The organism is Streptomyces paludis (assembly GCF_003344965.1).
GTDB classification, from domain to species: domain Bacteria; phylum Actinomycetota; class Actinomycetes; order Streptomycetales; family Streptomycetaceae; genus Streptomyces; species Streptomyces paludis.
In genome coordinates, this window is sequence record NZ_CP031194.1 from 8,146,979 (window position 1) to 8,262,321 (window position 115,343).

Consider the following 115,343-nt stretch of genomic DNA (forward strand, 5'->3'; position numbering starts at 1 on the left):
CCACCTTGTCGGCGAGGGCGATCGACTCCTCCAGGTCGTGGGTGACGAAGATGACCGAGGCACCGGTCCCCGCCCACAGGTCCAGCAGCTCGTCCGACATCAGCGCCCGGGTCTGCACGTCGAGCGCCGAGAACGGCTCGTCCATCAGCAGCAGTTCGGGGTCGTTGACGAAGGTCGCCGCCAGGGCCACGCGCTTGCGCTGGCCGCCCGACAGCTGGTGCGGATAGCGGTCCTCGAAGGACGACAGACCGACCCGGGCCAGCCACTCGCGGGCCCGCTCCCGTGCCTCGGCCTTCTCCACCCCGCGGAACCTCGGGCCCGCCATCACATTCGACAGCACGGTGCGCCAGGGGAAGACCGCGTCCTGCTGGAAGACGAACCCGGTCTTGTCGCCGATGCCGGTGACCGGCTCGCCGCCGACCAGCACCTCGCCCTCGGTGGGCTCCTCCAGACCGCTGACCAGGGTGAGAGTGGTGGACTTGCCGCACCCGGTGGGACCCACCACCGCGACGAACTCACCGCGTTCGACCGTCAGGTCCAGATCCCTGACGGCGGTATGGAGGTTCCCCGACGGGGTCCGGAATACCTTGCTCGTTCCCCGCAGCTCGATGGCGGGGCTCGTGTGGCTGCTCATGGACCGGGAGGCTAGGAGTGACCGGGACCACAGCGGCAGCCTTGTGGGCGCAACCCGTCGTTCTGCGCGCAAACCCCGTTCTGCTCGTTCTGCTCACGCCGGAACGACAAAAGAGCCGCACGGGGCTGGGCACCGGGGCCCCGGCGGCTTACGTTGCGTTCACCACGACATCGGACGGAAACACGGACGCCACCAGGGGCGGAGGGAGGAGAGCGGATGCGGATGCGGAGTCCCCGGCGTGTCTCCGCCGAGGTCCTGGCGGCGCAACTGGCCATCACCACCGGGGTGATGGTCCTCGCCACCTGTCTCTTCCTCGCCCCGCTCGGCTCCGAGCTGGACGACGCGGCCACCCACCGTGCCCTTTCCATCGCCCAGACCACCGCGGCCGACCCGGACATCGCCCGGGAGGTCCTCACCACCGTGCCGAGCAGCGCGGGACCGGTGCAGCGGGAGGCCGAGCGGATCCGCCGCGCCACCGACGCGCTGTACGTGGTGGTGATGGACACGCGGGGAGTGCGCTGGTCGCACACCACCACCGCCGAGATCGGCCGGCATGTCTCCACCGACCCGAGCGCCGCGCTCGCCGGCCGGGAGATCCGGGGGATCGACGACGGCACCCTGGGCCGCTCGGCCCGCGCCAAGGTGCCGCTCTACGACGACCGGGGCCGGCTCGTCGGCGCGGTCTCCGTCGGCATCGCCTACGACAGTGTGCGCGGCCGGCTCCTGGACGCCGTTCCCGCGCTGCTGCTCTGCGCCGGCGCCGCCCTCGCCGTGGGCGCGCTGGCCGCCGTCGCCGTCGCGCGCCGGCTGCGCCGCCGTACCCACGGGGTCGGCTTCGCCGACATCTCCGCGCTGCTCGACGAGCGCGAGGCCATGCTGCACGCCGTACGGGAGGGGGTCGTCGCCTTCGACCGCCTCGGCCGGATCCGGCTCGCCAACGACGAGGCCCTGCGGCTCCTCGGCCTCGACGCCGGTGCCACCGGCCGGCCGCTGGACGAGGTGCTCGCCCCGGGACGGACCACGGACGTGCTCGCGGGCCGTGTCGCGGGCACCGACCTGCTCACCGTCAGCGGCGGCCGGGTGCTGGTCGCCAACAGGATGCCGACCCGCGACGGCGGCGCCGTGGTGACCCTGCGCGACCGTACCGAACTGGAGCAGCTCGGCCGCGAACTCGACAGCAGCCAGGGCCTGCTGGACGCGCTGCGCGCCCAGGACCACGAACACGCCAACCGGCTGCACACCGTCCTCGGACTGCTCGAACTCGGCCGCCACGACATGGCCGCGGAGTACGTCGCGGAGATCGCCAGCGCCCACCGCGCCTCCGCCGAGCAGATCGCCGAGCGGGTGCGCGACCCGCTGCTCTCCGCGCTGCTCGTCGGCAAGACGGCCATCGCCGCCGAGCGCGGCGTCGAACTGCGGCTCTCCGACGCGACACTGCTGCACCACCGGGTGGTGGACGCGCGCGACCTGGTGACCGTACTCGGCAATCTCGTCGACAACGCGCTGGAGGCCGTCGCGGAGCGCCGCCGCGGCGATCCGTCGGCCGAGTCCCGCGTCGAGGTCGAGCTGCGGGCCGAACACACCACCGCCGTGGTGCGCGTCTGCGACACCGGGCCCGGGGTACCGCCCGAGGAGCGGGAGCGGATCTTCGTCGAGGGCTGGTCCACCAAACGGCCCCCGCCCGCCCCGGGGACCGGCGTCCTCCCGCGCGGCCGCGGTCTCGGCCTCGCCCTGGTGCGCCGGCTCGCCGAGCGGTACGGCGGCATGGCGCGGGTGACCGCCCGCGCGGGCGGGGGCGCGGTCTTCACCGTCGTCCTGCCCGAGGCGCTCGCCCCGTCCGGCACCGCGGGGGACGGACTCCCGGTGCGCCCGTTCACCGCCGCGGGGGAGCCACGATGATCGATGTCCTCGTCGTGGACGACGACTTCCGCGTCGCCGAGATCAACGCCGCGTACGTGGAGCGGACGCCCGGATTCCGGGTGGCCGCCCGCGCCCACACCGCGGCCCAGGCGCTGGCCACCCTGGAGCGATGCTCCATCGATCTCGTGCTGCTCGACCACTATCTGCCGGACGAGACGGGCCTCACGCTGATCCGCCGGATGCGGCAGCTCGGCCACCACGCCGACGTCATCATGGTCACCGCGGCGCGCGATGTCAGCACGGTCCAGGCCGCGATGCGCTACGGCGCGCTCCAGTACCTGGTGAAACCGTTCAGCTTCGCCGGGCTCGGCGCGAAGCTCGACGGCTACGCGGCGCTGCGCCGTACCCTCGACGGCGTCGGCGGCCGGGGCGAGGCGGGCCAGGACCAGGTGGACCGTATCTTCAGCGCCTTCAGGACGGCCGACGCGCCCCGCTCCGAACTCCCCAAGGGGCACTCCGCCGCCACCGTCGACCTGATGCGGCGGGTCCTGACGGGGGCCGAGCGGCCGCTCTCCGCGCACGAGGTCGCCGAACGCACCGGCGTCAGCCGCTCCACCGCGCAGCGCTACCTCAAATACCTGGAGCGCACCGGGCGGATCAGCCTCACCCTCAAGTACGGCGACACCGGGCGCCCCGAACATCAGTACACCTGGGCCACGGCTGTCTGACACCCCGGTACCACCGGTACCGGCGCGGGGTCCGGGGCGGGTCCGGGGCTGCCCGTTCATCGCAAAGGTCACCGAAAGGTGACTCTTCGACATTTACTATGTCCTGGCGATCACTTATGTGACTACCGAGTTGCGTCTGCACTAGGGCCTGTGTGGGGTTGTGATCTGGATCAGGGAGCGGGGCGTGGTGCGTGCGATCGCAAGGCGCCGGGAGGCCCTCGTAGCGGAGCTACTAGGGCATTTCGGCAACGCGGCGAGCGTGCGTGCCACGTCCCGCGAGCCCAGAGCACAACCCCACACAGGCCCTAGGGGCCAGTACTGCCTCCGGCCACCGAGCCCTCCGAAAGGACCTCCGCGCCGTGAACCATCTCTTCCTCCCCGAGGCCGACCCCGTCGGCGTATCGCTGCGCGGATTCGCGCGCGCCCATCCGGAGCTGGTCGCGCTCCACGAGGACCCGCTCTTCGTCACCGCGACCGACACCGACCCCGCCCGGCGGGTCGGTCTGCTGTCCGGCGGCGGATCGGGACACGAGCCGATGCACGCCGGATTCGTGGGCCGGGGCCTGCTGGACGCCGCGGTTCCCGGCCGGATCTTCGCCTCGCCGCACAACCGGCAGGTGTACGAGGCCAGCCGCGCGGTCGCCCGGGCCGAGGGCGTCCTGCACATCGTCAAGAACTACACCGGCGACCGGATCAACTTCGGGATCGCGGCCGAGCGGCTGCGGGCCGACGGCATCGCGGTGCGCCGGGTCCTCGTGGACGACGACCTGGCGACCGAGAGCGATCTCACGGCGACCGGCCGCCGGGGCACGGGAGCCACCGTCATCGTCGAGAAACTGCTCGGCGGCGCCGCCGACACCGGCCTGGGCATCGCCGAACTCGCCACGCTCGGAGAGGAGTTCGCCCGCTCCTCGCGCAGCGTCGCCGTCGCGGGCCGGGCCCAGACCTCGCCCTCCCTCGGCGGTGAGGTATTCGCCCTCGGGGACCGGGAGATCGAGTACGGCGTCGGCATCCACGGCGAGCGGGCCGCCGCGACGATCACCAGGCCACCGTTCGGTCACCTGGTCGAACGGATGACCGCGCAGGTCCTCGACGGGCTGCCCGGCACCGGCGACGGGGTCATCCTCCTCGTCAACGGTCTCGGCGCGACCACCCTGCTGGAGCTGTACGCCGTCCACGAGCAGGTCAGCGAGGTACTGGCACGGCGCGGGGTGCCGGTCGCCGGACAGCTCGTCGGCACCCACGTCCCCGCGCTGGACATGAGCGGCTTCTCGCTGACCATGACGGCGGTACGGACCGGCTGGCTCGCCTGGTGGCGGGCGCCGGCCCGCACCCCGGCCTTCCCCCACCCGCACTCCCAGGAGCTGAACGGATGACCATCGACCAGTCACAGGTACTGCGCACCTACGCCGAAGCCGCCCGCGTCGCCCACGAGGCACTGACCGCGCTCGACCAGATCTCCGGCGACGGGGACTTCGGGGACAACCTCTGCGAGGGCCTCGACCGGACCGTCGCCGCACTGGACGCGAGCCCCGAGGAACCGGCCGTGGCCGTGGCCGGCTCCGTCTTCCTCGACCAGGTCGGCGGTACGAGCGGCCCCCTGATCGGCCTGCTCCTCAGCGCCATCGGCCGCGCCCTCGCCGAGGCCCCGGACCCGCGGGCCGGCTGGGCGACGGGGGTGCGCGAGGGACTGGCGGCGATCCAGCGGGTGGGCGAGGCCGAACCGGGCGACCGGACGATGGTCGACGCCCTGGCACCCGCCCGCGACGCCCTCGCGGAGGGCGAGAAGTTCGCGGACGTCGCCCGCGCCGCGTTCGCGGGCGCGGCGGCGACGGCCGGCATCCGGGCCCGCCGCGGCCGGGCGTCGTACGTCGGTGACCGGGTCCTCGGCGCGCCCGACCCCGGGGCCACCGGGGTCGCCCTGCTCTTCTGGTCCCTCGCCCGGGTGGCCGAACCGGAGGCCGTCCTCGGCGAGGTAGGGGAGCTGGTGCCCGTCCCCGGCAGCGGCGCCTGACGGCGTGTCCTCCCGTACGGCGGCGCCTTCGGCCCGGCACCACCCCGGCCGGGGTGCCGTCAGCGGTTCACCGGAGCGCCCGGAGCGGTGACGGCGGGCTCCTCGGTGACGGCCTCGGCGGGGATGCCGCGCCAGAGCGTGCCCGGCACCAGCCGCTCGCCCTTCATCAGGAGCGACAGCGCGTCCAGCCGGACCCCCGCGCCCACCACCGCGTCGTACAGCACGACCGCGCGCGTACCGACACTCGCGCCGTCCTCGACCCTGACCACCGACATCTTCATCACTCGGTCCTCGAACAGATGGGTCTGCAACGACACGCGCAGCCCGATCGCGACGTCGTCACCGAGGTCCACGAGATCGAACTCGGTGAGGAAGGTCGTGCCGATCCAGGTCCGCCGGCCGATCCGCGCACCGAACCGGCGCAGCACCGGCGGCAGGAACGGCGTACCGATCAGGAGCCCCACCCCGGCCGGCACCGCCGCCGCCTCGTAGAGACCGGTGACGAACTCCGTACGCCGTACGAACAGGCTCCACAGCGGTTCGACCCGGGGCCGGTAGACCCCGACGACCAGCCACTTCGCCAGTGCGCAGCAGCCGATCACCGCCAGCGCCGAGGCCGCCGCGAGGACCGGGGCCACCAGCACGGGCACGACTGCCGAGGGAGCGCGCGCCACCGCGGAGAGCGCCGGCAGGAAGAGACAGACACCGCCGCCGAGCAGGGACGCGGGCAGGGTGGCCCGGAAGAACTCGATGGCCAGCCGCCGGCGCACCGCCGCGCGGCCCGGCCGGAACGTCAGCTCCTCGGGGAACGAACCGCTGCTCTGGCGCACCGGCAGCAGCATCGCGGGCGACCCCAGCCACGTGGAGCCCGCCGGCACCCCGTCCGGGGGCGGCACCGTACTCACCCCGATCAGGGAGCCGGCTCCGGTACGGGTGCCGGCGGGCACGACGGCGGCGTTGCCGACGAACGCCCGCCGTCCCACCTCCGTACGGCCGAACGAGACCCGGCCCGCGGCGAAGGTGGCCGCCCCGACATGGGCCATGTCCGCGACGAAGCTGCCCTCGCCGAGCGTCAGCAGATCCGGGTCCAGGTGCGCGGCCGTGGAGACCTCGGAGCCACGCCCGATCCGCGCGCCGAGCAGCCGCAGCCACGGCACGGTGTAGAGCGTCGCGTAGAGCGAGTTGGTGGTGGCGAGGCTCAGCTCCAGCAGCTTGTCGGCCACCCACTTGCGCACCCCGAGCCCGGAACGCACGGGATGGATCCCGGCGGGCACGCGCGGCAGCACCAGCCGTTTGCCCGCGGCGATCACCGCACAGGTCGTGAGGACGAACACCGGTCCGAAGAGCACGGCGGCGCCGACCGTCCCGGGGACGCCCCAGGCCGGCACCGCCCACCAGAACAGCGCGAGGCCGGGCACCACCGTCGCCGGCCCGGCCGCCTCCAGACAGACGAGACCGGCCAGCGCGGCGGCGGTATGGCGGGCGCGCCGGCCGCCCGGGTCCCCCGGCGCCCGGAGCAGGGCCTCGGCGGCGGGGCCGAGCGAGTCCACCGGGGACGGCGGTGAACCGGCCCAGCGCGCCCCCGCCGGAACGCTCTCGCCCCGGCCGACGACGGACTGCTCGCCGAGCCCGGCCCCCGCCCCCATCCGGGCGCCGGGTTCGAGGACCGCGTTGGCGCCGACGAAGGCGCGCGGACCGATCTCGATCGGCGCGACCGTCACCCAGCCGTCCGCCACCCGCCACGGGCTCAGCGAGACGCCGTACCCCACCGAGGTGTCACCGCCCACCCGCAGCAGGGCGGGCAGGGTGATCGCGCTGGTGGCGATCGTCGTACGGGGCCCCACCCGCGCGCCGAGCAGCCGCAGATAGCCGGCCATCAGCGGGGAGCCGCTCAGCACCGGCAGCGGACTGACGCCCAGGAGCGCGTTGACCGCCCACAGCCGGAGATAGGTCCGGCCCCACAGCGGATGGCGGCCCGGTGCGATCCCCGCGGCCAGCGGACGGACGAGCAGCACCGGAACGAGCCAGCGCACCCCGAGATAGCCGGTCAGCGCGCCGACGGCCAGCTCGGCCGGGAACCGGTCCAGGGACCCGCCGCCGTGCGCCGCGTACACATACGCCACCGGCAGTGTCAGCGGGAGCAGCAGCAGATACAGCATCCCGGCCTGCGCGGCTCCGGCGGCCGCGATCCGGCGGGTGCCGTGCGTCAGCGGCGCCGGGCGGGGCGGGGCGGTGCGCCGCGCGGTGTCCGCCGGGGCGTCCAGCCGCGCCGCCAGGCCCCGTACGGTCGGATGGGCGTAGAGGTCGCGCAGCGCGGCGCCGGCGCCGATGCCCCGGCCGCGCAGCAGCGACACGGCCCGGGCCGCGAGCAGCGAGTGGCCGCCGAGGTCGGTGAAGAAGTCGGCCTCGGCCGACAGCGCGGCGGGCTCGATGCCGAGCACCTCGGCCCAGACGTCGCGCACCCGCGTCTCCAGCGCGCCGCGCACGGGCACGACCTCGCCGCCGCCCACCAGCCGCCGGCCGCTCGGGGCGGGCAGCCGGGCGCGGTCCACCTTGCCGCTCGCCATGGTGGGCAGGGCGGGCAGCACATCCAGACAGGACGGCACCATGTACGCGGGCAGCCTGCGGCGGAGCCGTTCGTGGAGCCGGCCGGCCAGGGCGTCGTCCGGCTCCGTGCCGCCGGGCGCACGGACCACATAGGCGGCCAGTACGCTTCCGGCCGGTACGAGCGCGGTCACCGCCTCGGCCACTCCGGGGTCCTCCAGCAGCACGCTGTCGATCTCGCCGAGATCGACCCGGTATCCCCGGATCTTCACCTCGGAGTCGGCCCGGCCCAGGAACTCGATCTCCCCGCCCGGTGTCAGCCGGCCGAGATCCCCGGTGAGGTAGAGCCTGCCTCCGCCGGGCGCCAGCGGATGGTGGATGAACCGCTCGGCGGTCAGCTCCGGCCGTCCGACATAGCCCCGGGCCACCCCGGGCCCGCCGACACAGATCTCTCCGACGGAGCCGTCCGGTACGGGCCGGTGCCGCTCGTCGAGCAGCACCACCGCGTAGGTGGGCAGCGGTGTGCCGATGGTCACGGCGCGGCCCGGCCGCAGCTCCGCCCAGGTCGCGGTGACGGTGGCCTCGGTCGGACCGTACGTGTTGAGGATGCGGCGCCCGGGGCCGCTCCACCGCTCGACGAGCTGCGCGGGACACGCCTCGCCGCCGACGACGATGCTGCGTACGCGCGGCAGATCGTGCGGGATGGTCTCCAGCAGGGTCGGCACGCAGTACAGCACCGTCACCTCGCGGTCCGCCAGGAACGCGCCGAGTTCGGCACCGAGCCGGCCCGAACCGCCGGGGCCCGCGACGAGGGTCGCGCCGACCGACCAGGTCGGCCAGATCTCCTCGATGGAGAAGTCGAACGAGATGGTCATGCCCTGGTACACCCGGTCGCGCGGCCGTACGTCGTACACGCGCGGGACGACATCGAGGAAGTTGCAGATGCTCGACTGGGCGATCTCCACTCCCTTGGGCCGCCCGCTGGAGCCGGAGGTGTACATGATGTACGCGACGGGGTCGGGGTCGCCGTCCGGATTCCCGGGCGGGGTCCGGGGCGGCCGGGAGGCGGGTGCGGCGGCCAGCTCCCGGGCGCACGTGTCCAGCGCGACCACCCGGCACGCGAGCCCGTCCAGCGCGGGGGCGAGGCCGGACACCGTCAGGACGAGATCGACCGCCGCGTCCCGCGCGATCCAGGCGATCCGGTCCGGTGGGGACGCCGGATCGATCGGTACGAAGGCGGCACCGGCCTTGCCCGTACCGAGCAGGGACACGTACATCTCGACGGACCGGGGCACCAGCAGCGCGACCCGGGACCCCCGGCCGATACCGAGCCCGCGCAGATGGTGGGCCAGCCGGTTGGCGCGGGCGTCCAGCTCGGCGTACGTCAGTGTGTGCGGTCCGCACTCCAGTGCGGTCGCCGCGGCGGCGCGGTCACAGGCGGTTTCGAAGACGAGGCGCAGGTCTCTGCCCCCGCCGTCCGTGAGCGTGGCCATGCCTTCCATGCGAACACCGATCACCGGTGGCCGCACCTCTGGGCCGTACGGGCGCGACCGGCGGCCACCGGGACGCGGGGGCTGTCCCGATGGCCGCCGGGGCCGTGGTGGATCAGTTGACGAACACGGCGGGGCTGCCGGACTGGCTGGTGTCCCGCACCGGCCCGTAGACGGCGGAGAAGTAGCTGGAGGCGGGGCAGGTGATGGGCCCCGACACCCGGGTGAAGAGCTGGTTGGTGAAGGTGATCGTGTTACCCGTGTTGGAGGTGGTCCCGTTGAGCCCGGTGCTGGTGTAGCCGCAGGTCGTCACACCGAGGATGGTGTTGAGCACGACCGTGGTCTGGATGGCACCGGAGGTTCCGGCGGTGAGGGTGAGCGCACCGGCGGAGGTGGCCGCCGCGACATGCGGCAGGTTCTGAAGGGTGATGCTCTGGACGCCGGTGGTGCCCAGGATGTTGCTCGTGCAGCCGGAGAAGGTGTGGGCCGTGACCGATTCGGTGGCGGTGCCGGGGGCGGCCGGATTGGTCGCGACACTGGCGGTGAACTGCGAGGCGGTGCAGGTGATTCCGGTGGAGCCGCCGGAGGTGGTGCGGATCGCGACGGTCGTACCGGATACCAGCGAGGCGGTGAGCACATCACCGATCGCCACGGCGTCGCCGCCGGCGCTGCCGTAGGTGAGGACGTTGTTCGCGGCGTCGGCCGAGCCGGTGGCGGCGACGGTGGCGGAGGCGGTGCCGGTGGCGAGAAGCGCGGCGACGGCGGTGAGGCCGGCGGCGGTGAGGGCGGTACGTCGTGCACCCATGCGAAGTCCCTTTCGCGAGCGGAGCGTTGACAAGGCGGTGAAGAGGAGAGCCCGGAGCCGGTGGAGAGGGGCCCGGAGCCTGCCCGGCGGACGCGGCCCGGCCGCGCGAGCGGTGGAGGAGAGGTGTGGAGCGACGGCCCGGACCCGGGGCCGGACGGGGGAGGGTGGGTACGGAACGGATCCAGCGCCATGGATCCGTTCCGCAGCGCGACGAGCGCGTTCTCGGCAGGAAACCCAAGAGCGTTGTAGACCTGTCCGAAGCCCTGAGTCAAGGGTTCGCGAAGGAAGTGGGCGAGAAAGGTTACCCACGGTACCCAGACGTCAGAGGCGTGGTCGCGACCGCGGACCGAGGGCGTCGGGACCCGGTGGAGGAGGGTTGACCATGGGAACAACACACAATTTCCACAAGGGAGTTGACCCACACGATACCTGAGAGTAACTTGACGGCCACTCCCACGGCAGCGCCGTCGCCCGTACGCGGAAGCCCAGTCGGCGCCGGGAGTGTCCGCGCCAGGACCCCGCCGCGCAAGCTCGTTCCGGTCACCACACCTTCAGGAGCAGCTCATGGCCACGTCCGAACACACCGGCGGTGAATCGCCCGAGAGACCCGCACCGCGGGGAAGGGTACGGCTGCGCAAGGCGGCGTACATGGGAGTTCCCGCCTTCGCCGTGGCGGCCACCCTCGTGGCGCTCACCGCGCAGGGGGCCATCGCCGCCCAGTTCGCCATCTCCGGCATGCCGTTCGTCGTCGCCGCGGACCGTCTGGAGGCGGACGGGTTCGAGCAGTTCGGCGCGCTGGACCACATGGCGCCGAACAGCCCCAACGCGGGGGACACCGGCGGCCAGGTCCTCGTCGTGGTCTCCGCCATCAAGGAGGCGAAGCTCACCAAGCTCTGCCAGAGCGTTGAACTCGGCGGCACGTTCCTGCACATCACCGCGGGCGACAAGGGCACCCCCGTCACCGCGACCGACCTCACCACCGACTCCACCGTGCTCACCGGCGGCGACGCCCGCTTCACGAACATCGAGATCGGTGGCGACTCGAGCGAGTTCAACAAGGCGAACGTCCCGGGGGCCAAGGGCGGGCTCGGGGTCTTCGGCCAGCAGGCCGACACGGTCGTCATCGACAAGCTGCGGCAGACCAACTGGGCCACCACGGCGGCCAAGTTCAGGCTGCCCAACCTCCATCTCCGTTTCAGTTCGAAGGGCTGCTGAGCGTGGCCTCCGCCGCGCAGGGCTCCCCGGCCGGGGCGGCTGTCCCGGCCGGGGAGCCCCGGCGGCCGCGCGGCTTCGCCGCCTGGCGCAGCCGCCGGCCCTTCTGGGGCGGGCTCCTGCTGCTGCTCGGCGGCGGCGAGATCCTGCTGACCGAGCAGGCGTCCATCTCCGTCATGCTGCACGCGGGGGCCGGTGGCATCGCCGCGTATGTGCTGCCGCTGGTGATGGTGGTGTGCGGGGTGCTGATCATCACCAACCCCGAGCAGCGGCTGTTCTACTCGATCGTCGGGGTGCTGTTCTCGCTCGGCAGCTGGGTCACCTCGAACCTGGGCGGCTTCTTCGTCGGTCTGCTGCTCGGTGTCATCGGCTCGTCCATGGCCTTCGGCTGGCTGCCCGACCAGGAGCCGCGCCAGTGGCGGCGGCGGAAGGCAGGTAAGGATCAGCTGTCCGGCGAGGATCAGCCGACCGGTAAGGATCAGCCGACTGCCACGGATCAGTCGGTGAACTGAGGCCCGGTGGCTTCGACCTGGCGGGCGTAGCCGTCCATCAGCCGCTGGAGCACGGCGGCCGCGGTGGCGATGTCCGCCTCGTCGAATCCCGTCAGCGCCCGCTGGATCGCGGCCCGGTTGGCATGGCGCAGCCTGGTGAGCAGCGCCGTGCCGGCCTCCGTGATCGCCACCCGGCGCGCCCGGCCGTCGAGCGGGTCCGCTGTGCGCTCGACCAGCCCCTGTGACTGAAGCCGCGCGATCTGCCGGGTGACATGGGAGGGCTCCACCATCAGCCGGTCCGCGAGATCGCCCACCCGGCCCACCCCGTCGTGCGCGTCCAGGGCGAGCAGCAGATGCACGTCCGAGCGGCGCGCGCTGACCCCCGCCCGGGAGATCCGTTCGTCGTGCGCCCGGGCGCGGGTGAGCAGATAGGCCAGCGAGGCCAGCGTCATCTCCAGCTTCGCGACGGCCCCTTGGGGCGCGGTGGCGTCGGGGGCGGCGTCCGGTACGGCGGATCCGGCGGTGTCCGGCATGGGGGAACTGTAGCCGCCCGCGGGGCCGGCGGCGCCCCGCTCCCGCCGGCCGCCGTGCTCACCGGGCCGCCCCGCTCACCAGGCCACCGGGAGCGCGTGGACGCCGTACACCGACATGTCCGTACGGAACCGGATGTCGGTGATGGGCACCGTGAGCCGCATCTCCGGGAGCCGGCGCAGCAGTGTCTCCAGCGCGATGCGCAGCTCCAGCCGGGCCAGCGGCTGGCCGAGGCACTGGTGGACACCGAAGCCGAAGGCGACATGGCGGCGCGCGTTGCGGGTGACGTCGAGGCCGCCGCCCGAGGCGAAGACATCCTCGTCCCGGTTGGCGGTGTTGAGCAGACACAGCACGCCCTCGCCCGCGGGGACGGTGACGCCGCCCACCGTGACGTCCTCGACGGCCACCCGGGGAAGGCCCTTGTGGACGATGCTCAGATACCGCAGCAGCTCCTCGACGGCCCCGTCGATCAGCCCGGGATCCGCGCGCAGCCGCTCCAGCTGCGCCGGCTCGCGCAGCAGGGCGAGTACGGACAGCGCGGTCATGTTCGCGGTCGTCTCGTGGCCCGCGATCAGCAGCAGCACCCCCATGGCGGCCACGTCGTCGCAGTCGAGTTCGCCACGCTCCAGCAGCCGGCTGATGAGTCCGTCGTCGGGGCTGCCGCTCTTCTCGTGCGCCAACCGGGTGAGATACGCGGTCAGTTCGCCCGCCGCGGTCCGCATCTCGTCGGGCGTCGACGCCTCGTTGATGAGGGTGTTGCTGCGGCCCTGGAAGAAGTCGTGGTCCGCGTACGGCACACCGAGCAGCCGGCAGATCACCAGGGACGGCAGGGGCAGCGCGAACTCCGCGACCAGATCGGCGGAGTCCCGGCCCGCGGTCATCCGGTCGAGCAGCTCGTCCGCGAGGCGCTGCACCTCGGGACGCATGGCCTCGATCTTCCTGACCATGAAGTCGGCGGTGAGCATCCGGCGCAGCCGCGCGTGCCCGGGGTCGTCCATCCGGATGAAGCTCGTCCTGCCGACGGAGGTCTGTTTGCGCCCCTCGCTGAGGAACGGGAAGCCGGGGCGGTCGGCGCGGGCGCTGAACCGGGCGTCGCCGAGCACACTCCTCACGTCCTCGTACCGGGTGACGAGCCAGCACGAGGAGCCGTCCCACAGGGTGACCCGGGTGACGGGTGTCTCCTCCCGCGCGCGTTCGTACGCGGGCGGCGGGGCGAAGGGGCAGCCGCCGCGCGGGGCGGGTGCGGTGAGGGCGGGCGGGTACGGGAGGTCCGGGGAGTGTTCGGTCACGGTCATGGTGGGGGGCTCCTTCGCACACGACGAGGCGTACCGAATTACCTGACAAAGGCAATTAACTCTCGGTCACGCTAACGCGCGCCGCGCGGGGGCGGGAAGGGGTGGGGAGCGGACGGCTCCACTTTGGCCGGTTATGGTGCGCGCCATGGGGTGGCCCACTCCGGCCGGGGTGTCGAAGCGCTTCGATCCGCCTATGGACAGGTCACAAGCGGGCGGACTACCCTCGGTGGCCAGCGTGTCGAAGCGCTTCACCCCACGCCGCCCGCCTTGGAGAGCCGAATGGTCACCCTCGCCGATGTAGCTCAGCATGCCGGAGTCTCCGCCAGCACGGTGAGCTATGTCCTCAGCGGCAAGCGGTCGATCTCCGCCACCACGCGGGAACGTGTCGAGCGCAGTATCGAGCAGCTCGGCTACCACCCCAACGCCGGCGCCCGCGCGCTCGCCAGCAGCCGGTCGAACATCATCGCGCTGATGGTGCCGCTGCGCACCGACATGTACGTCCCGGTGATGATGGAGATCGCCATCGCGGTCGCCACCACCGCCCGTACCTTCGGCTACGACGTCCTGCTGCTCACCGGCGAGGAGGGGCCCGCCGCCGTCCGCCGGATCGAGGGCAGCGCGCTCGCCGACGCGATGATCCTCATGGATGTCGAACTCCACGACGACCGGCTGCCGTTGCTGCGCGCCGGCCGGCGCCCCGCCGTCCTCATCGGGCTCCCCGCCGACACCACCGGACTCAGCTGTGTGGACCTCGACTTCGCCGCGGCCGGCGCCCGGTGCGCGGAGCATCTGGCCGGACTCGGCCACCGGGAGATCGCGGTCATCGGCGAGGCCCCCGGTGTCTACGAACGGCTGACCGGCTTCGCCGAACGCACCCTGAGCGGACTGCGCGAGCGCAGCGGCGAACTGGGCCTGCGGCTGCTGCACCGTCCCTGCGAGAGCGGCTACGCGGCCGTCTCCGCCACCGTCGGCCGGATATTCGACGAACGCCCCGGCACCACCGCCTTCGTGGTCCAGAACGAGGCGGCCATCGACCCCCTGCTCTCCCTGCTGCGCCAGCACCGCAGGGCCGTTCCCGAGGACATCTCGGTGGTCGCCATCTGCCCGGACCAGGTGGCCGTGCAGGCGTCGGTCCCGCTCACCTCCGTCTCCGTACCGGCCCAGGAGATGGGGCGGCGCGCGGTGGAGCAGGTCGTCGCGAAGCTGGCGGGCCGCTCGGCCGACGAGGTGGTGCTGATCGCGCCGGAGCTGACCGTACGGGAGAGCGCGGGCCCCCGGTCCGTCGCCGGGGACCCGCTGTAGAGCAGTGCGCGACCGGTCGCGGACGCGCGGTCAGCTGCTGGAGACGGAGAAGCTGTTCGTGACGTAGTCGAGCCCGCCGGAGGACGAGGTGATCTCGTACCCGAACTGGACGTCACCGATGGTCACATTGCCCCACCAGCCCTTGGTGTCCTTGATCCACTTCAGGATCGGCAGCACATCGACCGTGCCCGAGGTGGAGTTCGAGGTGCGCAGGAACGAGAACACCTCGTTGGAGCCGTTCGACCCCTTGTAGACGGTCCAGGTGTGACCGCCGAGGGTCAGTGTGCCCTGAGAGGTACCGAGCGGGCCGACCGCGCCCCGGTAGTTCACCCAGAGCATGATCTCGTAGTTGTAGTTGCTGTCCCAGATGTCGTACGACGTGTTGTAGGCGCCCGAGGACGGCACGGTCACGTTGTAGCTGCTCCTGAGGGAGGAGAGCGAGTTGAGCGGCTTCCCGACGATCTTCTTGGCGTTGGGGTACGACTTGATGCCGCCGGTGTTGGGGTGGTTGGCCCATACCCCCCAGTTCGACGAGGAGTTGGCCCAGATGGTCTGCGAGCCGGCGCCCGAACCCCAGATGTTGTTGTAGAGGATGTAGTTGTCGGACGTGGTGTAGTTGCCCCACTGGTCCGACGAGGACCAGATGGCGGCCTGGGCGGGCGCGGCGGCGAACCCGACGAGCGCGGCGAACGCGACCACCGGGGCGAGCAGCAGCCTGCCCGGAGTACGGAGTTTCATGGCGTCCCTTCCATGGTGGGGGGATGTGGGGGTGGTGGGGGGTGGGTTGAGGGGGTGGAAGGCGCGGGACGGTTCGGCAGGTGTGACAGCGTGTGCGTTACGGCGTGTGCGTTACGGTGTGACCTCCCGGAGCACGGCCACGCCGTACCGGTCCAGCTCCACCGGGCCGTCCACCGGCCGGTCGTCGAGCACCTCGTGGTACGCCCCGGGGACCGGGACGGTCACGGCCTTGGGACTGTGGTTCAGCAGGAACAGCAGTGCGCCCCGGCGCACCGCCTCGACCCCGGCGGGCAGCCCCTGGAGCGTGGGGGTGATCCCCGCGCCCTCCGCGATCCGGGCGAGCAGCCCGCGCAGCGCCTCGGGCTCGGGCAGCGTCGACACGTACCAGGCGCGGCCGTCCCGTACCACCGCTGGGGAACCGGCCAGCTCCCCGCTGCGGTACGCGGCGACGCTCTCGCCGGTCGACAGCTCCAGCTCCTCCGACCAGAGGGAGGCGCGGAAGCCGTCGCACTCCACGCTCTCGCCGGCGTCCAGCGGCCACCACTCGTGGACCGTACGGATGCCGAACAGGTCGCGCAGCCGGCCGTCCATGCCGCCGGCCCGCACCCGGTCGTCCGGGTCGGCCACCCCGGTCAGGAACCCGGACACCAGGGTGCCCCCGTCCCGTACGTATCCGGTCAGGTTGGCGATCGCCGGGTCCCCGAGCAGATACAGATGCGGCACCACGACCAGCCGGTAGCCGCTCAGATCGTGGTCGGGGCGGGCGAAGTCGACCGGCAGGTTCGACTCCCAGAGCGCCCGGTGCCAGGCCCGTACGATCCCCGGGTACTCCAGACGCGACGAGGGCCGGCCGTCCTGCTGGTCCGCCCACCAGGAGTCCCAGTCGTGCAGGACGGCGATCTCCGCCTTTACCTGACTGCCCGTCACTTCCGGGCTCAGCCGGGCCAGATCGGCGCCGATCCGCTTGATCTCCTGGAAGGTACGGCCCTCCTCGCCCGCGTGGGTCAGCATCCCGGAGTGGAACTTCTCGGCGCCCTGGCGGGACTGGCGCCACTGGAAGTAGCACACCGCGTCGGCGCCGCGGGCCACCGACTGGAGCGACCAGAGCCGGTTCAGCCCGCGCGGCTTCGGGTGGTTGACCCCCCGCCAGTTGACCGGACCGGCCGCCTGCTCCATCAGCACCCAGGGACCACGCGCCTGGGAGCGCGTCATGTCCCCGAGCATCGCGTTGTACTGGCCGCCCAGCGGGTCCTTCGGATCCGGATAGATGTCGACGGAGACGACATCCTCCTCCTCGGCCCACCGCCAGGCGTCCTGCCCCGACCACAACGGCATGAAATTGCTGGTCACCGGGGTGTCCGGGGTGTGCCTCAGCACAATGTCCCGCTCCGCCGCGTAACACTCCAGCAGCGCGTCCGAGGTGAAGCGCCGGAAGTCCAGCACCTGCCCCGGATTCCGCATGTACTGCGCGCGCCGGGGCGGGATGATCTCCTCCCAGCGGTCGTAGCGCTGGCTCCAGAAGGCCGTGCCCCAGGACTCGTTGAGCGCGTCGAGCGAGCCGTGCCGCTCCCGCAGCCAGCGGCGGAAGTGCTCGGCCGTCCCGTCGCACCAGCAGTGGGTGCAGTACTCGTTGTTGATGTGCCACATCCGCAGCGCCGGATGGCCGGCGTAGCGCAGCGCGAGATCCTCGGTGAGCGCCGCCGCGTACCGGCGGTAGACCGGTGAGCTGGGGCAGAACTGCTGGCGCGAGCCCCACCACACCGTGCGCCCGTCCTCGTCGCGCGGCAGTGTCTCCGGATGGCGCGCGCCCAGCCACGGCGGGGGAGAGGCGGTCGGGGTGGCCAGCACCACCCCGATACCGGCGCCGGCCATCAGCTCCATCAGCCGGTCGAGCCAGCCGAAGTCCCTTGCCCCTGGACGGGGTTCGATCCGCGCCCAGGAGAACACCCCGAGGGTGACGGAGTTGACCCCGGCCTCCCGCATCAGCCGTACGTCCTCGGGCCAGACCTCCTCCGGCCACTGCTCGGGGTTGTAGTCGCCGCCGAAGAGCACCCGGCCGCGGGTGGAGTCGTTCAGGGAGCGCATCAGGCGGGGTCTCCGTACTGGATGCCCCGGCCGTTGGTGCCGAGGTAGACACGGCCGTACACCCGCGGGTCGCCGGTGATCGTCTCGCCGGTCCAGCCCCACTGGTGGGCGTCGTCGTTGATCCGCGTCCAGCTCCCGCCCGTGTCGACCGAGCGGTACACCCCGATGAAGTTCTCGGTCGCGCCGGTCTGGTAGATCGCCGGATAGGAGGCACCGGCCGCCGCCCGGCCGAAGCCGAGGGCGTACGAGCCCCAGCAACTGGTCACCTTCGTGAACGACGTACCGCCGTCGGTCGAGCGGTACAGCCCGTTCCACTTCGCCGAGAGCCAGAGGTCACCGGTGCGCTCCGGCGCCGCCGCGATCCGGAACTGGCTGTCGCCCGCGGGCAGCGATCCCGCGCCGCGCACAAAGGTGGCGCCCGCGTCGGTGGAGCGGTACACCGCCCCGCCGTCCGTGTCGTACACATAGAAGCGCCGCGCGTCGAGCGGGTCGGCGACCGGTGTGCCGCCCCGGGGGAAGGTGGTCACCTCGCTCCAGCTCGCGCCGTTGTTCGTGGAGCGGAAGCCCGGGTGCTTGGTGCCGTCCCAGTGGATGAACGACCACAGCAGCGTCGAGCCGTCGGCGCTCACCGCGATCGGCCCGGGGGCGCTGTTGGCGATCGACGGCTGGGCGGCGAAGGGCGCCCAGGTCTGGCCGCCGTTCGTCGAGTACGCGCCGTTGCCCTGGTCGCCCCAGCCGGAGCGCACCACGTACGTGGGCCTGAGCGCGGCGATGGCCAGCCCGGTGGCCGAGCCGAAGACCGGGTTGGTGGCCATGCCCCGGGACGGCGAGACCGTCAGCGAGTCGTGGTACATCACCCCGATATCGCCCAGCCCGCTGAGGAGTTGGGCGCCCCCGGCGGGCGGCGCGATGAGCTGGCGGACCGCCGACTCCTCCAGACCGCGGATCTCCGGCGCCCAGCGCACCAGGTCGCGGGTGCCGTAGAGGGTGGCGCCCGTCCCGAAGACGATGTGCCGCGAGTCGAACGGGTCGAGCGCGACGGCCTGGATCCACCAGCCGAACTTCGCGGTGCCGCCCCAGTTGAGATACGGCGTCTCCCGTACGTCGAGCGTCGCCGTGTCCTTGAGCGAGGTCCAGCTCGCACCGCCGTTGGTGGACCGGTAGAGCGTGTCGACCGGACCCCAGCGGTTGTTGGTGGACACCACGACCGTACCGGAGACCCGCGGGTCCACGGCCACCCCGCCGTAGGCGAAGGAATCACCGCCCGACGGCCGGACCGGTGTGATGTCCGTCCACACACCGGTGGCGGTGTTGAACCGGCGCACCGACCCGTCGCTCTGGTTGTTGGGCCCCGATGTGTTCGCGTACGTCACGTACAGGGAGAGGGTGCCCGCGTCGTACGCGGCCCTGATCGGCACCTGCGCGGCCGCACCGGACGGCTGGCCGGGGACGGCGCTCCAGTTCACCCCGTCGGTCGTCCGGTAGAGCGCGCTGCCGCCGTCCCCCCACCCCGCGTACACCGCGCGCCCGGCGGCCACCAGGAAGGTGATGCCCTGGCCCGAGGAGTTCACCGACGCGGGGAACGAGGCGGCCGACCAGGTGGCCCCCCGGTCCGCCGACCTCAGCAGCCCGTTGTGACGGGTCCCGAGGAAGAGCACATCGCTGCTGAACGGGGAGACCAGCAGCCGCTCCCCGGCGCCGCGCCCGTCCTCGTTGGCGCCGAGCTTCACCGTCAGATCGGTCCGGCTCCAGGTGGCGCCCCGGTCCGTGGAGCGCAGGACGGCGCCGTTGCCCGCCCAGGACTGGGTGTAGGCGCCGAGCGCGAGATACAGCCGGTCCGGCTGGCCCGGGTCGACGGCGATGGCCTCGACGCCCAGCAGGTTGTAGTCGTCCCAGCCGAGATGGTCGGTGAGCGGCGTCCACCGCTGCAGTCCGTCGTCCCAGCGGTACGCCCCGCCGATGTCGGTACGGGCGTAGGCGAGGCCCCTCACGGCGGGGTGGAAGAGCACCCCGGTGATGAAGCCCGTACCGCCGATGGCCGCCGTGCGCCAGGTGTACGCCTGCGCGGCGGCGGCCCCGGCGGCCGTGCCGGCCGGGGCCTTCGGCCGGGGCGCGGCGAGCGCGGGGGTGCCGGTCAGGGCGAGGGCCGCGGCGGCCGCCGAGGCCGTGGTGAGCACCGTACGTCTGCGGGGTCCGTGCGCGTCGTCGGACACGGTGTGCGACATGACGTCACCTTCCGTCGTGGGGGAGGGGCATGGGGGGAGTGCGTGCGGGGCACCCGGTCAATTCGCCCGGACCTCGTCAGCCCTTGACCGCGCCGGTGAGCATTCCCTTCTTGAAGTGTTTCTGTACGAACGGGGACAGCACGGCGACCGGGAGGAGCGCCATCACCATCACCGCCATCTGCACGGCCAGTTGGGAGAGCTGGCCCGCCTTGATCGCCTGGCCGAGACCGACCGGCGGTTCCTGCTTCTGGACGAGCTGGATCATGACGTTCTGGAGCGGCATCATGTCCTGGTCGCTGAGGTAGAGGGACGCGTTGAACCACGCGCTCCAGTACCCCACCGCGTAGAAGAGTGTGATCACCGCGATCACCGCGCGCGACAGCGGCAGCACGATCGTCCACAGAATGCGCAGATCGCCCGCGCCGTCGATCCGCGCGCTGTCGGTGAGTTCCGGGGAGATGCCCATGAAGAAGCCGCGCAGCACCAGGATGTTGAACACACTGACCGCGCTCGGCAGGATCAGCGCGAGATAGGTGTCCGTCAGGCCCAGCGTCTGCACCAGCAGATACGTGGGGATCAGGCCCGCGCCGAAGAACATCGTGGCGAGCAGCAGCATCAGCATCCAGCGGTGCCCCAGCGTCCCGGAGCGGGAGAGCCCGTAGGCGCCGAGCACCGACACCGTCATCGAGAAGGCCGTGCCGACCAGGGTGACCCCCACACTGATCAGCGCGGCGCGGGTGACCTGGCCGCCGCTGAGCAGCTCCTGGTACGCGATGAACGTGATCCCGCGCGGGATCAGCACGAGCCCGCCCGCCTCCTGGATGGTCTGCTTGCTGGAGAGGCTGGTGACCACCACGATCCACAGCGGGAAGAGCACCGCCAGACAGGCCACGGCCAGCACGACACCTTTGCCCGCGAGCCCGGCCCTGCTGGGCTTCTCCTCCCACACGGGCCGGGGCTCCGCCGCCCACAGGGCGGTCAGGGCCGCCGCCCGGGGGCGCGCGGCGGCAGGCTTCGCCGGGGGCGTGGTCAGTGTGCTCACTTCTTGTACACCCCCTGCTCGCCCATCAGATGGGCGATCTTGTTGGCGGCGAGGACCAGCCCGAGGCTGACCACGCCCTTCACGATGCCGGCCGCCGCCGCGTAGCTGAAGTCCTGGTTGCGCACACCGTTCCACCACACGTACGTGTCGAGGACCTCGGCCGCGCCGGGGCCGACCGCGTCCCGCTGGAGCAGGATCTGCTCGAACCCGACGGTCAGCGCGTCCCCGACACGCAGCACCAGCAGCAGCGCGATGACCGGCCGCAGCGCGGGCAGCGTCACATGCCACATCCGGCGCCAGCGGTTCGCGCCGTCCATCGCGGCGGCCTCGTACAGATCGGGGCTGACCGAGGTGAGCGCGGCGAGGAAGACGATGATGCCCCAGCCCGCGTCCTTCCAGACACCCTCGAAGGTGACCAGGAACTTGAAGACCTCCGGGTCGGTCATCAGGTCGAAACCCTCGTAACCGCGCTGCCGCAGGGTCTGCGCGATGATGCCCGCGCCCCCGAGGATCTGCTGGAAGACGGTGATGACCAGCACCCACGAGAAGAAGTGCGGCAGATAGAGCACGGCCTGCGCGAAGGCCCGCACCCGGGGCCTGAGCACACTGTTGATGAGCAGCGCGAGCAGGATCGGGATCGGGAAGAACAGCACCAGCTGGATGATGAAGAGCACCAGGGTGTTGGTCACCGCGTCCCAGAACGCGGAGTCGCCGAAGACCCGCTGGAACTGCTCCACACCGACCCACGGCGACTCCAGGATGGAGATCACACCGTTGTCGCTGATGTACGGGTCGTAGTCCTGGAAGGCGACCACATTGCCCAGGATCGGCAGGTAGTTGAAGACCAGGACGAGCAGCACGACCGGCAGGGTCATCAGGATGAGGACGCGGTCGCGCCTCAGCCGCACCCGCAGCGGGATCCGGCCGGCGTCCGAGGCGGCCTTGGCGTTCGCCGTCCCGCCGGGCGCGCCCCGGCCGGTCCGCCGGGCCGCGCGGGCCCGGGGGACCCGTACCGTACGGCCGTCCCCCGGATCCGGACCGGTGCCGTCGGCGCCGCCGCTCGTGTCGCTTTTGTCGCTCTTGGCGTTCTTGCCATCAGGTGTCCGGGCAGTCCCGGGCGCGGTGCTGTGCGGCACTCCGTCACCCCTGCGGCGCGTTGTCGTCCAGCAGCTTGCGGTACCACTCGCGCAGCTTGTCGCCACCGCCGGCGCGCCAGTCGCTGACGGCCTGCTGCACATCGCTGATCTTCTTCCGGCCGCGCACCACATCGTCCTCCAACTGCTCGAAGTCGTTGGCGAGATTGGTGTAGCGGGCCGGCTCGACGATCTGGAGCCCGTAGAAGGACGACTTCTTGGTGAAGGCGCCCATCCGCTGCTGCCACTCCACCTGCGCCTTGGCGATCTCGGGCAGGTCGGGGTGGGCGATGGTGGGGGGCGGGCCGTCGAGCATCACATAGGCGTTGATGACCTCGTTGTTGCCCTTGTCGTTCTTCACGGGCAGCCCGTTCTCGACGGTGTAGTGCACGCCCTCCTCACCGTAGTTCGTGAGCATGTACTCCTTGGTGCCGTACGGCGCGGCCGTCACATTGGCGGCGGCCAGCGCGTCCCGGACCACCGCCTCCGACGCCTTCTTGCTGATGAACGACCAGATGTTGGCGGGCGATCCGGCCCACAGCGCCGGGTCACCGCCGTCGTGGCCGAAGATGTCCATGCCCCAGATCACCACACCGGTCTTCTGCGCGGCCTGCTCGGCGGTCTTCGCGTACCAGTGGGAGATGTCCTGGTTGTAGATCAGGGTCTCGCCGGAGGTGAAGCGCAGCGCCGGGTCGCCCTGGGTCTTGCCCGCCTTGGCGTCCGGGTGGACCACCCCGGCCGCGTACAGCTTGCGGGTCCACTCCAGCGCTTCGAGATACGCGTCGGTCTCGATCCGGTAGACCAGCTTGCCGTCGGTCATGTTCCAGCCGAGCGGCTTCTCCTGGCCGGAGAGCACCCCGAAGATGTTGAACGCCGTCCACTTCATGTCGTCGCACGCCCAGCGCTTGGCCTTGGCGTTGGTGATGTCCTTCGCCAGTGCCAGGAACGCGTCCGCCGAGGTGGGGAGTTGGTACCCCTCCTTGTCGAAGACGTCCTTGCGGTAGAACGGCACGATGTTGGGCACCCACGCCGCGGGCATCGGGATGCCGAGCAGCTTGCCGCCGAAGAGGGAGCGCTGCCAGGCGTCGGTGGGGATCGCCGCGAGGTTCGGGTACTCCTTGACCTTGTCACCGGCGAGATACGGCCCGAGATCGGCGAACTTGCTGATGACGGCCGACGGGATCTTGCCGCCCATGTTCCAGTTCGGGATCACGACCATGTCGGGGATCTCGCTGGAGGCCAGCACCGCGCCGAGCTTCTGGTCGTAGGTGTTGCCGTCCTGGTTCTGGAAGACGATATCGGCGCCGATGGCCTTGTTCATCGCCGTGTAGTACGGGTTCTGGCTCTTCGGCGGCGACCCCCAGAACGGCGCCATCACCTTCACCGTGCCGCCCTTGCCGAGCGGGGTGGGCACCGACGCCTTCAGCTCCGCCATGTTGAGCGGCTGGGTGAAGCCGAGGGAGGAGCCGTTCTTGGACGGGATGTCGGGGGTGACGACGTTCTGTGCCACGAAGGTGGGCAGCAGCTTCTTCGCGTCCTTGCCGGAGGTGGTGCCCCCCTTGTTGGTGCTCCCCGAGGAGCCGCCGCCGCACGCGGTGAGGAGCGGTGTCCCGCCGGCCACCGCCGCGGCGGCGATAGCCGTGGAGGCGAGGAAGCTTCTCCGGCTGGGGACGGAGGCGGACTTCGGCGTCATTGCGTCAACCCTTCGTGGTGCGCCAGGACACCCGGCGGGAGAGCCCGCCGGTCGGCTGCGGTGTCATGAGATGGAGCGGGCGTAGCTGCGTAACCGGCCTGACTGAGTTATCTGGAGCGGGCGTTACGAGAAACAGCCACCGCTGATCCGGCCGTGATCTGTCGAAGCGCTTCGATGTTGCTGCGAGGTTAAATGAACGCATCGGGAGGCACAAGAGCCGATTCCAAGATTCCTTTCCCCCGTGATGGCCCTGGCCAACAGAGCGAACTGGCCACCGGGTTACCGCATCGGAACAGATCCGCGTCGATGCCCCGGAACGTCTTGACACGTGAGGATCGGACTCGGAGCATCGAAGCGCTTCGAAAGCCCGGCGGACGGTACGCTCGCCAGCCCGGACACCGTCCGGGAGCCCGTTCGCGCCGTTCGCGCTCCGCCAGAACTCCTCCAGGGGGAACCGCCCGTGACCGCAGACCAGCCGTCCTTCCGCGACCCGCGGCTGTCCCGGAGCGCACGTGTCGACGATCTGCTCGCCCGGCTGACGGCCGACGAGAAGACCGCCATGCTCCACCAGTTCGCGCCCGCCGTGGAACGCCTCGGCGTGGCCGCCTTCCGCACCGGACAGGAGGCCCTGCACGGCGTCGCCTGGATGGGACCGGCGACCGTCTTCCCGCAGGCGGTCGGCCTCGGCGCGACCTGGAACGGTGAACTGGTGCGCCGTGTCGGCGAGGCCGTCTCCACCGAGGTACGGGCCATGCGCGCCCGCGACGACCGGGTCGGCCTCAACGTCTGGGCGCCCACGGTCAATCTGCTGCGCAACCCCCTGTGGGGACGGAACGAGGAGGGGTACGCGGAGGACCCCGGCCTCACCTCCGCGATCGCCGTCGCCTACACCCGCGGCCTGCGCGGCGACCACCCCGACGTGTGGCGCACGGCCCCGGTCCTCAAGCACTGGCTCGCACACAACAACGAGACCGACCGGGCCGTCTCGTCCTCCTCGATCAGCCCGCGTGTCCTGCACGAATACGACCTGCTCGCCTTCCGCACGGCCGTCGAGGCGGGCGCCGTCGCCGGTGTCATGCCCGCGTACAACCTGGTCAACGGGCGCCCCAACCATCTCTCGCCGTACCTCCGCGACCACTTGCGCACCTGGACCGACCATGAGCTGCTGGTCTGCTCCGACGCGGGCGCGCCCAGCAATCTCACCGACGCCGAGAAGTACTTCGACACCCACGAGGAGGCCACCGCCGCCTCCCTGCGCGCCGGTGTGGACAGCTTCACCGACCACGGCACCGACTCGTCCGTCATGACCGGCCGGCTCCGCGGCGCGCTGGAGCGCGGCCTGATCGGCGAGGACGACATCGACACCGCGCTCCGCCGGCAGCTCGCGGTCCGCTTCGCGCTCGGCGAGTTCGACCCCGCGCTCGACCCGTACGCCGGCATCAAGCCCGCCGACGGCTGGGACACCCCCGGCCACCGGGCGCTCGCCAGGGAGGCCGCCGAACAGGCCGTCGTCCTGCTCAAGAACGACGGCCTGCTGCCGCTCGCCCCTGGCGGCGGCGACCGGATCGCGGTGGTCGGACTCCTCGCCGACGAGTGCAAACTCGACTGGTACAGCGGCACCCTGATCCACCGCTCCACCCCGCTGGACGGGCTGCGCGAGCGCTACGGCGCCGACCGCGTCACCTTCGCGGAAGGCGTGGACCGGGTCCGGCTGCGGCTGGGCGCGGGCTGGGCGCAGGTGCCCGAGCCGTCGGCCGACACCGCCCGTACGGCCGGCGACGACCCCGGTACGGAGGCCGCGCTCGACCCCGCCCTGCTCGCGGGCCGTACCGACCTGCCGCCGCTGACCCGCACCGACGACCCGGCCGCCGCGACCGAACTCGCCCTCATCGACTGGGGAAACGGCCTGCTCACCCTGCGCGCCCCCGACGGCCGCTATCTGTCGGTCGCCGACGACGGCTATCTCCGGGCGTCCGCCGCCCGGCCCGGCGGCTGGGTGGTCCAGGAGAGCTTCCGGCTCGAACCGCACGACGGAGGGCACCTCCTTCTGCACTTGGGTACCGGTCGGTACGTGTCAGTCGCCGCGGACGGACTGAAGGTTGCCGATCGTGGTGAGCCGGCCGAGATCGTCGTCACCGAGCGCGGTGAGGACGCCGTGGCGCGCGCGGCGGCGGACGCCGACGCGGTCGTGGTCGTCGCGGGCAACGACCCGCACCTGGCCGGCCGCGAGACCGAGGACCGCGAGACGCTCGCCCTGCCCGCCCACCAGGACCGGCTGTGGCGCGCCGCCCTCGCCGCCAACCCGCGCACCGCGCTCGTGCTGACCTCGGCCTATCCGTACGCCGTACCGGAGGCGCACGCCGCGCTCCCCGCGCTGCTGTGGACCGCGCACGGCGGCCAGGCCGCGGGCGCCGCGCTCGCCGCCGTACTCTCCGGCGACGTCTCCCCGGCGGGCCGGCTGCCGCAGACCTGGTACGCGGACGACACCGACCTGCCGGATCTGCTCGACTACGACATCATCGGCTCGCGCCAGACCTATCTCTACTTCGAGGGCACACCGCTCTACCCCTTCGGCCACGGCCTGTCGTACTCCTCGTTCTCCTACGACGGCCTGGAGGTCGGCCTGACCGGCGGGCCCGCCGACGGCACGGCCGTACACGCCCGGATCACCGTCACCAACACCGGCACGCGCGCGGCCGACGAGGTGGTGCAGCTGTACGTGCGCGAGGCCGACCCCCGGGTCCGGCGCCCGCACCGGCAGCTCGCCGGCCACGCGCGCGTGCCGCTCGCGCCGGGCGAGTCCCGTACGGTCGAACTGACCGTGCCGCTGTCCGCGCTCGGCTACCACGACGTGGCGCACGGCGAGTGGACCGTCGCGGGCGGCCGGTACGTCTTCGAGGCGGCGGCCTCCAGCGCCGACATCCGCCGCTCGGCCGATCTGGACCTCCCGGAGACGGCCCCGCGCGCCAGGCCCGTCCTGACCCGGGGCCTGGCCGCCGCCGACTACGACGAACAGACCGGCACGGAGATCGTCGACCGTACGAAGACGACGGGCGACGCGGTCACACCGACGGCCGGCGCGGGCCGTCTGGTCTTCCGCGACTGCGACTTCGGTACGGGCGCGGGCGCCGTCACGGTCGAGGTGGCGGGCGCGGGCGAGGTCCTCCTCACCCTCCCCGGCGACACGCCCGTGGCCGCCTTCGAGATCCCCACGGCCACCGGCGGCCCGTACGCGTACACCACGCACAGCGCCCCCGTCGCCCTCTCCGGTGTGCGCGACCTCCAGATCACACTGCGCGGTGAAGTGCGCCTGGCCCGCGTGGACTTCGGGGCCTGAGGGACCCGAGGGGCCGTATCCGGCCCGGCCCCGGGCGCCGGGTCCGTCCGGGGAGAGCGAGGCGTGGCTCAGCGCACGGACGAGCGCTGAGCCACCGTCATCGGATCGGCGGACGCCGACCGGGTCAGATACTGTGGGACGGGCGCCGTGTCGTCGCCCGTGTCCCGTACGGTGCCGTACCGCACCCGGCCCGCCGCGTCGTCGCCCGGCGCGGCGGCGAGCGCGGCCGTGACGGTCTCCCAGGACGACGGCAGCACATCGAGGTTGTAGTCCGCCTCCGTCTCGTTGAGGTGCAGGGTGACCTCCCCGTCGAGATGGAAGTACTCCTCGCGCCACATCGTTTGCGCGCCGGCCGGGAGGGTGATGCGGCCGTCCCTCGGATTGCCCTGCCAGGTGTGACCGGCCCCGGCCCCTGGCTGGACGTCGTCCATCCGGTGCCCGCCGCCGGATCCCACGTGGAACAGCTTGCCCCTCAGCCCCGTCCAGGACGGCATGGTCAGTCCGCCCGGCCGTTCCCCGTACATCAGGTCCCAGCGCACGGTGAGGTATCCGGTGCCCCTGACGGTCACCCACTCGCCCCGGTGCACGATCTGGTAGCCGCCGACGCCCGAGACCTTCCCCGGGAAGCTCGTCATGGTGACGCCCCCGTCCGTCCGGCGCGGCAGCGCCCCCGGACGCGCCACGGGATCCGGCGCCGCGTCCGGCCCGTCGACCACCGAGCCGTACGCACCGGTCACGGCCGGTACGGACGGCGCTCCGGAGTCCGTCGGCGTCGGCTCCGGCCGCGCGAGCACCGCCGGGGACGAGACGGCGGCGCTGGGCGACGGTGATGGTGAGGGAGAGGGGGAGGGAGACGCGGACGGGGTCGGGGCCGGGCTCGGCCGGTCCGTGCGGGTGGCCTCTGCCGCCGGGGCAGTTGTGGTGCGGTGTTCGCCGGACTGCCAGGGGGCCTGGTGGACCAGGGCCGCGCCGCCGCCGATCGCCAGCAGCCCGGCGGCGATCAGCGCCGCCGGCTTGGCGGCCAGCGCGGCGGACCCGGCGGTGGGTGCGGCGGCCCCGGCGCCTGCCCCGGCCCCCGCGCCCGACCCCGTACCGGCTCCCGTACCCGCCGCCGCTGCCGCCGAGGCCGCGCTCGCCCCGGCACCGACAGCCCCCGGGATCAGCTTCCACGCCACCAGGGCCAGCGGCAGCGGCACCAGCGCCAGCCGCGCCAGCAGACCTTCGGCGGGCAGCAGTTCGGCCTGGTGCACGGCGCAGCGCGGGCACTCGCGCACATGACGGGCGAGCCGCTTGCGCCACAGCGCGCCCGGCACCCCGTCCCACTCCACCGTGAGCAGCACCAGATCGTCACAGCGCGGGCGCGCGCCCAGCGCCCGTACGACCATCCTGGCCGCCTCCAGCCGGGCCTTCATCCGCTGCACCCGCACCGCGACATGGTGTCCGGACAGCCCCATCGACTCGGCGGTCTCCGCACGCGTCAGCTGTCCGGCGGTCTCCAGCCACCACAGGGACAGCAGCTCGCGCTCCTCGTCCTCCAGCCAGCGGGTCGCCTCCGCCACCTCGCGCCGCTGGCCGGACAGCCGCAGCTCCAGAATGGCCAGATCGACGAAGTCCGCGCCCGGGTCGGCCGTGTCGCGGTTCTCGTCCAGCGGACTCGGCACGGCCTTCGCCGCCCGGGTGCGCCCGCGTTCACGTATCTGGTTCATCGCGATGGCCACCGCCCAGGAGCGGAACCGGCGCGGGTCCTCCAGCCCGGCCAGCCCGTTCAGCACCCGCAGCATGGTCTCCTGCACGACGTCGTCGACATCGGCGTGACCGTCGAGCGCGCGCCCCACGATGTTGTAGATCAGCGGCAGACAGCCGGTGACCAGGGTGTCCACGGCCCGCTGGTCACCGGCGCGAGCCGCCGCCACCACCTCGGGTCCCGGTTGGTTCCGCACGTGCATCGATCCGTTCCTCGTACTCCTGGTGAATCCGGGTCCCGGCCCGCCCGGCAGGCTGTCCGGGCGGGGAATTCTCCCCGCGGCGGACGGTCCGCCGGGCACGGCCGTGTACAGGAGACGGAGGACGCGGACACGGATCACAGAAATCCGCGGACTTCTTCTCCGCGCCTCAAACGTACGTGGTCCCGTCACGCGCGCCTCAGGACGTATGTCCCGGGGCGCGCGCCCTCCCTCAGCTCAGCGTCAGCCGGTACGTGAGCGGCGACCGGCCCGTGATCAGCACCCGGATCCCGTCCGGCGTCAGCGAACCGCCCATCCACGTGTAGCGCTCGCCCGCCTCCACCACCGGCGGCTGCTTCCCGCCCTTGCCGTTGCCGGGGCCGAAGACGATCCGGTCCTCGCCGACCGTGTACGTGGCCTCCCCGTGCACCAGTTGGTAGGTGTCCGGCTGTCCGGCCACCGGTTCGAGCCCCTCGCCGGTCAGCCGGCCGCCGCGCCGGAAGCACAGCTCCAGCGCCAGCGGCACCTCGGACCGCGACACGTCGAAGGACAGCTCCCAGCGTCCGCCCGGCCGTTCCCGTACCAGAACCTCCGTCCGCAGTTCGCGGTACTCCTTCTCCCGGTGCGGGAAGTCCATCGCCGACCAGAAACGGCCGTCGTCCGTCAGCGGGTACGCCCCGTCCTCGCGCCGGTGGCGGCGCGGCAGCGGCTGGTGGAACCCGGCCCGTACCTCCGCCCGCAGCCGCCAGCCGTCCCCCTCGCGCACCAGGTCCTCGGAGCGGAAGTGCCCCAGCGAGAAGAACTGCGGGGACAGCCGCAGCGAGTCGAGCACCGCCGCCCCGTTGCGCATCTTGAAGAACGTCGGATTGCTGGACAACCCCGAGGAAATCGCGTGCAGTTCGGGGAAGTCGGTGCCTCCGAAGACCGTCGCGCTCCGGTCCCCGCGCCGCACCCGCACCAGCCGGCACGCCGGGTCGTGGTGCTCGAAGTCCGTCGGTACGGAGGTGACCGCCGGCAGCCGCCGGGCCAGCTCCGGACGGTCGAGGACCTCGGCCAGCCGGTCGCCGAGCGGTGTCTCCCCGAAGGTCTGCCCGGCACCGCGCTCCCGCAGCAGCGCGGCCATCGCGGCGAGGCGCCCGTCGCCGTCCCGGATCGCCAGCTCCCGGTACTGGAGCCAGAACTCCGGTACGTACCGCAGTGTGTTCTGGTCCTGGCGCCGTGAATGGACGCTCTCCACCTCGCCGTTGGGCTCGGTGACGTACAGCGTCGCGTCGAGGTTCGCCCGGACGCGCGCGTACAGGTCGGCGCGACCGTAGTGGCGGGCGAGTGTCAGCAGCGCCGGATTGGTGACGACCGCCGAGTAGGTGGGGCTGCGCTCGCTGTACTCACCGCCCGGCAGCTGGTCGATCCCCTCCGCCAGCCAGTCGTCGACGCGCCGCGCGTACGACCGGTCCGGCCACCGCTCGTGGATCCGGGAGAGCGCCGAGCACACCAGCCAGCGGTGGTTCGCGGTGTGCACCCCGCCGGTGGCGAGCGCGGGGCCCGCCTTGCGCAGGATCCGCTCCACCGTGGCGCGCAGCTTCCGGGTCGTGCGGTGATCGTCCTCGGCGAGCAGGCCGTACACGATGTTGAGGTCCACGATCGAGAAGGCGGTGTCCGGCGGGGAGTGCACCGCCCCCTGGTCCCACAGCCCGTCGTCGAACTGCTCCTCGGCGAGGGCGTCCGCGAGCCGTTGTGCCGGCTCCAGGAGGGCATCGTCGTGATGGCGCTCCGCCGCCGTGTGGACATGGACGGAGACGAGGGTACGCAGCGAGCGGGCGGCGGCGCGCGCCCTGCCCATGTCGCGCAGCTCGGTGAGGTGTTGGGGGTAGCTGTCGAGGACGGCGGTCGCCCGGGCGTCGGCGGCCGTGGTCAGGAACGCGACGAAGTCCTCGTCCACGGCGCTTTCGTCCACCGTGTTTTCGCCACCCGTGCTCCCGCCCGCGCGGGCGAGCCCGGTCGTGGCGGCCGTGGCGGCGGCGGTCGTCGTGGTGAGAAAGGTTCTGCGGGCCATCATGTGCTCTCCTGCTCCTGCTCGGGTGACACGGACATCCTCGCGCGTACGTCGATCGCGGTCAGCGCGAGAGCCAGCGGCCCCGGCGCCAGGAACGCCAGCGGCGGCATCATCCACGCGCACAGCGCGGCCGTCAGCAGTGCGAGGACCACCAGCGCGCTGCCGCCCGGGTCCCGGACCGCGTCCCGTCCCGCGCACCGCACCGCCGTACGCCAGCCGCCGGCCGACTCGGGGCGCGCGCACGCCCGCCCCGCCACGACCAGCGCCGCCGCCCCCACCAGCGCGGCCACCACCGAGAACGCCCGCGCCCCCGGCAGCCCGGCCCCGGCCAGCGCCAGATCCGCCACCAGCAGCAGCGCCCCGGCGAGCGCCACGGCCCCCGCCGTCAGATCGCCGGCCCACGGCCGCCGCCGCAGCAGCGCCAGATACCGGCCGGCCGTGACCGGCCGGCCCTCCCGTACGCCGCGCAGCACCGCGCACGCGGTCGAGAGCGCCGCCGGGACGGTGACCAGCGGCAGACAGACCACCGCCGTCACCACTCCCACACTCAGCACATCGGCGAAGAGCGTGGCGCGCGGACCGAAGATCTCGCCCGGCTCCCGGGCCCGGGCCGCGCTCATCCCTTCACCCCGGAGCTGGCCATGCCCTCCACCAGGAAGCGCTGGAACGCGAGGAAGAACAGCACGATCGGCAGCAGCGCGATCACCGACATGGCGAACATCGGACCGAACGCCGACTGGCTGGAGGCGTCCACGAACGACCGCAGCGCCAGCGTCAGTGTGAACTTCTCCGGCGAGAACAGATAGATCAGCTGGGTGAAGAAGTCGTTCCACGTCCAGATGAAGGTGAAGATCGCGGTCGTGATCAGGGCCGGCCGGGTGAGCGGCAGAATGATCAGGAAGAAGCTGCGGAACGGCCCGCAGCCGTCGATCCGCGCCGCCTCCTCCAGCTCGCGGGGCAGCCCCCGCATGAACTGCACGATGAGGAAGACGAAGAACGCCTCGGTCGCCAGGAACTTCGGCAGGATCAGCGGCCAGTACGTGTTCACCATGCCGAGCTGGTTGAAGATGATGTACTGCGGGATCAGCACCGCGTGGTGCGGCAGCATGATCGTCGCGATCATGAACGCGAACAGCGGCCCGCGCAGCCGGAACCGCAGCCGCGCGAAGGCGTAGGCCGCCAGCGAGCAGCTCAGTACGTTGCCGAGGACGGCGCCGCCCGCGATGAGCAGCGAGTTGGTCAGCAGCTGCCACACGGTGACCCCGTTGACCCCCTCCAGGGCGGTCGTGTAGTTCGACCATTCCAAGCGGCCCGGCAGCAGATTGAGACTGGCGATCACCTCCTCGGCCGGCTTGAGCGAGGTCGCCAGCAGCCAGGCCAGCGGATAGAGCATCACGGCCAGGACGGCCAGCGCGCCCGTGTGCAGCGCGGCCCGGCGCCAGGGGAAGGGCGCGCGGCCCGTGTCCGCCGGAGTGGTCCCGTGGGGCAGGGTGGTGGTCATCGGCCCTCCTCGTCGGCGTAGAAGACCCAGGAGCGCGAGGTACGGAAGAGCACCGCTGTGACCGCGCCGATGGCGAGCAGCAGCACCCAGGCCATGGCGGAGGCGTAGCCCATGTGGGACGCGACGAAGCCGCGGTCGTAGAGATAGAGCGTGTAGAACAGCGTCGAGTCGGCCGGACCGCCCTTGCCCGCGCTGACCGCGAAGGCCGGGGTGAAGACCTGGAACGCCTGGATGGTCTGGAGCACGAGATTGAAGAAGACCACCGGCGACAGCATCGGCAGGGTGATCGACAGGAACTGCCGCCACCGGCTCGCGCCGTCCACCGACGCCGCCTCGTACAGCTCGCCCGGGATCTGCTGGAGACCCGCCAGGAAGATCACCATGGGCGCGCCGAACTGCCACACCGTCAGCAGCGCCACCGCGAACAGTGCCCACTCCGGCCGGTTGACCCAGCCCCCGGTGCCCAGCAGATTGTCGACCGTACCGCCGTCGTTGAAGATCGCCCGCCACACCAGCGCGATGGACATCGACGCGCCGAGCAGCGACGGCGCGTAGAACGCCGACCGGTAGAACGCCCTGCCGCGCCGCATCGACTTCAGCGCCATCGCCACGGCCAGCGCGACCGCCAGTTGCAGCGGTACGGCGATGACCACGTACCGCAGGGTCGCGCCCACCGAACGCCAGTAGCGGGGGTCCTCGGTGAACATCTGGGTGTAGTTGCGCAGGCCCACCCAGCTCGGCGCGTTGAACATGTCGTAGTCCGTGAAGGACAGATACAGCGAGACGGCCATCGGCAGCAGCGTCAGCACGCTCGCGCCGAGCACCCAGGGGGAGAGGAAGACCCAGGCCGCGCCCTCGCGCCGGCGTCCGCCCGGCCTGCCCGGCCGCTTCGGGCCGGTGGCCCCGCCCCGGCGCGCCGGGGTCACGGGTATGTCGGTGGTGGTCATTTACCTCAGCTCCGCCTTCGCCTCGGTGATGTAGTTCTCGGCCGCCTCGCGGGGCGACATCCGTCCGAACGACACCTGGTCGTAGTCGCGGGTGAAGGTGTTCTGGAGCGCGCTGTCGCCCGAGGGCGGCGCCTGCGGCGGGGCGTTGAGCTTCCCCTCCACCGATGCCTGGTAGGTGGCGACGGTCCTGTCGAAGCCTTCGAGGACCGGTACCACGTTCTTCCGGATCGTCTCGTTGACGGGGATGCCCCGGCTCGCGCCGAGGATCTTCGCCGCGTCCTCGTCGTTGATCATGAAGTCGATCAGCTTCGCCGCTTCCTCGGGGTGCGAGGTGGTGGCGCCGGCGCCGATGAACATCGACGGTTTGAAGTACTGCCCGGGGGTGCCGTCCTCGGCCCGCGGCATCGGCGTCAGCGTCAGGCCCTCCCCGACGATCGCCTGGTAACCGCTGGACGGCGCGTCCCAGTTGAAGTCGGAGAGCGCCGTGGACCGGCCGAGCGGGGTGTTCTCCACCGAACCGTCGAGCTGGGTCGTCTGCTCGGCGCTGGAGACCGCTCCCTCGCGCCGCAGCCCGTCGGAGAAGGTCCACCAGCGGGTCAGGTCGTCGGCCGTGAAGCCGAGCCCGCGCCCCTCCGTGTAGAGGGACTTGCCCTGGCCGCGCAGCCACACCTCGAAGGCGTCCTCGCTCTGCCCGGGATCGGTCGACCCCGGCTTCCCGGTGCGCTTCGCGAGCGCGCGCATCGCGTCCGCCCACTCCTCCCAGGTCCAGTCGGCCTTCGGCAGCGGCACCCCGGCGGCCTTCCACTGGGTGGCGTCGTAGACGACCGCCTCGGTGCCGCGGCCCATCGGGACGGCGAACTGTCTGCCGTCCAGCCGGCCCGTGGCCAGCAGCCCCTGGTCGATGTCGTCGGTGCGCAGCACCCCCGACCGCTCACCGAGGTCGAGCAGCACCCCGCCCGACGCGTACTGGTCGATCATCCGGTAGTCGAGCTGCATCACGTCCGGCGCGTCGCCCCCGGCCGCCTGGGTGGCCAGCTTCTGCTTGTACGCGTCGTAGCCCGCGAACGACGTCTGGACGTCGATCCCGGGGTGCTTCTTCTTGAAGAGGGCGACGGCCTGGTCGGTACGGGCCGCCCGGTCCGGGTTGCCCCACCACGTGTAGCGCAGGGTCACCTTGCCGCCGCCCGTGTGGTCGCCGCCTCCGCAGGCGGTGAGCAGGGCACTGAGCGCGAGCGTCACCAGAAGCGCGCAGGACCTCGTTGTCCTGTTTCCGGGCATGCTGAACTCACCTCTCCTCTCTCGGTGGTGTGTCGCTGGTCAGGCGTCCGGCGCACCGTCCGGTACGGCGCTGTCCGCCACGGCGTCCGGTACGGGCAGTGTCGTGCCGGGCAGCTCGTACTCGTCGCGCCGCCCGCACATGCCGAGGCCGCCGAGCCGGGTGGGACCGCTGCCGTACACCGCGGACCCGGTGGCCAGATACTCCGGCGCGCCCGCTTCCAGCGCGTCGAGCTGGCCGCCCGTCCGCTCCGCGGCGGCCAGTGCGCCGGCCCGCCACCGCTCCCGCCAGACCGGCACCTTCGGCCGGACCAGCCGGGCCGCCGCCCGCTGGAACTCCAGATACGGGCCGCTGTCGCCCGCTTCGAGCGCCTCGCGCAGCACGAGATACCCCTCGACGGCGAGATCCCGGCGCCGCCGGGCGGCCTCCTCCGCCGCCGGGCCCGACTTCGCGGGCAGCGCCGCGGCGGCCGCGTACCGCTCGGGATCGGCCAGATACTCCGGCGGGAAGGTGAAGACCGCGTCCCCGGCCTCCGGCAGGCCGCTGTTCTGCATGAGTACGGTGATCCGCAGCCCGCCGCCCTGCACCATGCGGTGTACGGTCCCGGGCGTGAACCAGGCCACGGACCCCGCCTCCAGCGGTGTTTCGCGGTAGCCGTCCGGGCTCAGGGTCTGGACCGCGCCCCGGCCGCCGGTGACGACGTACGCCTCGGTGCACACCAGATGCAGATGCGGGCTGCCGCCGCACACCCCGTCCGCCGCCTCCCAGTCGTACGCGCTCAGGTGCGACAGCCCGACGGCCCCCGGCAGCGGGTGCGGCAGGCTCACCACGACAGGCCCTTGAGGTGCGCGTCCACCCGGTCCCGGTCCCAGGCGCCGTCGGCGACGACCACCCGGTAGCGGTACGCGAAGGACTCGCCCGGCGCCAGCGCGAACTCGTCGAAGAACGCCCAGGAGAACGCCACGGTCGGGATCGGCTCGGCGCGGACGAACCAGTGCGACGCGTCCACCGCGCTGCCCTCCTCGCCGCGCGGCGCGTGCGCGAAGACCAGCGTCGAGTGCGCGTCGACATCGTCGTGCTCTGCGGTGAAGCCGAGCCAGGGGCCGCGCGTGCCCATCAGCCCGTGCCCGGCGTGCGAAGCGTCCGGGGCGTCCGCGCTGTCCGCGGGGCCCTCCGGGCCGAAGACCGTCCCGCCCGTGAAGTCGCGCGGGCCGCGCCACTGGAGCCCGGTGTACCCGGCCATCTCCCGGCCCGCGGTGGTCGGCGAGCCGAAGCGCAGCGGCTCGTCCCGGACGTTCGTCAGCCGGATCGACCAGTCCAGCGCCCAGGCCCCGGCCTCCTCGTCCACCGAGTGGACCGTGATGCCGCGCTCCTCGCGCGCCCACTCGGCGCCGCCGTTCTCCACCCAGGTCAGCTCCTCCGCCAGGGTGAACCGGTCGTCCGCCACCGCCAGCACCGGGAACCCGTCGTGCCGCATCGAGCCGACCCGCTCCGGCAGCGCCCGGTAACCCTCCCCGTGCACATAGCAGTTGCCGCCCCAGAAGTTCTGCCCGGACAGATGGCTGGCGGTCATCTGGAGACCCTTGTGCCAGCGGTGGTCGTTGGGCCGGTAGCCGCTGACCTGCCGGCCGCCGAGGGTGCGCAGCGGATGGATGTACGGCTTGCGCGCCTCGAACGCCTCCGGATCGGGCCGGTACACATAGCTCAGCAGCTCGACGCCGCCCGAACGCACCGTGATCCGCTCGCCGTGGGTGTGGGTGACCTGAATCGTCATCGCTGAGGGCTCCAGTCGGGGTGGTTGCCGTGCATGGCCGTGTAGTACGGATCGCCGGGCGCGATCTCTCCCGCGTGCACGGGCCGCCCGGTGAAGGCCGCCTTGTAGAGCGCGGCCGCGAATTCGAGCGTGGAGCGGGCGTCCGGGCCGCTGCCCGGCGGCCGTACCCCGGCGTCCTTCGCGTCGAGCAGCGCGCCGAGCTGCGCGGTGTGCGAGCTGGGGACGTCACCGGCGGGGGAGCGCCAGGCCGCGGCGCGCTCCGGCGCGACCCCCGGGGCCGGGGTGTAGGTCCAGTCGGCGTTGGAGTGGCCGTACAGATGCGTCAGTTCGACCGTCGCGTCCGCGCAGTCGATCCGGATCCGGCTCACCTCGTCCGGCGACAGCACACTGTTCACGACGGTCGCCAGCGCGCCGTTCGCGAACCGCACCAGCGCCGTCGAGACATCCTCGCTCTCGGTGTCGTGCACCAGCCGGGATGCCATGGCGCGCACCTCGGTCCACTCGCCGAGCAGATGCAGCAGCAGATCGTACTGGTGGATGCCATGCCCCATCGTGGGGCCGCCGCCCTCGGTCGACCACCGGCCGCGCCACGGCACCGCGTAGTACGCGGCGTCCCGGTGCCAGGTGGTCTGGCAGTGCGCGACCAGCGGCGCGCCCAGCTCACCGCCGGCTATCAGCTCCTGGGCATGGGTGGCCCCCGAGCCGTAGCGGTGCTGGAAGACCACCGAGGCGTACGCGCCCGACGCCTGTTCGGCCGCCGCGATCTCGTCGTACTCGGCGAGTGTGAGGCAGAGCGGCTTCTCGCAGAGCACCCAGGCGCCGGCCTTGAGCGAGGCGACCGTCTGCTCCCGGTGCAGGGACGGCGGGGTGCCGATGAGGACCAGATCGGGCCGGGCACCGTCGAGCATGGCGGCCAGGTCCGCGTACCCCTGGACGTCGAAGCCCGCGGTGGCGGCCTCGGCACGGAACGCGTCGAGCCGGCCGGGATCCACGTCGACGGCGGCCACCAGCTCCACCCGGTCGGCGTGGGCGGTCAGGGCCGGCAGATGGCTGCCGGCGACGATGGCGCCGGTGCCGACGACGGCGGCGCGGAGACGGTCGGGCTGGCGGGGCATGGCGGGAACTCCTCGGATACGGATACGGGTACGGACGGCAGGACAGGCGGCACGACGGGCAGTGCGACGGGCAGTGCGACGGGCGGCAGGACGGGCGACAGGAGGGGCGGGAAGGTACGGGACGGGGCGGCCGGCGGCCGGGCCCGGGGGACCTCCGCGCGATCTTCATTGACGCCCGTGGAGCGGGGTGTCAACCTCAGGGCGTGCAGGTGACGATTCGAGAGGTAGCGAAGGCGGCCGGGGTCTCCCCGTCCACGGTGTCCCGGGCGCTGGCGTCCGGCGGCACGGTCAGTCCGGTGACCCGCGAGCGGGTACGGGCCGCCGCCGACCGGCTGGGCTATCAGCCGAACCAGGCCGCGCGCGGCCTGATCACCGGACGGACCGGCCATCTCGGCCTGATCGTCCCCGACCTGCTGAACCCTTTCTTCGCGGACATCACCAAGGGCGTGCAGGCCCGCGCCCGGGGGCTCGGCCACACGGTCTTCGTCAGTGACGCCGAGCGCGACGAGGGCCTCGAACTGGACGCGATCCGCACCCTGGCCCCGCAGGTCGACGGCATCCTGCTCGTTTCGCCGCATCTGAGCAGCGAGGAGCTGGCCTCCCTGCCCGGGCTCACCGACAAGCCCATCGTGCTGCTCCACCGCAAGGAACCGGGCTTCGCCAGCGTCACCGCCGACCTGATGGAGGGCATGACCGACGCGCTGACCCATCTGCACGCCCTCGGCCACCGCCGGGTCGCGTATGTCGGAGGCCCGCGCTCCACCTGGGCGGCCAAGGAACGCGCCGCCGGTATCGAGGCGGTGGCCGAGTCCGGCCTCCTCGACATCGTCCGGGTCGGCAGCGTCGCCCCGCACTTCGACGGCGGGATCACCGGCGCGGCGGATGTCGTGCTGGCCAGCGGGGCGAGCGCGGTGGTGGCCTTCAACGACATCGTCGCCTTCGGCCTGATCAGCCGCTTCACCGCGCGCGGCGTCCGGGTGCCCGAGGAGATGAGCGTGGTCGGCTGCGACGACATCGCCCTGTCGGGCATGGCCGCGCCGCCGCTCACCACCGTCAACGTACCCAAGTCGCACGGCTCCCGGGCCGCCGTCGATCTGCTCTTCCGGATGCTCGGCACCCCCGCCGTCGAGGGCGCGCCGCCCCTCCAGCGCGTGCTGCCGACGCACCTGGTGGTACGGGGCTCGACGGCCGCGCTCGAACGCGGCTGACCTCGGCACATCACGGCCTTTCACTCGTCGCGGACGGTCCGCTGCAAACGTTGCCAGTCTGTTTCCAACTGGCCGGGAAGTTACGCCCGCAGCCATGCACCAGTCAATGAAATACCCCGGATCACCGGTAAATACATAGCCTCCGGGGGCCTCTTGTCCAGCACCGTCCGGCATGCAATCGTTGCCACCACCGCCTGTCATCCCGCTGCGCGTCCGGCTGTCCGCACACCGAACGGAGATCCCGCATGCCCCTTGACACCGCACGCCGGCGCTGTGCCGTCGTGGGCCTGGGCGCCCGCGCCCGGTTCTTCACCGAGGCGCTCACCGGACCGTACGCGGACCGGATCGAGCTGGCCGCCCTCTGCGACGTCAACGCGCACCGGATGGCCGTCCACAACGGCTGGATCGCCGCCGACCACCCCGGCAGGCCGCCCGTACCCGCCTACGACGCGGCCGGCTTCGAGGAGATGCTGCGCCGCGAGCGCATCGGTCTCGTCGTGGTGTGCGGTGTGGACCGCACCCACGACGACTACATCGTGCGGGCCCTGGAGGCCGGCTGCGACGTGGTCACCGAGAAGCCGATGACCACCGACGCCCCGCGCGCCCGCCGCATCCTGGACGCCCAGCGGCGCACCGGCGGACAGGTCCGGGTCGCCTTCAACTACCGCTACAACCCGGTGCACGCCGCCGTCCGCGAGACCCTCGCGGCGGGCTCCATCGGCGAGATCGGCTCCGTCCACTTCGAGTGGCTGCTCGATCTGCGGCACGGCGCCGACTACTTCCGCCGCTGGCACCGCGACAAGGCCAACTCCGGCGGCCTCATGGTCCACAAGGCCACCCACCACTTCGACCTGGTCAACTGGTGGCTCGGCACCACCCCGGAGACGGTGTTCGCACAGGGCGGGCTCTTCTTCTACGGGGACGAGGCGGGCCGGCGCCGCGGCCTCGCCCGCGACTACACCCGCGCCCACGGCTCCCCGGCCGCCGACGGCGACCCCTTCGCCGTGCGTCTCGCGGACTCCGCCGTCCTCAAGGCGCTCTATCTCGACGCGGAGGCCGAGGACGGCTACCACCGCGACCAGAACGTCTTCGGCCCCGGCGTCTCCATCGAGGACGACATGGCCGTCCTCGTCCGCTACGCCTCCGGCGCCACCCTGACGTACCACCTCACCGCGTACGCCCCCTGGGAGGGCTACCGGATCGCCTTCAACGGCAGCGAGGGCCGGCTGGAGCTGCTCGTCGAGGAGTCCACCTGGACCCGGCCCGACGCCCGTACGGACCGGGCGAGCGCGGTGATGCACGGCGCCGCCGTCGGTGACGAGGCCGGGCGTACGGAGCTGACACTGCGCCGCTTCTGGGAGCGCCCGCGCGAGATCAAGGCCGCGTCGGGCGAGGGCGGTCACGGCGGCGGGGACATACGGATGCTCGCCGACCTCTTCGGCGAGCACGGCCCCGGCGCGGGCGGTCACGGCACGGGCGGCCCCGGACCCGGCGCGCCGGACGCGCTCGGCCGCGCGGCGGACGCCACCGACGGCGCCCGTTCCCTGGTCACGGGCCTGGCCGCGAACCGGTCCTTCGAGACCGGCCTGCCGGTACGCGCCCGCGACCTGCTCGACATCTGAGCCCCGGCACGGCCCGCCGCCTCCGGCCCCGCCCGCGTGTCTCCCGCGCCGGGTGGGGCCGCTGTGTCAGGCAGTGCTGTGCGAACCATTGACGCCTCTGATGCCGCTCCCTATCTTTCCGTTCGAGGTTCTGACCATCGTCCGAAATATCGAACGAGGAGCCATGCGAACTATGCCCCGCACGCGCTGGAGACTGGCTCTCACGACCGCGGCGATCCTGGTGGCCGCCGGACCGCTCCAGGCGCCCGCGACCGCGGCACAGGACACCCCGGCGCCGGCCGCCGCCGCGCAGGACACCACGACGGCCCAGGACACCACGGCGCAGGACACCACCGACTACGCCCTCACCGTCGACACGGCCCGCCAGGGACCGAAGATCGACGACACCATGTACGGCGTCTTCTTCGAGGACATCAACCGCGCGGCCGACGGCGGCCTCTACGCGGAGCTGGTGCAGAACCGGTCCTTCGAATACAGCACCGCCGACCACGCCTCGTACCACCCGCTCACCGCGTGGACCCGCACCGGGAGCGGCGAGGTGGCCACCGTCTCCGACGACGGGCGGCTCAACGAACGGAACCGCACCTATCTGCGGCTGCGCCCCGACGGTACGGAGGCCGGCACCGGCGTCGTCAACTCCGGTTACACCGCGGGCATCCCCGTGACCGACGGCCGGCGCTACGACTTCTCGGTCTGGGCCCGCACCGACGCCGCGGACGGCACCCCCCTCACCGTCGCCCTGCGCGCCGCCGACGGCACCCCGCTCGCCGAGCCGCTGCGGATCACCGCCCGAGGCGACCGCTGGGCCCAGTACACCGGCACCCTCACCGCGCGGGCCACCGGCACCACCGGCCGGCTCGCGCTCACCGCCGGCGGCACCGGCACGGTCCGGCTCGACATGGTCTCGCTCTTCCCCCGGGACACCTACAAGGGCCGGCCGGGCGGGCTGCGCAAGGACCTCGCCGAGAAGATCGCCGCCCTGCGCCCCGGATTCCTCCGCTTCCCCGGCGGCTGCCTCGTCAACACCGGCAGCCACGAGGGATACGACGAGGCGAGCGGCTGGCAGCGCAAGCGCTCGTACCAGTGGAAGGACACCATCGGCCCGGTCGAGGAGCGCGCCACCAACGCCAACTTCTGGGGCTACAACCAGAGTTACGGCCTCGGCTACTACGAGTACTTCCAGTACGCCGAGGACATCGGCGCGATGCCGCTGCCCGTCGTCCCCGCGCTCGTCACCGGCTGCGGCCAGAACCGGGTGACCGACGACCCGGCCCTGCTGCGGCGCCATATCCAGGACACCCTGGACCTCATCGAGTTCGCCAACGGCCCCACCACCTCGGTCTGGGGCAAGAAGCGCGCGGAGCTGGGCCACCCGAAGCCCTTCGGGCTCACCCATCTCGCGGTGGGCAACGAGGAGAATGTCTTCGACGCGTTCTTCGAGCGCTTCACCGCGTTCCGCACGGCCATCGAGGCCCGCTACCCGGATATCACCGTCGTCTCCAACTCCGGCCCCGACGCCGGCGGTCCGACCTTCGACCGGGCCTGGCAGCTCAACCGGGACGCCAAGGTCGCCCTGGTCGACGAGCACTACTACAGGAGCCCGCAGTGGTTCCTGGAGAACAACGAGCGCTACGACTCCTACGACCGCTCCGGCCCCCAGGTGTTCCTCGGCGAGTACGCCTCGCAGGACAACCGCTTCCGCAACGCCCTCTCCGAAGCCGCGTTCATGACCGGCCTCGAACGCAACGCGGACATCGTCAAGCTCGCCTCGTACGCCCCGCTGCTCGCCGACACCGCCAGTACACAGTGGCGGCCCGACATGATCTGGTTCGACTCCACCCGCTCCTGGGGCTCCACCAGCTACGAGGCCCAGAAGCTCTTCATGACCAACACCGGCGACCGTGTCGTCCCCAGCACCGCGACCGCCACCCCGGCCGTCACCGGCCCGATCACCGGCGCCATCGGCCTCTCCACCTGGGCGACCAGCGCCGCGTACGACGATGTCACCGTCACCGGCGCCGACGGCACCCCGCTCTTCGCCGACGACTTCTCCGCCGGCGACTCCCGGTGGACCAGAGCGGAGAACAGGGGCAACTGGACGGTCCAGGGAGGCCGTTACGTCCAGTCCGACGCGACCGCCGAGAACACCCTCGTCACCGCCGGTGACCCGGCCTGGCACGACTACGACCTGCGGACGAAGGCCACCAAGCTCTCCGGCCGGGAAGGCTTCCTGGTCACCTTCGGTGTCAAGGACACGGGCAACTACTACTGGTGGAACCTCGGCGGCTGGAACAACACCCAGTCCGCCGTCGAGAAGGCCGTCGGCGGCGCCAAGCAGACCCTGATCTCCGACTCCACCCGGATCGAGACCGGCCGCACCTACGACATTCGCGTCGAGATCCGGGGCCGGCAGGTCACCCTCTTCCTCGACGGCCAGAAGTGGGGAAGCTTCACCGACGACAAGATCGCCGAACCGTTCCGGCAGGTCGTCACCCGCGACGGGAACGACCTCGTCGTCAAGGTCGTCAACGCCCAGGACGCGGCGGCCCGTACCGCCATCGACCTCGGCCGCGGCACGAAGACCGCCGCCACCGCCCGGCTGACCACCCTCAGCGGGGACCCGGACGCGGTCAACACGGCCGACGACCACCCCATCGCCCCCGTCACCTCCACCCTGAAGGGCGTCGGTGCCTCGTTCACCCACACCTTCCCACCGCACTCGATCACCTTCCTCCGGGTCAGGATCCGATGAGGTGACCGGGCAGCACAGCGCAGCCCACTCCCTTTCCCCTACGGCAGGAGCCGCACGCATGCCCACCGAGCCCACCGAACCCACCGCACACTCCACCACGCCGCGCACCGGCCCCACGTCCCGGCGCGTCGTCCTGGCGGGCGCCGCCGCCGTCGGTCTCACCGCCGCCATGGCGGGCACCGCACAGGCGTCGTCGTCCACCGGCGGCGGCCGGACCCCGACGCGCGAGCTGTTCGGCAGGCTCGCCGACGGCACCAAGGTGTACCGCTGGACCCTGGAGAACGGCGGCACCCGGCTGCGCGTGCTCAGCTACGGCGGTGTCGTCCAGGCCCTGGAGATCCCCGACCGGCGCGGCCGGTCCGTGAATGTCTCCCTGGGCTTCGAGAACCTCGACGACTACGTGAAGGCGACCACCTTCTTCGGCGCGCTCATCGGCCGCTACGGCAACCGGATAGCCGGCGGCCGCTTCACCCTCGACGGCCGCACCTACCAACTCCCCCTGAACGACGGGCCGAACAGCCTCCACGGCGGCACCCTGGGCTTCGACCGGCGGGTCTGGGACGTCGAGCCGTTCACCGGACCCACCGGTGTCGGCCTCGTCCTGTCCTACGTCAGCGCGGACGGCGAGATGGGCTACCCCGGCACCCTGCGGGTGAAGGTCACCTACACCCTCACCCCGCGCGGCGCCTGGCGCATCGACTACGCGGCGACCACCGACCGGCCGACCGTCGTCAACCTCACCAACCACACCTACTTCAACCTCGCCGGGGAGGGCAGCGGCGATGTGTACGGCCATGAACTGACCCTCGACGCCGCCCGCTACACCCCCGTCGACCCCACCCTCATCCCCACCGGCGAACTGGCCAGGGTCGCCGGCACGCCGTTCGACTTCCGGTCCGGCAAGCCGGTCGGCCGCGACATCCGCACCGGCCACCAGCAGCTCCTGCGCGGCCAGGGCTTCGACCACAACTGGGTCCTCGACAAGGGCGCCACCGCCACCCCGAAGCACGCCATCACCCTGCGCGACCCCGGCTCCGGCCGTACCGTACGGATCGCCACCACCGAGCCCGGTGTGCAGTTCTACTCCGGCAACTTCCTCACCGGCACCCTGACCGGCAGCTCCGGCCGGGTCTACCGGCAGGGCGACGGACTGTGCCTGGAGACCCAGCACTTCCCCGACTCTCCGAACCACCCCTCGTTCCCCTCGACCGTCCTGCGCCCCGGTACCACCTACCGCTCCACGACGGAACACACCTTCAGCGCCTGACCCCCCGACCGGTGTGGGTACGGACGCGCGCCACGCGCCCGCACCCCACCGGTCTCATCGGGCGCTCGTGCCCGCGCCCCCGCCGAAGTGGCCGCGCAGCGCCGCCGACACCGCCCCCGGCCGCTCGGCGGGCGCCAGATGGGACGCGCCCGGCAGCTCGACGAGCACCGCGCCCGGCACCGCGTCCGCGATCTCCCGCGAGTGCGCGGGCGGCGTCGCCGGATCCGCGCACCCCGCCACGACCAGTGTCGGCACGGCGATACCCGGCAGCAGCGCCCGCAGGTCGTACGCCGCCAGCGCGTCGCAGCACGCCGCGTACCCGGCCGGATCGGCCTCCCGTACGTCCGCCACCAGCCGGGGCACGGTGAAACCGGGCGTGAACCAGCGCGCGGGCGAAGCCGCCGCGACCGCCGCCATGCCATCCCTCCGTACCAGCGCGGCCCGCTCCTCCCACGGCCCCCGGCCGCCGAAGCGCGCCGACGAGCAGACCACGGCGAGCCCCGTCAGCCGCTCGGTGTGATGGACCGCCAGATGCAGCCCGACGGCCCCGCCCAGCGACACCCCGGCGTACCCGAACCGCGCCAGGCCGAGCGCGTCCGCGAGCGCCAGGACCAGCTCCGCCAGCTTCGCGACGGTGGCGCCGGCACCGATCAGCGAGGCCCGGGAACCGCCGTGCCCCGGCAGATCCCAGCGCACCACCCGGTACGCGTCCGACAGCTCCGGCACGACCGCGTCCCACACGGCGGTGGAGGTGCCCAGCGAGGGACCCAGCAGCAGCGCCGGCGCGCCCCCCGGCCCCTCGGCCCGGTGGTGGAGCAGCTCCTCCCCGGCGGGCCTCGTACCGCTCGGCCCGTTCAACGCCGCTCCAGGGCCCGGTCGGTGAGCGCGCCCGCGCTCCCCGTGTAGCGGCGCGGATCGGTGAGTTCTTCGAGGTCCAGCCCCCGCAGCTCCGGCTCCCGCGCCAGGATCCGGGCCAGCGGGGGCGCGCCCCCGGCCGCGGCCCGCGCGGCGGCGTCCGCCAGCAGCGCCTTCGCGCGGGCGCGGCCCAGCAGCGGGGTCAGCGCGGCGGCCAGCCGCTCCGAGACGATCAGCCCCCGCGTCAGCCCGAGCTGCCGGGCCATCACCTCCGGACGCACCCGCAGCCCCGCCGCCAGCGCGGCCATGTGCTCCGCAGCGCCGCCCACCAGCCGGAGCAGCTCGCGCAGCGGCTCCCACTCGGCGTGCCACGCGCCGGCGGGCCGCTCGTCCTCGGCGGCCATCGCCCCGTACAGCGTGGCCGCAGGGCCTGGCGCCCGGCGGGCCGCGGCGGCGATCAGCGTCGCGCGCACCGGGTTCGCCTTGTGCGGCATCGCGGACGAGCCGCCGCCGGTCCCCTCGGCCAGCTCACCGATCTCGGTACGGGAGAGCACCAGCACATCGGCGGCCGGCTTGCCGAGCGCCCCCGCCGTGAAGGCCAGCGCCGACGCGAGGTCCGCCACCGGCGTCCGCAGCGTGTGCCAGGGCAGCTCCGGCTCCGCGAGGCCCAGCTCCCGGGCGAACGCCGCCACCAGCGCGGGCCCGTCCCCGCCGTACGCCTCGAACGCCGCCAGCGTGCCCGCCGCGCCGCCCAGTTGGACGGGGAGCGTGGCCCGTACCGTACGGAGCCGGTCCCGGGCGTCCAGCACCAGGCTCCGCCAGCCGGCCGCCTTCAGCCCGAAGGTCGTCGGCACCGCGTGCTGGGTGAGCGTGCGCCCCGGCAGCACCGTGTCCCGGTGCTCGGCCGCGAGCCGCGCGAGCGCCCCCTCGGCGCGCCCGAGGTCCGCCAGGACCACGTCCAGCGTCCGCGCCGCCACCAGCATGGCCGCCGTGTCCAGGATGTCCTGGCTCGTGGCGCCCCGGTGGACGTACGGCGCCGCCTCCGGCGGAACGGCCGCCGTGAGGTCGGCGACCAGCGGGATCACCGGATTGCCGCCGTCCCGGCCGCGCAGCGCGAGCGAACGGAGGTCGAACGCGCCCGCGTCGGCCGCCGCGGTCACCGCCCGGGCCGCCCCGGCCGGCGCCGTCCCCAGCCCGGCCTGCGCCCGGGTCAGCGCGGCCTCCGCGTCCAGCATCGCCTGGAGGAAGGCCCGGTCGCCGGTCGCGGCCTCGGCGCGCGATCCCGCCCGCCCGGGCGCCAGCAGCCCGGCGTCCAGCTCCGCGCCCGTCCTGTCCGTGCCCGTCCTGTCCGCGCCCTTCTCGCCCGCGCTCATGGCCCGAACTCCAGGAAGACCGTCTCCCCTTCGCCTTGGAGACGGATGTCGAACCGGTACGTACGCGGCGCCCCCGCCTCGGCGTGGGCGACCAGCGTGGCGCGCCGGTCCCCGGGCAGCGACGCGAGCAGGGCGTCCCCGGTGTCCGTCAGATAGGCCCGGGTGTACAGATGGTGCAGCAGCCCGCGCGCGAACACCGCGACCGAGACGTACGGCACCCCGCCCGGCGGCAGCGTGGTCACCGTCCAGTGCCCGTCCGCGTCGGTCGGCACCCGCCCGAAGCCGGTGAAGCGGGTCCGGTCCCGGCCGACGACCAGACCGGTGACCGGGTCGTGGCGCAGCGATCCGGGCGCCCCGGCGCGGGACCCGCCGGGCGCGGGCTGCCAGGTCTCGACGAGCGCGTCGGGGACCGGCTCCCCGGCGCCGTCGTACACGTACCCGTGCAGGGTGACGGTGTCGGGATGACCGGCTGGGGAGACCTCACCGCCGCCGGGGAACGGCAGCGCGTACCCGTAGAACGGGCCGACGGTCTGGGAGGGGGTGGGGGCGAGCGACGGCATCAGGGCGCGGTTCCTTCCTCGAAGAGCGTGGCGGACGGCCCGTCGAGGACGATGTCCCAGCGGTAGCCGAGCGACCACTCGGGGACCGAAAGACCGTGGTCGTACGCCGCGACGAGCCGCTCGCGCGCGGCGGCGTCGGTCACCGAACGGAGGACCGGGTCGTACGGGAGGAGCGGGTCGCCCGGGAAGTACATCTGGGTCACCAGCCGCTGGGTGAACGCCGTACCGAAGAGCGAGAAGTGGATATGGGCCGGGCGCCAGGCGTTGACGTGGTTGCGCCACGGATAGGCGCCGGGCTTGACCGTGGTGAAGGAGTAGCCGCCCTCGTCGTCCGTCAGACACCGCCCGAAGCCGGTGAAGTTCGGGTCCAGCGGCGCCGGATGCTGGTCGAGCCGGTGCGCGTACCGCCCGGAGGCATTGGCCTGCCACAGCTCCACGAGCTGCCCGCGCACGGGCCGCCCGGCGCGGTCGCGCACCCGCCCCGAGACCGTGATCCGCTCGCCGAGCGGCTCGCCGGGGTGGTGCCGGGTCAGATCGCGGTCGAGCGCGGTGATGTCGGTGACACCGAACGCCGGGCCCGACAGCTCCACCGCCTCGGGATCGCGCAGGGGTATGGGGGAGTGCTTCGGATGACGCAGCCGGCTGCTGCGGTAGGGGGGCCAGTCGCGCGGCGGATGGTGGCGGGAGACCGGCCCGGCCTGCGCCTGGGCCGCGACTGCCGCGTCGATCTCCCGCTGGCTGAGCCCTTCGGGCAGGGGAGTGCTGGTCACCGGTGGTGTCATGGGGACGCTCCGTGAGTACGCGGGACAGGGACGCACGGCCGGCGGGTGACCGCCGGCCGTCAACTGCTGTGCCGGTTAGGTGGGTTGGCCGCCCGGCCGCCGGGTCAGCGTTCGAGGACGAGGGCGAGCCCCTGGCCGACCCCGATGCACAGGGTGGCCACCCCGGTGCCCGAGCCCCGCCGCGCCAGCTGGTGGGCGACGGCCCCGGCGAGCCGGGCACCGGAGGCGCCCAGCGGATGGCCGAGGGCGATGGCGCCGCCGCGCGGATTGAGGACCGCCGGGTCGAGGTCCGGCCAGCCGGCGGCGCAGCCGAGCACCTGCGCGGCGAACGCCTCGTTCAGCTCCAGCGTGGTGAGGTCGCCGAGACCGCGGCCCGCCTTCGCCAGCGCGCGCCGTACCGCCTCGACGGGCGCCAGCCCGAAGTAGTGGGGCTCGATCGCGGAGACACCGGTGGCGGAGATCCGGGCCAGCGGCTCACGGCCGGTCGCCCGCAGCCCCTCCTCGTCGACGAGCAGCAGCGCCGCCGCGCCGTCGTTGAGCGGGGAGGCGTTGCCGGCGGTGACGGTGCCGCCCGTCTCGCGGAACGACGGCCGGAGGCGGGCCAGTGCCTCGGCGGAGGTGTCGGGCCGTACGGACTCGTCCCGCGCGACGACCACCGGCCCGCCCTTGCGCGCCGGTACGGACACGGGCACCACCTCGGCGTCGAACAGCCCGTCCTGCCAGGCCCGCGCCGCCTTGCGATGGCTGTCGAGCGCGTAGGCGTCCTGCTGTTCCCGGGTGATCCCGTGCTTCTCCGCGACGAGTTCGGCGCTCTCCCCGAGCGGTACTGTCCACTGCGGATCCATCCGGGGGTTGACCATCCGCCAGCCGAGCGTGGTGGAGTACAGCTCGGTGTGCCCGGCGGGGAAGGGCCGGTCGTTCTTCGGCAGCACGTACGGCGCGCGCGTCATCGACTCCACGCCGCCGGCCACGGCGACGGACAGATCCCCGACCGCGATGGCCCGCGCCGCCTGGATCACCGCCTCCAGACCGGACGCGCACAGCCGGTTGACGGTGACTCCGGGCACGGTGACGGGCAGCCCCGCCAGCAGGCCCGCCATCCGGCCCACATTGCGGTTCTCCTCGCCCGCGCCGTTGGCGTTGCCGAAGTACACGTCGCCGATCAGCGCGGGATCCAGCCCGGGGGTGCGTGCGAGGAGTTCCCGGATGGCGTGGGCGCCCAGATCGTCCGGGCGCACGCCCGCCAGCGCGCCGGCGTACTTGCCGATCGGGGTGCGGACCGCGTCGACGACATAGACCTCGCGCAGCTGAGACATCAGCGGACTCCTTCGGTGGTGACGGTGTTCTTCGCGGGTACGGCGGGTGCGGCGGCCCCGGGAGTGACGTTGGAGACGCGGACCTCCGCGGCCGTCCTCGCGACGATCTCGGCGGGCTCCACCCCCGGCGCGCATTCCACCAGAACCAGTCCGTCCGCGGTGACATCGAGCACGCCGAGATCGGTGATGATCCGGTCGACACACGCCCGGCCGGTGAGCGGCAGCGAGCACTCCTCCAGGATCTTCGGGCCGCCGTCCTTGGCGGTGTGCGTCATCACGGCGATGACCGTACGCGCCCCGTGCACCAGATCCATCGCCCCGCCGATCCCCGTGATCAGCCGCCCCGGCACCGCCCAGTTGGCCAGATCGCCCCGGGCCGAGACCTGCATCGCGCCGAGCACGGCGACATCGATATGGCCGCCCCGGATCATCCCGAAGGAGAGCGCCGAGTCGAAGTACGACGCGCCCGGCAGCACGGTGACGGTCTCCTTGCCCGCGTTGATCAGATCGGGGTCCACCCCGTCCTCACCGGGGTACGGGCCCACGCCCAGGATGCCGTTCTCGGACTCCAGCACCACTTCCACCCCCTCGGGGAGGAAGTTGGGGATCAGCGTCGGCAGCCCGATGCCGAGATTCACGTAACTCCCGTCGGGCAGCTCGCGCGCCGCGCGGGCCGCCATCTCCTGCCTGGTCCACGCCATCAGACGGTCACCGGCCCGCGCGCGCCGGGAACGGAGACCGTACGGCGCTCGATGCGCTTGTCGGCGGCCTGCTCCGGGGTGAGCGCGACGACGCGCTGGACGAAGACACCCGGCAGATGCACCTCGTCCGGATCGATCGCGCCCGGCTCCACCAGCTCCTCCACCTCCGCCACGGTCACCCGCCCGGCCATCGCGGCGAGCGGGTTGAAGTTGCGGCTCGACTTCGCGAACACCAGATTCCCGTGCCGGTCGCCCCGGGCGGCCCGCACCAGCGCGAAGTCGGTCCGGATGGAGCGCTCCATCACATACTCCCGGCCGTCGAACTCCCGGACCTCCTTGGGCGGCGAGGCCACCGCGACCCCGCCGTGCCCGTCGTACCGCCAGGGCAGCCCGCCGTCGGCGACCTGGGTGCCCACCCCGGCCGGGGTGTAGAAGGCGGGAATGCCGCAGCCGCCCGCCCGCAGCCGCTCGGCCAGGGTGCCCTGCGGGATCAGCTCGACCTCGATCTCCCCCGCCAGATACTGCCGTGCGAACTCCTTGTTCGCGCCGATGTACGAGCCGGTCACCCGGGCGATCCGGCCCGCCGCCAGCAGCAGGGCCAGCCCCGATTCCAGCGCGCCGCAGTTGTTGGACACCACGGAGAGATCCCGGACCCCCCGCGCGTGCACCGCCCTGATCAGCTCGTTCGGCACACCGCTCAGACCGAAGCCGCCCACGGCGAGCGACATCCCGTCCCGGGCGTCGGCCACCGCCTCCGCGACCGTGGCGACCACCTTGTCCATACGTGAAGCCCCCTCTCCTCCGGGTCGGACAGTCGCGAAACAGTCAGCGCACTGACTATTCCGGCGAGGTTTCGCACACGCTGCCACCGGCTTGCCGACCCGTCAAGGGCGGGTACGCTCGACAGACGCACCGAGGCGGACCGTCACACCGATCAGTGCACAGACGAAAAACTCACCAGGAACGGGGGAGCACTCATGGCGGCCGTGGACCTGACCACGCACCCGGGTCATCTGGCCCGGCGGCTCCAGCAGGCACACCACCTGCTCTGGAACACCATGGTCTCCGAGGAGATCACCTCACCGCAGTACGCCGTCCTCAACGCGCTCGTCGCCGAACCCGGCGTGGACCAGCGCACCGTCGGCGACCGGGTGGGCCTCGACCGCTCCACCATCGCGGAGGTCATCAGCAGACTGGACCGCCGCGGTCTGCTCGCCAAGGCCCGCGACCCCCGCGACGGCCGCCGCTTCCTGCTGCGCCTCACCGACGACGGCGTCCGCATCCACCGCAGGCTCACCGTCCGGACGGCCCGGATGAACCAGGTCTTCCTCGGCCCGCTCACCCCCGGAGAGCAGACCGTCCTGCTCGATCTGCTGCGCCGTGTCTCGGACGCGGCGGAGGGGCTGCGCCATCCGCCCGGGCCCGAGCCGGCGCCTGCTGCCATCCCCTGACGGGCCTCTGACCGGCGTATTCGCTCACGAAGCCGTAACGTGTGCAACGGCCGGGGTCCGGAAAGGGTCTACCCCTTCATGAAGATTTCCTTCCTGATTCACAACGCGTACGGAATCGGGGGCACGATCACCACCACGTTCAATCTGGCGGGCGCGCTGGCCGACCGGCACGAGGTGGAGATCGTCTCCGTGTTCCGGCACCGCGAGACGCCGACCCTCACCCCGGACCCCCGGGTACGGCTGCGGCCCCTGGTGGATCTGCGCGAGGAGGAGAACCACCCGGACCATCTCCGCCCGGCGCGCGTCTTCCCCGCCCCGGAGCCCCGCTACGGCCAGTACAGCGAACTCACCGACCGGCGGATCGGCGCGCTCCTCGCGGCGTCGGACGCCGATGTGACGGTGGCGACCCGCCCCGGACTCAATGTGCACCTCGCCCTCCAGTCCACGGACCGGACCGTACGCGTCGGGCAGGAACACCTCACCCTGGACCACCACTCGCCCCGGCTGCGCAGTGTGCTGCGCCGGGCCTACACCGGGCTCGACGCGCTGACCACCGTCACCGAAGCCGACGCGGCGGCCTACCGGCGCAAGACCCGGCTGCCCGGCGTACGGGTCGAGGCGCTGCCCAACAGCGTGCCCGACCCGGTCCTGCCGCCCTCGGACGGGAACGCGCGCGTCGTGATCGCGGCGGGCCGGCTGGTCCGCGTCAAGCGCTACGACCTGCTCATCGAGGCGTTCGCCGCCGTGGTGGCCGAACACCCCGACTGGCGGCTGCGCGTCTACGGCCGGGGCGAGGAGCACGGCCGGCTGCGCCGCCTCATAGAGGAGCGCGGCCTCCACGGCCATGTCCTCCTGATGGGCGCCGCCACCCCCATGGAGGCGGAGTGGGTCAAGGGCTCGATCTGCGCCGTCACCTCCGACTTCGAACCCTTCGGCATGACCATCGTCGAGGCGATGCGCTGCGGCCTCCCGGTCGTCAGCACCGACTGCCCGTACGGCCCCAAGGAGATCATCGCGGACGGCGCCGACGGCCGGCTGGTGCCCGTGAACGACCGCGCCGCCCTGTCCGCCGCGCTGCTGGATCTCGTACGCGACGACGAGACACGCCGCCGCATGGGCCGCGCCGCGCTGGAGAACTCCCGGCGCTTCGCGCCCGGCCCCGTCGTCGCCCGCGCCGAGCGCCTCTTTGAGGAACTGCTCGCGGCCCGCGCCGGTGACCCGGCCGCGCCCCGGCGGACCGACCACGCCCTGGTCAGCCGGGGTTACGCGACCCGGGACAACGCCATGGTCGCGGCAAGCACCGTACTGCGCGCGATACGGAAGGTGAGCCGATGACCCCCGCCCGCCCGGACGCTTCCCACCCGGAGACCCCCCGCCCGGAAGCCCTCCGCACCGAGGCCCCCCGCGCCGACTGCCACATCGACACGGACGGGCGGCTCACCGTACGTCTCGCACCCCTGACGGCCGACCGGCCCCGGCTGCTGCTGCGGCAGCACCCCAGAAAGGGCCGGCCCGAGGATCCGCCCCGCACCGCCGACCTCGAACCCACGGCGGACGGCGGCCGGCGGGCCGTCCTGGACCCCACGCCCCCGCTCGCCGAGGGACGCTGGGACCTCTGTCTCCTCGACGGCCCCGGCGCGCCGCCCGTCCGACTGCTGCCCGGTCTGCTGGACCTGCGCGCCCTGCTCGCCGGCCGCGACCCGGACCGTACGCCGGAGCCCTTGGCCGTCCGGATCCCGTACCCCACCAAGGACGGCTTCCTGGCCCTGCGCACCTGGCTGCGGCCCGCCCACGCCGAGATCGACACCCTCCGCCTCTCCGGCCACACGATGACCGTCCGCGCCCGGCTCTTCGGCGCCCGGATCACGGAGGGCGCTGAGATCCGGCTGATCCGCCGCGGCCAGAACCGGGCGGTCCGGACGTACACACCGAGCCCCGAGGGAACCCGCGGCTTCTCCTTCACCGCCGACTACCGCGACCTCCTGGCCGACCGGGCCGCCGACCGCGACCTCTGGGACGTCTTCCTCCGCCCGGGACCGGCCGGCCCCCGCGTCCGGGTGGGCCGGCTGCTGGACGACGTGGCCCAGCGCAAGGCGATCTTCGTCTACCCGGCCACCCCGCTCGACGGCGCGACCGTACGCCCCTACTACACCGTCGACAACGACCTCGCCCTGGACGTCGACGGCCGGGCCCTGCCGGGCTGATCTCCCCCGTACGCGGAGGACGGCGTCCCGGTCAGGCGCGGCCCAGCAGGTGCCGGCCCACCGGGGAGCCGCCCCGGCCCGTGAAGAACGCGCCGAGGCCCGCCGCGAACTCCGCCACCGTGACCCGGCCGTCCCCGTCCGTGTCCAACTGCCGGAAGCTCGACAGCAGTTCGGCCGGACGGAGACCACCGCCGAGCAGCCGGGTGTACTCGGCCTGGTCGACGAAGCCGTCGCCGTCCCGGTCCACCGCGGCGGCGACGGTGTCCATCGCCGCCCGCAGCGCCGCCCCGCCGGGACCGGCCGCCGCGTACTCCGCCTCGCTCACCACCCCGTCGCCGTCCGTGTCGAGCGTCGCCCGCAGCTCCTGCCACCAGGTGTGGAACGCGTCGTACAGCGCGGTCTCCCGCTCCTCGTCCAGCTCCAGCCGCCCAGCCAGCACCCGCGCCACCGCCGCCAGATCGGCCCAGCCGATGAACCCGTCACCGGTCTGGTCCAGAAAGCCGTGGACCGTCTCGGGCCCCGCCGCGCCCGCCCGGCCCGCCCCTCGCTCCAGCTCCCGCCGCAGTTGGCGCTCGGCGGTGATCGCGGCGGCGGCCACCGGCATGTACCGCAGGGCCGGCGGCGCGAGCCGGTCCACCGCCGCGGCCGCCCGGCAGACCACCGCGGCCAGCGCCGGAGCGCCCGGCCGCATCCGCAGCCCCAGCCGCTCCCGCAGCTCCGGCTCCAGCAGTGCGGCCGTCATCTCCATGTACGCGCCGGCCCCCACCCCGCGCAGCACCCGCCAGACCGGATCCGGCAGGAAACCCAGCTGCGCGGGCGGCGGGAAGTCCCCCGTCACGGCCGCGACCAGATCCCGCAGCCCCCGGCTCACGCCGAGCCGCTCACGGGTCATCCGCTCGAAGTACGTCCAGAACTCCGCGACGGTGGCGGGCACCACCGCGTCGTCCAGCCCGATCACCCGGCCGTAGGCCCGCCACTCCTCGTACAGCCGCTCCTCGTCGCCCGCGTCCAGCGGATCCCCACCGGCCCGGCACATCGTCACGATCGCCTCGAACAGCGTGAGATGGACCCAGGCCCGGGCCTCCGGGTCGAGCGCGTCGAAGCGACGGCCCTCGTCGTCCACCCCCTTGATGTGCCGGTGCAGCCGGGTCAGCCGGGCGGCCTCCTTCTCCCGGCCGCGCGGGTCGAGATAGACGACGCGCTGAAGGCTCAGCAGGGTCTGCACGGCCCGGCGCCACGGATGGTAGCGGTACGTGGAGAACGCGGCGACGCCCGCGCCCACCACCGGATGCGCCGTCTCCAGGACCAGGGCCCGCCCCAGTACGGTCAGCAGCCGCCACTGCCCGACATACCGCCAGGCGACCGAGTCGGGTCCGGGAAACGCGGCGGAGGCGGGGGCGGGGGCAGGGTCGCGCGGCCCGCTCTGGCCGGGGATATCGCTCATGGTGCCGTCCTCGTGCGTCAGCGGTTCGTGTGTCGGCGATTCGTGCGCGGACAAAGGGGATTGAGGGGTCAACAACCGCCGAAGCGCCGGTCGCGCTCGCTGTACGCCACCGCCGCCGCCCACAGGTCCCGATGGCCGAAGTCCGGCCACAGGGTCTCGGTGAACAGCAGCTCGGCGTAGGCGCTCTGCCAGAGAAGGAAGTTGCTGAGCCGCTGCTCACCGGAGGTGCGGATGAACAGGTCGACATCCGGCAGATCCGGCCGGTACAGATAGCGGGCGAACGTCCGCGCGTCGATCTCCGCCGGATCGACCCGGCCCGCCACGCTCTCCCGCGCCAGCTCCCTGGCCGCCCGCCACAGCTCGTCGCGGGCCCCGTAGTTGAGCCAGATCGTCAGCTCCAGCCGGGTGTTGTCCGCCGTCCGCGCCGCGATCGCGTCGAGATGGCCGAGCAGCCGCGCACCCATCCGCCCGCGCCCGCCGGACCAGCTGACCCGTACGCCCTGCCGGTCCAGCCGCTCGCCGTGGTCCGCGACGAACGCGCCGATCAGCCGGAGCACCTCACCGACCTCCTTCTCGTCCCGCCGCCAGTTCTCGGTGGAGAAGGCGAAGAGCGACAGATGCCGCAGTCCGAGCTGGAGAGCGCCGTCGACCGTGTCGAGCACGGCCCCCGCCCCCGCCCGGTGCCCTTCGGTACGCGGCAGACCGCGCCCGGCCGCCCAGCGGCCGTTGCCGTCGAGCACCACGGCGACATGGCCCGGCAGCCGGCCGACGGGAATCGCCGGCGGCGCCCCGCCCGGACACGGCAGGGCGGGACCGGACCGCTCCTGGGGGGCGGTGGGAACAGAAGGGACGATCACGGGCTCACCTTCGCCGACCGGTGCGGCTGCGACCGGAACCTTCGGATACTCTCCGTACTTCGATAGTAGCCATCAGGTGGTGGTGGGACGGTTGCGCCGCGTCCAGCACGGATATTCGAGCAACTCCCGCTCCGGACAGGGAGATCGCATGAACGGCTGGCGGCGCGGGCTGACCCTGGCGGGGGTGGCCGAACCGCGCCTGCGCGAGTCCTACACACGGCAGGCGCGCCAACTGGCCCGCTACGCACCGGCCCAGTACGCGGCGGTGCGCCTGCTCCTGCCGCCCGAGACGGCCGTGCACGTGGTGGCCGCGGTGTCCTTCATGCACACCTGCGACGAAATCCTCGACCAGGACGGCCGGGCCCCCGTCGAGGTGCGGGCCGCCCGGTTCGCGGCGTACGAGACCCGGGTGCGGCGCGCGCTGGACTCCCCGCGCGCCCCCGTGGGCGCCCTCGCGCCGCTGAGGCACACCACCCGCGCGCATCCGCGCCTGGCCGGTCTCGTCGACGACTTCCTGCGCGCGGCCCCCGCCGACCTGTACTTCACCGGCTTCGCCGGTGAGCCGGAGTTCGCCGCGTACGTCGAGGACTACGCGGTGCCCGGACTGATGCTGATGGGCGGTGTCCTCGGCGGCCCGGACGAGTCCCCCGAACGGCTGCGGGAGAGCATCCGGCTGGTGACCAAACCCATCCAGCGCATCGACTTCCTCACCGACCTCCACGAGGACCTGCTGGTCGGCCGGCTCTGTCTGCCGCGCTCCGACCTGTTGGACTGCGGCGTCACCCCCGACGATCTGCGCCACGGCCGCGCCACCGCCCGCGTCCGGGCGCTGCTGGCCCGTACCGCCGCCAAGTGCTGGAGCGAACTCGCCGCGGCCCGGCCCGCCCTGGCCGGTATCCCCCCGCTCTACGCCCCCATGGTCGCCGCCCAACTGGACGTCTACGCCCACCTGCTCCACCAGGCCCAGGCGCGCGGACCCCGGCTGCTCCAGGGCGGTGTCCGCCCGCGGATCCCGGCGGCCGCCGCCATCCTGCTGCGCCACCGGCGCACGGTCTCCGGGGAAATTGCCTCATCCGGGTGAGGAACGGGTTTCAACCTGGCGAAAGCGGCGTTCGGCGTGCCATAAGGAGGTAACACCCAAAAGGGAAAGGGGACATCATGGACAAGCTCCGCATCGACCACCGGGCCGCCGCCGTGCTCGCCGCCGTCGTACTCGCCGGATCCGGCGCTCTCGCGGCCACCCCCGCGGCGGCGGACGGCCCGTCCGGCACCGGGCCCGCCGCGGCCTCGCCCGTCACGGCCGCCCCGGCCGCGGGCCCGCCGGCCGCCGTCGCGGCGGTGCCGGCCGCACTGCCGAAGGGCAAGGTCGTCTCGCGGCTCCCGCTCCACATCCGGGAGCACGCCACCTCCGACTCGCGCTCCCTGGGCACGCTCCAGCCCGGCGCGATCGTTCCGCTCCGGTGCAAGGTCCACGGCCAGAACGTGGACGGCAACGACCTCTGGTACCGGCTCGGCGACGGCTGGAGCGGCTATGTCGCGGCCCGTTACGTGCAGAACCAGGCACCCGTGTCCTTCTGCCGCTGACCGCCCCGGGGCCGGCCGGCCGCACCCGCACCCGGCCGGCCCCGGTTCCGCTTCCGCGTGACACGGCACGTGACCGTCAGGCGCGGCCACCGGGGATTACGATCACTGCGTGCGCGACGACGAGGCGGAGGCTTCCATGCCGTACCAGCAGCCGGTGCTCGACGAACTGGACCGGCGGATCCTCGCCGCGCTCGTCGCCAACGCCCGTACGAGCTTCACGGAGATCGGCCAGCGGATCGGCCTCTCGGCCCCCGCCGTCAAACGCCGGGTCGACCGGATGCGCGAGCAGGAAGTGATCACCGGCTTCACCACGATCGTCCGCCCCGCCGCCCTCGGCTGGCGCACCGAGGCGTATGTGGAGATCTTCTGCGACGCCGCCGCCCCGCCCCGGCGTATCGCCGAAGTCGCCCGCACCTACCCCGAGGTGGTCGCGGCGGTGACCGTCACCGGCGGCGCGGACGCGCTCCTGCACATCAGGGCCGCCGACATCCAGCACTTCGAGGAAGTCCTCGAACGGATCCGCGCCGAGCCGTTCGTCAGCAGGACCAACAGTTTCATCGTCCTGACCCATCTGCTGCCCAACAGCCCCGAGGCCGGATCCCCCGCCACGCTGCCCGATGGAACGAACAGCCGCTGAACGCCCCCACCACGCAACACTCTTGCGCCCACACGCAATCCTTGATCCTTGAGCCGGGCGACCGCGCTTCCTATCGTTGAGGGCATCCCCCTGATCGCGAGAGGAGGCCCCGTGGCGCCCGTACGCGTGTCCCGTCCCCGGCGCTATCTCACCTGCGCGCCCACGTACTTCGACGTCACCTACGCCATCAATCCCTGGATGCGCGAGGGCGAGCCGGTCGACACCGCGCTGGCCCGTACGCAGTGGGAGTCGCTCGTCGACGCCTACCGCGCCGCCGGGCACACCGTGGAACACACCGAGCCCGTCGCCGCGCTGCCGGACATGGTCTTCGCCGCCAACGCGGCCCTGGTGCTGGACGGCAAGGTGCTGCGCTCCCGCTTCCTCGCCGCCGAGCGGCAGCCCGAATCCGCCGCGTACGCCACCTGGTTCAAGGCGGCGGGCTTCGATGTGCACGAGCCGGAACCGGGGCCCGTCTGCGAGGGCGAGGGCGACCTCGTCCCCGTCGGCGGACTGATCCTGGCCGGCACCGGATTCCGTACGACCGTCCCGGCGCACCAGGAGGCGCAGGAGTTCTTCGGTGTGCCGACGGTCAGCCTCCACCTCACCGACCCGTACTTCTACCATCTGGACACCGCGCTGTTCGCCCTGGACGACCGGAACATCGCCTACTGCCCGGAGGTGTTCTCGCCGGGCAGCCGCGAGGTCCTGGCCCGGCTCTTCCCCGACGCCGTGGTCGCCACCAGGGACGACGCCCTGGCGTTCGGGCTGAACTCCGTCTCCGACGGACGCCATGTCTTCATCTCGCCCCGGGCCACCGGCCTGATCGGCCGGCTCGCCCGGCGCGGCTACGTCCCCGTCCCCGTCGACCTGTCCGAGTTCCACAAGGCGGGCGGCGGGATCAAGTGCTGCACCCAGGAGGTCCGTACCCCATGACGCACACCACCCTCGCCGGTCCCGCCGCCCGCACCTCGGCGGAGCTGATCCGCGCGGACGAGGCGGCCCTCGCGCACAACTACCACCCGCTGCCCGTGGTCGTCTCCCGCGCCGAGGGCGCCTGGGTCGAGGACGTCGAGGGGCGCCGCTATCTCGACATGCTCGCCGGCTACTCGGCGCTCAACTTCGGCCACCGCCACCCGGCGCTGATCGACGCCGCCCGGCGCCAGCTCGACGAGGTCACCCTCACCTCCCGCGCCTTCCACAACGACCGGCTGGCCGGCTTCGCCGAGTCGCTGTCCGCCCTGGTCGGCCTGGAGATGGTGCTGCCGATGAACACCGGCGCCGAGGCCGTGGAGAGCGCCGTCAAGGTCGCCCGCAAGTGGGCGTACGAGGTCAAGGGCGTGGCGCCCGGCCGGGCCACCGTCATCGTGGCCGCGGGCAACTTCCACGGCCGGACCACGACGATCGTCAGCTTCTCCGACGACGAGACCGCGCGCGGCGGCTTCGGCCCGTTCACCCCCGGCTTCCGGATCGTGCCGTACGACGATCTCGCGGCGCTGGAGGTCGCGATCGACGAGACCACCGCCGCCGTGCTCATCGAGCCGATCCAGGGCGAGGCCGGTGTGCTCATCCCCTCGGACGGCTATCTCGCCGGTGTCCGCGAACTCACCCGGCGCACAGGTGTGCTGTTCATCGCCGATGAGATCCAGTCCGGACTCGGCCGCACCGGCACCACCCTCGCCGTCCAGCACGAGAACGTCCTCCCGGACATGCTCCTGCTCGGCAAGGCCCTCGGCGGCGGTATCGTCCCCGTCTCCGCGGTCGTCGCCGACCGGGACGTCCTGGGCGTGCTGCGCCCCGGCGAGCACGGCTCCACCTTCGGCGGCAACCCGCTCGCGGCGGCCGTCGGCTCCGCCGTCGTCGCCCTGCTGGAGACCGGTGAGTTCCAGCGGCGCGCCGTGGAGCTGGGCGCGGTGCTCGACTCCGGGCTGGCGGCCCTCGTCGGCCGGGGCGTGACGGGCTACCGGCAGCGCGGTCTGTGGGCCGGGGTGGACGTGGACCCGGCGGTCGGCACCGGCCGGCAGATCAGCGAACGCCTCGCCCGCGAAGGCGTCCTGGTCAAGGACACCCACGGCTCCACCATCCGGCTGGCCCCGCCGCTGACCATCACGGAGGAGGAACTGACCACGGCGCTCGGCGCGCTCGCGGGGGTGCTGGGCTGACCTCCCAGGTCCCACACCCGGCGTTCCCCCGCGCGCCGAACGGGGTACGGCTGGATGCGAGGACGCGTCCGGCCGTACCCGGGAGACCATGTGAACGACGACGACAGCCACGCCGAGGATCTGCCGCGCCTGCGGCTCGGCCTCTACATCGAGTCGCTCCGGGCGAGGATGCCCGCGCCGCAGTACCGCCTCCTCATGGATGTCATCCGGATGTGGGCCGAGAACGGCGGCGGCACGGTGCGGCTGCGGATGGACGAGGAGGAGCGGGAGCTGTTCACCCGGGACGTCCAGCGGGAGATGCTCCACATCATGGGGCTGATCGGCGCGCTCAGGCCCGGCCACGAGGACCGGGCCGACCATGTCGTCGCCGACCTCGGCGACGGCGAGCACGCCCGCGGCGCGCTGACCCTCGTACCGCCCGAGGTCGCCGCCGACCCCGAGCGGCTCCGGACGATGCGCGACGAGCTGGACGCCAAGGCGGACCGGCGCAAGCGGGACGAGGCGGCGGTCGAGGGCATCGCCCGAGCCAGCGGCATGCTGCCCGAGCCCGAGCCCGGGGCGGACACGGATTCCGGCGGCGACGGGGGCGGCGAAAGGGCCTAGGGCCTGTCTGACAAATCCCGCCTGGCTCGCGACGCCTGGCACGCACGCTCGCGGCGTTGTCGGGATCACCCCAGTACGTCCAGTACTGGGGCGACCCTCCGCCTTGCGATCGCACGCACCAGACGCCGCGAGCCCCGCCCTACGGGCGGACGGCGCTATTTGTCAGACAGGCCCTAGGCCCTGTCCCGAGTCCCGCCCGGCTCGCGACGCCCGGCACGCACGCGCCGCGTTGTCGGGCTCCTCCACGTACGTCGGGGCCTTCGACGCGACCGACCCTCCGCCTCGCGAGAGCGCTCGGCACCTGGTGCACGCATCAGGGCGCCGGGAGCCCCGCCCGTCGGGCGGACGGCGTCCGCACCGGTCAGAAGCCGGTGCGGGACTCCAGGTCGCGCCGGGTGTTGTCGCCGTACACGCCGGACTCGTCGCCCCGGATGCCGTACCAGACCTGGAAGCGCCCGATGGCCTCGGTCAGTTCCGTGTCGTAGACGCCGGAGACGCTGCCGCCCGTGTACACATCGGGGATCCGCAGCAGCCGTTCCTGGACCTCGGTGACCTGCGGGCCGCTGTCGCCCTGCCGCAGTACCCCGACCGTGCCGGCCGGTGCCGAGGCCGTCGGTGGCGCCGGATCGGCCGGGGCGGGCGGGGCTTCGGAGACGGGCGGGGCGGACGTCGGCAGGGTCGCGGGCGGCTCGGCGGCGCGGGACTCCGACCCCGTACCGTTCCAGGTGAGCAGCAGCGCCGCGCCGAAGCCCGCCACCGCCGCGCCGGCCACCGCGACGACGGCCCTGTTCCCGCCCTGCCACGGCCACCCGCCCCGGACCCGGCCCTCGCCGCGGTCCTCGCGCCGGCCACCGCCGGGACCACCGGCCCCGGTGGCCGGAGCGGCGCCCCGGCCGCCGGGCAGGTCCCGCCCGCCGACCGCGCGCGCGGCGCGGCCCGGCGCGACGGGCGGCAACTCCTCGGTGTCCAGGGCGTCGTCGCGGTCCGCCGCCGGCGGCGGACCGCCGACCGGCACCCGCTCCCAGCCCTCGCCCCGGCCGTCCTCGGGATCCTCCGGACGGAAGAGTTCGCTGAAGTCGGAGAACGGTTTCGGCCGCCGGGGACGGATCACATGGGTGGGTTCGAACACCGCGCGCCGTGCCGGCCGGCGGTGCTCCGAGTCTCCGGTCACCTCCGCCTCCTCCATCTCTCCGACGGCCCGATCACTCGCTCCGGGCCACTGGATACGGGACGCTACCCCGGCCGGGCCGGACGCGGGTGCGATTTGACGGAATAGCTGGTGGGACCCCTCCGCCGGAGTCAGCCGCCGGCCACCTCGAACAGCAGTGCCTGCCCCGGGTTCAGCGTCGGCATCGGCAGCCCCGCGCCCGCCAGCACGGCGCCCGGCACCGCCACCCACCCCTCCAGCGCCGCCGTGTACCAGGCGGGGGCCGCGACCTGATGGGCCGACGGCAGCCCCGCCTCCGTACGGATCCGGACACGGTAGCCCCGCCGCGGATCCAGCCCCGGCAGCGGCACCCGGCCCGACTGGGCGTCCGGCGACGTGGCGAGCCGCGCCCAGCAGTACACCGCCGAGCCCGCGTCCGGGGCGACCACACCGTGCAGCAGCGTGGCCTCGTCGGCCAGATCCGCGCGGACCACCCGGCCGCCGTGCAGCAGCGGCCGCAGCTCCTTGTACAGCTCCGCCCACCGCCGCAGCCCCGCCAGCTCCTCCGGGGTCCGCGCCGTCAGGTCGTCCTCGATGCCCGCGTGCCCGAACAGCGCCGTGATCCGGCTGAACGACGCCTCACCGGTGCGCGCCGTGGTGTGGCTGAGCGGGGCGCCCACATGCGCGCCGACCAGCTCGGGCGGCAGCAGCTGGCCCGTCCAGCGCTGAATGGTCTGGCGCTCGACCGGATCGTTGCAGTCCGAGGCCCACACCCGGTCGGTACGGGACAGAATGCCGAGGTCGGTCCGGCCGCCCCCGCTGGAGCAGCTCTCGATCTCCAGCCCCGGATGACGCTCCCGCAACGCGTCGAGCAGCCGGTAGACGGCCTCGGTCTGGGCGTGCACCCCGGGCCGGTCGAGACCGTCCGGGCCCTGCCGCACCGCCTCGTGCAGATCGCGGTTGTGGTCCCACTTCAGATAGTCCACCGCGTACCGCGTCACGAGCGCGTCCAGCGCCGTCAGCAGATACTCCCAGGCGCCCTCGTCCGCGACGTTCACGACGTACTGGTGCCGCGCGCTCGGGCCCAGCCCCGCCGTGTACGGGCCGAGGATCCACTCGGGATGCTCCCTGGCCAGCCGCGAGTCGAGGTTCACCATCTCCGGCTCCACCCAGAGCCCGAACTGCATACCGTGGCCGTGCACCCGGTCGGCGAGCGGCGTGAGGCCGTCCGGCCAGACCGTCTCGTCCACGGTCCAGTCCCCGAGCCCGGCCGTGTCGTCGCGGCGCCCCGAGAACCAGCCGTCGTCCAGCACCAGCCGCTCCACCCCGGTCGCCGCCGCGAGATCGGCCAGCTCCAGCAGCCGGGCGGGCCGGTGGTCGAAGTAGACGGCCTCCCAGGTGTTGAGGGTCAGCGGACGCGGCGTCGAGGGATGCGTGGGACGCGCCCGCAGCAGCGTGTGGAAGCGGTCGGCGAGCCCGTCGAGTCCCGCGTCCGACCAGCCGAAATGGCAGACGGGCGCGGTGTAGCGGTCGCCGGGCGCGAGCCGGATCTCGCCGGGCGCCGGCAGCTCGCCCCCGCCGAGCACGGCCCCGTGCACCCCCGCCCCCTCCGGCAGCCGCTCGGCCAGCCAGCGCTGGTCCCCGCTCCACGCCACATGAAGCCCCCACACCTCACCACCGCGGAACCCGAAGCCGGGCACTCCGACGGTGAGCAGATGCGGCGCGTCCTGTCCCGGCCGGCCGCGCCGTACTTCCCGTACATGCGCCCCGAAGGCCAGCCGGCCGCGCTGCGGGGAGCGCTCCCGGCACCACTTGCCGGTGAAGTCCAGCACCTCGGATGCCCGCGCGGGCAGCGGCAGCAGGGTGGTCACACCGGCGAGGTCGTACGGTACGGGGTCCGCCGGCGCGGTGCCGTCCGCCGCCGTCCGGGGCCGCTCCAGCTCCGTCGCGACGCTCAGCACCCCCGAGGGATCCAGCCGGTAGGTGAGGGTGATGTCGAGCCCGCTGACCCGGTCCGCGAGCCGCAGGACCAGTTCCCCCGGCCCCTCCCGGACCTCCGTCAGCCGCGGCCGGGGCGTGGTCGCCGTGCCGCCCCGGTGGCCCTGGTGCGCGGGCGTGCCGGACCAGCCGTCGGCCTGCGTCGGCCAGACCGTGAACCGCCTCGGCTCGTCCAGCGCGTTGTTGAGCGTGGCTCCCTCGGCGGTCAGGCTCAGCGCCGCGAGACCGTCGTCCGTCAGCTCCCCGAGGTCCTCGCCCCAGTGCAGGACGCGAGGCAGCGGTTCGCTGAGTTCGACGGCGAAACTCACTCCGGCCGCGCGCAGATGGACGGTCCGCGCGGTGGTGCGGGTCATACGGTTCCCCTCGGCTGGTATCTCGTACTGCTCGTACGGCTGGAAAGACCTGATGAAAGGACATCTTGTCGTGGCCGTCCCCGGGCCATGACCCCGCCCCGGTCTTCCGCGCGGCTTCCCACCGGCTTCCCATCGGCTTCCGTCCGGTTTCCGTCGCGCCCGAGCCGGGCCGCCGCGGGCGATCACCTGTCATGGATGACCACAGAGGGGGCAAAAGTGATCTTTTCCGGTCGACACCACAGAAGGCGCAGGTGAGAGCCCTGGTTGAAGAGACGATGGGTTGTCCGGCTGCCGAAAGGAACGCCAGTGCCCCGCAAGGACATGGTCCGAAGAGTCCTGATCCCCGTCGCCGCCCTGCTCGCCGCCGTCCTGCCCGCCACGGCCGCCCGGGCAGCCCCCACCGAACCCGAACCGGCCGCGCGACCGTCCGCCGCTGCCAGTGCCGCCACCGCCGCCGCGCCGCTCGCCCGTACGGTGTGGCTGTGCAGGCCGGGCCTCCCGGACAACGCCTGCGGACAGGACGCCGCAGGCCGCCCGACCGCCCCCGGCGGCGAGCTGCTCACCCGCTACCCCAACGGCGGCGCGACCCGGCTGCTCGACGACACCCGCTACGCGCCCGACGGAAGCAGCCGGCGGGTGCCGTTCACCGTCACCGGCACACCGCCCGTCGACTGCTTCTACGCCTACCCGACCGTGGACCTGCTCCCCAACCCGCTGCTTCAGACCGGCAGTCTGCCGCCCCTGCGCGAGAACGCCCACCAGGCCGTCACCCTCACCCAGGCCGCCCGGTTCGCCGGGCTCTGCCGGCTGTTCGTGCCGGTCTACCGGCAGGTGCCGCTCACCGGGCTGCTCGGGGGGATCATCCTCGGCACCGACGCCGATCTCACCACCGCCAACGCGGACATCCAGCAGGCGTGGGACACGTACTGGACCCAGTACAACCGCGACCCGGTCACCGGCGAGCGGCGCGGGGTCGTGATCCTCGGCCACTCCCAGGGCACGGCCACCGCCGCCGCACTGCTCCAGACGCGGTTCGACGGCCGGCCCGAGGTGCGGCGGCAGCTGGTCTCGGCGGTGCTGCTCGGCGGGGGCATCGAGGTACCGGAGGGCCGGGACTCCGGGGGCGGTACGGATCCGGACTCGACGTTCCAGCACCTCCCGGCCTGCCACCGCGGTGCCGGGGACCCGCTGCCGGTCGGGTGCGTCGTCTCGTACTCCAGCTACGCCCTGCCCGCCGGCTCGCTGCCGTTCGCGATCGGCCGGACGGCCAAGCCCGGCCACCGTGTCGTGTGCGTCAACCCGGCGGCCCTGCTGCGCGGTGCGAGCGCCGGCGCCCGGACGCCGCTCGATCTGCACATGCCCACACGCCGGCTCGTGGGCGGCACCGCGCTGCTGCCGGGCGGCCATCTGACCGCGACACTGAGCAGCTACCAACTCCCCGTCCTGCCCACCGCGTTCGCCCACCACCCCGACGCGATCGAGGGGGAGTGCCGCCATGCCACGGACGCCTCCGGCAGTGCCGACTGGCTCCAGATCAGCGGCGACCTCTCGCACTTCCCCGACTCCGCGCCGACCGGCCTGGCAGGGCTCCATGTCGTCGACTTCAATGTGGCGCTGGGCGATCTGGTCGCTCTGACCACCGCCCAGGCCCACGGCTGGCTGGCGGGTGCCCGCGGCTGACCCGCACCACCCGCACCACCCGCGCGTCCGGCGGAGGCCGGTGGCACCACGGGCTCCTTTCCGTGGCGTCACCGGCCTCCCCGCGTCCGGCCGGGCTCCGGAAGTAAGCATTTCTACGGACGTGGTGCCCGTCCGCCGCTCCTACTGTCCTTCCACGAGCCCCCGGCCGGGATCACCGGACGCAGGGCGGGGCTCAGGACGGAGGGCAGACATGAGCCGCTTGTCGGGAAAGGTCGCGCTGGTCAGCGGCGGGGCCCGGGGGATAGGCCGGGGCATCGCCGACCTCTTCGCCGCGCAGGGCGCGACCGTGATCGCCGCCGATGTCATCCGGCCCGAGCCACGGACACCGGACGGTCCGGCGGACCCCGCGTACGCAGGGGACGGCACGGGCAGCGTGGAGTTCGAATGGCTCGACGTCACCGACGAGGACGCCTGGGCCCGGGTCGTGGGTCTGGCCGAGGACCGGCACGGAGGCATCGACATCCTCGTCAACAACGCCGGTGTGGGCTCGTACGAAGCGGTCCACGAGCTGGGTGCCGACGAGTGGGACCGGGTGCTCGGTGTCAATCAGACGGGCGTCTTCCTCGGGATGCGCGCCGTGATCCCCGGGATGCGGCGGCGCGGCGGCGGTTCGCTCATCAACATCTCCTCGATCTACGGCGCGGCGGCCGTCCCGGGATCGCTCGCCTACCAGGCCACCAAGGGCGCCGTCCGCAGCATGACCCGTAACGCCGCGATCACGTACGCGGCCGAGTCGATCCGCGCCAACGCGGTGCTGCCGGGCTGGATCCGTACGCCCATGACCGAGTCGCAGACCGCCGAGTTCAACGAGGCCGTCATCGCGTCGACCCCGATGGGCCGGGGCGCCGAGCCGCTGGACATCGCGTACGGGTGCGTCTATCTGGCCTCGGACGAGTCGGCGTACGTCACCGGCACCGACCTGGTGATCGACGGCGGGTTCCTGGCGCGCTGAGCCGGATCCGCTCCCACGGCACACCACGAACACACCGCAACCACACCGCACCGCAAACACACCGCATCGCACCGGCGTGCCGCGCCGATGTGCCGTCGGCCGCGGGCCGGCAGGACAGGAGAGACACACCATGGGGCGTTTGGCAGGGAAGGTGGCGCTGGTCACCGGCGGTTCCCGGGGCATCGGACGAGGGATCACGGAGGCGTTCGCCCGGGAGGGCGCCGTCGTCGTCTCGGCCGATCTGACCCCGGCGGACCCGCCCGTACCCGGAGTCCACGAGATCCGGCTCGATGTCACCGACGAGGACGGCTGGGCCGCGGCCGTCGCCGGAGTGGAGAGCGCGCACGGCCGCCTCGACATCCTCGTCAACAACGCCGGACTCATCTCGTACGCGCCGATCGACACCCTCACCCTCGCCGAGTGGGACCGTGTCATCGCGGTGGACCAGACCGGTGTCTTCCTCGGTATGCGGGCCGCCATCCCCGCGATGCGCCGCGCCGGCGGCGGCTCGCTGATCAACATCTCCTCCGCCTGGGGCGTGGTCGGCGGCGTCGGCACCCACGCGTACCACGCGGCCAAGGGCGCCGTCCGCAGCATGACCCGTAACGCCGCCATCACCTACGCGGCCGAGGCGATCCGCGCCAACTCCGTGATCCCCGGCTGGATCGAGACCCCGCTGACCGACGCGCAGCCCGCCGACCTCAACGCCGCCGTACTGGCCGGCACCCCGATGCGCCGGGGCGGCACCCCGGCCGAGATCGCGTACGGGTGCGTCTATCTGGCCTCGGACGAGTCGGCGTACGTCACCGGTACCGACCTGGTGATCGACGGCGGACTCCTCGCCCAGTGAGCCGCCCCGCACCACCGAGTCCCTCACCACCGAGCCGGTCACCCCAGAGAGGACAGACAGAGAGATGAGCAACCTCCTCACCGTCGCGGCGGTCCAGTTCGAGATGCGCGAGGTCGACGGCTTCGACACCTTCGCGGCGCAGACGCGCGGCCTGCTCGACCGTACCGACGGCGCCGAACTGGTCGTCCTGCCCGAGCTGTTCACCGCGGCGCTCTTCACGGCGCGGCCCGGCTGGCGCGACGACCCGGTCAGTGAACTGGGCCGGATCGCGGACTACACCGACGACTACGGCGCGCTCTTCCAGGAACTGGCGAGCAGCCGCGGACAGGTGATCGTCGCCGGCTCCCATCTGGTGCGCGCCCCGGACGGCGACGGTGTGCACAACACCGCGTTCGTGTTCTTCCCCGACGGCACCGTCGTCCGCCACATCAAGACCCATATCTTCCCGGCGGAGTCCGGCTGGGGAACCACCGAGGGAAGTGTGCTCGCGCCCTTCCGGGTCGGCTCCGTCACCGTCGGTGTCTCCATCTGCTACGAGACCGAGATCCCCGAGGTCGCCACGGTCCTCACCCGCAAGGGCGCCGACCTGATCGTCAGCCCCTCGTACACCTTCACCGAGGCGGGGTTCTGGCGCGTCAGACACTGCGCCCAGGCCCGCGCCATCGAGAACCAGGTCTACGTGGTGCACTGCCCGACCACCGGCGACCCCGGCGCCCCGCTCTCCCCGGGCCGGGGCCGCTCCTCGGTCCTCGGCCCCTGCGACGCGGGGTTCGCGCCCAACGGTGTGCTCGCCGAGGCGGCCCCGGACACCGAGGACATCATCACGGCCCGGCTCGATCTGGACCTGCTCCACGAGAACCGGCGCACGGGGGCGGCCACCACCCACTCCGACCGGCGACGGCGCGCCTCGGTGTACCGCCACTACGCCGGCGAGCTGCTCGCCGGCGCCTGACGCGCCGCGCCCTCCCCGTACCGCTCCCGTACCGCCCCTGACCACCGACTCCCATCGGAGGACGACATGCCGCTCCACCTCCCCGAGGGCAAGACCCTCGCCGTCTCCATCGGCGCCGACTTCGACGCGCACAGCGTCTGGATGGGCACCTTCAACCTCAGCAGCCCCAGCTATCTCTCCCGCGGTGAGTTCTGCGCCGAGGTCGGGGTGCCCCGGCTCATCAGCCTCTTCGAGCGGTACGGGGTACGGGCCACCTGGTGCACCCCGGGCCACTCGATGGTGACGTTCCCCGAGCGCTTCCGGCAGATCGTGGACGCGGGCCACGAGATCGCCGCCCACGGCTGCTACCACGAGGGAGTCCCGAAGCTCGACGGTGACACCGAGCGGCGGCTGATGGCCGCGCAGCTCGCCCAGCACGAGAAGCTCGTCGGGGTCCGCCCGCGCGGATACCGCTCGCCGGCCTGGGACTTCACCGACCAGACGCTCGGGATCCTGGAGGAGAACGGCTTCGAGTGGGACTCCTCCCTGATGGGCCGCGACTTCGAGCCGTACCACCCGCGTCCGGTGACGGTGGGCTGGGAGGAGGGCAGCACCTTCGGCCCGGCCAGCCCGCTGCTGGAGTTCCCGGTCTCGTGGTTCCTCGACGACTTCCCCGTCGCGGAGTACATCCCCGGTGTCAACCAGGGGCTCGGCTCCAGCGAGGTGATGTTCCAGCGCTGGAAGGACCACTTCGACTACGCCTACGCGCATGTGCCCTCGGGCGTGCTCGCGCTGACCGTGCACCCGCAGACCATCGCCCGCGCGCACAACCTGATCGGCTTCGAGAAGCTCATCGACTACATGAAGGGCCACGAGGGCACCTGGTTCGCGGGTCTCAGCGAGATCTACGACACCTGGACCGAGGACTGAGCCCCCGCTCTTTTGCCTCGGGCCACACGCTCCACACCGACACCCCACAGCCTCACCCCGCACCACACTCCCCCCGCGCTCCCCGAGTCACCTCGCCCGTATCCCGTAGGGAGAACGACCATGGACCGACTTCTCAACAGCTCCGGCGCGCGCAGACCGGGCGCCCGGCGCGGTGCCCGCTCCCTTCTCGCCGCGGCCGCCTGTGTCTTCGCCGTGACCCTGACCGCCGGGGCGTGTTCCGTCCCCGCAGACCAGGCCGCGTCCACCACCGACTCGTCCGCCACGGGCTCCACGGGCGCCAAGGGCCCGGCCGAGGTCTCCGATCTGAAGATCGCGTACTTCTCCGCCGGCACCAGCAACGCCTACCTCCAGGCGGCCATCGCGGCGGCCAAGAAGGAAGCCGGCACGCTCGGTGTGAAACTCGACGTCTTCGACGGGCAGTTCGACGCGCAGAAGCAGTTCGACCAGATCCAGACGGCCATCACCAGCGGCCGGTACAACGCCTTCGCCGTCGAGCCCAACGACGGCAACCTCGTCTGCAAGCTGCTCACCAAGAACGCCGCCGACAAGGGCATCCTCGTCTCCGTCTTCAACCTGCCGATCTGCGGCCGCGCCACCAAGCTCGGTGACGAGACATGGGAGCCGGGCACCGTCACCTATGTCGGCGGCCAGACCCTGGACGTCTACCGCGCCTGGGTCGCCCAGGTCATCGAGGACAACCCCGGCGGCGCCAAGATCGCGCTGATCTCCGGCCCCGACCTCAACGCCAACACCATCTGCTTCCAGGAAGCCGCGAAGGAGTTCGCGAAGCACAAGGGATTCGAGGTCGTGGCGCGGCAGTCCACCGACTACACCACGCCCAAGGGCCTGGCCGCCGCCCAGACCATCCTGCGGGCCAACCCCGACCTCAACGTCGTCATGTCCAACTTCTCCGGGATGAGCCGCGGTGTCGTCCAGGCGGTCAGCGGCGCCAAACGGACGGGCAAGGTCAAGATCTACGACTTCGGCGGCGACAAGTGGGCCCTGGACTCGGTGAAGCGGGGCACGCTGGAGCAGAGCGTGATGATGCTGCCCGCCCAGGAGACCATCGAGGCGATCCGGGCGCTGGCCGACCACGTCAAGGGTGAGGACGTCCCGCACTTCATCAACCTCACCGAGTCCGACGCGCTTCCCGGGACCCCCTTCGCGACCAGGGCGACCATCGGCGAGTTCAACCCCGAGTACTGAGCCACCCCGAGTGCTGATCGGTCCCGAGTACGGATCCGGTCCGGGCCGGGTCACGAGAGGAGTTCAGAGATGACCGCGGAACAGTCTCCGCCGCCGGCCGTGGTGTGCCGGGGGGTGAGCAAGGTGTTCGGCCGTACGTACGCGGTGCGTGGGGTGGACCTGGAGATCCCCCGGGGCGCCGTCCACGCCCTGGTCGGCGAGAACGGCGCCGGAAAGTCCACCCTGCTCGGGATGATCAGCGGGCGCCTCGCCACCGACACCGGCTCCGTCGAGGTGTTCGACACGGTGCTGGGCGCCGGCGGCCCCCGCAAGGCGCGTGGACTGGGCCTGGTGACGGTCTATCAGGAACTCACCATGGTGCCCGCGCTGACCGCCGAGGCCAATGTCTTCCTCGGCGGCAACATCTCCCGGCGCGGACTGCTGTCCCGCCGGGAGATGCGCCTCCGTTACGAGCGGATGTGCGAGGACTTCGAGGTCGACATCCCGGCCGACGCCCTCGCCCGTACGCTGTCGGTCTCCCAGCAGCAGATCCTGGAGATCATGCGCGGGGTGCAGGCGGACGGCCGGGTGCTGCTGCTCGACGAGCCCAGCGCCGCCCTCGCCGAGCACGAACGCGACACCCTGTACCGGATCCTGGACCGGCTGCGCACCCGGGGCACCACCATCGTGTTCGTCAGCCACAACCTCGACGAGGTGCTCCGGCTCAGCGACAGCATCTCCGTACTGCGCAACGGCCGGCTGGTGGAGACCGCGCCCCGGGAGCGGTGGAACCGGCAGGCGCTGATCCGGTCGATGGTCGGCCGGGAGATCGGGGTGACCGCCCGCGGCGGCACCCATGAGCCCGGCGGCCCGGCGCTGGAGGCGTCCGGGGTGGATGTCCCGGGCGTGCTGGAGGACATCGGCATCCGCGTCCACGAGGGCGAGATCGTCGGCCTGTGGGGCCTGGTCGGCTCCGGCCGCACCACGTTCATGCGGGCCCTGGCGGGTCTCGACGGTACGTCCTCGGGCGAACTGCGCCTCGGCGGCAAGCCCGTGCCCTGGCCGCGCTCCGCCCGGGAGGCCATCGCCAGCGGGGTGGTCATGGTCCCCGAGGACCGCAAGAACGGGCTCGTCCCGGCCATGGACGCGGTCGACAACGTCAGTGTGGGCGTCACCCGCGCCACCCGGCTGGGCCGGATCGACCGTACCCGCGAACGCGCCTCGGCCGAGGAGTTCACCCGCTACTTCGGCTTCGACGCGGACCGGCTGGAGGCCCCCGTACGCCATCTGTCCGGCGGCAACCAGCAGAAGGTCCTGCTGGCCAAGTGGGCGGCCAGGACCCCCCGGGTGTTCCTCGTCGACGAACCGACGCGCGGCATCGACGTGGGCGCCAAGTCCGAGGTGCTGGCCAGCCTGGTCAGCCTCGCCCGGGACGGCGCCGCCGTGATCGTCACCTCCTCCGAGCTGGAGGAGGTGCTCGCCATCGCGAACCGGCTCCTGGTCTTCACGAAGGGCCGGGTGGTCCGTGAGATCCCCGCCGATTCACCCCAGTTCCGGGTGCGGGACATCGTCCGCCTGGGCTTTCACGAGAAGGAGACCGAAAGATGACTACACCGGCCGTGTCCACCACACCGTCCTCGCCACCGCCGGGCGCCACCGCCGCCGGCCCCGGGGAACCCGGCCGCGCCGGCGGCCCGGGGACGGACCGGGCCGCCCGTATCAAGGCGGTGGCCCTGCGCTACAGCATGCTCTGGGTCCTGGTGGCCCTCGTCCTCGCCGCCACCGTGCTCTACCCGGGCTTCCTCCAGCCGGCGAACGTACAGGACATCCTCACGCAGAACGCCGCCGTCGGCATCATCGCCGTGGCCATGACGTTCGTGATCATCTCCGGCGGCTTCGACCTCTCCGTGGGCGCCACCTACGCCCTGGGCGCCACGGTCTTCGCCGGGGTCACCAAGAGCACCGGATCGGTCGCCCTGGCGGGCGTCTGCGCCCTGCTCGCCGGGCTCGCGGTGGGCGCCGCGAACGGCACGATCATCGCCCGCTGGAAGGTCAACCCCTTCGTCACCACGCTGGGCATGTCCTCGGTGATCGCGGGACTGGCGTACGTGTACTCCAACTCGGCGCCCTTCATCGTGGACGGCATCTCCTTCCAGTACCTGGCCCTCACCGCGGTCGCCGGGGTGCCGCTGCCGATCTGGATCCTGCTGGCCGTCTTCCTGGCCGGCGCCGTACTCCTCGCGCAGACCGGCTACGGCCGCAACATCTACGCGATCGGCGGCAACGAGGAGGCCGGGCGCCTCTCCGGGCTGCGTGTGCCCTGGCTGGTCGGCAGCGCGTATGTGATGACCGGAGTGACGGCCGCGCTCGCCGGGATGATGGACGCCTCCCGGCTCGGCGTCGGCCAGGCCGACGTCGGCGCGACCGTGGCCCTGGACACCATCGCGATCGTGGTCGTCGGCGGCACCTCGCTGCGCGGCGGCGAGGGAGCCGTCTGGCGCTCCGCCGTGGGACTGCTCATCCTCGCGACGCTGACCAACGTCTTCTACAGCCTCAACATCAGCCAGCACTGGCAGCTGATCGCGAAGGGCACGATCGTGGTGGCGGCCGTCGCCCTCGACTCGCTGCTGCGCGCCCGGCGCGCCTGATCGCGGCCCGGAGCAGGCCACCGGAGCGGGCCGCGGCCCGGGGCAGGGCCGCGGTCCCGGAACAGACAGAGCCCCCGCGCACAACCCGCGGAGGTGAAGTTGGCCGAAACAACTCCTTATCTGTTTGTTACGTATATCCCTGTTGGTTGGCGCTCGCCCCCGGCATGATGAGCCCGAGTCACCGCGGTCCCGGACGGTCCGGGCACCGTGCCGGGGCCGCGTCGTCAGCGGCCGTCCTCATACAAGGGGCGGTGGATGTGCCCGTGTCCGGTCTGAAGAAAACCCCTGCTCCCTGGCCCCACGGGAGCCCTCTCCCGCCGCCGGCCGCCGCCATCGTGCTGGCCGACGGCCAGGTCGAGGCCACCGACCGGCCCGCCGGACACCCGGCCGCCGAGCCGGGGCCCGCCGTCGCCTTCCTGCGCGCCCACCCCCCGCTCACCGAGCTGATCGCGGCGTGTGTACGGACCGAACCCGGCCGGATCGGTTTCATGTGGACCGACAGCACGGCCCGCTCCCTGGTCCGGGTCTGGGTGGATCCGTTCCGCGACCCGAGGGACCGGCCGATGGGCCGCGTCCTGGTCGAACCGTGCCACCCCTCGCCGTACGGACTGACCCTGCGGGAACTCGACGTCCTCACCCTGATCGTCGCCGGGCTGACCAACAACGAGATCGGCGAGCGGCTCTTCACCAGCCCGCGCACCGTCACCACCCATGTGGACCGGCTGCTCACCAAGCTCCAGCTCTCCAGCCGCGCCGCCGCCGCGGCCGTGGCACTCGACCAGGGCCTGGTCCGGCTGCCCTTCCCCGGCGGCGGCGCCCCGTTCGGGCGCCTCGCGGTGGGCCGGGCCGCGCTCGTCGCCCAGGGCGGCACCCCGCTGCCCGCCCCCGTACCGGGCAGCACCCGGCCGCTGCGCCGCCGCCCGCTGCTGCTGGGCGCGGCGCTCCCGCTGACCGGGCCGGCCGCGGACGACGGTACGGAGATGCTGCTGGCGACCCGGCTCGCGCTGGAGGAGATCAACGACCTCGGCGGTATCGCCGGACGCCGGGTCGAACTGGTCACGGCGGATGTCGACGTGACGGAGCCGGGCTCGGTCCGCGGCGCCTTCGAGGAGCTGGTCGGACTGGAGGTCGACGCGCTCACCTCCGGCTACATCGGCCCGCAGGACGTGGCGCACGAGATCGCCGCCGACTACGGCTGTCCGTATCTGCACGCGGCGACACTCGACTCGATGGTCGCGCGGGTCGCCGACGACCCCGGCCGCTACGGCGGTGTGTTCCAGGTCTGCCCCAGCGACACCCGCTACGGCCCCGGCTATGTGCGCTTCCTGACCCGGCTGCGCGACAGCGGCCGGTGGCGCCCCGAGTCGGACCGGCTGGTGGTGGTGCAGGGAGTGTGGCCGCTGGGCGATCTGGGCCGGGGCGAGATGGAGAAGGCCGTCGAGGAGGGCGGCTGGAACCTCACCGTGCTCTCCGGCATCGGCATGGGCGAGGCGGAGTGGGAGTCGGTCGCCCGCCGCATCCGCGCCATGGCGCCCGCGTCGGTCCTGGTGGGCCACTACTTCATGCCCGGCAGCCTCGCGTTCCTGCGGGAACTGCTGAGCGACGGCGGCCCGCCCGTCCTGCCGTACCTGCTCTACACCCCGTCCATCCCGAGCTTCCGCGAGACACTGGGCCCGCTCGCCGAGGGACTGCTCTGGGCGACGGTGACGGGGACGTACGCCGACCACATCGGACGCTCCTTCGCCGCGCGCTACCGCGTGCTGCACGGTGTCGCCCCGGGCCGGTCGCACGCGGGCATCGCCTACGACCGGGCCCGGATGATCGCCGGGGCGTGGTCACGCGTCGACGACCCCCGGGACTACCGCCGGGTCGCCACCGCGCTGCGCACCACGATCCACCGGGGGGTGAACGGCGCCTACTACCTGGCGGATCCGGGCCAGGCCGCGCTGGCGTACCCGGAGCTGACCCCCGACCCGTCGATCGGCCAGGCCCATCTCGTCCATCAGATCCAGGACGGCCGGCACCGCATCCTGGCGCCGTCGCCGTACGCCGACGGTGACTTCCGGCTGCCGCCCTGGTACGCCGCTGTTCCGCGCGTCGCGGGAGCCGGGGGCCCCCGCTGACGCGCGGGACGAGCGGGCCCGGCCCGGCGCTCCGGACCGTGTGCAGGTCCGTACGCGCAGGGTCCGGCGGGTCTACTTCGGTGTGTACACGAGGCCGAGCTTGTCGATCTCGTCACCGGACCGCCCGGTGAAGCCGCTGATCTGCCAGCCGGTCGGCGCCGTGTACGTCACGGTGTCCGAGGTCGCCGTCCCGGACGACAGCGACCGGCCCGCGTCCGTACGGAACACGGCGGAGAAGATCCGGGTCCGGCCGTCCTTCTGCCCCCGGCTCAGGGTGACCGACGTCAGATGCTCCGCGGCACCGAGCGTGAGGGAGGAGGCGGTGCCCCCGGTGCCGCCGTGGCCCAGGACCGTACCGCCGTCGAGCGTGATACCGACCGCGTCGAGACGCGATCCGCCGCGCAGGGTGAGGGTACGGGGCCGGGGCGCGGCGGGCAGCGCGGCGGCGTCGTTGAACGCGGTGCCGTGCGGGCCGCCGAAGAAGTCGGAGGCGCGCCGGTCGGCGGGCAGGGTCCAGGTGAAGGAGGTGGTGTGCGGGTAGTGGTCGGACAGGTGCTTGCCGGCGGAGTCGAGGAACTTCCGCCAGTCGTTGGTGTGGCCCGTCGCCGACAGCTTCACCAGCGGACCACCGCGGTAGAGGACCTTGTCCACCACCTCGCAGTCCTGGGCGGGCGCCGCCGTGTCACAGACCAGCGCGTCGCCGCCGAGCGCCGGGGCCACCCCGCCGCGCACCAACTGGACCCAGGCGTCGGTGAGTCCGTTCTCCGTGAGGAGCGTACGGATGTTGTCACCGGTGCGGGTGTAGCGCGTGTTGGTGTCACCCATCACGATCACCGCGTTCGAGGCGCTGTTGGCCTGGATGAACCGGGAGAGCTGGACGATGTTGGCGCGCCGGGCGGCGAGCGCCGCGTCGGTGGTGTCGGCGTTGGTGTGCACGTTGTACAGGTCGACGAACACCCCCTCGGCCAGCCGCATCCGGGCGAGGGTGAACCCCTTGGGCGTCAGACAGTCCGTACCGGTGCAGTTGCTCCAGCGCACCCGCTCGAAGTCCTCGAACGGATAGTTGGACAGTGTGTTGAGGCCGTCGCCGAACGCGGCACCCCCGCTGGTGGCGGTGCGGTAGGGGTGCGTGTCGTTCGCGTACAGCGCCGCGTGGTAGTTGAAGTCCTCCTGCACGTTGATGACGTCGTAGGGACCCAGCCGCTGACCGATGAGCGGGGTGTTGGTGGCGGGATTGCTCTGCCCGAGCCCGAGGGGCAGCCCGGCGATGTTGTACGTGAGGACGTTGAAGGTGCCGGAGTCCGCGGCGGCCGCGACGGCGGGGGCCGCTGTGCCGGGCGCCGCCGAGGTGGCGAGCGCGCCGAGCGCGAGCGCGCCGGCGACCAGGACACCGGCGAGTCTTCGGAGGGGGGTACGCGGAGGGGTTCGCATGGGTGGGGGAGCCTCTTCCGGAGGGGGGAGTGGTGCGGGCACAGACGTATCGCCCGCCCGCACGGGCGGGCCGATCATGTCTAACGGTGAACCGGCCCGCCGCGCAAGGGTTGTTGAGTGACCACTTGACGGCCCCCGGACAACTTCTCCGGGCGGCCGTGCCCCGACGGCCGCCCGGAACCCCGGGAGTTACCGGCCCGCCACCGGCTCCCAGACCGTGCCGTAGCGCCGGGCGAGCGCCCCCGCCTCCTCGGTGGTGAGCACCCGGGGACCCGTGTCCTTCAGCAGCAGGGTGAGGCGCGACACCTCCTCCAGCTCGACGGCGGCGTCCACGGCGCGCGCGAGGGTGTCACCCGCCGTGATGGGACCGTGGTTCTGGAGCAGCGCGGCGTGGAACGGGAAGTCCAGCAGCTCCAGTTGGCGCGCCTGCTCCGGATCGCCGGGGGCCGCGTACGGTATCAGCGGTGTCTGGCCGACCCGCATCACGAAATACGGTGTGAGCGGGGCCAGCGCGCTCCGGCGCGACCAGGGCGGCAGACAGGAGCAGGCCGCGGCGTGCGCGCTGTGCAGATGGACGACCGCCCGGGTCGCGGGATCGCGGCGGTAGAAGGCCCGGTGCAGCGGGAACTCCTTGGACGGCGCGGGCCCGGCCGTGTGCCCCGCGTCCAGGGGCGCGTCCGCGTCCAGTACGGCCAGCGCCTCGGGGTCGAGCGCCTCCAGCCGGGCCCCGGTGGGCGTCATGTAGATCCGGCCGCCGACACGCACACTGAGATTGCCGGACGTTCCCGGGCTCAGTCCGGCCGCCGACAACGCGGCTCCGGCCGCGACGAGTTCGGCGCGTGCGTCGCTCATCCGAGTTCCTTCCAGGCGCTGGTGAAGAGGGACCGCTCGCCGAAGTTCCCGGACTTCAGGGCGAGGTTGTAGCGGGTGCCGCCGGCATCCGGACCCATGGCCCAGGAGACGCCGGGGGCCAGCGCCGGGCCCAGTTCGAGACGGCGCACACCGAGCGCGCGCACCACACTGCCCGAGGTCTCGCCGCCCGCCACGACGAACTGCCGGGCGCCCGCCCCGGCGAAGGCGACGGCGCAGCCGGCGAGGGCCTCCTCGACCAGCTCGGCGGCGGGCCGCTGCCCTTCCGGCGTCCGCCGCTCGATGTCCTCCGGCGCCCCGGCGGAGTGGACGAGGACCGGGGTGCCCGGCGCGTCGGCCCACTGGGCGCGGGCCCACTCCGTGAGCCGGGCGACCTCGGCGGCGGGATCGGCGCGCAGGGCGGCCAGGTCCAGCAGGCGGCTGGGCAGGGCGGAGCGGGCGGCGTCGATCTGACCGCGGGTGGCCGCCGACGCGCTGCCGGCCAGCACCGCGCGGTGTCCGGGGATCACGGGCATCGCCCCGGTCGCGGGCGCGCCGCGCGCGGGCAGCCCGAGCGCGAGCCCGGAGCCGCCGGTGACCAGCGGGTGGTCCGCGGTCGCCGCGGCGATCCGGGCGAGGTCGCCGTTGTCGATGGCGTCCACCACGGCGTAGCGCGGCCCCTCGCCCCCGGCGCCGTCCAGCGCCGCCCGCAGCGCGCGCGGGTCACCCCGTACCACGTCGAGACCGACGGTGGTCACCGGGTGCGCGGTCTGCGGCGCGAGCAGCCGGACCAGGCTCGCGTCGGTCATCGGGGTCAGCGGATGGTGGCGCATCGGGCTGTCGCCGAGCAACTGGTCGCCCACGAACAGATGGCCGCGGTAGACGGTGCGGCCGGTCGCGGGGAACGACGGCACCACCACCGCGAGCCCGGTGCCCAGCTCCGCCATCAGCGCGTCGGCGACCGGGCCGATGTTCCCGCGCGGGGTGGAGTCGAACGTCGAGCAGTACTTGTCGTAGATCCGCTCACAGCCCAGGGCGCGCAGGGCCGCGAGCGCGGCCAGGCTCTCCCCGACGGCCTCGGCGACCGGCGCCGTACGGGACTTGAGCGCGATCACCACGGCGTCCCCGCCGCCGCCGTCCCCGGCGAGCGCGGCCAGCTCCCCGGGCGTGGGCACACCGAGGGTCACGGTGGTCCGTACCCCTCTGGCCACCCAGTTCGTCGCGAGATCCGTGGCGCCCGTGAAGTCGTCGGCGATCGCGCCCCATCGGACTGCTGTCTGTGCTCCGTGCACCGTCGGTCACCCGTCCTTGCGTCGTGGCCATGTCCCGGCCGGGACCGCCCCAGGCGATCACAGCCGTCACTCGATCGAGATCTGTGAATCAATGTTACGTACGTTGACGCTTATGTTAATCCACGTTACGTTCACGCTGCGAAGCGGGAAACCGCTGACACCACACCGGCCCCACCACGGGCCGTATCCCCAGGAGGGCTCATGAACACCGACACACCGGGCGATCCGCTCACGGCGCGCCCCGTGACCTACGCGCTCACCGGTGCGGGCGGCGGCTTCGCACGCACCCTGCTCGCCCAGTCGCTGCTGATGCCGGACCTCCACCCGGCGGTGCTCTGCGATCTGGACCCCGCCGCGGTCATCGCCCTCTGCACCGAGCTGGGGTACGACCCGGCCACCCTGGCCCTCGTCTCGGACCCGGACGGACTGCGGGCGGCCCACGCCGCCGGGCACACCGCCGTCGTCCCCGGCACCGCGCTGCTGGCCGACGCCGCGTACGACATCCTCGTCGAGGCCACCGGCAGCCCCGCCACCGGCTTCCGGGCCGCCCGGGACGCCCTCACGGGCGGCCACCACGTGGCGATGGTCAGCAAGGAGGTCGACTCCGTCGCCGGAGTGGCGCTCGACCGGCTCGCCCGCCGGCACGGCGTCGTCTACACCCCCGCCGCCGGCGACCAGCCCGCCAACCTCATCGAGTGGTACGACCGGCTCCGCACCCTTGGCCTGGAGATCGTCGCCATCGGCAAGTCGGGCGAGTACGACCTCGTCTTCGACCCGGCCACCGGCGAGGTCCGCCAGCTCGGCCAGACCCTGAGCGCCCCCGCGCTCGCGGAGCTGCTGACACTCGGCGACGATGTGCCCGCCACCCTCGCCGCCCGCGCCCGGGCCGTCGCCCCGCTCAAGCGCGCGGCCGCCGCCGACTACTGCGAGATGGCCGTCGTCGCCGCCGGCACCGGCCTCGTACCCGACCGTGAGGATCTGCACTACCCCGTCGCCCGGGTCGCGGAACTCGCCGACGTCTACGCCCTGCGCGAGCACGGCGGCGTACTCGACCGGCCCGGAGCCGTCGATGTCTTCAGTGTGCTGCGGCTGCCGGAGGAGGCCAGTTTCGCCGGCGGTGTGTTCGCCGTGGTCCGCACCCACGACCCGGTGACCTGGCGCACCCTCGCCGAGAAGGGCCATGTCGTCAGCCGGGACGGCCGTTACGCTTGCCTCTATCTGCCCTACCACCTGATGGGCGTGGAGACACCGCTCACCCTCCTCGCCGCCGTCCGCGACGGGGTCGCGGCGGGAGCGGCGGCACCGGCCCGGCACGCGGTGCTCGCCGGACGCGCGGCCCGCGGCCTGGCGGCGGGATCCGTCCTCGCCATGGGCGGCCACCACCACGAGATCGACGGAGTGGACCCCGTCCTGCTGCCCGCCTCCGAGGCCCCCTCGGACACCGCGCCGTTCTACCTGGCCGCGCACGCCCGGCTCGTCCGGGACGTCCCCGCCGGCGCGCTGATCACCCTGGCCGACCTCGACGGATACGACACCGACCTGCTGGCCGCCTGGACGGCTGGCTGACCCTCCGCGCCGCACCAGGCGCCCGCCCGCGCCGCACCAGGCGCCCCCTGACCCGGCCGCCCCCCGACCCGAGTACAAAGAGGTATTCCATGTCCGACGCCTACACGCTTCTCGCGTTCGGCGGAGCGATCGTCGCGCTGGTCCTGCTGATCGCCAAATTCAAGGTCCACCCCGTCGCCACCCTGTTCGTGATCGTCACCACCCTCGGGCTGGTCCTCGGCCTGGGCGGCGCGAAGACGCTCAAACTGGTCACCGAGGGCTTCGGCTCCACCATGTCGAACGTCGGGCTGCTGATCATCTTCGGCTGTGTGCTCGGCAAGATGCTGGAGCTGAGCGGCGCCGCGCTGCGCATCACCGAGGAGGCGCTGCGCTGGTTCTCCGGCCGGAAGATCCCCTGGGCGATCGCCCTCGCCTCCGCCGTCGTCGGCATCCCGCTGATCGCCGACACCGTGGTCCTGATGCTGATCCCGGTGGTCTCCGCCATCGCGATGCGCAGCGGCATGTCGATGATGCGGCTCGGCCCGATCCTCTACATCGGCGCCTATGTGATGACCTCCCTGCTCCCGCCCGGCCCCGGCCCGCTGGCCGCCTCCGCGCTCCTGGGCGTGGACCTCGGACAGGCGATGCTCTACGGCGCGCTCGTCGGCATCCCGGGCATCATCGTCGCCACCCTCTACCTGCTGACCATCAAGACGTACGTGGCGCCGAAGCCCGAGTACGTGGACCACCTGACCGCGGTCCCCGCCGGAGCCACCACCACCACCGGCGGTACGGGCGGCAGCAGCGACGCGGGCGGTACGGACGGTACGGGCGGTACGGAGAGCAAGGACACCGGCGGTACGGGCACCGGCACGGTCACCAGCGGTACCGGCACCATCACCGGCAGCACGGAGCGCATGCCGAGCCTCGCCCTGTCCCTCATACCGATCTTCACTCCGATCGTCCTCATCATGCTCGACTCCTACGCCGTGGACATGGTCGGCGAGACCTCCCGGCTGGGCGGGGTGCTGCGGTTCCTCGGCGCGCCCCTGATGGCGCTCTTCATCGGCTGTCTCACCGCCCTGCCGCTCTTCGGCCGCGAGTGGCGCGCCAAGAGCACCCTCAACGACCTCTTCGAGGCCGGACTGAAGCTGGCGGCCCTGCCGCTCGCCCTCACCGGGGTCGGCGGCGCGCTGGCGCTGATCATCCGTGACACCAAGGTCGCCGACGGCGCCGCCGACATGATCCGGGACATGGGACTGTCGCCGATCATCGTCCCGTTCCTGGTGGCCGCGGCGATCTGCACGATCACCGGCTCCAACATCCTCGGTGTGATGACCGCGGCCGCGATCATGGAACCGCTGATGGAGGGGCTCGGTATCTCCGCCCTCGCCGTCTACCTGGCCTGCGGCACCGGCGCCCAGATCATGAAGCACGCGAACTCGTCGGGCTTCTGGGTGACCACGACCCTGTCCAACATGACGGTGGGACAGGGCATCCGGTCCATCGGGGTCGCCTCCGCCGTCTCCGGGGTGACCGGGTTCGCGATCCTGTACGTCCTGTACGCGATGGGCCTGGTCTGAGCCGGTCCGTACCGCGCCCGCCCGGGGGGTACCGTCGGCACTCGGACGCGACCCCCGGCGGGCGGCCATGACATCGGGGACAACCGGACTCGACGCGTCAAGAAGGCACGAGCGAAGGAGACTTGGGTGACCACCGACGAGACCCCCCTCATCCCGGACCAGCGCCGGGAGCTGCTGGTCAAGCTGTTGCGGGGACACTCGGTACTCAGCGTCCACCAGCTCACCGAGATGCTGGGCGTCTCCCATATGACCGTACGGCGCGACATCGCCGCGCTCGAAGCGCAGGGCCGCGCGCTCTCGGTGCCCGGCGGCGTACGGATCGCTGGCCAGCAGCTCCACCACGAGCCCAGCCGGGTCGACAAGTCGCTGATGGACCAGCCCGCCAAGGTGGCCATCGCCCGGGAGGCCGGGGAACTGCTCCAGGACCACACCACGGTCTATCTGGACGCCGGGACCACCTGCCAGGCCCTGGTGCCGCATCTGGTGCGGCGCCAGGGCATGACCGTGGTGACCAATGACTTCACCACCGCGGGCGCGCTGATGGGCATCCCGGACATCGAGGTGATCCACACCGGCGGGCGCGTCGAGCCGGCCAACCGCTCGACGGTGGGCCGGCTCGCCGCGCTGACCCTTCAGCAGCTCGCCCTGGACCTCGCCTTCATCTCCACCAGCTCCTGGGACCTGCGGCGCGGTGTGACAACGCCGTCGGCGCCCAAGGTGGAGGTCAAACAGGCGGCGATGGCCGGTGCCTCCCGGTCGGTGCTGCTGGCGGGCAGCGCCAAGTACGACACCTTCGGTATGTACCGGGTCGCCGCCCTGACCGCCTTCGACACCGTCATCACCGACGACGGCCTCGCCCGGACCGCCCGCGAGGCGCTGCTCGCCGGGGGTGTCGATGTGAGAGCGGCCGGTACCGGGGAGGAGTAGCCGAGGGGGGAGGGGCTCACCCGAAGGTGAAGGTCCGTACGAACAGCTCGGGCTGGACTCCGGCGGGCCAGGTGCCGACGAAGTACAGGTCATGGACTCCGCCGGGGTCGTTCACGGCCGCCGTGAAGGTCCGGTAGACCCGTTGGGAGAGGGAGGTGGAGCCGGTGTGCGGCAGGTTCTCGAACGACGCCACCACCGGGCCGTCGGGCGAGCCGGCGCGAACGGTGACGTCCGCTCCGGCCATCCGGGTGGCGAACTCCATGGAGAGCCGGTTGATGCCTGCGACATTGATCCGCGGGAACATGAACCAGTTGCCCGAGTCGGGCACGAAGAGCTGGCCGGTGTAGAGACCGACGCCCTGCCCGCGCGGATAGGTGCTCGCGCTGTACTGGGCCGGATGCAGCACGATGTCGTGCGTGCCGGTCAGGGCCGGGGCGCCGCCCGGCCCGCCCCCGTCGGTGTAGTCGGCCCGGACGATGTGGAACACATATGCACCGGGCCCGTGTTCGGCGTCCCGGCCGGGAACGAGGACCCCTTCGCAGTTCGCGTCGGGCGTGGCCTCGGCCATGGGGTGGCCGTGCTGGTTGTGCCCGAGCTGGTAGGTGACCTTCACCCGGGTGCAGTCGACGGTGCCGTCCTCGGGGTCGGTGACCTCGACCTTGAAGGGAATGTCCGCGCCGAATTCCGAGAAGCCCCCGTCCGCCGGCGCGGTGAGGGTGACAACGGGACGTGTGTTGCCCGCCACGACGGACAGATGGGCGGTCGAGGACCTGCCACCGCTGTCCGTGACGGTCAGCCGGGGCTGGAAGGACCCGGCGGTGCGGTAGGTGTACGACGCTTGCGCCGCGGTCGCGTCCGTGGTGCCGTCACCGTCGAAGTCCCACGCGTACGTCAGCGCGTCGCCGTCCGGGTCGCTCGACCCGGACGCGTCGAAGTCCACGGTGAGGGGAAGCGGCCCGGAATCCCTGTTCGCGTCCGGTACGGCCTCGGGCGCGCGATTGCCCTCGGTGTAGTCGATCCGGTAGAGACCGGAGTCGTCGTTGCTCGAACCCCAGCCGTTGCCGTAGTCCAGCACGTACAGGGAGCCGTCAGGACCGAACTCCATGTCCATCGGCTTGCTGAAGTCCATGTCCGGCAGGAAGGCCCGCATGTCCTGAGGCTTCGTCAGTTTCTTGTCGAAGGCCGTGGTCTGCACCCAGTCGGTCGTCCAGTCGTACAGGAAGCGCCGGCCGTCGAACCACTGCGGGAACTTGGTCGCGGAGGGGTTCTTCCGGTCGTAGTGGTAGACCGGCCCCGCCATCGCGCCGCCGCCGTAGAGCTGCGGGAAGTACTGCTGCTTGTCGTACGTGTAGTAGACGGTCGCCGGCTTGATCGGGGGCAGGTTGACCAGCCCGGTGTTGTTCGGCGAGTCGTTGACGGGCTTGTCGCAGCTGAACCAGGGGCCGGGCTTGTCGTCGACGTAATTCCAGTCGTTGTAGGGCTGGTTGTCCATCGTGCAGTAGGGCCAGCCGTAGTTGCCCGCGCCCTTCATCAGGAAGAGGCGGACATGTCCGGCCGGGCCGCGCTGGGGATCCGGCTGAATCGCGTCCGGACCGTAGTCGGCCATCCAGAGCGCGCCGGTCTTCTCGTCGTAGTCCCCCAGTGTGAAGGGATTGCGGAAGCCCATGGCGTAGATCTCGGGGCGGGTCTTGTTGTGGCGGTCCGCCTTCTCGGGGAAGAGGTTTCCCTTGGGGACGCTGTAACCGCCTTTCTTCTTCGGCACGATCCGCAGAATCTTGCCGTTGAGGTCGTTGGTGTTGGCGGAGGTGCGCTGGGCATCGCCGTTCGCCTGCCCCGGCCGTTCGTCCGTGCCGGGAAAGCCGCGTGAGGCACAGCAGTTGGTGTTGTCGCCGGTCGCGATGAACAGCACACCGCGCTTGGTCATCAGCAGATCGCCCGCGCTGTGACCGCCGCCCACCCCCTGCGGGTGCGGGATGTCGATGACCGTCGTGGCGGAGTTGAGATCGAGGACATTCCCCTTGCTCAGCGTGAAGCGGGCCACCCGGGACACGTACGACGTGTTCCAGTCGGGACGGGAGAAGTGCAGATAGATATGGCCGGACTTGGCGAAGTCCGGGGCCAGCGCCAGTCCGACAAGACCCAGTTCGCCCACGACCCGGACCGGGACCGTGCCGGCCGTCACCGAGGACTTCGTCCCCGGATCCCAGACCTTGACCCGGCCGTCGCGCTCGATGTACACGACCCGGCCGTCCGGGGCGACGCTGATCCGCATCGGCTGGGTCAGCCCCGTACCTTCGAGCAGAACCTTCTGGAACCGGTCGTCCCGGGGGAGTTGGCCCGTGGACGGCGTACTCCCCGAACCACCGTGAGGCCCGTCGTGCGCCGCGGCCATCGGCGTCACCAGTGCGAGCGGAAGGAGCAGGGCGAGGAGGAACATCTTCATTCGGTGTGCGGGATACCGGGGTCTTCCCTGTCGGCGGGCCATGGGGATCTCCTGTCTCGGCGTGATACGCGGACCGTCGACGGACGCCGGGCAGCGGTCGGTGCCGGTCGACGGACGCGGTGGGGCGGAGTGGAGTGGAATCTAACCGCTTCCGCCTCCCACAGGAAGAAGAGTGACGAATGTTGGGGAAGTTCGTCCTTCCAGTAGACAAAGTGGGATCCGGCTGAGCACACACGGACCGGGGAGTGGTTCGGACGGGTTCGCGCGGGTTCGCACGGCCGTATTCCACGGGTCCGTGCGGCCGGTACCCTTCCGGGGTGACGGAGCACCTCATGCCGGACGGGCGGCGGCCCGCGAACCACGGACCCAGGGCCGCGGCCCGTAACCGGGCGGCTCTGGTCAGCGCCGCCCGGGAGATCTACGCCGAGTTCGGACTGGACGCCCCGCTCTCCGCGATCGCGCGCCGGGCCGGGGTCGGCCAGGGCGTGCTGTACCGGCACTTTCCCGACCGGGCCGCCGTGGCGACCGCCGTGCTGGAGGAGAACGTGCGCCAGGTCGAGCAGGCGGCCGAGGCCGAGGGCGCGACCATCGCCGATGTGCTCGGCGTGCTGACCTGGCATCTGACGGAGTCGGCGGCCTTCATCGGTCTGCTGCACGTCGACGGGGCGGGCGGCCGCTCCGGCGTTCTCGCGCACGCCCTGGTCCTGTCCGAGCGGGTGGAGCGCGCCCTGCGGGGGCATCTGACGGACCGTCATCGACTGGGCGCCGGGAACGATCTCATGATCGCCGTCGCGATGGTCTCCGGCGCCGTCACCGGATCCACGCGCGAGGAGCGCCGGCACCGGGCGCTGGCCGCGTGGCGGCTGCTCGGCGTCGAGGTGGGACCGGTACGGCCGTTAGATCCGCTCCGTGCGGTCCCCGCCTGGCCCGGGACACCTCCCGGCGCGGCGCCGTAGCCCGGGACGGTACGGACGGACGTACCGTCCCGCACCGGCCCGGACCGGTGGGCGCGCGGGCGGTGTCAGCCGCCGTTGGACTGGCGGATGCCCCGCGCCAGCGCGTCGAAGGCGTACAGATAGCCCCCGGCGGGTCCGCTGACGGTCATGTACGCCCTGGTCCCGCCGGGGGTGATCGCCACGTTCGTCGCCGACTCCAGCCCGGTGGTGCCGCGGGGGACCTCGACCGTGGCGAGACGCTCACCGTGCTTGTTGTAGACGATCATCGCGGCCCGGCCGTGCAGGGCCTGGTAGAGGTTGCCGGCCGCGTCCACGGCGATCGAGTCGGTCTGGGCGATGCCGCCGTCGACGCGGATCGCGGTGTGCCGGGAGGCCACCGTCTCGCCGTTCTTCCCGAGCAGCAGGTAGGAGACCCGGTTCTGGGTCAGCTCGCTGATCCACAGCCCGCGGTAGTCCACATCGAACGAGATACCGTTCGTCGCGGCCAGCTTGTCGGCCAGGACGGTGGCCTTCCTGCCCTCGCGGTCGATCCGTACCACGCGGCCGATTTCCGTGCCTTCGGTCAGACCGCGTGAGTCGCTGATGTAGAGGTTGCCCTCCTGGTCGAAGGCGATGTCATCGGGGTTCATCCGCGCCCCGTCGACCTCGCCGGTGAAGAAGGTCCGCGGATCGCCGCCGTCCGGGGCCAGGCTCACGATCTCGCCGTGGACGAAGTCCGACAGATAGATCCGGCCGTCGTACGGGCTGAACTGCGCCGAGGTGTAGGCCCCCCGGCTGTCGGTGTGGACCGACTGCGACGTCTTCTTCCGGACGTCGAGACGCAGCACCTTCGGCTTGCCGGCGGGCGCGGTGACATCGACGACGAGCAGCTTGCCGTTCTCGTCGAAGACCGGGCCCTCCAGGAGGGTCATCCCGCTCTCCTCGTGCACCTTCGTCACCTGCATGACCTTCTGCGCGGTGATGGTTTTGCCCGCACCGGCCGAAGTCACCGTCCTGCCACCGGGATCGGCTGTCTGCGTACCGCATCCGGTGAGAGTCAGTGTGCCGAGCACGGTGAGCGCGGCAAGGGATCGGACCGGGAGTCGTCGCATGGGGATCACTCTTCCTGTCTGCGGGTACGGCGGTGCGGCGGACGCGGTGGTACGGGAACGCCCCGCCGGCGGAGGACGCGGATGCCCTGGCCGGATGCCGTGGCACCCCCGCCCTCCAACCGGACAGTGTTGTCCGGTTGTTGCTACGGTAGCGGAGACGGCCGCTCATGTCCGGGGCGGCCCGTGCGACAGCGAACCGACAGGATTGAGGCCCCCCACATGACCACACCACACGCCCCGACCCCCGACGAGATCGCCGGACTGAGGCAGCGTTACCGCCTGGAACGCGAACGGCGCGTACGGCCCGACGGCGCCACCCAGTACCGGTCCACCGACGCCGAGTTCGGCTACTACGCCGCCGACCCCTACGCCGGAGCCCCGGCGGAGCGCGAGCCGCTGCGGGACACCGTCGACGTCGCCGTCATCGGCGGCGGATTCGGCGGCATCCTCGCCGGCGCGCGGCTGCGGCAGCAGGGTGTGAAGCGCGTCCGGATCGTCGAGAAGGGCGGTGACTTCGGGGGCACTTGGTACTGGAACCGCTACCCGGGCATCCACTGCGACATCGAGGCGCACGTCTATCTGCCGATGCTCGACGAGACCGGATACGTGCCGGAGTGGAAGTACGCCCCCGGCGAGGAGATCCGGCGGCACGCGGTACGGATCGCGGAGAAGTACGACCTCTACCCCGATGCCCTGTTCTCCACCGCGGTCACCTCACTGACCTGGGACGACACCAGCGAGACCTGGACCGTGGCGACCGACCGGGGCGACACGTTCCGGGCCACGTACGTCGTCACCGCCACCGGCACCCTCTCCGAGCCGAAGCTCCCAGGGATCCCCGGCATCGAGGACTTCAAGGGCCACACCTTCCACACCTCCCGGTGGGACTACGCCTACACCGGCGGCACCCCGGACGGCGGCATGACCGGACTCGCGGACAAGCGGGTGGGCATCGTCGGTACGGGAGCCACCGGCATCCAGGTCATTCCGATGCTGGCCGAGGACGCCGCACATGTCTACGTCTTCCAGCGCACCCCCTCCACCGTGGACGTACGCGCCAACCGCCGCACCACGGCCGAGGACGTCGGCGCCGACCGCGACGGCTGGGCACGCGAGCGCCGCGACAACTATCTCCGTATCGTCTCCGGTGAGCCCGCCGAACAGGACCTCGTGGCGGACCAGTGGACCACATCGGCCGGCCTCCTGGAGAAGCTCCTGCCGAGCTTCCGCCGCCAGGGGGACCGGGCGGCCTTCGAGACCGCCTACGAAGTCGCCGACGCCGCCAAGATGAACGAACTCCGCGCCCGGGTCGAGGAGACCGTCACCGACGCCGACACGGCGGAGCGGCTCAAGCCCTGGTACCGGTACGCCTGCAAGCGTCCCACCTTCTCCGACAAGTACTACCCGGCGTTCAACCGCGCCAATGTCACCCTGGTCGACACCGCCGACACCCACGGCATCGAGCGCATCACCGACAACGGTGTCGTGGTGGGCGACACCGCGTACGAACTCGACTGCCTGATCTTCGCCACCGGATTCTCCGTCGGGACGTCCGGCATCCTCTCCGGCAAGCTCCCCGTGCACGGCCGCGACGGCGTCCAGCTGCTCCACCGGTGGGCACAGCGGGGGCCGCGCTCCCTGCACGGTTTCACCTGCGACGGCTTCCCCAACCTGATCCAGCTGGGATCGCTCCAGAACGCCAGCAGTGTCAACTTCACGCACATCCTGGACGAGCAGGCCGTCCACGGCGCCGCCCTCGTCGCGGCCGCCGAGGCCAAGGGTGCCCTCGTCGAACCGTCCGGCGCGAGCGAGGACGCCTGGCTCGCCTCCCTGGCCGAGGGCGCGCCCGACCACGAGTGGTTCCACGCCCAGTGCACCCCCGGCTATTACAACCGTGAGGGCGGCGGCCGTCCGAACAGCCCGTCGGCCTACCCGGACGGCGCGTTTGCCTTCCACGAGCTGCTGAAGCGGTGGCGCGAGGAGTCCATGGCCGAGGTCCTGCGGACCAGGACGACGCCCCAGCCCTCGTAGCACCACCGGATCCACACCGGGAGCGCAGGAAACCACCGGGACGTCGCCCCCGCCGCATCACGCAGCGGCGGGGGCGACACGGTGTTTTCGGCCACTCCTCACCCGTTCGGACGGCCGCTCATACCTCAGGCGGGCGAGGGACCAGTCCCGGTGCCGGCTGCGGGCTCCGCGGCCACTCGCGCGTACAACCGCGCCGCCATTTCCTCCAGCTGGCCCCGGTGCGGCTTTCCGTTGGCGTTGACCGGGAAGCGGTCGATCACCTGCACCCGGTTCGGCCGCTCCCACACGGGCAGCGTGTCGTTGATGATCTCCTGCCAGTGCCGGGCGTCGCGGTCCTCCTCGTCCTCGACGAAGAAGACCAGCGAACAGCCCCGGTCGGCGGCCGGGAGCGCGACTATCTTCGCCGAGCAGCCGCGGTCGGCGATCTTCCGTTCGATGATCTCCGGATACAGGGTGTAGCCGTTGCGGTTGACCGCGAGCTTCCGGCCGATCACGAAGAGATTGCCGCGCTCGTCGAGGTGGCCCAGGTCCCCGGTGGTGAACCAGCCCTGCGTGGCGGGGATCACACCGCCCTCCGCGTCGAGATGACCAGTCATCATGTCCGGGCAGTCCACGAGCACTTCACCGATCTCACCGGGGACCACCGGTTCACCGGTCTCACCGACGACCTTCAGCGCGAGCCCGTCCATCACCGTGCCGCAGGCCACCGGGTTCTCCGGGGTCGCGAAGGCGACGTTGCCGAGTTCGGTGCTGCCGTAGCTGTCGAGGAGCGGCAGGCCGAACTCGTCGACGTACGAGCGGCTGAGGCTCGGGTCCAGCGGGGACGCGCCGCTGCAGAACATCCGGACCGAGCGCAGGGCCGCCCTGGCCGAGGGGCGCCGGCGTGTGATGTTCAGGATCGAACGGTACGTCGCCGGAGTGGCGTCCAGCACGGTCGCCCCGGTGTGCTCCGCGAAGCGCAGGGCGCGGTCCGGCCGGCGGAACGGGGCGATGACCAGGGAGCAGCGGGTGATCCAGGCGATCAGGACCATGGAGAGACCGTACTGGTGGTTGAAGGGCAGCAGCGGCAGCAGCACATCGTCCGGAGTGTGCCCGACATGGTGTGCGTTGCGTTCGAGGTTCTTCAGGAACCGGCCGCCGCTCTTGACGATGCCCTTGGGGCGGCCCGTGGAGCCGGAGGACCACATGATCAGCCCGTCGGGCAGGGCCTCCCACACCGTGAAGTCCAGCGCGCCGTCCTCGGGTGCGGCCCCCGCCGACGTGGCCATCACCTCGTAGAGGAAGACCGGTTCACAGCCGTCCACGACCGGCGCGTCGTCGTCGACCAGGACGATCTTGGCTCCCGCCTGGGCGCGGATCCGTTCCGTCTGATCGGCCTTCTCCTGGTGGTCCACGAGCACGATCGACGCGCCGAGGTGCATCAGCGCGAGTAACGCCCCCACGAAAGCGGTGGAGTTGCCCGCCTTGAGCAGGACACGGGTGCCGGGATGGACACCCCGCTCGCGCAGGGTACGGGCCAGGCCGAGGGCTTTGCGCTCGAAGGCGTCCAGGGTCTCGACCGAATCGGCGGCGAAGATCTTCGCGGCCATTGAACCACCTCGCTGTTCCATGGAACGGAGCCGCCGTCCGGCAGCAGGGACCCCCGTCCGCCGTCGTGCGGAGCACATGACACCGATCACGAGGGCGCGTTCACCCTAATGGCTTTACGATCACATCTCACATGAAGATCAGGTTTCTTGAGGGTGTCGTGGAAGTGTGCCCTCCGGTGTGACGCCCTGACATCCCGGTCTGCCCCTAGGGGCAATACCTCCGCGAAGATCAACTCTTTCAAAGTCCGTACTTCCGGGCCGGGTTATGGTTCTGACATGCTGTCGGTGCAAGGGGGTTGTGCCGGCGCGCGACCGATCTGGTCCTGTGCCGTTTGAGAGGACTGTGCGTGGCTCGTTCCTTAATCGCCGAGATCGACACACCGGGTGGCAGGGTGCCCGTGCGCGGATGCGTCTACGAGCCCACCCCACCCCTGTGGCTGTTCCCGTCGATCGGCGAGTACCCGCTGTACGACGACTTCGCGTACGGCCAGATGCTCAAGGACGAGCTGCGGATGGAGCGTTACGCGGCAGCGGTACGGCGCTACGCGCCCGGCCGTACCGTCCTCGACATCGGCACCGGCCAGGACGCGGTCTGGGCGCTCGCCGCGGCCAGGGCCGGCGCCCGGCACGTATGGGCCGTCGAAGTCATCCCCAAATCGGCGCGGATCGCACGGGAGAACATCGAGAAGGCCGGATTCGCCGACCGGATCACGGTGATCGAGGGCCTGTCCACCGACATCGAACTCCCCGAACCCGTCGACCTCTGCGTCTCCGAGATCATCGGCACACTCGGCGGCTCCGAGGGCGCCGGCGCCGTACTGCGCGACGCCCGGGAGCGGCTGGTCAGACCCGGTGGGCTGTTCATCCCGCACCGCAGCGTCACCACGGCCGTCGGCTTCGACCTCGGCCACGCCTCGGACGGCGAAGCGCCGGGCTTCCCGCTCTTCACCCTCCACTACCTCGAAGAGGTCTTCGCCGCCATCGGCCACCCCTTCGACCTACGGGTGTGCCTCGTCGGACCACAGGACAACCCGGCCATGAGGGAAGGGAGTTACCTGTCCAGCACCGCCGAGGTGGAACCGCTGGAGTTCAACGGCGACCTGCGCCCCGAGGGCACCGACCGGGCCGAGGTGACCTTCACCCGGGCCGGCCGCCTCCACGGACTCGCGCTCGGCATGCGCCTGTGGGTGGCCGAGGACGACGAACCGCTCGACTCGCTTGTCCAGAAAAGCAGTTGGACCCCCGTCTGGGCACCCCTCTCGGAGGTCGGCCTGCCCGTACGCCCCGGCGACCGGTTCGAGTTCACCTTCACCACGACGATGAGCGACGACGGCGTCCACCCCGACTACGCGCTGACCGGCAGACTCCGCCGCGATGTCGGCCCGGCCGTCCCCCTGCGCTGGCGCTCCGCACACCATGAGGACACCTTCCGCGCCTCGCCCTTCTACCGGTCGCTGTTCCCCGAGAGCTGATCCGGCGATGCCACCCGTACGTCTCACACCGGCCGGAGCCGGGCCACCACCGCCCTGACACCGGGGCCGGTGGTCCGGCGGGGGCCGCCACCGACACCGCGCCCCCGACCGTGCCACGGCCGACGGCCCGCCGGACCACCGAGAACCACCGCTCCTGGAGAAGCCATGCCCCGCCCCACCGACCGCCCGGTGCCCCGCGCGCCCCGAAGCGGCGAGCAGAAGAGCGCGGTCGTGTTCCCGGGACTGGCCGGGACGACCTTCGCCGCACTGGGCAAGTTCCTCGTCCTGGACCGGTTCGCCCGCCCCCGGGTACGGGTGGCGGACGAGGTGCTCGGCTACTCCCTGCTGAAACGTTTCCGGGACTCGGCGGACGACGACTACTCCGAATCCGCCCAGGTCGCCTCCCTCATCAGCTCCCTCGCCCTGGCCGAGCGCGCCGAGACCGTACGCGGCGCGCGGCCCCAGTTCTGCGCCGGACCGAGCTTCGGACTCCGCCCCACCGCCGTGTACAGCGGCGCACTGGACCTCGCCGAGGGCATCCGGCTCACCGCGGCGATCGCCCGCAGGGAACGGGAGTACTTCCGCACCCACCACAGCGACATCGTCACGCACACCGTCGTCCGCGTCCCCGCGGAACCGCTCGCCGCACTACTGGCCGAGTGGAACGCGCGCGGCGACCGGCTCGAAGTCTCGGGCGACCTCGACCAGGGATTCGCCATGGTCACCCTCCGCGAAACACTCCTCGACGCGTTCAAACAGGCGATCGGCTCCATCGGCGGCTACTCCATGCACACCATGCGCCCGCCCGCCCACTCCACCCTCTTCGGTGATCTGCGCACCGCGATGGAACAGGACGTCTTCGCCGGTGCCGACCTGCGCGCACCCCGGATCACCGTGGTCAAGGACCAGGACGGCTCGATCGTGGACACGGCGGAGGCCATGCGCACCATGCTGCTCGACACCTTCGACCGGCCCTTCGACTGGCGCGCGGTCGTCGGCACCCTCGTCGCCCGGGGCGTGCACACCGTCCACTTCACCGGCGCCGACGCGCTGTTCACCCGGCTGGACAGCACCGTCCGCCATCTCCACGTAGTGAAGACCGACCCCAAGTCGGCCCTCCGCCCGTCGTCGTTCCCCGTGGGAGAGACCGTATGACCAGCGATGCCCCGTCGTCCATACCCTCGACGCCCCCCGGACCGCGCACACCGGAGGACCTGCTCGCCCACCTGCACGCCGTACCCCGCGAACGCGCGGACGAACTGCTGCTGGACCTGGTCGTACGGGAGTTGACTACGGTCCTGCGGCTGCCCGACGGCGAACGCGTCCAGCCGGCACAGCGCTTCGCCGACCTCGGCCTCGGCTCACTCGCCGCCGTCGACCTGCACCGCGGGCTCACCGCCGCCACGGGCCTCTCCCTCCCGCTGTCCATGGCCTTCGACCGGCCCACCGCGGCCGACCTCACGGACTTCCTCGCCCGCGAACTCTTCGGCGACCCCGCCACCACCGCCCCCGCCCGCCCCGAACGGGCCGCCGGCCACGACGACCCGATCGTCCTGGTCGGCATGGGCTGCCGGTTCCCCGGCGGAGTCGGCTCCCCCGAGGACCTGTGGCAGCTCGTACGGGACGAGACCGACGCCATCACCGACTTCCCCGGCGACCGGGGCTGGGACACGGCGGAATCCTTCGACAGCGACCCCGACAGCGCCGGCAAGACCTACGTACTCTCCGGCGGCTTCCTTCCCGGAGCGGCCGACTTCGACGCGGAGTTCTTCGCCGTCTCCCCCCGCGAGGCCCAGGCCATGGACCCGCAGCAGCGACTGCTGCTCGAAGTCTCGTGGGAAGCCGTCGAACGGGCGGGCATCGACCCCACCTCCCTCGCGGGCACCGCCACCGGTGTGTTCGTGGGCCTGGAGGACCACGAGTACGGGCCAAAACTCGTCGACGCCCGCGACGGCGCCGAGGGCTACCTGATCACAGGCAACGCGGCCAGCGTCGGATCCGGCCGTATCGCCTACGCGATGGGCCTCGAAGGCCCCGTGCTGACCGTCGACACCGCCTGCTCCGGCTCCCTGGTCGCCCTGCACCTCGCCGCCCGCTCCCTGACCCGCGGCGAGTGCGATCTCGCACTGGCCGGCGGCGCCGCCGTGATGTCCACCATGGGCGGCTTCCTCGCCTTCAGCCGCCAGCGCGGCCTGGCCGCCGACGGCCGCTGCAAGGCGTTCGGCGACGACGCCGACGGCACCGGCTGGGGCGAGGGCGCCGGCATGGTCGTCCTGGAACGGCTCTCCGACGCCCAACGCCACGGCCACCCCGTCCTCGCCGTCCTGCGAGGCTCCGCCATCAACTCCGACGGCGCCACCAACGGCCTCACCGCACCGAGCGGACGCGCACAGCAACGCGTCATCCGCCAGGCACTGGCCAACGCCGGAGTCACCGCGTCCGACGTCGACCTCGTCGAGGCACACGGCACCGGCACCACCCTCGGCGACCTCATCGAGGCACAGGCCCTCCTCGCCACGTACGGCCAGGACAGGACCGAACCCCTGCGGCTGGGATCCCTCAAGACCAACATCGGCCACACCCAGGCCGCCGCGGGCGTCGCCGGAGTCATCAAGACCGTGATGGCGATGCGGCACGGCGTCATGCCGCGCACCCTCCACTCCGACACACCGTCCTCGCGGGTGGACTGGGCATCCGGCGCCGTGGAACTGCTCCGCTCCGCACGCGCGTGGCCGCGCGCCGACCGCCCCCGCCGCGCGGGAGTGTCCGCCTTCGGCTTCAGCGGCACCAACGCGCACCTCATCCTGGAGGAGGCCCCCGAACCCACCCCGCGGGCGCCCCGCGCCCTCACCGCGCCGGTGCTCCTCGCCGCCCCCGACCCGGCCTCCCTGCGCACCCGCGCCGAGAGCCTCGCCCACGCGGACCTCGCCTCCGTACACGCCCACGCCCTTACGGCGGCGACCACCCCGACCCGGCTGCCCCACCGGGCCGCGGTGATCGCGTCGGACACCGACGCACTCCGCCGGGGCCTGAACGCCCTGGCCGCAGGCGAGGACGCCCCCGGTGTGATCCGCGCACAAGCGGTCGCGCGTGCGAGCGGCGACGCGGGCACGGGCGACGGAAGCGGCGGTACGAGCGGTACGGGCGGGACACGGACCGCCTTCCTGTTCACCGGCCACCCGGCCGGACCGCTCGGAGAGGGCCCCGAGGCCACGGCGGGAACAGCCCTCGGAACGGGGCTGTACGAACGGTTCCCGGTCTTCGCCGACGCACTGGACGCCGCCTGCGCGGAGCTGGACGTCCACCTGCCCCGCCCCCTCGCACCAATGCTGCGCGGGGACGGATACGCGGGAGAGTCTCCGGCCGACGCGCAATGGGCACAGCCCGCCGCCTTCGCGGTCGAGATCGCGCTGTTCCGGCTGCTGGAATCCTTCGGAGTCACCCCCAGCCATGTCATCGGACAGGGCGCCGGCGAGATCACCGCGGCACAGGCGGCCGGGGTGCTCACCCTCGCCGACGCCGCCGCACTCGTCGTCGCACGCGGCCGGCTGACCGCTGAACTCGCCACACCCGGAGTCGAGTTGGCGGACGTGGTCGAGGAGCTGCGCTGGGTCACCGAGGTACTCGCGTACACCGCCCCGCGTATTCCGGTGCTGGCCGGGCGGCTCATGACGGACGCGGAGATCACCTCCCCCGAGCACTGGGCGAGCCTGCTGCACCGGTCCGCGCCGTGGTCTGACGGTCTCGAAACACTGCGGACGGCCGGTGTACCGACCGTCCTGGCGCTGGGACCCGCCGGGAGCGGCGTGGTGTCACTCCGCGCGACGCGCGAGCCCGCCTTCCTGACCGCGCTCGCCGAACTGCACGTGCGCGGCGTCCCCGTGCAGTGGCACACACTCCACGGCGCCGCCGAGACCGGCACCCGCGAACCGGCCGCACTCTCCCACAGGCACGCCTGGCCCGGCGCCGAGCGCACGGTGCCATGGGTGCTCTCGGGGAGGTCGGCCGAGGCGGTACGGGCGCAGGCCGCCCGCCTGCTGGACCGCGTCGAGGCGGACCCCGAGGCCGAACCGGCAGATGTGGGGCGGTCGTTGGTGACGACCCGGCCCCTCTTCGACCACCGAGTGGTGGTGGCCGGCGGTGACCGCGCGGAGCTGCTCGCCGGGCTGCGGGCAGCGGTGGACGGCGAACCCGCGCCGGGGGTGTCGCGGGGGCGCGCGACCGGTGGCGTGGGTCCGACGGGTGTGGTGTTCGTGTTCCCCGGCCAGGGGGCCCAGTGGGTCGGTATGGCAAGGGAGTTGGTGGACGCGTCGGAGGTCTTCGCGGAGGGGATGGCGGAGTGCGCGGACGCGCTGCGCCCCTTTGTGGAGTGGTCGTTGTGGGATGTGCTGGGTGATGAAACCGCGCTGGGCCGGGTGGAGGTGGTGCAGCCGGTTCTGTGGGCGGTGATGGTGTCGCTCGCGAAGCTGTGGCGGTCATGCGGCGTGGAGCCGGCGGCTGTGGTCGGCCATTCGCAGGGAGAAATCGCAGCTCTCTGTGTGGCGGGTGGTCTGTCGCTGTCGGACGGGGCCCGGGTTGTCGCTCTGCGGAGCCGTGCGATAGCGGACACGCTGGCGGGTAGTGGTGGTGGTATGGCGGCGGTGTCGTTGCCCGCCGAGCGGGCCACATCCCTGATCGAGCGGTGGGACGGTCGACTCTCGCTGGCGGCGGTGAACGGCCCCTCGTCCGTGGTGATTTCCGGTGATGCCGAGGCGCTGCGGGAGCTGGTGGCGGGATGCGAGGCGGACAGCGTCCGTGCACGCGTCATTCCAGTGGATTACGCCTCCCACTCGGTTCAGGTGGATGTGATCCGGGACCGGTTGCTGGAGGAGCTTGCGGCAGTTCATCCGGAACCGGCGTCCCTCCCGGTGTACTCCTCCGTCACCGGAAAGCTCCTCGACACGGCGTCGGCCGATGCCGCGTACTGGGTGCGTAATCTGCGGGATACCGTACGGTTCGAGGAGGCGACCCAGGCGCTGATCGAGGACGGCCGGCACATATTCGTCGAGGTCAGCCCGCATCCGGTACTCACCACCCCGCTCCAGGAGACCCTGCACGCCACCGGCACCGAAGGCATTGCCGTCGGGACTCTGCGCCGTGGTGAGGGTGGCTCGCGTCGTATGGTGGCGTCGCTTGCTGAGCTGTTTGTCCAGGGTGTGCCGGTCGCCTGGGAGCGGCTCTTCGCCGGGCTTGACGCCCGTCGGGTCGAGCTGCCGACGTACGCGTTCCAGCACCAGCGGTACTGGATGGACGAGGTCCGGCCGACGGGCCCCGCCCAGCCGCGGCAGGACACGGCGGACGCGGAGTTCTGGGACTCCGTGGAGCGTCAGGACGTCCACGCTGTCGCCAACGCGCTGGAGCTGGACACGGGCACGGTGTCGTCCGTGGTCCCCGCGCTGTCGTCGTGGCGCGCCCGCGGTCGTGACAACAGGGCTGTGGACGCCCTGCGTTACCGGGAATCCTGGCAGCGGCTGGACATCGGGCCGGGCGCCCCGGCCCCCGTCCTGTCCGAGCCGTGGCTGGTCGTCGTCCCGGCGGGCATGGACGAAGACCCGTGGGTGGCCGCCGTAGTGGCCGCGATGGGACCCCGCGCCGTACCGGTGACGTACGACGGTTTCGAGGACCGTGCCGCACTGGCCGCGCGACTCTCGGGGCACACCTGTGCCGGTGTCCTGTCCCTTCTGGCGCTCGGAAAGCCCGAGCCGGTGGTGTCGACGCTCGTCCTCGTACAGGCCCTCGGGGACGCCGGGATCAACGGACCCGTCTGGGCGGTGACCCGGGGCGCGGTGTCCGTGGGACGCCACGACCCGCTCACCGGCCCCCGGCAGGGCGGCGTCTGGGGCCTCGGCCGCGTGGCCGCGCTGGAACGGGCCGCGCGATGGGGCGGCCTGGTGGACCTGCCCGAGGCGTTCGACGACCGGGCGGCGCGCCGACTGGCATCGGTGCTGACGGGCGAACGGGACGAGGACCAGCTCGCCGTACGGGACAACGGTGTGTTCGGACGACGGCTGGTCCGGGCATCGACGCGGCCCGCGACGCGGACCGGCACGGCCCCCGCCCTCTGGCGAACCGGCGGAACCACCCTGATCACCGGCGGCACAGGCGGTCTCGGCGTGTTCGTCGCGCGCTGGGCGGTCGAGCGCGGTGCCGAACACGTGGTGCTGCTCAGCAGAAGCGGCCCGGACGCCGAGGGCGCCGGGACATCCCGCGCCGAGCTGGAGCGGCTGGGCGCCAGAGTCACCATCGTGGCCTGCGACGTCGCCGACCGCGACGCGCTCTCCGGTGTCGTGGACTCCGTCAGGGACACACTGCGCGTGGTCGTCCACGCCGCGTGCGTACGCCAGCCCCTGATGGATCTCGACACGGTGACAGCCGACGATGTCACGGCCGAACTACGGGCCAAGGTCACCGGCGCCGAGCATCTGGACGAGCTGACCCACGGCCTCGAACTGGACGCCTTCGTGCTGTTCTCCTCGGGCACGGCGACATGGGGAAGCGCCGGACAGGCCGGCTGCGCCGCCGCCGACGCAGCCCTTGACGCCCTGGCGGCCCACCGCCGGGCCCGTGGGCAGACGGCCCTGTCGGTGGCATGGGGAGCCTGGGCCGAAGCCGGCATGTCCGTCGACACCCCTGAACAGAGCGCCTATCTGCGGCGGTTGGGCGTGCTGCCGCTACGGCCGACGCAGGCTCTCGCGGCCCTTCAGCGCGCTCTCAACGACGACGACACGACCCTGACGGTCTCGGACATGGACTGGGCCCGGTTCGCCCCCGCGTTCACGGCGGCCCGTCCCAGTCCGCTGCTGTCGGACCTTCCCGAGGTCGCCGAAGCCCTGGCCGGCGACAGCGCGTCCGGTACGGACGAGACCGCCCTCACGGACTTCGGGCGCCGATGGGCCGGGACACCGGCGGGGGAGCGCCCGCGCTTCCTGCACGATCTGATCGGTGGCCATGTCGCGGCCGTACTGGGACACAGCTCACCGGACCGTGCCGATGTCGGCCAGGCATTCAAGGAGCTGGGCTTCGACTCGCTCACGGCGGTGGAGCTGCGTAACCGCCTCGCCGCCGCGACCGCGCTCAGCCTGCCCACCACCCTCGTCTTCGACTACCCCACGATCACGGGACTCGCCGGTCACCTCACCGAACTGCTCGACAGCACCACCGCCCCGGCGGGGGACACGGCAGGACACCCGGTGTCACCGCGACCGGCGCCGGTCGACAACGACCCGATCGTGATCGTCGGGATGGCGTGCCGGCTGCCCGGCGGGGTGGCGAGCCCCGAGGAGCTGTGGGGCCTGGTCACGGAGGGACAGGACGCCATCACGGGCTTCCCCACCGACCGGGGCTGGGACCTGGCCGAGCTGTACGGCACGGGCCCCCACGCCTCGGTCACCGCCGAGGGCGGATTCCTGCACGACGCGGGGGAGTTCGACGCGGGGTTCTTCGGGATCTCGCCGCGTGAGGCGATCGCCATGGACCCGCAGCAGCGGCTGCTGCTGGAGACGTCCTGGGAGGCGCTGGAACACGCCGGGATCGCCCCGGCCTCCCTGGCCGACGACCCCGTCGGCGTGTTCATCGGCGCGATTCCCTCGGGCTACGCCGAAGTGGCGGCCCGATCGGGCGAGGACATGGCGGGACACCTCGTCACCGGCGGTTCCCAGAGTGTCCTGTCCGGGCGCGTGGCATACACACTGGGCCTGCGCGGCCCGGCGGTGACGGTGGACACGGCGTGTTCGTCGTCGCTGGTGGCGCTGCATCTGGCCGTACAGGCGGTGCGGTCGGGCGAGTGCTCGATGGCCCTCACCGGCGGTGTGACGGTCATGGCGACGGCCGAGGCGTTTGTCGGATTCTCGGTGCAGGGCGGACTGGCGAGCGACGGCCGGTGCAAGGCGTTCGCGGACGGTGCCGATGGCACGGCGTGGTCCGAGGGCGCGGGTGTGCTGGTGGTGCAGCGTCTGTCGGACGCGCGACGTGCGGGCCGTCAGGTGCTGGCGGTCGTACGGTCGAGCGCTGTCAACCAGGACGGTGCGTCGAACGGTCTGACGGCGCCGAACGGTCCTGCGCAGCAGCGGGTGATCCGGCAGGCGCTGGCGGGTGCGGGGTTGTCGGCGGCGGATGTGGACGCGGTGGAGGCGCACGGTACGGGGACGGTGCTGGGTGATCCGATCGAGGCGCAGGCGCTGATCGCGACGTACGGTCAAGGTCGTTCGGAGGAACGGCCGTTGTGGCTGGGGTCCCTGAAGTCGAACATCGGTCATACGCAGGCCGCGGCGGGTGTCGCGGGCGTGATCAAGATGGTCATGGCGATGCGGCACGGTGTGCTGCCGAGGACGCTGCATGTGGACGAGCCCTCGTCGCGGATCGACTGGTCCCAGGGGGATGTACGGCTGCTGACCGAGGCGGCTCCATGGCCGGAGTCGGATCGTCCGCGCCGTGCTGGTGTGTCGTCCTTCGGGGTGTCCGGCACCAACGCGCATGTCATCCTGGAAGCCCCCGAGCCCGTCGCCGCGCCGGTTGAGTCCGTCGACGGCCCGGCCGCCGACGGCCAGAGCGGCAGTGCGGTGCCGTGGGTGCTCTCCGGGAAAACGGCCGAAGCGGTACGGGCCCAGGCGGCACGCCTGCTGGAGTGGACGGAGGCCCGGCCCACCGTCGATCTGCGGGACATGGGCTGGTCGCTCGCGACGACCAGGTCCCCGCTCGACCACCGCGCGGCGCTTGTCGGCGCCGACCGGGACACCCTGCTCGCCGGGCTGCGCGCCTGCGCGGCGGGAGAACCGACGCTCCAGGGGCAGCCCGCCGGGGCCACCTCGGGCGTGGGTGTGCTGTTCAGTGGCCAGGGTGCTCAGCGGTTGGGTATGGGGCGGCGGTTGTATGCGTCGTCGGCGGTGTTCGCTGAGGCGCTGGACGTGGTCCTGGCGGAGTTGGATCCGCAGCTGGACCGGCCGCTGACTGATGTCATGTGGGGTGAGGATCCAGGGTTGTTGGAGGGTACGGGGTGGGCGCAGCCTGCGTTGTTCGCGGTGGAGGTGGCGCTGTTCCGGGTGGTGGAGTCGTGGGGGGTGACCCCGGACTATTTGCTGGGCCATTCGGTGGGTGAGATCGCTGCCGCGCATGTGTCGGGTGTGCTGTCGTTGGCGGATGCGTGTCGTCTGGTGGCGGCGCGTGGGCGGTTGATGCAGGAGCTGCCGACCGGTGGGGCGATGGTGGCGGTGGAGGCCGGCGAGGACGAGGTCGCCGGGCTGCTCTCCTCGCGGGTGTCGATTGCGGTGATCAACTCGCCCGAGTCGTTGGTGCTTGCGGGTGATGAGGATGAAGTTGCGTGCATTGCGGGGGAGTTTGCGGGGCGTGGTCGGCGGACGAGTCGTCTGCGGGTGTCGCATGCTTTCCACTCGTCGTTGATGGAACCGATGCTCGATGACTTCGAGCGGGTATTGGCCTCTCTGACGTGGGGACTCCCGCGGATCCCCCTGGTGTCGACGCTGACCGGTGAGGTGGCTTCCGCGGAGCTGCTCTGCTCTCCGGCGTACTGGGTGCGTCAGGTGCGGGAGACGGTCCGGTTTGCCGATGGCGTACGGCGGTTGGAGGCGCTCGGCGTACGGACGCTGATCGAGGCGGGGCCGGTCGGGGTACTGGCCGCGATGGCACAGCAGACCTGCACCGAGGCCGTCACCGCCGTCGCACTGCTGCGCGGCGACGACCAGCCCGAGGACACCGCCCTGGTCACGGCGGCGGCCCGGCTGTTCGTCCAGGGCGTCCCGCTCGACTGGGCGCCGTTCTTCGCGGGGGCCCGGCGCATCGATCTGCCGACGTACGCCTTCCAGCGGCAGCGGTACTGGCCCGACGGCCCGGCGGCGGTCGGCAATGTGCTGGGCGCGGGGCTCACACCGGCCGAACACCCCTTCCTGGGCGCGACGGTCTCTCTGCCCGACTCCGGCGGCACACTGTTCACGGGCAGGGTGTCGCTGCTCTCGCACCCCTGGCTGGCCGACCATGTGGTGCGGGGACAAGCGGTCTTTCCCATGACCGGCTTCATGGAGCTGGCGGTCCGTGCGGGCGACACAGTCGGGTGCGAGCAGCTGAGCGAACTGACCCTGGAGACACCGCTGATGATTCCCGCCGAGGGCGGGCGCGGACTCCAGGTCTCCCTGACCGAGCAGGAGCGCGGCTGGACGGTCACGATCCACTCCCGCCCAGACGGCGGTGAGGTGTGGACCCGGCATGCCACGGGCGTACTGAGCGCGGCCCCGTCCACGACCGATGACACCATGTTCGACGCGGTGGGCCCGCAGTGGCCGCCGGCCGGGGCTACGGTCGTCGATATCGCGCGGACAGACACCACCGGACCCGAGAGCGCGGGCCACGAGGAGACGTACGGGCCGGTGTTCCAGGGGCTGACCCGGGCCTGGGCCCAGGGACAGCGCGTATGGGCCGAGGTCGCGCTGCCCGAGAGCCAGACGGAACGGGCCGGTGCGTTCGGCATGCATCCGGCGCTGCTCGATGCAGTCCTGCGGGCGGCGGCGTTCGCCGCTCCGCGAAAGCAGTGGGGGCTCGACGGAGAGGGCGACGGAGCGGAGGACGGCGGGGGAGAGGGAACGCGGCTGCCGTTCCACGTCACCGGTCTCGTGCTACGGGCCTCCGGCGCGGCGCGGGTACGTGCCTGCCTGACCCGGACGGGCCGCGACGAGGTCAGTGTCGCGGTCACGGACGGCGCGGGTGAGCCCGTGCTGTCGATCGGGTCCGTGCTGACGCGCTCCTGGTCGGAGACCGACATCACGGACGGGGCCGACGACACGGCCGTACTCGTCCCCCGATGGACCGAGCTGCCGCGTACATCCGGGGCGGGACTGGTCCGGCCGGGCGACGACTGGACCGTGGTGGGAACGGGCGGCCACCACACCGATATGCCCGCCCTGACGGCCTCGCTCGACGCGGGCACGCCCGTACCGCGACGCGTGGTACTCGTCCCGCCGCACCACTCCGTGCCGCATGAGGTCGTCCGAGCGACGCATGACGTCACGGCGTGGACGCTGGCGCAGCTGCGGCACTGGCTGGAGGAACGGCGTTACGCAGAAGCCCGGTTGACCGTGGTGACCCGGGCCGCGGTCACCACAGGCCCGGACGACCCGCTGACCGACCTGCCCGCCGCCGCCGTCTGGGGCCTGGTCCGCTCGGCCCAGACGGAAAACCCCGACCGGATCACACTGGTCGACCTGGAGACCCGATACGCCCCGGAGACCCTCAATGCTCCGGAGGCCCGGAACACCCCGGACGGCCTGAACACCCCGGACGGCCTGCGCGACGACGCGGCCGTAACCGGCCAGGATCTCCTGACCCTGGTCCTCCGGGCGGACGCGACCGGCGAGCCTCAGGTCGCCCTGCGCGGCGACACGGTCCTCGTCCCCCGACTGGTCCGTCACACCACCGCCGAGGCCACAGCGCCCACAACGCCTGCCGCTCTCGCGGGGCCGAACGGAGCGGTCCTGATCACCGGCGGTACGGGCGGCCTGGGCAGCCGGCTCGCCCAGCACCTCGTCCGTCACCACGGGGTCAGGGACCTGCTGCTGGTCAGCCGCCGCGGCGAGCGGGCCGAAGGCGCGGCCGAACTGGTCGCGACCCTGTCCGGGCTGGGCGCCCGGGCCACCGTGGTGGCCTGCGACGTCTCCGACCGCGACGCGCTGGCGGCGCTGCTGGCCACGCACCCGGTGGCGGGCGTCGTCCACACCGCCGGTGTGGTGAACGACGGGATCATCGGCACACTGACCCCGGAGCGGCTGGGCTCCGTCCTCGCGCCGAAGGCCGACGCGACCTGGCATCTCCATGAGCTGACCCGCGACCTGGGCCTCGATCTGTCGCTGTTCGTCGTCTTCTCGTCCCTGGCCGGCCTGTTCGGCGGGCCGGGGCAGGGCAACTACGCGGCTGCGAACGTCTTCGCGGACGCGGTCATGCAGGCGCGCCGTCAGAACGGGCTGCCCGGTATCTCGCTGGCCTGGGGCGCGTGGTCGCCCGAGGCCGGTCTCACCGCGGCCCTGTCGGACATCGACCTGCGGCGGATGAACGCGTCGGGCATGCCACCGCTCTCGATCGAGCAGGGACTCGGCCTCTTCGACCGGGCACTGAGCGCCGGTGAACCGGTCGTGGGACTGACCCGTCTGGACACCGTGGCGCTGCGCGCCCAGCCCGAAGTCCCCCTGGTGCTGCGGTCCCTCGTCGGCCGCGTGGTCCGGCGGAGCGCCGGCGACGGGCGTCACGACACCGACGGCTTCGCCCACCGCTGGGCCGGGATACCGGCCGACGACCGTACGCGCTTCCTGCGCGAGCTGATCCACGGGCAGGTCACCACCGTGCTGGGGCATGGCGCCGCCACCCGGATCGATGTTGGGCAGGCGTTCAAGGAGCTGGGCTTCGACTCGCTGACGGCGGTGGAGCTGCGCAACCAGCTCACCGCGGCGACCGGTCTTGTCCTGCCCGCCACATTGGCCTTCGACTATCCCTCGATCACCGCACTCGCCGACCACGTGGCCGAACTCCTGGGCGCACCGCGCGCCGAGGACATCAGCGCCGTGCCGGCCGTCCTCCCGGCGACCGACGACCCGGTTGTCATCGTCGGTATGGCATGCCGTTACCCCGGCGAGGTGTCGAGCCCCGACCAGTTGTGGCGGCTGGTCGCGGACGGCCGGGACGCCGTGGCCGGCTTCCCGGAGGACCGGGGCTGGGACCTGGACGAACTGCTCGGCTCGGGCCCTGGCTCCGGCGCCTCCGTCACCGCGAAGGGCGGATTCCTCGCCGGTGTAGGGGAGTTCGACGCGGGGTTCTTCGGGATCTCGCCACGTGAGGCGGTGGCGACCGACCCGCAGCAGCGGCTGCTGCTGGAGGCATCGTGGGAGGCGCTGGAACACGCCGGTATTGACCCGACGTCCCTGGCCGGCAGCCCGGTCGGTGTCTTCGTGGGCGCTTTCGAGTCCGGATACGCCCAGGTGGCGGGCCGGTCCGGCGAGGACATGACCGGCCACCTCATGACCGGGGGCTCACCGAGCGTCGCCTCGGGCCGGGTCGCGTACGTACTCGGCCTTCAGGGCCCGGCACTGACAGTGGACACAGCATGCTCGTCGTCGCTGGTGGCGCTGCATCTGGCCGCTCAGGCGCTGCGGTCGGGCGAGTGCACGATGGCGCTCGCCGGTGGTGTGACCGTCATGGCGACACCCGAGACCTTCGTCGGCTTCACCCAGCAGGGCGGCCTGTCGGCGGACGGCCGGTGCAAGGCGTTCGCGGACGGTGCCGATGGCACGGGGTGGTCCGAGGGGGCGGGTGTGCTGGTGGTGCAGCGGTTGTCGGACGCCCGCCGCGAGGGCCGCCGGGTGCTGGCGGTCGTACGGTCGAGTGCGGTGAACCAGGACGGTGCGTCCAACGGTCTGACGGCGCCCAACGGCCCGGCGCAGCAGCGGGTGATCCGGCAAGCGCTGGCGGGTGCGGGGTTGTCGGCGGCGGGTGTGGACGCGGTGGAGGCGCATGGTACGGGGACGGTGCTGGGCGACCCGATCGAGGCGCAGGCGCTGCTGGCGACGTACGGCCAGGACCGTTCGGCCGATCGGCCTTTGTGGCTGGGGTCGTTGAAGTCGAATATCGGTCATACACAGGCTGCGGCGGGTGTCGCGGGCATCATCAAGATGGTCATGGCGATGCGGCACGGTGTGCTGCCGAGGACGCTGCATGTGGACGCGCCGTCGTCGAAGGTGGACTGGTCCCAGGGGGATGTCCGGCTGCTGACCGAGGCCACACCATGGCCCGAGACGGGGCGCCCGCGCCGGGCCGGGGTGTCGTCCTTCGGTGTGTCGGGGACGAACGCCCACGTCATTCTCGAAGCCGATACGGAGTCGGAGTACGCGACGGACGCGCCCGCGACCGACCTCGGCACCGGTATCGAGGCGGGGGCCGGAGGCGGGACCGGTCTCGCCGGAACCGAGGTGCCGTGGGTGCTGTCCGGCAGATCGGTCGAGGCGGTGCGTGGCCAGGCGGTGCGCCTGCTGGAGTGGGCGGAGGGCGCCCCCGGCGTCGCTGTGCCGGATGTGGCGTGGTCGTTGGCCACGACACGTGCGGTCTTCGACCACCGTGCGGTGGTGGCCGGCGGTGACCGCGAGGAACTGCTGTCCGGGCTGCGGGCCGTGGCGGACGGTGAGCCTGCGGCAGGAGTGTCGCAGGGACGTGCGGCCGGTGGCGTGGACTCGGCGGGCGTGGTGTTCGTGTTCCCCGGCCAGGGGGCCCAGTGGGTCGGTATGGCACGGGAACTGATGGACGAGTCAGCGGTGTTCGCGGAGGCGATGTCCGAGTGTGCTGATGCCCTGGGCGCGTTCGTGGACTGGAAGTTGTCGGATGTGCTGGATGATGAATCCGCTCTGGACCGGGTGGAGGTGGTGCAGCCGGTTCTGTGGGCGGTGATGGTGTCGCTCGCGAAGGTGTGGCGGTCGTGCGGTGTGGAGCCGGCCGCCGTGGTCGGCCATTCGCAGGGAGAAATCGCTGCCCTCTGTGTGGCGGGCGGTCTGTCGCTGTCGGACGGGGCGCGGGTCGTTGCTCTGCGGAGCCGCGCGATAGCCGACACGCTGGCGGGTAGCGGTGGTGGTATGGCGGCGGTGTCGCTGTCCGCCGAGCGGGCCACATCCCTGATCGAGCGGTGGGACGGCCGACTCTCGCTGGCGGCGGTGAACGGCCCCTCATCCGTGGTGATTTCCGGTGATGCCGAGGCGCTGCGCGACCTGGTGGCAGACTGCGAGGCGGACAGCGTCCGTGCACGCGTCATACCGGTGGATTACGCCTCCCACTCGGTTCAGGTGGATGTGATCCGGGACCGGCTGCTGGAGGAGCTTGCGGCAGTTCATCCGGAACCGGCATCCCTCCCGGTGTACTCCTCCGTCACGGGCAAGCTCCTCGACACGACCTCGGCGGATGCCGCGTACTGGGTGCGCAATCTACGCGACACGGTCCGCTTCGAGGAGGCGACCCAGGCGCTGATCGCGGCCGGCCGGCACACGTTTGTCGAGGTCAGCCCGCATCCCGTACTCACCACGCCCCTCCAGGAGACCCTGGACGCCACCGGTGCCGAAGGCATTGCCGTCGGGACTCTGCGCCGTGGTGAGGGTGGCTCGCGTCGTATGGTCGCGTCGCTTGCTGAGCTGTTCGTCCAGGGTGTGCCGGTCGCCTGGGAGCGGCTCTTCGCCGGGCTTGACGCCCGTCGGGTCGAGCTGCCGACGTACGCGTTCCAGCACGAGCGGTACTGGCCGGATGCCCCGGCAACGGTCGGTGATGTGGTGGCGGCGGGCCTGGCGTCGGCCGAGCACCCTTTGCTCAGCGCGATGGTGGAGCTTCCGGAGTCCGGCGGGTTGCTGTTCACCGGCAGGATCTCCGTACGCACCCACCCGTGGCTCGCGGACCACATGGTGCGAGGCCATGCTGTTCTCCCGCCGACGGCGTTCGTCGAACTGGCCGTCCGCGCCGGCGACTCCGTCGGCTGTGGTCACCTCCGCGAACTGGAACTGGCCGCACCGCTGGTCGTACCCGAACGTGGTGGCTGCCGGCTTCGGGTGTCGCTCACCGAGTGCGAGGAGGGCTGGACGGTGAGCGTCCACGCCCGCCCCGACGGAGGCGAGCACTGGACCAGGCACGCCACCGGGCTGTTGACCACCCGCACGTCCTCCGACGCGGACTTCACCGGGCTGGCAGCGGCGGCGCCATGGCCGCCGAGCGGCGCCACGGAGATCGACCTCTCCGGCCTCTACGCGCACACCGGCACCGGCCTGTCCGGTACGGACGTGGTGCGCGGGCCGGTGTTCCAGGCGCTCACCCGGGCCTGGGCCCAGGGCGACCGGATATGGGCCGAGGCGGCCCTGCCCGAGAGCCGGACGGACCGGGCCGGGGCGTACGGTGTGCACCCGGCCCTGCTGGACGCCGCGTTGCAGGCGGTGACGGCCGAGTCCGGGCTGCTGCCCGCCGCGTTCGGCGATGTGGTGCTCCGGGCCACGGGAGCGACGCACGTACGGGTGTGTCTCACCCGGATCCACGACGACGAATACAGCGTCGCGATCGTCGACGGCGACGGTGCGCCGGTGCTGTCGATCGGCTCGGCGGTGCTGCGCCCGATTCCGGAGGGCGACTTCGCCGCCGCGCCCCAGGACGCGGTAATACTCGTTCCGCAGTGGACCGCTCTGGACGCGGTGAGTGGCGGCAGCACCTCTGCTTCCGCTTCCGCCGACGGCTGGGTCGTGGTGGGGCCGGGTGGGGAGGCCACGGATCTGGACACGCTGATCGCGGCGGTGGCCGCCGGGGCCCCCGTACCGCGGCAGGTGGTTCTCGCCGTACCGCATCACCCCCGTCCGGCGCCCGGCCTCGTGCACGAGGTCACCGTCCGGACACTGGAGGAAGTACAGCGCTGGCTCGGTGAACAGCGCTTCGCGGCAACGCGGTTGGCCGTCCTCACCCGCTCGGCGGTGACCACCGGCGCGGACGACCCGGTGACCGATCTGCCCGCGGCGGCGGTCTGGGGCCTCATCCGCTCGGCACAGACGGAGAACCCCGACCGGATCACCCTTGTCGACCTGACACCGGACGCGCCCTTGGATCTCCCGGCGCTGGCCGCCGCGGTCCTGACAGCGGAGGACCAAGTGGCCTTCCGCGACGGAGAGATGAGGGTGCCACGCCTGATCCGCCGTACCCCGGTTGCCGCCCCGGCCGCGGCCGGGGACGGAGAGACCGGCGCGGTGCGCGGCACGGTCGTGATCACCGGTGCCCTGGGCGGTCTCGGCAGCCTGACGGCTCGTCATCTCGTACGTGCCCACGGCGTGCGGCACCTGCTGCTGGCGAGTAGGCGCGGTGAACGCGCCGAGGGCGCCGCCGAGCTGACCGAGGAGCTGACCGCACTGGGCGCGCGGGTCACGGTCGTGGCCTGTGACGTGTCCGACCGGGACGCCCTTGCCGCGATGCTGGCGGCCGTGCCCGAGGAGCACCCGGTCTCGGGGATCGTTCACACGGCGGGCGTGCTGGACGACGGTGTCATCGGCTCGCTCACCGGCGAGCGGGTGAGCCGGGTGCTGCGCCCGAAGGTGGACGCGTCGTGGCATCTGCACGAGCTGACCCAGGGCATGGACCTGTCGTTCTTCGTGGTGTTCTCGTCCCTGGCGGGGCTGCTGGGCGGGCCTGGTCAGGGCAACTACGCGGCGGGGAACGTATTCGCCGACACACTGGCGCAGTGGCGCCGGCAGGCCGGGCTTCCGGGCGTGTCGATGGCGTGGGGAGCTTGGACGCCCGAGGTCGGACTGACCGGGACACTGACGGACGTCGACCTGCGGCGCATGGCCCGCGCGGGGATGCCGCTGCTCACCGTGGAGCAGGGCCTCGACCTCTTCGACCAGGCGCTCAGTAGTGACGACGCCGTTCTGGGCCTGACCCGGCTCGACACGGCCGCCCTGCGCGCACAGGGCGAGGTGCCGACCGTCCTGCGCTCCCTCGTCGGCGGTGTGGTGCGCCGCGCCGCCGGGGAGGCGCGGCAGCGGCCCGGCGGCTTCGCACGGCGCTGGTCCGCACTGCCCGCCGAGGAACGCCCCCGCTTCCTGCACGGACTGCTGCGCGGCCATGTCGCGGCGGTGCTCGGGCACCGGTCGCCCGATCACATCGACGCCGACGAGGCTTTCAAGCTCCTCGGCTTCGACTCGCTGACCGCCGTCGAGCTGCGCAACGAGGTGGCGGCGGCGACCGGGCTGGCCCTGCCCGCGACCCTGGTGTTCGACTACCCCACCATCACACTGCTGGCCGAGCATCTCGCGGACCGTCTCGCCGAGCTGCTCGGTGAGACACGGACCCCGGCCGATGCCGTGGGCACACCGCCGCCGGTGGTATCGGTGACCGACGACCCGATCGTGATCGTCGGCATGGCCTGCCGGTTCCCGGGGGACGTGGCGGACCCCGACGGACTCTGGCGGCTGCTGGCAGACGGCGAGGACGCCGTCGCGGGCTTCCCGACCGACCGGGGCTGGGACCTGGACGAGCTGCTGGGCTCCGGGGCTTCGGCCACCGCGAGGGGCGGCTTCCTGGACGGAGTCGGTGATTTCGACGCGGGGTTCTTCGGGATCTCGCCGCGTGAGGCGATCGCCATGGATCCGCAGCAGCGGCTGCTGCTGGAGACGTCCTGGGAGGCGCTGGAACACGCCGGCATCGACCCGGCGTCGATGGCGGGCACAGCGGCCGGGGTTTTCGTCGGTGCCTTCCCGTCCGGGTACACCGAGCTGGCGTCCCGGGCCGACGGGGACCTGGCCGGGCATCTGATCACCGGTGGTTCCGGGAGCGTTGTCTCGGGCCGGGTGGCGTACACGCTGGGGCTGCACGGTCCTGCGGTGACGGTGGACACGGCGTGTTCGTCGTCGCTGGTGGCGCTGCATCTGGCCGCGCAGGCGCTGCGGTCCGGGGAGTGCACGATGGCCCTCGCGGGCGGTGTCACCGTCATCGCGACCCCGGACACCTTCGTCGGGTTCTCCCAGCAGGGCGGCTTGTCGGCCGATGGCCGGTGCAAGGCGTTCGCGGACGGTGCTGATGGCACGGGGTGGTCCGAGGGTGCGGGTGTGCTGGTGGTGCAGCGGCTGTCGGACGCGCGGCGGGAAGGCCGCCGGGTGCTGGCGGTCGTACGGTCGAGCGCTGTCAACCAGGACGGTGCGTCGAACGGTCTGACGGCGCCGAACGGTCCTGCGCAGCAGCGGGTGATCCGGCAGGCGCTGGCGGGTGCGGGGTTGTCGGCGGCGGATGTGGACGCGGTGGAGGCGCACGGTACGGGGACGGTGCTGGGTGATCCGATCGAGGCGCAGGCGCTGATCGCGACGTACGGTCAAGGTCGTTCGGAGGAACGGCCGTTGTGGCTCGGGTCCCTGAAGTCGAACATTGGTCATACGCAGGCTGCGGCGGGTGTCGCGGGTGTGATCAAGATGGTGTTGGCGATGCGGCACGGTGTGCTGCCGAGGACGCTGCATGTGGACGCTCCGTCGTCGAAGGTCGACTGGTCCGAAGGCATGGTGCGTCTCCTCACGGACACCACTCCGTGGCCGGAGTCGGATCGGCCGCGTCGGGCGGGTGTGTCGTCCTTCGGCGTGTCCGGCACCAACGCGCATGTCATCCTGGAAGCCCCTGAGCCTGCTGCCGGGCCGGTCGAGGGCGTGGCTGATGGTGCGTCCCGAGGCGTGGTGCCGTGGGCACTGTCGGGGAAGACGGCCGAAGCGGTACGGGCCCAGGCGGCGCGCTTGCTGGACCGGGCGGCGGCCGACCCCACGCTCGAAACGCGGGACGTGGCCCGGTCGCTGGCGACGACCCGGTCCCGGTTCGATCACCGTACGGTCGTCTTGGGCACGGACCGCGACACCCTGCTCGCCGGGCTTCGCGCGGTAGCGGAGGGTACGCCCAGTGCACAGGCGTTCCAAGGCCATGCCCGGGCGGGATCCGGAGCCGGTGTGGGTGTGCTGTTCAGCGGCCAGGGTGCGCAGCGGCTGGGTATGGGGCGCCGGTTGTACGCGTCGTCGGCGGTGTTCGCTGAGGCGCTGGACGTGGTCCTGGCGGAGTTGGATCCGCAGCTGGACCGGCCGCTGACCGAGGTCATGTGGGGTGAGGATCCGGAGCTGCTGGAGCAGACGGGGTGGGCGCAGCCTGCTTTGTTCGCGGTGGAGGTGGCGCTGTTCCGGGTGCTGGAGTCGTGGGGAGTGACTCCGGACTACCTGTTGGGCCACTCCGTCGGTGAGATCGCTGCCGCGCATGTGTCGGGCGTGCTGTCGTTGGCGGACGCGTGTCGTCTGGTGTCGGCACGCGGCCGGCTGATGCAGGCGCTGCCGACCGGTGGGGCGATGGTGGCGGTGGAGGCCGGCGAGGACGAGATGGCCGGGCTGCTCTCGGAGCGGGTGTCGATCGCGGTGATCAACTCGCCCGGGTCATTGGTTCTGGCCGGTGACGAGGATGAAGTCACCCGAATCGCTGGGGAGTTCGCGGGTCGTGGTCGGCGGACGAGTCGGCTGCGGGTGTCGCATGCTTTCCACTCGTCGTTGATGGAGCCGATGCTCGACGAGTTCGAGCAGGTGTTGAAGTCGCTGGTCTGGCATGCGCCGGGGATCGCGGTGGTGTCGACGCTGACCGGTGAGGTGGTGGACGCGGAGGAGTTCTGCGTTCCGGCGTACTGGGTGCGTCAGGTGCGGGAGACAGTCCGGTTCGCCGATGGCGTACGGCGGTTGGAGGCGCTCGGTGTACGGACGTTGATCGAGGCGGGGCCGAACGGGGCTCTGGCCGCGATGGCACAGCACACCGCCACCGATGAGGCCGTCGCCGCCGTACCTCTGCTGCGCGGCGACGACCAGCCCGAGGACACCGCCCTGGCCGCCGGAGCCGCGAGGCTGTACGTCCGGGGTGTTCCCATGAACAGGCATGCGCTCTTCACCGGATCCGGTGCCGGTGCCGGTGCCGGTGCCGACGTTGACGGGGACCGGTGGGTGGATCTGCCGACCTACGCCTTCCAGCGCGAGCGGTACTGGGTCGAGGCGGCGGAGACCACGGCCCCCGCCGTGCGGGACACGGAGGACGCGGAGTTCTGGGCGTCCGTCGAGCGGCAGGACGTGGGGGCGCTCGCGGAGTCGCTGGGGCTCGACAGCGCTGTCGTGTCCCCGCTGCTGCCCGCGCTGTCCTCGTGGCGCGACCGGAACCGTGACGACCGGACCGTGGACAGCTGGCGCTATCGCGAGCTTTGGAAGAAGCTGGACGGCTTCTCCTCCGCGGAGGTGACGTCCCCCTGGCTGGTCGTTGTGCCCAGTGCCAGTGCCAGTGCCAGTGCCAGTGCCAGTGCCGTCGACGCGGATGACTGGGCGGCGCAGGTGGTGGCCGCGATGGGCCCGGATGCCCACGTACTGGAGCTGACGGACGACGGCGCGGACCGCGCGGCGCTCGCCGCACGCCTGCCCGATGGGGACTTCGCCGGTGTGCTGTCCCTGCTGGCGACGACCGGGTCCGGCGAGCGCGGTGAGCGCGGTGAGCGCGGTGAATCCGGGCCGGGCGCGACCCCACCCGGTGTGGTCCCGACGCTGACACTGCTCCAGGCGCTCGGCGACGCCGGGAACGAGGCGCCCGTGTGGGCGGTGACCCGCGGTGCGGTGTCGGTCGGGCGGCAGGACCCCGTGACCAGCCCCTGGCAGGCCGGTACCTGGGGCGTCGCCCGGGTGGCCGCGCTGGAGAGGCCGCGGCAGTGGGGCGGTGTGGTGGACCTGCCCGGGACGCTCGACGACCGGGCGACGCGACGGCTCACTTCGATTCTGTCGGAAGTGTCGGTACGGTCCGCATCCGCGGAGCCCGGGGCCTCGGGCGAGGACCAGCTCGCGGTGCGGGACGGTGAGGTGTTCGGCCGACGGCTTGTGCACGCGCCGAGCGGCGGCTCCGGCGCGGGGCCCTCCGGAGCGGTGCCCTGGTCGGTGGGCGGCACCGTACTGATCACCGGCGGCACGGGCGGGCTCGGTGCGTTCGTCGCCCGGTGGGCGGTCGAGCGCGGCGCCGAACACGTCGTCCTGCTGAGCAGGCGTGGCCCGGACGCGACGGGCGCCCAGCGGCTGTGCGCAGAACTGGAGGCACTGGGCGCGCGGGTCACCGTCGCCGCCTGCGACGTGACGGATCGGAGCGCGCTCGCCGCTGTGATCGACGGCATCCCCGGGGACGTTCCGCTGACCACGGTGGTGCACGCCGCCGGAGTGAGCCACGGGGTCGTGGAGATCGATGAGGTGACACCGGGCCAGGTGGAGGCGGAACTGCGGGCCAAGGTGGCCGGCGCCACACACCTCGATGAGCTGACGCGTGACATGGATCTGGACGCGTTCGTGCTGTTCTCCTCGGGCGCCTCGGCATGGGGCAGTGGTGGCCAGTCCGCCTACGCCGCCGGGAACGCCTATCTGGACGCCCTGGCGGCGCACCGCCGGGCGCACGGGCGGCCGGGCACCGCGATCGCGTGGGGCAACTGGGCCGAGGCGGGGATGGCCGTCGACAATCCGGAACAGGGGGCGTATCTGCGGAGGTTGGGCGTTCTGCCCATGCGTCCGGAACTCGCTCTCACGGCCCTCGCGCGCATAC

74 protein-coding genes and 1 pseudogene (2 of these 75 running past the window's edge) are annotated in these 115,343 nt (G+C 72.3%); 38 read left to right on the plus strand and 37 right to left on the minus strand.

The features are described from left to right. Window positions 1–634 carry the 5' portion of an ABC transporter ATP-binding protein gene (locus tag DVK44_RS35160; protein ID WP_114664650.1) on the minus strand. Its footprint begins 182 nt before the window's first position, so the window shows 634 of its 816 coding nt (coding positions 1–634); the start codon lies at window positions 632–634; its stop codon lies off the left edge, out of view. A gap of 216 nt (window positions 635–850) precedes the next feature. Here DVK44_RS35160 and DVK44_RS35165 point away from each other — a divergent pair, with 216 nt between their 5' ends. From DVK44_RS35165 to DVK44_RS35180, 4 genes are all read left to right on the plus strand, one after another. Continuing rightward, window positions 851–2,533 carry a sensor histidine kinase gene (locus DVK44_RS35165; RefSeq protein WP_114664651.1) on the plus strand — a complete coding sequence of 561 codons (1,683 nt, stop codon included), beginning with the start codon at window positions 851–853 and terminating at the stop codon, window positions 2,531–2,533. Continuing rightward, complete coding sequence (locus tag DVK44_RS35170; protein ID WP_114664652.1) at window positions 2,530–3,222, plus strand: response regulator; 693 nt, start codon at window positions 2,530–2,532, stop codon at window positions 3,220–3,222. The genes DVK44_RS35165 and DVK44_RS35170 overlap by 4 nt, the downstream gene beginning before the upstream one ends. A 359-nt stretch (window positions 3,223–3,581) precedes the next feature. After that, on the plus strand, window positions 3,582–4,598 hold the full coding sequence (locus tag DVK44_RS35175) for a dihydroxyacetone kinase subunit DhaK (RefSeq protein WP_114664653.1): 1,017 nt from the start codon (window positions 3,582–3,584) through the stop codon (window positions 4,596–4,598). Beyond that, window positions 4,595–5,236, plus strand: a complete 642-nt coding sequence (locus DVK44_RS35180) for a DAK2 domain-containing protein (RefSeq protein ID WP_114664654.1) — start codon at window positions 4,595–4,597, stop codon at window positions 5,234–5,236. Before DVK44_RS35175 ends, DVK44_RS35180 begins: the two co-directional genes overlap by 4 nt. A 59-nt stretch (window positions 5,237–5,295) precedes the next feature. Here DVK44_RS35180 and DVK44_RS35185 read toward each other — a convergent pair whose 3' ends face one another. Both DVK44_RS35185 and DVK44_RS35190 read right to left on the minus strand, forming a co-directional pair. Beyond that, entirely contained in the window at window positions 5,296–9,273 is a 3,978-nt protein-coding gene (locus DVK44_RS35185) for a Pls/PosA family non-ribosomal peptide synthetase (protein WP_228447507.1), read from the minus strand. A gap of 112 nt (window positions 9,274–9,385) precedes the next feature. After that, window positions 9,386–10,075: a Tat pathway signal sequence domain protein gene (locus DVK44_RS35190; RefSeq protein ID WP_114664656.1), complete on the minus strand. Its 690-nt coding sequence runs from the start codon at window positions 10,073–10,075 to the stop codon at window positions 9,386–9,388. A gap of 564 nt (window positions 10,076–10,639) precedes the next feature. Here DVK44_RS35190 and DVK44_RS35195 point away from each other — a divergent pair. Together DVK44_RS35195 and DVK44_RS35200 are read left to right on the plus strand one after the other, a co-directional pair. Beyond that, complete coding sequence (locus DVK44_RS35195) at window positions 10,640–11,290, plus strand: DUF6230 family protein (RefSeq protein WP_114664657.1); 651 nt, start codon at window positions 10,640–10,642, stop codon at window positions 11,288–11,290. A 2-nt stretch (window positions 11,291–11,292) separates the two neighbouring features. Beyond that, the gene (locus DVK44_RS35200) at window positions 11,293–11,799 is read left to right on the plus strand and encodes a DUF6114 domain-containing protein (RefSeq protein WP_228447508.1); all 507 of its coding nucleotides are present in this window, start codon (window positions 11,293–11,295) and stop codon (window positions 11,797–11,799) included. Here DVK44_RS35200 and DVK44_RS35205 read toward each other — a convergent pair. Both DVK44_RS35205 and DVK44_RS35210 read right to left on the minus strand, forming a co-directional pair. Continuing rightward, a complete protein-coding gene (locus DVK44_RS35205) occupies window positions 11,784–12,311 on the minus strand; it encodes a MarR family winged helix-turn-helix transcriptional regulator (RefSeq protein ID WP_114664658.1) in 528 nt (175 codons plus the stop codon). The genes DVK44_RS35200 and DVK44_RS35205 overlap by 16 nt on opposite strands. Before the next feature lie 75 nt (window positions 12,312–12,386). Next, on the minus strand, window positions 12,387–13,604 hold the full coding sequence (locus DVK44_RS35210; protein ID WP_114664659.1) for a cytochrome P450: 1,218 nt from the start codon (window positions 13,602–13,604) through the stop codon (window positions 12,387–12,389). A 279-nt stretch (window positions 13,605–13,883) separates the two neighbouring features. Here DVK44_RS35210 and DVK44_RS35215 point away from each other — a divergent pair, with 279 nt between their 5' ends. Further along, on the plus strand, window positions 13,884–14,906 hold the full coding sequence (locus DVK44_RS35215; RefSeq protein WP_114664660.1) for a LacI family DNA-binding transcriptional regulator: 1,023 nt from the start codon (window positions 13,884–13,886) through the stop codon (window positions 14,904–14,906). A 30-nt stretch (window positions 14,907–14,936) separates the two neighbouring features. Here DVK44_RS35215 and DVK44_RS35220 read toward each other — a convergent pair whose 3' ends face one another. From DVK44_RS35220 to DVK44_RS35245, 6 genes are all read right to left on the minus strand, one after another. Next, window positions 14,937–15,644 (minus strand): GH12 family glycosyl hydrolase domain-containing protein, encoded by a 708-nt coding sequence (locus DVK44_RS35220; protein ID WP_114664661.1) that lies wholly within the window; start codon window positions 15,642–15,644, stop codon window positions 14,937–14,939. A 111-nt stretch (window positions 15,645–15,755) separates the two neighbouring features. After that, a complete protein-coding gene (locus DVK44_RS35225) occupies window positions 15,756–17,729 on the minus strand; it encodes a beta-galactosidase (protein WP_114664662.1) in 1,974 nt (657 codons plus the stop codon). Further along, on the minus strand, window positions 17,729–19,954 hold the full coding sequence (locus DVK44_RS35230; protein ID WP_114664663.1) for a WD40/YVTN/BNR-like repeat-containing protein: 2,226 nt from the start codon (window positions 19,952–19,954) through the stop codon (window positions 17,729–17,731). The genes DVK44_RS35225 and DVK44_RS35230 overlap by 1 nt, the downstream gene beginning before the upstream one ends. Window positions 19,955–20,030: 76 nt before the next feature. Beyond that, window positions 20,031–20,936 (minus strand): carbohydrate ABC transporter permease, encoded by a 906-nt coding sequence (locus tag DVK44_RS35235; protein WP_228447720.1) that lies wholly within the window; start codon window positions 20,934–20,936, stop codon window positions 20,031–20,033. A 56-nt stretch (window positions 20,937–20,992) separates the two neighbouring features. Then, entirely contained in the window at window positions 20,993–21,916 is a 924-nt protein-coding gene (locus DVK44_RS35240; RefSeq protein ID WP_228447721.1) for an ABC transporter permease, read from the minus strand. A 220-nt stretch (window positions 21,917–22,136) separates the two neighbouring features. Further along, entirely contained in the window at window positions 22,137–23,822 is a 1,686-nt protein-coding gene (locus DVK44_RS35245; RefSeq protein ID WP_114664664.1) for an extracellular solute-binding protein, read from the minus strand. 460 nt (window positions 23,823–24,282) lie between these two features. On the opposite strand from DVK44_RS35245, the gene DVK44_RS35250 reads away from it, so the two are divergent. After that, window positions 24,283–27,159, plus strand: a complete 2,877-nt coding sequence (locus DVK44_RS35250; protein WP_228447509.1) for a glycoside hydrolase family 3 protein — start codon at window positions 24,283–24,285, stop codon at window positions 27,157–27,159. A gap of 68 nt (window positions 27,160–27,227) precedes the next feature. On the opposite strand, the gene DVK44_RS35255 is transcribed toward DVK44_RS35250, so the two are convergent. The 9 genes from DVK44_RS35255 to DVK44_RS35295 all read right to left on the minus strand — a co-directional run bounded on the left by DVK44_RS35255 (window position 27,228) and on the right by DVK44_RS35295 (window position 37,768). Then, the gene (locus DVK44_RS35255) at window positions 27,228–29,105 is read right to left on the minus strand and encodes an RNA polymerase sigma factor (RefSeq protein ID WP_114664665.1); all 1,878 of its coding nucleotides are present in this window, start codon (window positions 29,103–29,105) and stop codon (window positions 27,228–27,230) included. 229 nt (window positions 29,106–29,334) lie between these two features. Beyond that, complete coding sequence (locus DVK44_RS35260) at window positions 29,335–31,155, minus strand: hypothetical protein (RefSeq protein WP_228447510.1); 1,821 nt, start codon at window positions 31,153–31,155, stop codon at window positions 29,335–29,337. Next, complete coding sequence (locus tag DVK44_RS35265) at window positions 31,155–31,775, minus strand: hypothetical protein (RefSeq protein WP_114664666.1); 621 nt, start codon at window positions 31,773–31,775, stop codon at window positions 31,155–31,157. The genes DVK44_RS35260 and DVK44_RS35265 overlap by 1 nt, the downstream gene beginning before the upstream one ends. Beyond that, a complete protein-coding gene (locus tag DVK44_RS35270) occupies window positions 31,772–32,656 on the minus strand; it encodes a carbohydrate ABC transporter permease (protein WP_114664667.1) in 885 nt (294 codons plus the stop codon). The genes DVK44_RS35265 and DVK44_RS35270 overlap by 4 nt, the downstream gene beginning before the upstream one ends. Next, window positions 32,653–33,603, minus strand: a complete 951-nt coding sequence (locus tag DVK44_RS35275) for a carbohydrate ABC transporter permease (protein WP_114664668.1) — start codon at window positions 33,601–33,603, stop codon at window positions 32,653–32,655. Before DVK44_RS35275 ends, DVK44_RS35270 begins: the two co-directional genes overlap by 4 nt. Continuing rightward, the gene (locus DVK44_RS35280; protein ID WP_114664669.1) at window positions 33,604–34,881 is read right to left on the minus strand and encodes an ABC transporter substrate-binding protein; all 1,278 of its coding nucleotides are present in this window, start codon (window positions 34,879–34,881) and stop codon (window positions 33,604–33,606) included. 39 nt (window positions 34,882–34,920) lie between these two features. Beyond that, a complete protein-coding gene (locus DVK44_RS35285; RefSeq protein ID WP_408055382.1) occupies window positions 34,921–35,706 on the minus strand; it encodes a cupin domain-containing protein in 786 nt (261 codons plus the stop codon). Further along, complete coding sequence (locus DVK44_RS35290) at window positions 35,703–36,653, minus strand: DUF6807 domain-containing protein (RefSeq protein WP_114664671.1); 951 nt, start codon at window positions 36,651–36,653, stop codon at window positions 35,703–35,705. The genes DVK44_RS35285 and DVK44_RS35290 overlap by 4 nt, the downstream gene beginning before the upstream one ends. Further along, window positions 36,650–37,768, minus strand: a complete 1,119-nt coding sequence (locus DVK44_RS35295; RefSeq protein ID WP_114664672.1) for a Gfo/Idh/MocA family protein — start codon at window positions 37,766–37,768, stop codon at window positions 36,650–36,652. Before DVK44_RS35295 ends, DVK44_RS35290 begins: the two co-directional genes overlap by 4 nt. Window positions 37,769–37,977: 209 nt before the next feature. Between DVK44_RS35295 and DVK44_RS35300 the strand changes: the two genes are divergently transcribed. From DVK44_RS35300 to DVK44_RS35315, 4 genes are all read left to right on the plus strand, one after another. Then, on the plus strand, window positions 37,978–38,976 hold the full coding sequence (locus DVK44_RS35300; RefSeq protein WP_228447511.1) for a LacI family DNA-binding transcriptional regulator: 999 nt from the start codon (window positions 37,978–37,980) through the stop codon (window positions 38,974–38,976). Between the two features lie 245 nt (window positions 38,977–39,221). Further along, the gene (locus tag DVK44_RS35305) at window positions 39,222–40,598 is read left to right on the plus strand and encodes a Gfo/Idh/MocA family protein (RefSeq protein ID WP_114664674.1); all 1,377 of its coding nucleotides are present in this window, start codon (window positions 39,222–39,224) and stop codon (window positions 40,596–40,598) included. A 172-nt stretch (window positions 40,599–40,770) separates the two neighbouring features. Continuing rightward, window positions 40,771–43,350 carry an alpha-L-arabinofuranosidase C-terminal domain-containing protein gene (locus DVK44_RS35310; protein WP_114664675.1) on the plus strand — a complete coding sequence of 860 codons (2,580 nt, stop codon included), beginning with the start codon at window positions 40,771–40,773 and terminating at the stop codon, window positions 43,348–43,350. Window positions 43,351–43,408: 58 nt separating this feature from the next. Next, window positions 43,409–44,617, plus strand: a complete 1,209-nt coding sequence (locus tag DVK44_RS35315; protein ID WP_114664676.1) for an aldose epimerase family protein — start codon at window positions 43,409–43,411, stop codon at window positions 44,615–44,617. 72 nt (window positions 44,618–44,689) lie between these two features. Here DVK44_RS35315 and pcaD read toward each other — a convergent pair. The 7 genes and pseudogenes from pcaD to DVK44_RS35350 form a co-directional block, all read right to left on the minus strand. Further along, window positions 44,690–45,475: pseudogene (gene pcaD, locus DVK44_RS35320) on the minus strand (3-oxoadipate enol-lactonase); the annotation flags it as partial. Further along, entirely contained in the window at window positions 45,472–46,845 is a 1,374-nt protein-coding gene (gene pcaB, locus DVK44_RS35325) for a 3-carboxy-cis,cis-muconate cycloisomerase (protein WP_114664678.1), read from the minus strand. The gene pcaB and the pseudogene pcaD, both read right to left, overlap by 4 nt. After that, on the minus strand, window positions 46,842–47,405 hold the full coding sequence (pcaG, locus tag DVK44_RS35330) for a protocatechuate 3,4-dioxygenase subunit alpha (RefSeq protein ID WP_114664679.1): 564 nt from the start codon (window positions 47,403–47,405) through the stop codon (window positions 46,842–46,844). Before pcaG ends, pcaB begins: the two co-directional genes overlap by 4 nt. Next, on the minus strand, window positions 47,405–48,187 hold the full coding sequence (gene pcaH, locus DVK44_RS35335) for a protocatechuate 3,4-dioxygenase subunit beta (RefSeq protein WP_114664680.1): 783 nt from the start codon (window positions 48,185–48,187) through the stop codon (window positions 47,405–47,407). Before pcaH ends, pcaG begins: the two co-directional genes overlap by 1 nt. Before the next feature lie 104 nt (window positions 48,188–48,291). Continuing rightward, a complete protein-coding gene (locus tag DVK44_RS35340) occupies window positions 48,292–49,494 on the minus strand; it encodes a thiolase family protein (RefSeq protein WP_114665651.1) in 1,203 nt (400 codons plus the stop codon). An 8-nt stretch (window positions 49,495–49,502) separates the two neighbouring features. Continuing rightward, a complete protein-coding gene (locus DVK44_RS35345; RefSeq protein ID WP_114664681.1) occupies window positions 49,503–50,204 on the minus strand; it encodes a CoA transferase subunit B in 702 nt (233 codons plus the stop codon). Continuing rightward, the gene (locus DVK44_RS35350; protein WP_114664682.1) at window positions 50,204–50,986 is read right to left on the minus strand and encodes a CoA transferase subunit A; all 783 of its coding nucleotides are present in this window, start codon (window positions 50,984–50,986) and stop codon (window positions 50,204–50,206) included. Before DVK44_RS35350 ends, DVK44_RS35345 begins: the two co-directional genes overlap by 1 nt. Before the next feature lie 195 nt (window positions 50,987–51,181). Here DVK44_RS35350 and DVK44_RS35355 point away from each other — a divergent pair, with 195 nt between their 5' ends. The 3 genes from DVK44_RS35355 to DVK44_RS35365 all read left to right on the plus strand — a co-directional run bounded on the left by DVK44_RS35355 (window position 51,182) and on the right by DVK44_RS35365 (window position 53,859). Beyond that, window positions 51,182–51,655, plus strand: a complete 474-nt coding sequence (locus DVK44_RS35355; protein WP_114664683.1) for a MarR family winged helix-turn-helix transcriptional regulator — start codon at window positions 51,182–51,184, stop codon at window positions 51,653–51,655. A gap of 78 nt (window positions 51,656–51,733) precedes the next feature. Beyond that, the gene (locus DVK44_RS35360; RefSeq protein ID WP_114664684.1) at window positions 51,734–52,990 is read left to right on the plus strand and encodes a glycosyltransferase family 4 protein; all 1,257 of its coding nucleotides are present in this window, start codon (window positions 51,734–51,736) and stop codon (window positions 52,988–52,990) included. Continuing rightward, window positions 52,987–53,859, plus strand: coding sequence for a transferase (locus DVK44_RS35365; protein WP_228447512.1), 873 nt, complete (start codon window positions 52,987–52,989; stop codon window positions 53,857–53,859). The genes DVK44_RS35360 and DVK44_RS35365 overlap by 4 nt, the downstream gene beginning before the upstream one ends. 31 nt (window positions 53,860–53,890) lie before the next feature. Here DVK44_RS35365 and DVK44_RS35370 read toward each other — a convergent pair whose 3' ends face one another. Next, a complete protein-coding gene (locus DVK44_RS35370) occupies window positions 53,891–55,303 on the minus strand; it encodes an oxygenase MpaB family protein (RefSeq protein WP_114664685.1) in 1,413 nt (470 codons plus the stop codon). 68 nt (window positions 55,304–55,371) lie between these two features. Continuing rightward, window positions 55,372–56,160 carry a polyprenyl diphosphate synthase gene (gene uppS, locus DVK44_RS35375; protein ID WP_228447513.1) on the minus strand — a complete coding sequence of 263 codons (789 nt, stop codon included), beginning with the start codon at window positions 56,158–56,160 and terminating at the stop codon, window positions 55,372–55,374. Window positions 56,161–56,308: 148 nt separating this feature from the next. Between uppS and DVK44_RS35380 the strand changes: the two genes are divergently transcribed. The 6 genes from DVK44_RS35380 to DVK44_RS35405 all read left to right on the plus strand — a co-directional run bounded on the left by DVK44_RS35380 (window position 56,309) and on the right by DVK44_RS35405 (window position 61,143). Next, a complete protein-coding gene (locus DVK44_RS35380; protein ID WP_114664686.1) occupies window positions 56,309–57,241 on the plus strand; it encodes a squalene/phytoene synthase family protein in 933 nt (310 codons plus the stop codon). A 77-nt stretch (window positions 57,242–57,318) separates the two neighbouring features. Further along, a complete protein-coding gene (locus DVK44_RS35385) occupies window positions 57,319–57,744 on the plus strand; it encodes an SH3 domain-containing protein (protein WP_114664687.1) in 426 nt (141 codons plus the stop codon). Window positions 57,745–57,880: 136 nt separating this feature from the next. Beyond that, window positions 57,881–58,381 (plus strand): Lrp/AsnC family transcriptional regulator, encoded by a 501-nt coding sequence (locus DVK44_RS35390; RefSeq protein WP_114665654.1) that lies wholly within the window; start codon window positions 57,881–57,883, stop codon window positions 58,379–58,381. Window positions 58,382–58,492: 111 nt separating this feature from the next. Further along, a complete protein-coding gene (ddaH, locus tag DVK44_RS35395) occupies window positions 58,493–59,314 on the plus strand; it encodes a dimethylargininase (RefSeq protein ID WP_228447514.1) in 822 nt (273 codons plus the stop codon). After that, entirely contained in the window at window positions 59,311–60,540 is a 1,230-nt protein-coding gene (rocD, locus tag DVK44_RS35400; RefSeq protein WP_114664688.1) for an ornithine--oxo-acid transaminase, read from the plus strand. The genes ddaH and rocD overlap by 4 nt, the downstream gene beginning before the upstream one ends. A 90-nt stretch (window positions 60,541–60,630) precedes the next feature. Beyond that, entirely contained in the window at window positions 60,631–61,143 is a 513-nt protein-coding gene (locus DVK44_RS35405; RefSeq protein WP_228447515.1) for a hypothetical protein, read from the plus strand. 361 nt (window positions 61,144–61,504) lie between these two features. On the opposite strand, the gene DVK44_RS35415 is transcribed toward DVK44_RS35405, so the two are convergent. Together DVK44_RS35415 and DVK44_RS35420 are read right to left on the minus strand one after the other, a co-directional pair. Then, complete coding sequence (locus DVK44_RS35415; RefSeq protein WP_228447517.1) at window positions 61,505–62,314, minus strand: peptidoglycan-binding domain-containing protein; 810 nt, start codon at window positions 62,312–62,314, stop codon at window positions 61,505–61,507. Window positions 62,315–62,442: 128 nt separating this feature from the next. Further along, entirely contained in the window at window positions 62,443–64,641 is a 2,199-nt protein-coding gene (locus tag DVK44_RS35420) for an alpha-galactosidase (protein WP_114664690.1), read from the minus strand. A gap of 306 nt (window positions 64,642–64,947) precedes the next feature. On the opposite strand from DVK44_RS35420, the gene DVK44_RS35425 reads away from it, so the two are divergent. From DVK44_RS35425 to DVK44_RS36590, 9 genes are all read left to right on the plus strand, one after another. Beyond that, window positions 64,948–66,321: a DUF3089 domain-containing protein gene (locus DVK44_RS35425; RefSeq protein WP_114664691.1), complete on the plus strand. Its 1,374-nt coding sequence runs from the start codon at window positions 64,948–64,950 to the stop codon at window positions 66,319–66,321. Between the two features lie 211 nt (window positions 66,322–66,532). Continuing rightward, window positions 66,533–67,294: an SDR family NAD(P)-dependent oxidoreductase gene (locus DVK44_RS35430; protein WP_114664692.1), complete on the plus strand. Its 762-nt coding sequence runs from the start codon at window positions 66,533–66,535 to the stop codon at window positions 67,292–67,294. A gap of 130 nt (window positions 67,295–67,424) precedes the next feature. Beyond that, window positions 67,425–68,144 carry an SDR family oxidoreductase gene (locus DVK44_RS35435; RefSeq protein WP_114664693.1) on the plus strand — a complete coding sequence of 240 codons (720 nt, stop codon included), beginning with the start codon at window positions 67,425–67,427 and terminating at the stop codon, window positions 68,142–68,144. Between the two features lie 64 nt (window positions 68,145–68,208). After that, entirely contained in the window at window positions 68,209–69,096 is an 888-nt protein-coding gene (locus DVK44_RS35440; RefSeq protein WP_114664694.1) for a nitrilase-related carbon-nitrogen hydrolase, read from the plus strand. Window positions 69,097–69,162: 66 nt separating this feature from the next. Further along, on the plus strand, window positions 69,163–70,005 hold the full coding sequence (locus DVK44_RS35445) for a polysaccharide deacetylase family protein (RefSeq protein WP_114664695.1): 843 nt from the start codon (window positions 69,163–69,165) through the stop codon (window positions 70,003–70,005). Window positions 70,006–70,125: 120 nt separating this feature from the next. After that, on the plus strand, window positions 70,126–71,232 hold the full coding sequence (locus DVK44_RS35450; RefSeq protein WP_114664696.1) for a sugar ABC transporter substrate-binding protein: 1,107 nt from the start codon (window positions 70,126–70,128) through the stop codon (window positions 71,230–71,232). Window positions 71,233–71,301: 69 nt separating this feature from the next. Next, window positions 71,302–72,819 carry a sugar ABC transporter ATP-binding protein gene (locus tag DVK44_RS35455; RefSeq protein ID WP_114664697.1) on the plus strand — a complete coding sequence of 506 codons (1,518 nt, stop codon included), beginning with the start codon at window positions 71,302–71,304 and terminating at the stop codon, window positions 72,817–72,819. Beyond that, the gene (locus tag DVK44_RS35460) at window positions 72,816–73,859 is read left to right on the plus strand and encodes an ABC transporter permease (protein ID WP_228447519.1); all 1,044 of its coding nucleotides are present in this window, start codon (window positions 72,816–72,818) and stop codon (window positions 73,857–73,859) included. Before DVK44_RS35455 ends, DVK44_RS35460 begins: the two co-directional genes overlap by 4 nt. 263 nt (window positions 73,860–74,122) lie before the next feature. Continuing rightward, the gene (locus tag DVK44_RS36590) at window positions 74,123–75,982 is read left to right on the plus strand and encodes an ABC transporter substrate-binding protein (RefSeq protein WP_162794227.1); all 1,860 of its coding nucleotides are present in this window, start codon (window positions 74,123–74,125) and stop codon (window positions 75,980–75,982) included. A gap of 72 nt (window positions 75,983–76,054) precedes the next feature. Here DVK44_RS36590 and DVK44_RS35470 read toward each other — a convergent pair whose 3' ends face one another. From DVK44_RS35470 to otnK, 3 genes are all read right to left on the minus strand, one after another. Further along, window positions 76,055–77,413 (minus strand): jacalin-like lectin, encoded by a 1,359-nt coding sequence (locus tag DVK44_RS35470; protein WP_114664698.1) that lies wholly within the window; start codon window positions 77,411–77,413, stop codon window positions 76,055–76,057. A gap of 189 nt (window positions 77,414–77,602) precedes the next feature. Beyond that, a complete protein-coding gene (locus DVK44_RS35475) occupies window positions 77,603–78,265 on the minus strand; it encodes a class II aldolase/adducin family protein (RefSeq protein WP_114664699.1) in 663 nt (220 codons plus the stop codon). Then, complete coding sequence (gene otnK, locus DVK44_RS35480) at window positions 78,262–79,554, minus strand: 3-oxo-tetronate kinase (protein ID WP_228447520.1); 1,293 nt, start codon at window positions 79,552–79,554, stop codon at window positions 78,262–78,264. Before otnK ends, DVK44_RS35475 begins: the two co-directional genes overlap by 4 nt. A 201-nt stretch (window positions 79,555–79,755) precedes the next feature. On the opposite strand from otnK, the gene DVK44_RS35485 reads away from it, so the two are divergent. The 3 genes from DVK44_RS35485 (at window position 79,756) to DVK44_RS35495 (ending at window position 83,609) form a co-directional block, all read left to right on the plus strand. After that, window positions 79,756–81,120 (plus strand): homoserine dehydrogenase, encoded by a 1,365-nt coding sequence (locus DVK44_RS35485; RefSeq protein ID WP_114664700.1) that lies wholly within the window; start codon window positions 79,756–79,758, stop codon window positions 81,118–81,120. A gap of 89 nt (window positions 81,121–81,209) precedes the next feature. Continuing rightward, the gene (locus tag DVK44_RS35490; protein WP_114664701.1) at window positions 81,210–82,682 is read left to right on the plus strand and encodes a GntP family permease; all 1,473 of its coding nucleotides are present in this window, start codon (window positions 81,210–81,212) and stop codon (window positions 82,680–82,682) included. Between the two features lie 126 nt (window positions 82,683–82,808). Continuing rightward, window positions 82,809–83,609 carry a DeoR/GlpR family DNA-binding transcription regulator gene (locus DVK44_RS35495; protein ID WP_114664702.1) on the plus strand — a complete coding sequence of 267 codons (801 nt, stop codon included), beginning with the start codon at window positions 82,809–82,811 and terminating at the stop codon, window positions 83,607–83,609. Between the two features lie 16 nt (window positions 83,610–83,625). On the opposite strand, the gene DVK44_RS35500 is transcribed toward DVK44_RS35495, so the two are convergent. Further along, window positions 83,626–86,052: a PQQ-dependent sugar dehydrogenase gene (locus DVK44_RS35500; RefSeq protein WP_162794228.1), complete on the minus strand. Its 2,427-nt coding sequence runs from the start codon at window positions 86,050–86,052 to the stop codon at window positions 83,626–83,628. A gap of 317 nt (window positions 86,053–86,369) precedes the next feature. Between DVK44_RS35500 and DVK44_RS35505 the strand changes: the two genes are divergently transcribed. Further along, window positions 86,370–87,008 carry a TetR/AcrR family transcriptional regulator gene (locus DVK44_RS35505; RefSeq protein ID WP_114664704.1) on the plus strand — a complete coding sequence of 213 codons (639 nt, stop codon included), beginning with the start codon at window positions 86,370–86,372 and terminating at the stop codon, window positions 87,006–87,008. 65 nt (window positions 87,009–87,073) lie between these two features. Here DVK44_RS35505 and DVK44_RS35510 read toward each other — a convergent pair whose 3' ends face one another. After that, on the minus strand, window positions 87,074–88,099 hold the full coding sequence (locus tag DVK44_RS35510) for an SMP-30/gluconolactonase/LRE family protein (protein ID WP_162794229.1): 1,026 nt from the start codon (window positions 88,097–88,099) through the stop codon (window positions 87,074–87,076). 219 nt (window positions 88,100–88,318) lie between these two features. Here DVK44_RS35510 and DVK44_RS35515 point away from each other — a divergent pair, with 219 nt between their 5' ends. Beyond that, window positions 88,319–90,130 (plus strand): flavin-containing monooxygenase, encoded by a 1,812-nt coding sequence (locus tag DVK44_RS35515; RefSeq protein ID WP_114664705.1) that lies wholly within the window; start codon window positions 88,319–88,321, stop codon window positions 90,128–90,130. Window positions 90,131–90,255: 125 nt separating this feature from the next. Here DVK44_RS35515 and DVK44_RS35520 read toward each other — a convergent pair whose 3' ends face one another. Continuing rightward, window positions 90,256–91,719 carry a class I adenylate-forming enzyme family protein gene (locus DVK44_RS35520; RefSeq protein ID WP_114664706.1) on the minus strand — a complete coding sequence of 488 codons (1,464 nt, stop codon included), beginning with the start codon at window positions 91,717–91,719 and terminating at the stop codon, window positions 90,256–90,258. A 347-nt stretch (window positions 91,720–92,066) separates the two neighbouring features. On the opposite strand from DVK44_RS35520, the gene DVK44_RS35525 reads away from it, so the two are divergent. The 3 genes from DVK44_RS35525 to DVK44_RS35545 form a co-directional block, all read left to right on the plus strand. Then, on the plus strand, window positions 92,067–93,191 hold the full coding sequence (locus DVK44_RS35525) for a 50S ribosomal protein L11 methyltransferase (RefSeq protein ID WP_114664707.1): 1,125 nt from the start codon (window positions 92,067–92,069) through the stop codon (window positions 93,189–93,191). A 165-nt stretch (window positions 93,192–93,356) separates the two neighbouring features. Continuing rightward, the gene (locus tag DVK44_RS35530; protein ID WP_228447522.1) at window positions 93,357–94,346 is read left to right on the plus strand and encodes an ACP S-malonyltransferase; all 990 of its coding nucleotides are present in this window, start codon (window positions 93,357–93,359) and stop codon (window positions 94,344–94,346) included. Further along, window positions 94,343–115,343, plus strand: the 5' portion of a protein-coding gene (locus DVK44_RS35545) for a type I polyketide synthase (protein WP_269439636.1). It continues 704 nt past the right edge of the window; only the first 21,001 of its 21,705 coding nucleotides appear in the window; the start codon lies at window positions 94,343–94,345; its stop codon lies off the right edge, out of view. The genes DVK44_RS35530 and DVK44_RS35545 overlap by 4 nt, the downstream gene beginning before the upstream one ends.

What these genes read in the sequence shown, in the direction of transcription:
- DVK44_RS35165 (WP_114664651.1), top strand. Translation starts at nt 851, where the DNA reads ATGCGGATGCGGAGTCCCCGGCGTGTCTCCGCCGAGGTCCTGGCGGCG.
- DVK44_RS35170 (WP_114664652.1), top strand. Translation starts at nt 2,530, where the DNA reads ATGATCGATGTCCTCGTCGTGGACGACGACTTCCGCGTCGCCGAGATC.
- DVK44_RS35180 (WP_114664654.1), top strand. Translation starts at nt 4,595, where the DNA reads ATGACCATCGACCAGTCACAGGTACTGCGCACCTACGCCGAAGCCGCC.
- DVK44_RS35185 (WP_228447507.1), bottom strand. Translation starts at nt 9,273, where the DNA reads ATGGCCACGCTCACGGACGGCGGGGGCAGAGACCTGCGCCTCGTCTTC.
- DVK44_RS35190 (WP_114664656.1), bottom strand. Translation starts at nt 10,075, where the DNA reads ATGGGTGCACGACGTACCGCCCTCACCGCCGCCGGCCTCACCGCCGTC.
- DVK44_RS35195 (WP_114664657.1), top strand. Translation starts at nt 10,640, where the DNA reads ATGGCCACGTCCGAACACACCGGCGGTGAATCGCCCGAGAGACCCGCA.
- DVK44_RS35205 (WP_114664658.1), bottom strand. Translation starts at nt 12,311, where the DNA reads ATGCCGGACACCGCCGGATCCGCCGTACCGGACGCCGCCCCCGACGCC.
- DVK44_RS35210 (WP_114664659.1), bottom strand. Translation starts at nt 13,604, where the DNA reads ATGACCGTGACCGAACACTCCCCGGACCTCCCGTACCCGCCCGCCCTC.
- DVK44_RS35215 (WP_114664660.1), top strand. Translation starts at nt 13,884, where the DNA reads ATGGTCACCCTCGCCGATGTAGCTCAGCATGCCGGAGTCTCCGCCAGC.
- DVK44_RS35220 (WP_114664661.1), bottom strand. Translation starts at nt 15,644, where the DNA reads ATGAAACTCCGTACTCCGGGCAGGCTGCTGCTCGCCCCGGTGGTCGCG.
- DVK44_RS35225 (WP_114664662.1), bottom strand. Translation starts at nt 17,729, where the DNA reads ATGCGCTCCCTGAACGACTCCACCCGCGGCCGGGTGCTCTTCGGCGGC.
- DVK44_RS35230 (WP_114664663.1), bottom strand. Translation starts at nt 19,954, where the DNA reads ATGTCGCACACCGTGTCCGACGACGCGCACGGACCCCGCAGACGTACG.
- DVK44_RS35245 (WP_114664664.1), bottom strand. Translation starts at nt 23,822, where the DNA reads ATGACGCCGAAGTCCGCCTCCGTCCCCAGCCGGAGAAGCTTCCTCGCC.
- DVK44_RS35255 (WP_114664665.1), bottom strand. Translation starts at nt 29,105, where the DNA reads ATGCACGTGCGGAACCAACCGGGACCCGAGGTGGTGGCGGCGGCTCGC.
- DVK44_RS35260 (WP_228447510.1), bottom strand. Translation starts at nt 31,155, where the DNA reads ATGGCCCGCAGAACCTTTCTCACCACGACGACCGCCGCCGCCACGGCC.
- DVK44_RS35265 (WP_114664666.1), bottom strand. Translation starts at nt 31,775, where the DNA reads ATGAGCGCGGCCCGGGCCCGGGAGCCGGGCGAGATCTTCGGTCCGCGC.
- DVK44_RS35270 (WP_114664667.1), bottom strand. Translation starts at nt 32,656, where the DNA reads ATGACCACCACCCTGCCCCACGGGACCACTCCGGCGGACACGGGCCGC.
- DVK44_RS35275 (WP_114664668.1), bottom strand. Translation starts at nt 33,603, where the DNA reads ATGACCACCACCGACATACCCGTGACCCCGGCGCGCCGGGGCGGGGCC.
- DVK44_RS35280 (WP_114664669.1), bottom strand. Translation starts at nt 34,881, where the DNA reads ATGCCCGGAAACAGGACAACGAGGTCCTGCGCGCTTCTGGTGACGCTC.
- DVK44_RS35290 (WP_114664671.1), bottom strand. Translation starts at nt 36,653, where the DNA reads ATGACGATTCAGGTCACCCACACCCACGGCGAGCGGATCACGGTGCGT.
- DVK44_RS35295 (WP_114664672.1), bottom strand. Translation starts at nt 37,768, where the DNA reads ATGCCCCGCCAGCCCGACCGTCTCCGCGCCGCCGTCGTCGGCACCGGC.
- DVK44_RS35305 (WP_114664674.1), top strand. Translation starts at nt 39,222, where the DNA reads ATGCCCCTTGACACCGCACGCCGGCGCTGTGCCGTCGTGGGCCTGGGC.
- DVK44_RS35310 (WP_114664675.1), top strand. Translation starts at nt 40,771, where the DNA reads ATGCCCCGCACGCGCTGGAGACTGGCTCTCACGACCGCGGCGATCCTG.
- DVK44_RS35315 (WP_114664676.1), top strand. Translation starts at nt 43,409, where the DNA reads ATGCCCACCGAGCCCACCGAACCCACCGCACACTCCACCACGCCGCGC.
- pcaB (WP_114664678.1), bottom strand. Translation starts at nt 46,845, where the DNA reads ATGAGCGCGGGCGAGAAGGGCGCGGACAGGACGGGCACGGACAGGACG.
- pcaG (WP_114664679.1), bottom strand. Translation starts at nt 47,405, where the DNA reads ATGCCGTCGCTCGCCCCCACCCCCTCCCAGACCGTCGGCCCGTTCTAC.
- pcaH (WP_114664680.1), bottom strand. Translation starts at nt 48,187, where the DNA reads ATGACACCACCGGTGACCAGCACTCCCCTGCCCGAAGGGCTCAGCCAG.
- DVK44_RS35345 (WP_114664681.1), bottom strand. Translation starts at nt 50,204, where the DNA reads ATGGCGTGGACCAGGCAGGAGATGGCGGCCCGCGCGGCGCGCGAGCTG.
- DVK44_RS35350 (WP_114664682.1), bottom strand. Translation starts at nt 50,986, where the DNA reads ATGGACAAGGTGGTCGCCACGGTCGCGGAGGCGGTGGCCGACGCCCGG.
- DVK44_RS35355 (WP_114664683.1), top strand. Translation starts at nt 51,182, where the DNA reads ATGGCGGCCGTGGACCTGACCACGCACCCGGGTCATCTGGCCCGGCGG.
- DVK44_RS35360 (WP_114664684.1), top strand. Translation starts at nt 51,734, where the DNA reads ATGAAGATTTCCTTCCTGATTCACAACGCGTACGGAATCGGGGGCACG.
- DVK44_RS35365 (WP_228447512.1), top strand. Translation starts at nt 52,987, where the DNA reads ATGACCCCCGCCCGCCCGGACGCTTCCCACCCGGAGACCCCCCGCCCG.
- DVK44_RS35370 (WP_114664685.1), bottom strand. Translation starts at nt 55,303, where the DNA reads ATGAGCGATATCCCCGGCCAGAGCGGGCCGCGCGACCCTGCCCCCGCC.
- DVK44_RS35380 (WP_114664686.1), top strand. Translation starts at nt 56,309, where the DNA reads ATGAACGGCTGGCGGCGCGGGCTGACCCTGGCGGGGGTGGCCGAACCG.
- DVK44_RS35385 (WP_114664687.1), top strand. Translation starts at nt 57,319, where the DNA reads ATGGACAAGCTCCGCATCGACCACCGGGCCGCCGCCGTGCTCGCCGCC.
- DVK44_RS35390 (WP_114665654.1), top strand. Translation starts at nt 57,881, where the DNA reads ATGCCGTACCAGCAGCCGGTGCTCGACGAACTGGACCGGCGGATCCTC.
- rocD (WP_114664688.1), top strand. Translation starts at nt 59,311, where the DNA reads ATGACGCACACCACCCTCGCCGGTCCCGCCGCCCGCACCTCGGCGGAG.
- DVK44_RS35420 (WP_114664690.1), bottom strand. Translation starts at nt 64,641, where the DNA reads ATGACCCGCACCACCGCGCGGACCGTCCATCTGCGCGCGGCCGGAGTG.
- DVK44_RS35430 (WP_114664692.1), top strand. Translation starts at nt 66,533, where the DNA reads ATGAGCCGCTTGTCGGGAAAGGTCGCGCTGGTCAGCGGCGGGGCCCGG.
- DVK44_RS35435 (WP_114664693.1), top strand. Translation starts at nt 67,425, where the DNA reads ATGGGGCGTTTGGCAGGGAAGGTGGCGCTGGTCACCGGCGGTTCCCGG.
- DVK44_RS35440 (WP_114664694.1), top strand. Translation starts at nt 68,209, where the DNA reads ATGAGCAACCTCCTCACCGTCGCGGCGGTCCAGTTCGAGATGCGCGAG.
- DVK44_RS35445 (WP_114664695.1), top strand. Translation starts at nt 69,163, where the DNA reads ATGCCGCTCCACCTCCCCGAGGGCAAGACCCTCGCCGTCTCCATCGGC.
- DVK44_RS35450 (WP_114664696.1), top strand. Translation starts at nt 70,126, where the DNA reads ATGGACCGACTTCTCAACAGCTCCGGCGCGCGCAGACCGGGCGCCCGG.
- DVK44_RS35455 (WP_114664697.1), top strand. Translation starts at nt 71,302, where the DNA reads ATGACCGCGGAACAGTCTCCGCCGCCGGCCGTGGTGTGCCGGGGGGTG.
- DVK44_RS35460 (WP_228447519.1), top strand. Translation starts at nt 72,816, where the DNA reads ATGACTACACCGGCCGTGTCCACCACACCGTCCTCGCCACCGCCGGGC.
- DVK44_RS35470 (WP_114664698.1), bottom strand. Translation starts at nt 77,413, where the DNA reads ATGCGAACCCCTCCGCGTACCCCCCTCCGAAGACTCGCCGGTGTCCTG.
- DVK44_RS35475 (WP_114664699.1), bottom strand. Translation starts at nt 78,265, where the DNA reads ATGAGCGACGCACGCGCCGAACTCGTCGCGGCCGGAGCCGCGTTGTCG.
- DVK44_RS35485 (WP_114664700.1), top strand. Translation starts at nt 79,756, where the DNA reads ATGAACACCGACACACCGGGCGATCCGCTCACGGCGCGCCCCGTGACC.
- DVK44_RS35490 (WP_114664701.1), top strand. Translation starts at nt 81,210, where the DNA reads ATGTCCGACGCCTACACGCTTCTCGCGTTCGGCGGAGCGATCGTCGCG.
- DVK44_RS35500 (WP_162794228.1), bottom strand. Translation starts at nt 86,052, where the DNA reads ATGAAGATGTTCCTCCTCGCCCTGCTCCTTCCGCTCGCACTGGTGACG.
- DVK44_RS35510 (WP_162794229.1), bottom strand. Translation starts at nt 88,099, where the DNA reads ATGCGACGACTCCCGGTCCGATCCCTTGCCGCGCTCACCGTGCTCGGC.
- DVK44_RS35515 (WP_114664705.1), top strand. Translation starts at nt 88,319, where the DNA reads ATGACCACACCACACGCCCCGACCCCCGACGAGATCGCCGGACTGAGG.
- DVK44_RS35520 (WP_114664706.1), bottom strand. Translation starts at nt 91,719, where the DNA reads ATGGCCGCGAAGATCTTCGCCGCCGATTCGGTCGAGACCCTGGACGCC.
- DVK44_RS35530 (WP_228447522.1), top strand. Translation starts at nt 93,357, where the DNA reads ATGCCCCGCCCCACCGACCGCCCGGTGCCCCGCGCGCCCCGAAGCGGC.